97 protein-coding genes, 1 pseudogene and 1 riboswitch (2 of these 99 cut by a window edge) are annotated in these 115,343 nt (G+C 33.8%); of the genes and pseudogenes, 56 read left to right on the top strand and 42 right to left on the bottom strand.

Annotation, left to right across the window (positions count from 1 at the left end; genetic code table 11):
• The 17 genes and pseudogenes from ACKX2A_RS13085 to ACKX2A_RS13005 all read left to right on the top strand — a co-directional run.
• Positions 1-280, top strand: the 3' portion of a protein-coding gene (locus tag ACKX2A_RS13085; protein WP_415325214.1) for a hypothetical protein. It extends 83 nt beyond the left edge of the window; only the last 280 of its 363 coding nucleotides appear in the window; its start codon lies beyond the left edge, outside the window; its stop codon occupies positions 278-280.
• 94 nt (positions 281-374) lie between these two features.
• Positions 375-1,610 (top strand): MFS transporter, encoded by a 1,236-nt coding sequence (locus tag ACKX2A_RS13080; RefSeq protein ID WP_415325213.1) that lies wholly within the window; start codon positions 375-377, stop codon positions 1,608-1,610.
• A gap of 90 nt (positions 1,611-1,700) precedes the next feature.
• Positions 1,701-3,776: a T9SS type B sorting domain-containing protein gene (locus ACKX2A_RS13075; RefSeq protein WP_415325212.1), complete on the top strand. Its 2,076-nt coding sequence runs from the start codon at positions 1,701-1,703 to the stop codon at positions 3,774-3,776.
• Between the two features lie 99 nt (positions 3,777-3,875).
• Positions 3,876-6,218, top strand: a complete 2,343-nt coding sequence (locus ACKX2A_RS13070; RefSeq protein ID WP_415325211.1) for a T9SS type B sorting domain-containing protein — start codon at positions 3,876-3,878, stop codon at positions 6,216-6,218.
• Between the two features lie 158 nt (positions 6,219-6,376).
• Positions 6,377-7,972, top strand: coding sequence for a replicative DNA helicase (gene dnaB, locus ACKX2A_RS13065; protein WP_415325210.1), 1,596 nt, complete (start codon positions 6,377-6,379; stop codon positions 7,970-7,972).
• Between the two features lie 87 nt (positions 7,973-8,059).
• Positions 8,060-8,536, top strand: a complete 477-nt coding sequence (gene rnhA, locus ACKX2A_RS13060) for a ribonuclease HI (protein WP_415325209.1) — start codon at positions 8,060-8,062, stop codon at positions 8,534-8,536.
• 162 nt (positions 8,537-8,698) lie between these two features.
• Complete coding sequence (locus ACKX2A_RS13055; protein WP_415325208.1) at positions 8,699-10,948, top strand: lectin-like domain-containing protein; 2,250 nt, start codon at positions 8,699-8,701, stop codon at positions 10,946-10,948.
• A 164-nt stretch (positions 10,949-11,112) separates the two neighbouring features.
• Positions 11,113-13,362, top strand: a complete 2,250-nt coding sequence (locus tag ACKX2A_RS13050; RefSeq protein ID WP_415325207.1) for a T9SS type B sorting domain-containing protein — start codon at positions 11,113-11,115, stop codon at positions 13,360-13,362.
• A gap of 254 nt (positions 13,363-13,616) precedes the next feature.
• Positions 13,617-15,629, top strand: a complete 2,013-nt coding sequence (locus ACKX2A_RS13045) for a lectin-like domain-containing protein (RefSeq protein WP_415325206.1) — start codon at positions 13,617-13,619, stop codon at positions 15,627-15,629.
• A gap of 443 nt (positions 15,630-16,072) precedes the next feature.
• Complete coding sequence (locus ACKX2A_RS13040) at positions 16,073-16,699, top strand: NAD(P)H-dependent oxidoreductase (protein ID WP_415325205.1); 627 nt, start codon at positions 16,073-16,075, stop codon at positions 16,697-16,699.
• Between the two features lie 30 nt (positions 16,700-16,729).
• Complete coding sequence (nadB, locus tag ACKX2A_RS13035) at positions 16,730-18,301, top strand: L-aspartate oxidase (protein WP_415325204.1); 1,572 nt, start codon at positions 16,730-16,732, stop codon at positions 18,299-18,301.
• A gap of 23 nt (positions 18,302-18,324) precedes the next feature.
• Complete coding sequence (locus ACKX2A_RS13030; RefSeq protein WP_415325203.1) at positions 18,325-19,371, top strand: PDDEXK nuclease domain-containing protein; 1,047 nt, start codon at positions 18,325-18,327, stop codon at positions 19,369-19,371.
• Positions 19,368-20,228 (top strand): carboxylating nicotinate-nucleotide diphosphorylase, encoded by an 861-nt coding sequence (gene nadC, locus ACKX2A_RS13025; RefSeq protein ID WP_415325202.1) that lies wholly within the window; start codon positions 19,368-19,370, stop codon positions 20,226-20,228. The genes ACKX2A_RS13030 and nadC overlap by 4 nt, the downstream gene beginning before the upstream one ends.
• A gap of 210 nt (positions 20,229-20,438) precedes the next feature.
• Positions 20,439-23,044 (top strand): annotated as a pseudogene (locus ACKX2A_RS13020) (TonB-dependent receptor).
• Positions 23,045-23,139: 95 nt separating this feature from the next.
• On the top strand, positions 23,140-23,571 hold the full coding sequence (locus ACKX2A_RS13015) for a hypothetical protein (RefSeq protein WP_415325201.1): 432 nt from the start codon (positions 23,140-23,142) through the stop codon (positions 23,569-23,571).
• Between the two features lie 33 nt (positions 23,572-23,604).
• Positions 23,605-24,597: an aspartate-semialdehyde dehydrogenase gene (locus ACKX2A_RS13010; protein WP_415325200.1), complete on the top strand. Its 993-nt coding sequence runs from the start codon at positions 23,605-23,607 to the stop codon at positions 24,595-24,597.
• A gap of 54 nt (positions 24,598-24,651) precedes the next feature.
• The gene (locus tag ACKX2A_RS13005) at positions 24,652-25,650 is read left to right on the top strand and encodes a cation diffusion facilitator family transporter (RefSeq protein WP_415325199.1); all 999 of its coding nucleotides are present in this window, start codon (positions 24,652-24,654) and stop codon (positions 25,648-25,650) included.
• A 130-nt stretch (positions 25,651-25,780) separates the two neighbouring features.
• On the opposite strand, the gene ACKX2A_RS13000 is transcribed toward ACKX2A_RS13005, so the two are convergent.
• Positions 25,781-26,221: an exosortase F system-associated membrane protein gene (locus ACKX2A_RS13000; RefSeq protein WP_415325198.1), complete on the bottom strand. Its 441-nt coding sequence runs from the start codon at positions 26,219-26,221 to the stop codon at positions 25,781-25,783.
• Entirely contained in the window at positions 26,208-26,738 is a 531-nt protein-coding gene (gene xrtF, locus ACKX2A_RS12995; RefSeq protein WP_415325197.1) for an exosortase family protein XrtF, read from the bottom strand. The genes ACKX2A_RS13000 and xrtF overlap by 14 nt, the downstream gene beginning before the upstream one ends.
• Before the next feature lie 48 nt (positions 26,739-26,786).
• Here xrtF and ACKX2A_RS12990 point away from each other — a divergent pair, with 48 nt between their 5' ends.
• The 6 genes from ACKX2A_RS12990 (at position 26,787) to ACKX2A_RS12965 (ending at position 31,046) form a co-directional block, all read left to right on the top strand.
• Positions 26,787-27,806 carry an aminoglycoside phosphotransferase family protein gene (locus ACKX2A_RS12990; RefSeq protein ID WP_415325196.1) on the top strand — a complete coding sequence of 340 codons (1,020 nt, stop codon included), beginning with the start codon at positions 26,787-26,789 and terminating at the stop codon, positions 27,804-27,806.
• Positions 27,807-27,990: 184 nt separating this feature from the next.
• Positions 27,991-28,401 (top strand): ATP-binding protein, encoded by a 411-nt coding sequence (locus tag ACKX2A_RS12985; RefSeq protein WP_415325195.1) that lies wholly within the window; start codon positions 27,991-27,993, stop codon positions 28,399-28,401.
• Positions 28,402-28,505: 104 nt separating this feature from the next.
• Positions 28,506-29,219 carry a nucleotidyltransferase family protein gene (locus ACKX2A_RS12980; RefSeq protein ID WP_415325194.1) on the top strand — a complete coding sequence of 238 codons (714 nt, stop codon included), beginning with the start codon at positions 28,506-28,508 and terminating at the stop codon, positions 29,217-29,219.
• 9 nt (positions 29,220-29,228) lie between these two features.
• Positions 29,229-29,981 carry a TIGR00730 family Rossman fold protein gene (locus ACKX2A_RS12975; RefSeq protein ID WP_415325193.1) on the top strand — a complete coding sequence of 251 codons (753 nt, stop codon included), beginning with the start codon at positions 29,229-29,231 and terminating at the stop codon, positions 29,979-29,981.
• A 58-nt stretch (positions 29,982-30,039) separates the two neighbouring features.
• On the top strand, positions 30,040-30,510 hold the full coding sequence (locus ACKX2A_RS12970) for a DUF6702 family protein (protein ID WP_415325192.1): 471 nt from the start codon (positions 30,040-30,042) through the stop codon (positions 30,508-30,510).
• A gap of 140 nt (positions 30,511-30,650) precedes the next feature.
• Positions 30,651-31,046: a hypothetical protein gene (locus ACKX2A_RS12965; RefSeq protein WP_415325191.1), complete on the top strand. Its 396-nt coding sequence runs from the start codon at positions 30,651-30,653 to the stop codon at positions 31,044-31,046.
• 63 nt (positions 31,047-31,109) lie between these two features.
• Here the strand turns inward: ACKX2A_RS12965 and ACKX2A_RS12960 are convergent, their stop codons facing one another.
• Together ACKX2A_RS12960 and ACKX2A_RS12955 are read right to left on the bottom strand one after the other, a co-directional pair.
• On the bottom strand, positions 31,110-32,528 hold the full coding sequence (locus ACKX2A_RS12960) for a DUF5689 domain-containing protein (protein WP_415325190.1): 1,419 nt from the start codon (positions 32,526-32,528) through the stop codon (positions 31,110-31,112).
• A gap of 27 nt (positions 32,529-32,555) precedes the next feature.
• The gene (locus ACKX2A_RS12955) at positions 32,556-35,408 is read right to left on the bottom strand and encodes a carboxypeptidase regulatory-like domain-containing protein (protein ID WP_415325189.1); all 2,853 of its coding nucleotides are present in this window, start codon (positions 35,406-35,408) and stop codon (positions 32,556-32,558) included.
• 251 nt (positions 35,409-35,659) lie between these two features.
• Between ACKX2A_RS12955 and ACKX2A_RS12950 the strand changes: the two genes are divergently transcribed.
• Positions 35,660-36,847, top strand: coding sequence for an endonuclease (locus tag ACKX2A_RS12950; RefSeq protein ID WP_415325188.1), 1,188 nt, complete (start codon positions 35,660-35,662; stop codon positions 36,845-36,847).
• A 50-nt stretch (positions 36,848-36,897) separates the two neighbouring features.
• Entirely contained in the window at positions 36,898-37,320 is a 423-nt protein-coding gene (locus tag ACKX2A_RS12945; RefSeq protein WP_415325187.1) for a DUF6146 family protein, read from the top strand.
• A 55-nt stretch (positions 37,321-37,375) separates the two neighbouring features.
• On the opposite strand, the gene ACKX2A_RS12940 is transcribed toward ACKX2A_RS12945, so the two are convergent.
• Positions 37,376-37,972 (bottom strand): superoxide dismutase, encoded by a 597-nt coding sequence (locus tag ACKX2A_RS12940; RefSeq protein WP_415325186.1) that lies wholly within the window; start codon positions 37,970-37,972, stop codon positions 37,376-37,378.
• 349 nt (positions 37,973-38,321) lie between these two features.
• The gene (rho, locus tag ACKX2A_RS12935; protein WP_415325185.1) at positions 38,322-40,172 is read right to left on the bottom strand and encodes a transcription termination factor Rho; all 1,851 of its coding nucleotides are present in this window, start codon (positions 40,170-40,172) and stop codon (positions 38,322-38,324) included.
• A gap of 146 nt (positions 40,173-40,318) precedes the next feature.
• On the opposite strand from rho, the gene ACKX2A_RS12930 reads away from it, so the two are divergent.
• The 4 genes from ACKX2A_RS12930 (at position 40,319) to ACKX2A_RS12915 (ending at position 44,336) form a co-directional block, all read left to right on the top strand.
• Positions 40,319-40,708 carry a DUF4293 family protein gene (locus ACKX2A_RS12930; RefSeq protein WP_415325184.1) on the top strand — a complete coding sequence of 130 codons (390 nt, stop codon included), beginning with the start codon at positions 40,319-40,321 and terminating at the stop codon, positions 40,706-40,708.
• Between the two features lie 309 nt (positions 40,709-41,017).
• Complete coding sequence (locus tag ACKX2A_RS12925) at positions 41,018-41,938, top strand: M28 family peptidase (protein ID WP_415325183.1); 921 nt, start codon at positions 41,018-41,020, stop codon at positions 41,936-41,938.
• 190 nt (positions 41,939-42,128) lie between these two features.
• Positions 42,129-43,967: an ABC transporter ATP-binding protein gene (locus tag ACKX2A_RS12920; RefSeq protein ID WP_415325182.1), complete on the top strand. Its 1,839-nt coding sequence runs from the start codon at positions 42,129-42,131 to the stop codon at positions 43,965-43,967.
• A 21-nt stretch (positions 43,968-43,988) separates the two neighbouring features.
• The gene (locus tag ACKX2A_RS12915; RefSeq protein WP_415325181.1) at positions 43,989-44,336 is read left to right on the top strand and encodes a DUF1801 domain-containing protein; all 348 of its coding nucleotides are present in this window, start codon (positions 43,989-43,991) and stop codon (positions 44,334-44,336) included.
• A 259-nt stretch (positions 44,337-44,595) separates the two neighbouring features.
• Here the strand turns inward: ACKX2A_RS12915 and ACKX2A_RS12910 are convergent, their stop codons facing one another.
• The 5 genes from ACKX2A_RS12910 to rsfS all read right to left on the bottom strand — a co-directional run bounded on the left by ACKX2A_RS12910 (position 44,596) and on the right by rsfS (position 49,268).
• Positions 44,596-45,249, bottom strand: a complete 654-nt coding sequence (locus ACKX2A_RS12910; protein WP_415325180.1) for a phosphatidylserine decarboxylase family protein — start codon at positions 45,247-45,249, stop codon at positions 44,596-44,598.
• A gap of 4 nt (positions 45,250-45,253) precedes the next feature.
• Entirely contained in the window at positions 45,254-46,126 is an 873-nt protein-coding gene (locus ACKX2A_RS12905; protein WP_415325179.1) for a phosphatidate cytidylyltransferase, read from the bottom strand.
• Positions 46,127-46,150: 24 nt separating this feature from the next.
• Positions 46,151-46,732 (bottom strand): LUD domain-containing protein, encoded by a 582-nt coding sequence (locus ACKX2A_RS12900; RefSeq protein WP_415325178.1) that lies wholly within the window; start codon positions 46,730-46,732, stop codon positions 46,151-46,153.
• A gap of 138 nt (positions 46,733-46,870) precedes the next feature.
• Positions 46,871-48,883, bottom strand: coding sequence for an ATP-dependent zinc metalloprotease FtsH (gene ftsH / locus ACKX2A_RS12895; protein WP_415325177.1), 2,013 nt, complete (start codon positions 48,881-48,883; stop codon positions 46,871-46,873).
• A 16-nt stretch (positions 48,884-48,899) separates the two neighbouring features.
• Positions 48,900-49,268, bottom strand: a complete 369-nt coding sequence (rsfS, locus tag ACKX2A_RS12890) for a ribosome silencing factor (protein ID WP_072953881.1) — start codon at positions 49,266-49,268, stop codon at positions 48,900-48,902.
• Positions 49,269-49,354: 86 nt separating this feature from the next.
• On the opposite strand from rsfS, the gene ACKX2A_RS12885 reads away from it, so the two are divergent.
• Positions 49,355-50,071, top strand: a complete 717-nt coding sequence (locus ACKX2A_RS12885; protein ID WP_415325176.1) for a biotin--[acetyl-CoA-carboxylase] ligase — start codon at positions 49,355-49,357, stop codon at positions 50,069-50,071.
• Positions 50,072-50,074: 3 nt separating this feature from the next.
• Here ACKX2A_RS12885 and ACKX2A_RS12880 read toward each other — a convergent pair whose 3' ends face one another.
• The 4 genes from ACKX2A_RS12880 to ACKX2A_RS12865 form a co-directional block, all read right to left on the bottom strand.
• The gene (locus ACKX2A_RS12880; RefSeq protein WP_415325175.1) at positions 50,075-51,187 is read right to left on the bottom strand and encodes an LptF/LptG family permease; all 1,113 of its coding nucleotides are present in this window, start codon (positions 51,185-51,187) and stop codon (positions 50,075-50,077) included.
• 139 nt (positions 51,188-51,326) lie between these two features.
• Positions 51,327-52,460 carry a tRNA guanosine(34) transglycosylase Tgt gene (gene tgt, locus ACKX2A_RS12875; protein WP_415329471.1) on the bottom strand — a complete coding sequence of 378 codons (1,134 nt, stop codon included), beginning with the start codon at positions 52,458-52,460 and terminating at the stop codon, positions 51,327-51,329.
• A gap of 7 nt (positions 52,461-52,467) precedes the next feature.
• A complete protein-coding gene (locus ACKX2A_RS12870; protein ID WP_415325173.1) occupies positions 52,468-52,851 on the bottom strand; it encodes a DUF4296 domain-containing protein in 384 nt (127 codons plus the stop codon).
• Entirely contained in the window at positions 52,848-53,564 is a 717-nt protein-coding gene (locus ACKX2A_RS12865) for a polyprenol monophosphomannose synthase (RefSeq protein WP_415325171.1), read from the bottom strand. Before ACKX2A_RS12865 ends, ACKX2A_RS12870 begins: the two co-directional genes overlap by 4 nt.
• On the opposite strand from ACKX2A_RS12865, the gene ACKX2A_RS12860 reads away from it, so the two are divergent.
• The 4 genes from ACKX2A_RS12860 (at position 53,548) to ACKX2A_RS12845 (ending at position 57,601) form a co-directional block, all read left to right on the top strand.
• Complete coding sequence (locus tag ACKX2A_RS12860; RefSeq protein WP_415325169.1) at positions 53,548-54,309, top strand: DUF4271 domain-containing protein; 762 nt, start codon at positions 53,548-53,550, stop codon at positions 54,307-54,309. The genes ACKX2A_RS12865 and ACKX2A_RS12860 overlap by 17 nt on opposite strands.
• 12 nt (positions 54,310-54,321) lie before the next feature.
• Positions 54,322-55,062: a uroporphyrinogen-III synthase gene (locus ACKX2A_RS12855; RefSeq protein WP_415329469.1), complete on the top strand. Its 741-nt coding sequence runs from the start codon at positions 54,322-54,324 to the stop codon at positions 55,060-55,062.
• A 150-nt stretch (positions 55,063-55,212) separates the two neighbouring features.
• Positions 55,213-57,264, top strand: a complete 2,052-nt coding sequence (locus ACKX2A_RS12850) for a S9 family peptidase (protein ID WP_415325167.1) — start codon at positions 55,213-55,215, stop codon at positions 57,262-57,264.
• Entirely contained in the window at positions 57,257-57,601 is a 345-nt protein-coding gene (locus ACKX2A_RS12845) for a hypothetical protein (RefSeq protein ID WP_415325165.1), read from the top strand. Before ACKX2A_RS12850 ends, ACKX2A_RS12845 begins: the two co-directional genes overlap by 8 nt.
• 96 nt (positions 57,602-57,697) lie before the next feature.
• Here the strand turns inward: ACKX2A_RS12845 and ACKX2A_RS12840 are convergent, their stop codons facing one another.
• A complete protein-coding gene (locus ACKX2A_RS12840; RefSeq protein WP_415325163.1) occupies positions 57,698-58,186 on the bottom strand; it encodes an SRPBCC family protein in 489 nt (162 codons plus the stop codon).
• 206 nt (positions 58,187-58,392) lie between these two features.
• Here ACKX2A_RS12840 and ACKX2A_RS12835 point away from each other — a divergent pair, with 206 nt between their 5' ends.
• From ACKX2A_RS12835 to fabF, 11 genes are all read left to right on the top strand, one after another.
• Positions 58,393-59,940, top strand: coding sequence for a sensor histidine kinase (locus ACKX2A_RS12835; RefSeq protein WP_415325161.1), 1,548 nt, complete (start codon positions 58,393-58,395; stop codon positions 59,938-59,940).
• Positions 59,941-60,093: 153 nt separating this feature from the next.
• On the top strand, positions 60,094-60,780 hold the full coding sequence (locus ACKX2A_RS12830; protein ID WP_027380477.1) for a response regulator transcription factor: 687 nt from the start codon (positions 60,094-60,096) through the stop codon (positions 60,778-60,780).
• Positions 60,781-60,858: 78 nt separating this feature from the next.
• A complete protein-coding gene (locus ACKX2A_RS12825) occupies positions 60,859-61,515 on the top strand; it encodes a hypothetical protein (protein ID WP_415325159.1) in 657 nt (218 codons plus the stop codon).
• An 18-nt stretch (positions 61,516-61,533) separates the two neighbouring features.
• Entirely contained in the window at positions 61,534-61,902 is a 369-nt protein-coding gene (locus ACKX2A_RS12820) for a hypothetical protein (RefSeq protein ID WP_415325157.1), read from the top strand.
• 107 nt (positions 61,903-62,009) lie between these two features.
• Entirely contained in the window at positions 62,010-64,697 is a 2,688-nt protein-coding gene (locus tag ACKX2A_RS12815) for a TonB-dependent receptor domain-containing protein (RefSeq protein WP_415325156.1), read from the top strand.
• 144 nt (positions 64,698-64,841) lie between these two features.
• Positions 64,842-65,708 carry a helix-turn-helix domain-containing protein gene (locus ACKX2A_RS12810; RefSeq protein ID WP_415325154.1) on the top strand — a complete coding sequence of 289 codons (867 nt, stop codon included), beginning with the start codon at positions 64,842-64,844 and terminating at the stop codon, positions 65,706-65,708.
• A 90-nt stretch (positions 65,709-65,798) separates the two neighbouring features.
• Positions 65,799-66,218: an OsmC family protein gene (locus ACKX2A_RS12805; protein WP_072953912.1), complete on the top strand. Its 420-nt coding sequence runs from the start codon at positions 65,799-65,801 to the stop codon at positions 66,216-66,218.
• A 353-nt stretch (positions 66,219-66,571) separates the two neighbouring features.
• Positions 66,572-67,177, top strand: coding sequence for a TetR/AcrR family transcriptional regulator (locus ACKX2A_RS12800; protein WP_415325152.1), 606 nt, complete (start codon positions 66,572-66,574; stop codon positions 67,175-67,177).
• 10 nt (positions 67,178-67,187) lie between these two features.
• Positions 67,188-68,456 carry an acetyl-CoA C-acetyltransferase gene (locus ACKX2A_RS12795; protein WP_415325151.1) on the top strand — a complete coding sequence of 423 codons (1,269 nt, stop codon included), beginning with the start codon at positions 67,188-67,190 and terminating at the stop codon, positions 68,454-68,456.
• A gap of 10 nt (positions 68,457-68,466) precedes the next feature.
• Positions 68,467-68,892, top strand: a complete 426-nt coding sequence (locus ACKX2A_RS12790) for a PaaI family thioesterase (protein WP_415325149.1) — start codon at positions 68,467-68,469, stop codon at positions 68,890-68,892.
• Complete coding sequence (gene fabF / locus ACKX2A_RS12785) at positions 68,893-70,134, top strand: beta-ketoacyl-ACP synthase II (protein ID WP_415325148.1); 1,242 nt, start codon at positions 68,893-68,895, stop codon at positions 70,132-70,134.
• Positions 70,135-70,319: 185 nt separating this feature from the next.
• Here the strand turns inward: fabF and ACKX2A_RS12780 are convergent, their stop codons facing one another.
• Together ACKX2A_RS12780 and msrB are read right to left on the bottom strand one after the other, a co-directional pair.
• Positions 70,320-71,075 (bottom strand): murein L,D-transpeptidase catalytic domain family protein, encoded by a 756-nt coding sequence (locus ACKX2A_RS12780; protein WP_415325147.1) that lies wholly within the window; start codon positions 71,073-71,075, stop codon positions 70,320-70,322.
• Between the two features lie 128 nt (positions 71,076-71,203).
• Positions 71,204-71,647 (bottom strand): peptide-methionine (R)-S-oxide reductase MsrB, encoded by a 444-nt coding sequence (msrB, locus tag ACKX2A_RS12775; RefSeq protein ID WP_415325145.1) that lies wholly within the window; start codon positions 71,645-71,647, stop codon positions 71,204-71,206.
• Between the two features lie 164 nt (positions 71,648-71,811).
• On the opposite strand from msrB, the gene ACKX2A_RS12770 reads away from it, so the two are divergent.
• Both ACKX2A_RS12770 and ACKX2A_RS12765 read left to right on the top strand, forming a co-directional pair.
• A complete protein-coding gene (locus ACKX2A_RS12770; protein ID WP_415325144.1) occupies positions 71,812-73,056 on the top strand; it encodes a DUF445 domain-containing protein in 1,245 nt (414 codons plus the stop codon).
• A 28-nt stretch (positions 73,057-73,084) separates the two neighbouring features.
• Positions 73,085-73,966 (top strand): hypothetical protein, encoded by an 882-nt coding sequence (locus tag ACKX2A_RS12765; protein ID WP_415325142.1) that lies wholly within the window; start codon positions 73,085-73,087, stop codon positions 73,964-73,966.
• A gap of 34 nt (positions 73,967-74,000) precedes the next feature.
• Here ACKX2A_RS12765 and ACKX2A_RS12760 read toward each other — a convergent pair whose 3' ends face one another.
• Positions 74,001-75,038, bottom strand: a complete 1,038-nt coding sequence (locus tag ACKX2A_RS12760; RefSeq protein ID WP_415325140.1) for a quinone-dependent dihydroorotate dehydrogenase — start codon at positions 75,036-75,038, stop codon at positions 74,001-74,003.
• Between the two features lie 353 nt (positions 75,039-75,391).
• Positions 75,392-76,087, bottom strand: a complete 696-nt coding sequence (locus ACKX2A_RS12755; protein WP_415325138.1) for a pseudouridine synthase — start codon at positions 76,085-76,087, stop codon at positions 75,392-75,394.
• 322 nt (positions 76,088-76,409) lie between these two features.
• On the opposite strand from ACKX2A_RS12755, the gene ACKX2A_RS12750 reads away from it, so the two are divergent.
• The 3 genes from ACKX2A_RS12750 (at position 76,410) to ACKX2A_RS12740 (ending at position 80,513) form a co-directional block, all read left to right on the top strand.
• Entirely contained in the window at positions 76,410-77,951 is a 1,542-nt protein-coding gene (locus ACKX2A_RS12750; protein ID WP_415325137.1) for a glycine--tRNA ligase, read from the top strand.
• Positions 77,952-78,062: 111 nt separating this feature from the next.
• Positions 78,063-78,884, top strand: coding sequence for a hypothetical protein (locus ACKX2A_RS12745; RefSeq protein ID WP_415325136.1), 822 nt, complete (start codon positions 78,063-78,065; stop codon positions 78,882-78,884).
• 105 nt (positions 78,885-78,989) lie between these two features.
• Complete coding sequence (locus ACKX2A_RS12740) at positions 78,990-80,513, top strand: hypothetical protein (RefSeq protein WP_415325135.1); 1,524 nt, start codon at positions 78,990-78,992, stop codon at positions 80,511-80,513.
• 28 nt (positions 80,514-80,541) lie between these two features.
• Here ACKX2A_RS12740 and ACKX2A_RS12735 read toward each other — a convergent pair whose 3' ends face one another.
• Positions 80,542-81,843: a M48 family metallopeptidase gene (locus ACKX2A_RS12735; protein WP_415325133.1), complete on the bottom strand. Its 1,302-nt coding sequence runs from the start codon at positions 81,841-81,843 to the stop codon at positions 80,542-80,544.
• 82 nt (positions 81,844-81,925) lie between these two features.
• Here ACKX2A_RS12735 and ACKX2A_RS12730 point away from each other — a divergent pair, with 82 nt between their 5' ends.
• Positions 81,926-83,059, top strand: coding sequence for a serine hydrolase domain-containing protein (locus ACKX2A_RS12730; protein ID WP_415325132.1), 1,134 nt, complete (start codon positions 81,926-81,928; stop codon positions 83,057-83,059).
• Positions 83,060-83,219: 160 nt separating this feature from the next.
• On the top strand, positions 83,220-83,834 hold the full coding sequence (locus ACKX2A_RS12725) for a YdeI/OmpD-associated family protein (protein WP_415325130.1): 615 nt from the start codon (positions 83,220-83,222) through the stop codon (positions 83,832-83,834).
• Between the two features lie 66 nt (positions 83,835-83,900).
• On the opposite strand, the gene ACKX2A_RS12720 is transcribed toward ACKX2A_RS12725, so the two are convergent.
• Positions 83,901-85,091, bottom strand: a complete 1,191-nt coding sequence (locus tag ACKX2A_RS12720; RefSeq protein WP_415325128.1) for a DUF4113 domain-containing protein — start codon at positions 85,089-85,091, stop codon at positions 83,901-83,903.
• A 477-nt stretch (positions 85,092-85,568) separates the two neighbouring features.
• Here ACKX2A_RS12720 and ACKX2A_RS12715 point away from each other — a divergent pair, with 477 nt between their 5' ends.
• Positions 85,569-86,066: a hypothetical protein gene (locus ACKX2A_RS12715; RefSeq protein ID WP_415325126.1), complete on the top strand. Its 498-nt coding sequence runs from the start codon at positions 85,569-85,571 to the stop codon at positions 86,064-86,066.
• A 27-nt stretch (positions 86,067-86,093) separates the two neighbouring features.
• On the opposite strand, the gene ACKX2A_RS12710 is transcribed toward ACKX2A_RS12715, so the two are convergent.
• The 11 genes from ACKX2A_RS12710 to dinB form a co-directional block, all read right to left on the bottom strand.
• Positions 86,094-89,477, bottom strand: a complete 3,384-nt coding sequence (locus ACKX2A_RS12710; protein WP_415325124.1) for a DUF6443 domain-containing protein — start codon at positions 89,475-89,477, stop codon at positions 86,094-86,096.
• 12 nt (positions 89,478-89,489) lie between these two features.
• Complete coding sequence (locus ACKX2A_RS12705; RefSeq protein ID WP_415325123.1) at positions 89,490-92,567, bottom strand: hypothetical protein; 3,078 nt, start codon at positions 92,565-92,567, stop codon at positions 89,490-89,492.
• Between the two features lie 2 nt (positions 92,568-92,569).
• The gene (locus ACKX2A_RS12700; protein ID WP_415325121.1) at positions 92,570-94,102 is read right to left on the bottom strand and encodes a T9SS type A sorting domain-containing protein; all 1,533 of its coding nucleotides are present in this window, start codon (positions 94,100-94,102) and stop codon (positions 92,570-92,572) included.
• A gap of 152 nt (positions 94,103-94,254) precedes the next feature.
• Positions 94,255-94,443: riboswitch (cobalamin riboswitch) on the bottom strand.
• 190 nt (positions 94,444-94,633) lie between these two features.
• On the bottom strand, positions 94,634-95,398 hold the full coding sequence (locus ACKX2A_RS12695) for a hypothetical protein (protein ID WP_415325120.1): 765 nt from the start codon (positions 95,396-95,398) through the stop codon (positions 94,634-94,636).
• The gene (locus ACKX2A_RS12690; RefSeq protein WP_415325118.1) at positions 95,361-95,573 is read right to left on the bottom strand and encodes a hypothetical protein; all 213 of its coding nucleotides are present in this window, start codon (positions 95,571-95,573) and stop codon (positions 95,361-95,363) included. The genes ACKX2A_RS12695 and ACKX2A_RS12690 overlap by 38 nt, the downstream gene beginning before the upstream one ends.
• A 410-nt stretch (positions 95,574-95,983) precedes the next feature.
• Complete coding sequence (locus ACKX2A_RS12685; protein ID WP_346583158.1) at positions 95,984-97,003, bottom strand: site-specific integrase; 1,020 nt, start codon at positions 97,001-97,003, stop codon at positions 95,984-95,986.
• Positions 97,004-97,006: 3 nt separating this feature from the next.
• Positions 97,007-97,360 (bottom strand): tyrosine-type recombinase/integrase, encoded by a 354-nt coding sequence (locus ACKX2A_RS12680; RefSeq protein ID WP_415325116.1) that lies wholly within the window; start codon positions 97,358-97,360, stop codon positions 97,007-97,009.
• 11 nt (positions 97,361-97,371) lie between these two features.
• Positions 97,372-97,857, bottom strand: coding sequence for a tyrosine-type recombinase/integrase (locus ACKX2A_RS12675; protein ID WP_415325114.1), 486 nt, complete (start codon positions 97,855-97,857; stop codon positions 97,372-97,374).
• A 147-nt stretch (positions 97,858-98,004) separates the two neighbouring features.
• Complete coding sequence (locus tag ACKX2A_RS12670; protein ID WP_415325113.1) at positions 98,005-99,228, bottom strand: tyrosine-type recombinase/integrase; 1,224 nt, start codon at positions 99,226-99,228, stop codon at positions 98,005-98,007.
• 425 nt (positions 99,229-99,653) lie between these two features.
• Positions 99,654-102,710 carry a DNA polymerase III subunit alpha gene (locus ACKX2A_RS12665; protein WP_415325111.1) on the bottom strand — a complete coding sequence of 1,019 codons (3,057 nt, stop codon included), beginning with the start codon at positions 102,708-102,710 and terminating at the stop codon, positions 99,654-99,656.
• Between the two features lie 11 nt (positions 102,711-102,721).
• On the bottom strand, positions 102,722-103,876 hold the full coding sequence (gene dinB / locus ACKX2A_RS12660; RefSeq protein ID WP_415325109.1) for a DNA polymerase IV: 1,155 nt from the start codon (positions 103,874-103,876) through the stop codon (positions 102,722-102,724).
• Between the two features lie 61 nt (positions 103,877-103,937).
• On the opposite strand from dinB, the gene ACKX2A_RS12655 reads away from it, so the two are divergent.
• Both ACKX2A_RS12655 and ACKX2A_RS12650 read left to right on the top strand, forming a co-directional pair.
• Positions 103,938-104,711, top strand: coding sequence for an XRE family transcriptional regulator (locus tag ACKX2A_RS12655; RefSeq protein WP_415325107.1), 774 nt, complete (start codon positions 103,938-103,940; stop codon positions 104,709-104,711).
• A 444-nt stretch (positions 104,712-105,155) separates the two neighbouring features.
• Positions 105,156-105,368, top strand: coding sequence for a superinfection immunity protein (locus ACKX2A_RS12650; protein WP_415325105.1), 213 nt, complete (start codon positions 105,156-105,158; stop codon positions 105,366-105,368).
• A gap of 630 nt (positions 105,369-105,998) precedes the next feature.
• Here the strand turns inward: ACKX2A_RS12650 and ACKX2A_RS12645 are convergent.
• From ACKX2A_RS12645 to ACKX2A_RS12605, 9 genes are all read right to left on the bottom strand, one after another.
• Positions 105,999-107,291: a C1 family peptidase gene (locus ACKX2A_RS12645; RefSeq protein ID WP_415325103.1), complete on the bottom strand. Its 1,293-nt coding sequence runs from the start codon at positions 107,289-107,291 to the stop codon at positions 105,999-106,001.
• Positions 107,291-108,193, bottom strand: a complete 903-nt coding sequence (locus tag ACKX2A_RS12640; RefSeq protein WP_415325101.1) for a hypothetical protein — start codon at positions 108,191-108,193, stop codon at positions 107,291-107,293. The genes ACKX2A_RS12645 and ACKX2A_RS12640 overlap by 1 nt, the downstream gene beginning before the upstream one ends.
• A gap of 451 nt (positions 108,194-108,644) precedes the next feature.
• Positions 108,645-108,962: a hypothetical protein gene (locus ACKX2A_RS12635; protein ID WP_415325100.1), complete on the bottom strand. Its 318-nt coding sequence runs from the start codon at positions 108,960-108,962 to the stop codon at positions 108,645-108,647.
• 112 nt (positions 108,963-109,074) lie between these two features.
• Complete coding sequence (locus ACKX2A_RS12630) at positions 109,075-109,626, bottom strand: hypothetical protein (protein WP_415325098.1); 552 nt, start codon at positions 109,624-109,626, stop codon at positions 109,075-109,077.
• Between the two features lie 150 nt (positions 109,627-109,776).
• Positions 109,777-110,607: a hypothetical protein gene (locus tag ACKX2A_RS12625; RefSeq protein WP_415325096.1), complete on the bottom strand. Its 831-nt coding sequence runs from the start codon at positions 110,605-110,607 to the stop codon at positions 109,777-109,779.
• 398 nt (positions 110,608-111,005) lie between these two features.
• Positions 111,006-111,383 (bottom strand): hypothetical protein, encoded by a 378-nt coding sequence (locus ACKX2A_RS12620; RefSeq protein WP_415325094.1) that lies wholly within the window; start codon positions 111,381-111,383, stop codon positions 111,006-111,008.
• Positions 111,383-112,315 (bottom strand): hypothetical protein, encoded by a 933-nt coding sequence (locus tag ACKX2A_RS12615; RefSeq protein WP_415325092.1) that lies wholly within the window; start codon positions 112,313-112,315, stop codon positions 111,383-111,385. Before ACKX2A_RS12615 ends, ACKX2A_RS12620 begins: the two co-directional genes overlap by 1 nt.
• Positions 112,316-112,336: 21 nt before the next feature.
• Complete coding sequence (locus tag ACKX2A_RS12610; protein ID WP_415325091.1) at positions 112,337-113,092, bottom strand: hypothetical protein; 756 nt, start codon at positions 113,090-113,092, stop codon at positions 112,337-112,339.
• Positions 113,093-113,835: 743 nt separating this feature from the next.
• Positions 113,836-114,306 carry an AAA family ATPase gene (locus ACKX2A_RS12605; protein ID WP_415329467.1) on the bottom strand — a complete coding sequence of 157 codons (471 nt, stop codon included), beginning with the start codon at positions 114,304-114,306 and terminating at the stop codon, positions 113,836-113,838.
• Positions 114,307-114,935: 629 nt separating this feature from the next.
• On the opposite strand from ACKX2A_RS12605, the gene ACKX2A_RS12600 reads away from it, so the two are divergent.
• Positions 114,936-115,343, top strand: partial view of a M15 family metallopeptidase gene (locus tag ACKX2A_RS12600; RefSeq protein WP_415325089.1) — the 5' portion only. The gene runs 93 nt beyond the window's last position; 408 of the gene's 501 nt are visible here — the first part of the coding sequence; it begins with the start codon at positions 114,936-114,938; its stop codon lies off the right edge, out of view.

Genomic DNA, 115,343 nt, shown 5'->3' with positions numbered 1-115,343 from the left:
AGATTTTGCAAGAAACGACTATTCTAATTTGCAAGCCGGAAGAGTGTATGTTGTTACCATGAGAGACGGTTCTAAAAATCAAAGAATGCTGTTCCGTAATGTGGATGGCGATAATCTGATTGGTACAGCCGGAAAAAAAGACAGTACAGAAGTCATTATTCCTAAATCTAATGTCGCTGCGGTAAGAGACAGCAGAAAAGCAAGAACGACTGCAGGAGCTGTAGTAATCGGCGCAGCAGGTGTTGCAGCATTGGTTTTAAGTTCTTCAAGAGCTGACTAAAATAGATTTTATCTTTTAGTCTCTATTTAATATATCATTCAAAAAAATACGATATACATAGCCTTAAATAAATATTTGAGGCTATTTTTGTTGGATGATTTCTTTTACCCCGTTACAGACATTGAGAAATGTCGAATTCAGGAATCTTCTTACGGGAAGATTTTTTATCGTTTTAGCCTTTAGAATGCTCGCTACTTTACTCGGATGGTGGGTGTATCAATTAACAAAAGATCCTTTTTCAATCGGTTTGATTGGTCTTTCGGAAGTAATTCCGGCCGTGAGCTGTGCTCTGTACGCTGGTCATGTGATTGATATGAATGAAAAGAAAAGATTACTATTAATTTGTAATTATGCTTATATTTTCTTAATCGGATTATTATTAATTCCTGCTTTCTTAAATGTTGAGCTGCATTTTACAGGACATCAAATTACCTACTTTATATATGGTGTAATTTTCTTTACGGGTATCGCAAGAGCATTTATCGGACCAATGATCCCTGTGATGATTCCTAAAATTGTAAAAAAAGAGAACCTTCCGAATGCGGTTACTTTAAACCAGGCAACATTTCTTATCTCTTCGGTTTGCGGACATGCGATTGGAGGATTCTTAATTGGGTACTTTGGTGTAAAATGGACATTAGTTGTCATTATTTCATTGATATTTTTAGCTTCTTTATTCTTTTTTCAGTTAAAAAAACAACATTCCGAATACAAAAAAGAAAATATTAACGTTATAGACAGTATGCGTGAAGGAATTTCCTACATTTTTAAAACGAAAGAAATTCTGGGAGCGCTGTGTTTGGATATGTTTGCGGTTCTTTTTGGAGGTGCAGTTGCAATGATTCCGGTGTATGCGACAGATATTCTGAAGGTCGGTGCAGAAGGTTTCGGATTATTGAATGCGGCATCAGATATTGGTTCTATGTGTATTATTACAATTCTATCAATTATTCCTTTAAGAAAAAACCAGGGCAAGATTTTACTTGGCGTGGTTACCGGATTTGGTCTTTGTATTATCGGTTTTGGTTTGTCCAATTGGTATTGGCTTTCGTTTATGTTCTTGGTGATGAGTGGAATGCTGGATGGAATTTCGGTGGTGATCCGAGGAACGATTGTTCAGTTAAAAACGCCTGACAATATTAGAGGTAGAGTTTTGAGTGTGAATTCAATCTTTATTATGTCGAGTAATGAGATGGGGCAATTCGAAAGTGGTCTTTCTGCAAAATTACTAGGAGTGGTGCGCTCTGTAGTCTTTGGTGGAACTATGACAGTGCTTATCGCATTAATTGTAGGAAGTACAAATCCCAAACTTAGAAAAATGCAATATTAAGAGAATATACGTATTTTTATTAAATAAATCTTAAAAACTTTAAATTAAGATTAATAATTTTTTATATTTGTGATATAAAATTTCCCCTACATGAAAAAAACTTTACTCATTTTTCTGAGTATCCTTACTCAGCTATTTTATGCGCAGTCGGACTGTACTTCTGCTCTTGCTGTTTGCGGAAATAACAACATTTCGTATACACCAAGTGGATTCGGAGCCATTCAGGAACAACCTCTTGGAGGCGGTTGCCTGTCTATTGAGCACTTTTCCGTATGGTACACCTTTACTGCTTCTACCAGTGGAACTCTTACGTTTTTGATTACTCCAAACGCACAGGCAGATTATGACTGGGCTGTTTTTGGACCTAATAAACCGTGTGGATCTCTTGGTGCACCCATAAGATGTTCGTATGCTTCTACAGCAAGCGGAATCTTAACCGGTCTTAACATGACCTCTACTGACCTTTCTGAAGGTGCAGGAGGTGATGGATTTGTAAAATATCTGGATGTAATTGCCGGAGAAACGTATTATTTAATTGTAGATAACTTCTCTGCAAATGCGAATGGTTTCGTACTGTCTTGGGGAGGTACTGCAACGTTATCTTCTCCATTTACAACAGCAATTCAGCCGAATCCTTTCATTCCCCCTGGATCTCCGAACGTAAACAATCCTGGCGGACCAAACGAAGTAATTATCTGTACAGATCCTGCTACATTTGATTTCTCTTCTTTGTCTGCAGGAATTATCAATGGTAACCCTAACTTCCAGGTAACGTATCATACCAGTTCAAATGATGCGCTTACCGGTAACAACCCAATTACTACACCTCAGGTTGTAAGTACTACTGCAACTTATTATTATAGTATAAGTTATGTAGATACAGCAAACCCGAATAGTGCGATAAGCAAGTGTAAGCAAACGGGAACATTTAAATTTAAACAAGGAAATATTGTTGCAACCGACGATACGTTGACGGAATGTAACAATAACAACACAGGAACTGCAATTTTTGATTTAACATCTGCAAACGTTTTACCAGATCCTACAGCCATCAAAAAGTATTATCCTACAATGGTTGACTTGAATGCTGGAACAAACGAAATTACAAACCCTGCAAACTTTGTTTCTTCTACAGGAGTAATCTATGTAAAAGTAACAACATTACAAGGATGTTCTGATGTGGCACAAATCAATTTGAATTTCTACCCGGTAGTTGTAGTAACTGAAGCTACTCTAAGATCTTGCTTCATTGAATCTAATCCTTCTACTGCTTTATTTAATCTTACCACAGCAGCTGTAACAACGCAAACAGGAACAAAAACTTACTATCCATCGGTAACTGATGCGGTAAATGGAACAAATGAAATTTTAAATCCAACACAATATATTTCTCCAAACGGAGTTGTTTACATTAAAGTAACCAACGCAAATGGATGTTATGGTGTTGCTAAAGTAAATTTAATTGTACTTCCTCCGGTTTATTCTAATGTATTGGAAGATAAAATCATCTGTATGGAAGATACAACGACATTAGATGCTGGTCCAGGATTTACAGGGTATGCTTGGAGCACAGGAGCTACCACTCAGACTATTAACAATGTAACTGTTGGAACGTATTGGGTAGATCTAAAAACAGGAACTTGTGTTACCAGACAACAAGTAAAAGTTTATCCTTCTGAGCAACCGGTTATTTCTAATATTGATATTGCGAATAATACTTTAACAATAAGTGTTGTCGGTGGAACAGCCCCATACAAATATTCATTAGACAATATCAACTGGCAAGACTCGAATGTATTTACAAACGTACCAAGAGGTGATAATACAGTTTATGTAAAAGATGATTATGATTGCGAACCACAGACAGTAACTGTTGTTGTTCCAAATCTAGTCAACGTAATTACTCCAAACGGTGATGGTGTAAATGATATCATCGATTATTCTGCACTTTCCAGCAAATCTAATTTAGTACTAAATATCTACGACAGATATGGAGTATTGGTTGGAAAAGCTGATAAATTCAGTGGATTCAAATGGGATGGAACTACAGCTGGGAAAAAAGTACCTACGGGAACTTACTGGTATTCTGTAACATGGAATGAAAACAATAAGAAGAGTACCCCTATTAAATTTTCAGGATGGGTAATGGTAAAAAATAGAGAATAACCTATAATAAATTAAAAGAAAAACCGCTTTCTAAAGCGGTTTTTTTCACGTATAAATCACAACTAATAACTAATAGTTTTAAAAAAAATCATTTTTCTAATGAAAAAATTATTACTACTAATCGTATTATTTTTATCGCAAATGGCTTTTTCGCAATCGGATTGTATATCGGCAATTCCGGTTTGTGGAAACTCCGACATTTCTTATAACCCAAGTAGCTCCGGAACCGTTCAGGAGGCAACATCTGCCAGTTGTTTGGATGTTGAGCACTATTCTGTTTGGTATGTATTTACGGCAGCAACTTCAGGAACAATAGAATTTACCATAAACCCAAATACCGTACCGGGTGTTACTCATTACGACTACGACTTTGCAGTATATGGACCAAATATCAATTGCGCAACTTGGGATTTTGGTAACGCCATCAGATGTAACTTCTCAGGTACAAGTGGAGCGACGGGATTAAGCTCTACCATCACAGGTTCTCAGTGGGAAGCTCCTTTGAATGTAATTGCAGGTGAAACATATTATCTACTTATTGATAACTATATTCCAAGTAACCCTTATGGTTTCTCCTTAACTTGGGGAGGAACAGCAACGTTAACTTCTGCATTTAATGATCCGGCTTTAACCCCGAATCCATTCATTACTCCAGGTTCTCCGGCTGCCAATCCAAGTGATCCTAATGAAATCTTGAAATGTTCTTTACCCACAATGTTCGATTTCAGCACTTTGTCTACTGGAATTATTAATGGTAATCCAAACTTTACCGTTTCGTATCATTTAACAAGTAATGATGCTATTACAGGAGCTGCTCCTATCACAGCACCTATCATGGTAAATGCTACAACGATTTATTATTACAGATTAAAATATACAGACCCTACAGATCCGAATAACCCGATCAACGGATGCTTCCAGGTCGGAAAATTCAAATTCAGATCCGGAGATATTGTTGTACAAAATGCAACAGTGACATCGTGTAATTATGATAATACTGGTATAGGATATTTTGATCTAAACTCTGCAAACGTATATGGACCAACTAATGTCGTTAAAAAGTACTACCCTTCTTTAGCAGACATGAATGCTGGTACAAACGAAATTACAACACCATCGGCTTACGCAGCAGCTGCTCCAAAAATAGTATATGTAAAAATTACTACAAGTGAAGGTTGTACAGGTTCTTCTCAGATTACCTTACAGTTCTTACCTCCGCTTACAGTAGATGCAGCAACGATAAAATCTTGTAACAACAATAATGCTGGAACAGGAGTATTTAATCTTACTGTACCGAATGTTTATCCAACATCTACCAATGTTACTAAAAAGTACTACCCTACTTTAGCAGACATGAATGCCGGTACAAACGAAATTACCAATCCTGCAACGTATACATCCGCTCCCAAAGTAGTATATGTAAGAGTAAGAAATCCTCAAGGATGTACAGGTTACAGCCAAATTACATTACAGTTTTTCCCTACTGTTACTGTAAATGATGCTTCTATTGAAGAATGTTATATAGACACCAATGTTACTTCAGCTTCGTTTGATTTAACGATTCCAAGCGTAACTACTCAAGTCGGACACATTAAAAAGTATTATAAAACTCAGGCTGATGCTGTTGCAGGAACTAATGAAATATTAAATCCTACAACTTATATTACAACGACAAGTGTTGTTTATGTAAAAGTAATCAGTACAGATGGATGTTATGCGATTGCAAAAATCAATCTGAAAGTTTTACCTCCAGTAAAATCAACTGTTCTGAAAGATAAAATCATTTGTATCGAAGACAAAACTACATTAGATGCAGGACCCGGATTTGATGCTTACGAATGGAGCACAGGAGCTACAACTCAATCAATTTCGAATGTTCCGGCTGGAAATTATTGGGTAAAATTAAAAACAGGAAAATGCTGGACTTTACAGGAAGTACATGTAAATGCATCCGTACAACCGGTAATTACGAATATTGAAATCACAAACGATTCATTTACCATTACCGTTGCAGGAGGAAAAGCACCTTACAAATATTCTATTGACGGAATCAACTGGCAAGATTCTAATGTCTTCACAGGGCTTCCAAGAGGTGAAAACAAAATCTATGTAAAAGATGCCTACGACTGTAATCCTACGGAAGTTCAGGTTACAGTTCCGAATCTTCTCAATGCAATTACGCCAAACGGAGACAACAAAAATGACTTTATCGATTATTCTGCTTTATCATACAAGAAAAACTTAGTTTTCACAGTTTATGACAGATATGGAAATATGATGTATAAGGCAGATAAGATTAGAGACTTTACTTGGGACGGAACTACGGGTGGTAAGAAGGTGAAAACCGGAACCTACTGGTACACAATCTCATGGAATGAAAATGATAAAAACAAGACAGAAACAAAATATAGTGGCTGGATCTTGGTAAAAAATATTGAATAATTTAATTTCCAAATAATTAAAAATCACCTCAAAATTGGGGTGATTTTTTTTATGCACAAAACGAAAGCCTTTCAATCCGAAGGTTTTAAAACTTATCCACAATAATTGTTGAATAGACCTTTTTATTTGCCTTTCAAAAAAACTATCTTTGCATCATTATGGCGCAGAAAGAAACATTATCTTCTTTGACGAACGGAAACTTTGCAAGAGAACTCTCTATTGCCGATGGAAAAATGCCTCCAAATGCAGTAGATTTCGAAAGACTGGTGATTGGAACTTTTTTAATCGACAAAAAAGGACTCGATCATTCTATTGATTTGCTTACCCCTGAAGTTTTTTACGATCCGAGACATCAGGTAATTTTTTCTACCATTCTAAAATTATATGAAGCCAACCAGCCTGTCGATATCATGACCATTATTCAGGATTTGAAAAAATCTGAAAAGCTGAATCTGGCAGGAGGTGACCATTACATTGTTGAATTAACGATGGGAGTAAGTTCATCCGCTCACATCGAATATCATGTTCGTGTAATTCTTGAAAAATATATTTTAAGAAGTTTAATTAATGTTTCAGCAAACGTTATCGACTCTTCATACAAAGAATCAACCGACGTTTTTGAACTTTTAGATAAAGCTGAACAGTCATTTTTTGAAATCACCAACGGAACGATTAAAAAAGGATTCGACACGGCAAATTCATTAGTAAAACAGGCAATCGAAACCATCAAATCTTTAAAAGACAAAGAAGGTCTTTCCGGAGTACCTTCAGGTTTTAGAGACGTGGATAAAGAAACCGGAGGATGGCAAAATTCCGACCTTATTATTATTGCGGCACGTCCCGCGATGGGAAAAACGGCTTTCCTACTTTCGATGGCAAGAAATATTGCAGTTGGTCATAAAGTTCCGATGGCTTTGTTCTCTCTCGAGATGGCTTCGGTACAGCTGATTACCAGAATGATTGCTTCCGAAACAAGAATTTCATCAGAAAAATTAAGAAAAGGAACTTTGGACGACGAAGAATGGCAAAGACTATTCTCCAACGTCTCCGAATTGGAAAACGCTCCTTTATATATAGACGAAACACCTTCCCTTTCGATCTTCGACTTCCGTGCAAAATGCCGAAGATTGGTAATGCAGCACGGGGTAAGAATAATAATGGTCGACTACCTTCAGCTAATGACAGCCGGTGGTGGCGGTGGAAAAGGAGTCGGAAACCGTGAACAGGAAATTTCCATGATTTCCCGATCATTAAAGGCAATCGCAAAAGAATTGAACGTTCCGGTAATTGCGCTTTCTCAGCTTTCGCGTAGTGTAGAAGCTCGTCCCGGAAAAAGACCTCAGCTTTCAGATTTGAGAGAATCCGGAGCAATTGAGCAGGATGCCGATATCGTATCTTTCATCTTTAGACCGGAATATTATAAAATTACCGTTTGGGATAATGATGAAGAAGGACAGGAAACTTCAACAGAAAACCAAGCCGAATTGATTATTGCAAAACACAGAAACGGTGCAACGGCCGACGTTCGTTTATCTTTCTTAAAGCATTTTGCAAAATTTGGCGATATTGAAGCGGCGTTCGATGGCGGAATGGGCGGAGGCTATCCATCAAACTTTGGCTCTAATGAACCAAGTGGTTTTGATAAAATAAAAACTACAATCCAACCAGGCGCAGCATTTGATCTTCCGGACAGTTCTAAACTTTCGGGATCTTCGATGAATGATTTGGATGATGATGATGATTTTCCTTTTTAATAAATTTTAAGATTAAGATTGAGGTTGAGATTAATATTCAATCTAAAATAATTATTAACCTTAAACTAAACCTCAGCCTCGACCCAAATGAGAATAGAAATATACACCGACGGCGCTTGCAGCGGAAATCCCGGAAAAGGCGGATATGGAATTCTTATGCGCGTTCCCGAAAAAAATTATCAGAAAACATTTTCGAAAGGCTTCAGAAAAACAACCAATAACAGGATGGAACTTTTAGCGGTAATCACTGCTTTAGAAAAATTAAAATCTTCTGAAAACGACATTCATGTTTTTACTGACAGCAAATATGTTGCAGACGCCATCAACCAAAACTGGCTGGCCGGATGGATAAAAAGAGGTTGGAAAAATGTAAAAAATCCTGATCTTTGGCAAAAATTTGTGGTACTATACAATTTACATAAACCAAAAATGCACTGGATCAAAGGTCATGCAGGTCATTTTGAGAATGAATTGTGCGACAAACTCGCTGTAACTGCCGCTGCATCAGACAAATTAGAAGTCGATACGTATTTTGAAGGACTGGAAAATAATATGCTGTTTTAATTTAACTTAAATTAAAATAAGATTAAAAATTTTCAGAATTTTGTCTTTTAACTTATCATTTATTACAAATTAAGCATCATTTTCACTTAAATTAATACTGAATACATATTTATTGCTTAGGATTTAATATCTTTACACGTCTAATTTTAAGTGTGTTAATAAATGAATAAAAAACTATTAACTTATTTCACCATTTTCATTGCCTGCCTTTTCGGAAAACTTTCCGCACAAACTTATCAGTTGGCGGGTAACCCTGTAAATACAACAGGATGGACAATGGTTTCCCCTACTGTGGTAAACACAGACTTTGTTCAGCTTACTCCGGACACCAACAACCAATCCGGATCTATCAGGCTGAATGACCCAATTAACCTTAAATACTGTGACAAATGGAGAGTGGAATTCGATTTCAGAATGGATTCTAACCAAACGGCCAACGGAGACGGCATCGCCTTTTGGTACTTACAAAACCCTCCTGTTGCAAGCGTTTTAGGTTCAGGCCTTGGTGTTTCGCAGAATGCAATCGGTTTAGTTGTGGGTTTTGATACGTATAACAATACAACAACAGCCGTTATGAGCAAGGTACACGTTGGCTACGGTGTGATTCAGAATACCACTGATAACAACAACGTAGAATTTTTCAATACCGCAGGAAGCTCATTTCACTCACCGGACATGAATACGACCCTGCCTTTTCAAGGTGCTACTTATAAGCATGTTGAGGTAACATCTCAGGTAGATCCTACTGCTCCGGCTAACTGGATTTTAAAAATTACGATTGACGGTAACGTTATTTGTAACCAATCCTTTGCACCGGCGGGAGCTGCGGCTTCAATGACGGTTGGATACTTTGGTTTTTCTGCTTCTACAGGAGGAAACAGATCAAGACATTCGATTAAAAACGTAAAAGTTTATGTCGATAAAGTAGCGATCAACCAAACGACTGTTACAGATACTTTCTGTCCGAATCCAACTACAGGACAAGGAACTGCAAATTTAACATCTTATCAGGGACAATTTGTAACAAATCCTGCAAACTATACGTTCTCTTACAGCGTTGCTGGAACTCCGATTACAAACCCGACAGCTTATCAATTTAGTGCGAATACTGCGGTTTCTGTTTTAATTAAGGATAATTCTGGATTGCTTTGTGATAACCCGGATGGAAAAATCCAATTGAATCTTTCTCCATTCACGGCGAGTCCGGCTACACTTACGGAATGTAACAATAATAATATTGGATCTGCAACTTATAATTTATCCCTTGCTAATGTAAATGCACCGCCAAACTCAACTAAAATCTATTATAGAACTATGGCTGATTTGAATGCCGGTGTAAACCCAATTTCAAACTTCACAAATTATATATCTCCTGCAGGAACAGTTTATGTGAAAGTAACAACTCCTCTTGGATGTACAGGTTCTGCGCCAATCACTTTGGCATATTATCCTCAGATTCCTACGACTGATGCTACCATAGAATCTTGTTTTATTGCAAATGCCCCTACTACAGCTACTTTTGATCTTACCCAGGCAAATGTAACTTCTGCAGGATCTATTACTAAAATTTATTATAAAACTTTGGCTGATGCTTTAGCAGGAACAAACCCAATCGGAACCCCTGCAAACTATATCTCTACAAGTGGAGTGGTTTATGTAAAAATTACAAATATTGCAGGATGTTTTATGATTGCTAAAATCACACTTACAGTTTTACCTCCTGTTTATTCGGCTATTTTAAAAGACAAAACAATTTGTATTGATGAAAGAACAAGCTTAGATGCAGGACCAGGTTTTACAAGCTATTTGTGGAGTACTGGAGATACAACTCAATCTATTTCTAATATTGGAGTCGGACAATATTGGGTACAGCTGAAAACAGGAAAATGTACTACAACTCAGATTGTAAAAGTAAACGCTGCACCTCAACCCGTTATTGCAAGTCTAGATATTGTAAACAATACTATTACTGTAAATATACAAGGCGGAAAAGCTCCATTCAAATATTCATTGGATGGTGTAAACTGGCAAGATTCTAATGTATTTACAGATCTTCCGAGAGGTGAAGCTGTTGTTTACGTAAAAGATGCTTACAATTGTGATGCGATCCATGTTCAGGTAACGGTACCGAATCTTCTGAATGCAATCACTCCAAACGGAGACAACAAAAATGATTATATCGATTATTCAGCGTTAGCCTACAAGAAAAATCTTGTTTTCACGATCTACGACAGATACGGAAATATGCTTTACAAAGCAGATAAGATTAGAAACTTCACATGGGACGGCACAGCAGGTGGCAAAAAAGTAATCACCGGAACATATTGGTACACGATCACATGGAATGAAAACGATAAAAACAACACTCAGACAAAATACAACGGCTGGGTATTGGTAAAAAATAGAGAATAATTTTTATTCTAAAGATCACTCCGGCTAATGGAGTGGTCTTTTTTTTAAAATAAACTTAAACGATTACTCAAATCTACACAAAGACTTTACAATTTTGATTTAAGTTAAATTTTCAAACAAAATAATAACTTTAAAATAATAACTAAACCAACTCGCTTTTCAGAATGAAAAAAACTATATCCTCCTATTTAATTATCATTTTTCTCTGTCTTACCGGAAAATTATTCTCGCAAACCTATCAGCTTGTGGGCAACCCCGTATCGACTACAGGATGGGATCTTGTCTCAAGCGCAACAGTAAATAACGACTTTATCCAACTTACACAGGATGTAGGAAACCAGTATGGTGCTATAAAGTTGGCCGCGCCGATTAACCTTAAATATTGCGACAAATGGAAGGTTGAATTCGATTTTAGAATCGACGGAAACGGTACCGCGCAATACGGAAGAGGTGACGGATTCACATTTTGGTATTTGGCCAATCCTCCAACAGGATTTGTTTCCGGAGGCGGATTAGGAATCCCTGCCAATGCAAACGGTCTGATGGTAGGTTTTGATATCTTCAACAATACTACGGAAGGTCAAATGAGCAAGGTTCATGTTTTATATGGTACAAATAATGGGGTTAACAATAACATCGAATACAATAATACAGCAGGAAGTACTTTCCATTCTCCGGATCTTAACCCGACCCAACCATTTGTAGGAGCAACTTACAGACACGTTGAAGTAAACGGAGAAACGGCTACAAACCCTGCAAACTGGCATATCCAGATTAGAATTGACGGCGTTTTAATCGCTGACCAAGATTTCGCTCCATCAGGAGGTGCAGTCGGTATGACGACAGGATACTTTGGTTTCTCTGCAGCAACAGGAGGAGCAAGTGCTAGACACTCTATTAAAAATGCTAAAATCTATATTGATAAGGTTCCAATTTTAACGAATACTGTTACACCTTTTGTTTGTGTAAATCCGGTTACAGGAAACGGAAGTGTAGATTTAACATCATTCCAAAATCAATTTGTGACGAACCCTGCGAACTATACCTTTTCATATTTTGCTCCGGGAGGAGTTCCGATTACAAATCCAAGCAACTATCAATACACAGGAGCTGTAAATATTACCGTGGTTGTAAAAGATCCTTCGTCTACTTTGTGTGACAACGGCGATGGTGTAATTGTTATAAATCCGACACCTTTTGCTGCATCGGATGTAACGTTGACGGGATGTAACAACAACAATGCAGGTGGAGCTGTTTTCGATCTTACCTCAGCAGCTGTTTCCACAGTTCCGGGTGTTACAAAACAGTTCTACAATACCATGTATGATTTGAATAATGGTCTTAATGAAATCACGAATCCTTCAGCTTATCTTTCACCTGCAGCAACGCTTTACTGTAAAGTGACAACACCTCAAGGTTGCACAGATGTCGCTGAAGTTACTTTAGCTCTTTTCCCGGTTGTGACAGTTACAGATGCAACATTGAGATCTTGTGCACTTGATAATAAACCTTCACAAGCAACATTCGATCTTACTATTGCTCCGGTAACAACCATTACTTCTACAAAAACATATTTCCCATCACTGGCAGATGCAGAGAATGGAACAAATCCGATATTGAATCCATCAACTTATACTGCACCAAACGGAATTGTCTATATTAAAGTAGCCAACGGAAACGGATGTTATGCTATTGCTAAAGTGACATTAATTGTAATTCCGCCAGTTTATTCTAAAACGTTGGAAGACAAGATTATTTGCATGGAAGATACAACAACTCTTGATGCAGGACCAGGCTTTACAAGCTACGAATGGAGCACAGGTGCAACAACTCAATCAATCAATAATGTGCATGTAGGAACATATTGGGTAAAATTAAAAACTGGGAATTGTATCGCAACGCAAGCCGTAAAAGTTTACGCATCAGAACAACCTGTTATTTCAAGTGTTGATATTTCAAGTACTACTGTAACTGTTTATGTAAATGGAGGAACTGCTCCTTACAAATATTCTATGGATGGAATTAATTGGCAGGATTCGAATGAATTTAAAAATGTTCCGAGAGGTGACAGTCATGTTCTTGTAAAAGATGCTTATGATTGCGACCCGATTGATATTACAATTGTAGTTCCGAATTTAATTAATGTAATCACTCCAAACGGAGACGGAATAAATGATGCAATTGATTATTCTGCGTTAGCAAGTAAACAAAATCTTGTATTTAATGTATTTGACAGATACGGAGCGCAGATTCATAAAGCTGATAAAACCAACAGATACAGATGGGACGGAACAGTAGGCGGAAGAAAAGTTCCTACAGGGAGCTACTGGTATTCTGTTTCATGGAATGAAAACGACAGGAAAAACACGCCAATCAAATACTCAGGTTGGATTCTTGTAAAAAATAGAGATTAATAAAGATCTTTATTTAAAATACAGCATCACTTCAATTTTTGGAGTGATGTTTTTTTATTTAAAAATTTAAAATTTGTCTAATATTTTTAATTAAAACCTTTCTCAATTTAATACATTTCAACATTTTGCTATTATTTATAACATCATTAATAAATATTTAGATAAATAAATGATTAATAAAAAATTAACCAACGAATTTTAGTTATATTTACGAATTCAAAAAGCCTAATAAAAAAACTAATAAACTCGTATATATGAAACAAAACTACTCCTTATTATTTTTACTTTTATTTTTGTTGTCCAGCCCGTTTAAATCGCAGACCTACCAACTTGTTGGATCTCCAGGAAGCCCGATAAACACGACTGGATGGACGATGGTTGCACCTACAGTCGTTGGAGCAACAGGAGATTTTATTCAGCTGACTCCGGATACCAACAACCAATCCGGATCTATCAGACTGAACGACCCGATCAACTTAAAATATTGCGACAAGTGGAAAGTGGAATTCGATTTCAGAATGGATTCCAACCAGACAGCCAATGGTGATGGTATTGCCTTTTGGTATTTACAGAATCCACCAGTTGCTAGTGTCTTGGGTTCAGGACTTGGTGTGTCACAGAATGCAATCGGTTTAGTGGTAGGGTTTGATACCTATAATAACACAACAACTGCGGTGATGAGTAAGGTACACGTTGGTTACGGACAAATCGTAAATACAACAGATACCAATAATGTTGAATTTTTCAACGTTCCCGGAAGTTCTTTCCACTCTCCGGATATGAATACAACACTTCCTTTTCAGGGAGCAAACTACAAACACGTAGTTGTAACAGCGCAGGTAGATCCCTCTGCCCCCACTTCATGGATTCTGAACATTACAATTGACGGAAATGTAATTTGTAATAACGTTTCATTTGCTCCATCTGGTTTAGCAGCAGCTATGACAGTCGGATATTTTGGCTTCTCTGCTTCTACTGGAGGTAACAGATCGAGACACTCTGTGAAAAATGTAAAAGTTTTTGTGGATAAAGTTCCATTATTAACTACGACAATTACAAAAGATATTTGTCCGGATCTTACAGGAATGGCGAATGTGGATTTAACGACATTTAATTCACAATTTACAACCAACCCAAATCTTTATAACTTTACGTATTACATCACAGGAAGCGGAACTCCGATCCCAAACCCTACAAACTTCCAGTATAATGCAACAACCAATATTTCTGTTGTCATTAAAGATCCTGCACAGGTTTTATGTGATAATAATGATGCAAAGATGACGTTAAGAGTTGCGCCAACGGTTACAACCACTGATGTAACTTTAAGAAGCTGTTTTATCGATACAAAACCTTCAACGGGATTATTTGATTTAACAACAGCTCCTGTAATTGGTACGAGCGGTGTAACAAAAGAATATTATCCTTCTTTAACAGATGCTGAGAATCAAACCAATGCAATTCCAGCAGCAAATGCTTCTAACTATGTAGCTCCAAACGGAGTTGTATACATTAGAGTAACCAATTCTTTCGGATGTTTTGATATTGCTAAAGTGACATTAATTGTAATTCCACCTACCTATTCTAAGGTTTTGGAAGATAAAATTATTTGTATGGAAGATAAAACAACTCTTGATGCAGGTCCCGGATTCACAAGTTATCAATGGAGCACTGGTGCAACAAGCCAGAGTATTACCAATGTCGGAGTTGGAACTTACTGGGTAAAATTAAAAACAGGAAGCTGTACAACAACACAAACTGTAAAAGTGTATGCTTCTGAGCAACCTGTAATTTCAAGTGTTGATATTGCAAGTTCTACCGTCACGATTCATACAATGGGAGGAACTGCTCCTTACAAATACTCAATGGACGGAATTCATTGGCAGGATTCGAATATTTTCAAAAATGTTCCAAGAGGGGATGCTTATGTATTTGTGAAAGATTCTTACGATTGTGATCCGATTACGATTACGATTGTTGTTCCGAATTTAATCAACGTTATTACTCCAAACGGAGACGGAATCAATGATTTTATAGATTATTCTGCATTGGCAAGTAAGAAAAATCTAATTTTCAATGTATTTGACAGATATGGAGCGAAAATTCATCAGGCTGACGAAAAAAACAAATACAGATGGGACGGAACTGTTGGTGGAAGAAAAATTTCGACAGGAAGTTACTGGTATTCTGTTTCATGGAATGAAAATGACAAGAAAAGTACACCAATAAAATATTCCGATTGGATTTTGGTGAAAAACAGAGATTAATAAAAAAATCAATCTAAATATTATAAGAGATCACTTCATTTTTGGGTGATCTTTTTATTTAACCACAATAGTCACAAAAGATTTAGTAAAAAAATTCAAGGCTTATTATTAAACTAAAAAAAGAAAACATAAGTTTTAAAAATCTTAGATTTTTATTCTTTTGAACGCTTTTGATTATCTATAAAATATTATAAATATCTTTTGTGTCTTTTGTGGTTAAATTAAAATGAGTTTGAACATCTTTTAGATTAAATCTTTGTTTTAAAAAGTTCTCGCAGATTTTGCAAACTACGCAAATGTTTGAATTCCATTTTTTGTATTGATTTGTGAATAAAATTTGTGGAATTTGTATTTAAATTTTTAAATCTCAGAATCCAGTAATTTAGAATGAGATATTTCGTTTTAAACTCATGAAATTCGTATTCAATTCTTAAATTTGTCCTATGAATTATTTAGAGGCTTTAAGCAGACGATATTCTGTAAAAAAATTTAATAACGAAATTATTCCTCAGGAAACATTGCAAAATATTCTTGAATCGGGAAAATTGTCGGCAAGCTCTCTAGGTCTTCAACCTTACGAAATCATTGTAGTAGGAAGTGAGGAAATGAAGCAAAAATTAATTCCGGCTTTTTATAATCCGTCTCAGATTTCTACATGTTCTCATTTAATTGTCATTAATTCAAAAAAAGTGGTGGATGACAATTATATCAACGGATATTTCCGACACATCTCCAAAGTAAGAGAAACACCTCTGGAAAAACTGGATCTATTTAAAAACAGCATCAACCAACATATTAATCAAAAAACTCAAGATGAAATTTTCAATTGGGCAGAAAAACAGTCTTACATCGTTTTGGCCAATCTTATGTACGCCGCTGCGATAGAAAATGTAGACACCTGTCCTATGGAAGGCTTCCGCCAAGAGCTTATCGAAGAAATTTTAGAGATAAATCCGGCAACCGAAAAAGTAACAGTTACCCTTGCATTGGGCTACCGTTCGGAGGAAGATCATTTCCAACACATGAAAAAAGTAAGAAAACCAAACGAAAAATTGTTTAAATTTATTTAATTATTTAGACGATTGTCTTAAACTAAGGATATGATAAAAGCGGATGTACTAGTAATCGGTTCCGGAATTTCGGGACTTTCCTATGCCATAAAAGTTTCTGAGCAGCTTCCTGATGCCAAAATAATCATCGTAACAAAGTCCGACGAAGATGAAAGCAATACCAAATATGCACAAGGCGGTCTTGCGGTAGTTACAGATTCTAAAAACGATAATTTCGACAAGCATATTGAAGACACAATGCGCGCCGGAGACGGTGAAAACAAACGCGATGTTGTGGAAATGGTGGTAAAAGAAGCACCGACAAGATTCAAAGAAATTGTAGAATGGGGCGCAAATTTTGACATGAAAAATGGAGAATTTGCTTTAGGAAGAGAAGGCGGTCACACCGAAAACAGAATTGTACACCACAAAGATATTACAGGTTTCGAAATCGAAAGAGCTTTACTGGAAACAGCTAATAACAGTCCGAACATCGAAATTCTCGATCATCATTACGTAATCGATATCATTACTCAACACCACGTTCCCGGAAAGGAATTGAACGAAGGCGATATCCACTGTTACGGTGCTTATATTTTGGATGAAAAGTCTAAACAAATCAAAAAAATTACTTCAAAAATAACATTGGTTGCTACAGGAGGAGCAGGTCACGTTTACAAAAATACGACCAATCCTACGATCGCGACAGGTGACGGAATCGCTTTTGTGGCAAGAGCAAAAGGTAAGGTTTCAAATATGCAGTATTACCAATTTCATCCAACCGCTTTATACAGTAAAATGGATGGAATGTTGTTTTTAATTTCCGAAGCTGTTCGTGGCGACGGTGCAAAATTAAGAACAAAAAGAGGTGAAAAATTCATGCAGAAATATGATGAGCGTGAAGAATTAGCTTCCAGAGATATCGTTGCAAGAGCCATCGATGCCGAAATGAAAATCATAGGAGACGAATTTGTAGGTTTAGACTGCAAAGAAATGAATCACGAAAAATTTCTGGAACATTTTCCGAATATTTATAAAAAATGTAAAGATGAAGGGATCGATCCTTTTAAACAACTGATACCGGTTGTTCCAGCTTGTCATTACCTAATGGGTGGAATTGAAGTTGACAGAGACGGACAGTCTTCCATCAGAAATCTTTTTGCAGTCGGAGAATGTACCAACTCGGGACTCCATGGCGCAAACCGATTGGCTTCCAACTCGTTATTAGAAGGTTTGGTTTTCGGGCACAATGCAGCAATGAAAACAGTTGATCTTTTAAATGAAAATAATTTCAACTTTGATGATTTAAAAGCTGTTCCGGAATGGAACGAAGAAGGCATGAAAATCATGGACGAAATGGTGATTGTATCTTATTTAAGAAAACAATTACAGGAAATGATGAGCGATTTGGTCGGAATTGTAAGGAGCAATCGCCGTTTGAGTATGGCTTTGCAAAAACATCAGGAAATTGCTGCTGCCGTGAATGAAATTTACCACTACTCTATTCTTTCGCCGCAATTATCGGAACTGAGAAATTTAACAACCGTCGCTCACCTCATCATTATTCAATCTATGGAAATGACGGAGAATAAGGGAGCGTTTTATAATAAAGATTTAGCTTAGGCATAAGTTATACTTTTCTGAATATGCTAAACAAAAACAATGAACAATATATTGGCTGGATTTTAGATTTAAAACAAAAAATTCAGCAAAGCCAGCTCAAAGCAACCATTCAGGTGAATTCTGCTTTGATAGAAATGTATTGGGATTTGGGAAAAGAAATCTCCGAAAGGAATTTTGAAAACACTTATGGCTCCGGCTTTTTTTTACAATTAAGTAAAGATTTACGTACAGAATTTCCTGAAATAAAAGGCTTTTCTGAAAGTAATTTGAAATATTGTAAAAGATTCTATCTATTTTATAATCAAAGTGATAAAAATCGTCAACAAGTTGTTGACGATTTGAAACATCATCTTATTCTCATTCCTTGGGGACATCATATTGCTCTATTAGCAAAATGTAAAACTCCGGAAGAAGCTCATTTTTATATCGAAAAGACAATAGAAAATGGGTGGAGTCGTGCTATTCTACTTAACATGATTTCCGGAAAATTATTTGAAAGCCAAGGGAAAACAATTAATAATTTTTCAAAAACACTTCCTGATTACGACAGTGAACTGGTACGTGAAACATTTAAAGATCCTTATATTTTCGATTTCATAAACATTACAGAAAATCATAGAGAGAGAGAACTGGAAAATGCTTTGACTGAAAATATTTCAAAATTCTTAATAGAATTGGGAAGCGGATTCGCTTTTGTTGGAAAACAAGTTGAAATTTCTGTCGGCAATCAGTCTTTCTTTATAGATCTGCTTTTTTACCATATTAAATTAAAAAGGTATATTGTAATAGAATTGAAAACAGGACATTTTGAACCAGAGTTTGCCGGCAAATTAAATTTTTATGTAACCGCTGTCGACAAAAAACTAAGAGATGAAAATGACAACGCAACTGTAGGAATGATTATTTGCAAAGACAAAAACGAAATTATTGCAGAATACTCCCTAACAGATCTTCATAAACCATTAGGAATTTCGTCCTACGAACTCAAAAAAATATTACCCGAAAATTTCAAATCTCATCTTCCGTCAATTGAAGACGTGGAAAATGAATTAAAAAAGTTAGACTCATGAAAAGACCTACATACGTTACAGATAAAGTTTTAAAACAGTTCATCAAAAATGCTTTAGAAGAAGACATTCAAGATGGAGATCACTCTACCCTTTCTACGATTCCGAAAGATTTGGAACAGAGTGCAAAATTGTTGGTAAAACAAGATTGTATTCTCGCTGGAGTAGAATTGGCTGAAATTATTTTTAAAACTTTCGACAAAAACTTAAAAGTTGAAACTTTCGTAAAAGACGGAGATGCTGTAAAAGTTGGAGACATTGCTTTTATCGTAACAGGAAGCGCAAGATCGATCCTTTCCACAGAAAGGCTTGTACTGAACTGTATGCAGAGAATGAGTGGAATTGCTACATTAACTCATGATTGGGATTCCAGACTGGTTGGTACAAAAACGAAACTTTTAGATACTAGAAAAACAACTCCCAATTTCCGGGTTTGTGAAAAATGGGCAGTGGCGATTGGCGGCGGAACCAATCACAGATACGGTCTTTATGATATGATTATGCTAAAAGATAATCACATTGATTACAATGGAAGCATCACGAATGCTGTAAAAATGGCTAAAGATTATATTAAAAAGAATAAAAAGAAGCTAAAAATTGAAGTTGAAACCAGAAATCTTGAGGAAGTTCAGGAAGCAATCAATGCAAAAGTAGACAGAATTATGCTTGATAATATGGATGTTAACACCATGAAGCAGGCTGTAAAGCTTATCAACGGTACCTGCGAGAGTGAAGCATCGGGAGGAATTACCCGTGAACAGCTGAAGGAGCTCGCTTCAACTGGCGTTACCTATATTTCTGCAGGCGCATTAACACATTCTGCAGAGAATATGGATTTGAGTCTCAAAGCCGTGAAATAGCGTTGAATTTTTAATAAAAACTATCCTATTTTGTTAAAAATTCAATAATATGATTTTTTTCATACGAAATGCCAATTATTATTCAATACATTGTAAATCAAACAATTAAACCTTATTAAGATCCATTAAAAATTAACATATAGTTAATATTAGTTAAATTTTATTTCCCGAATTTTGCAGAAAATTTAAATCTAACTATTACTAACGATTATGAAATTAATCAACAAATCGATGCTAACTGCGATAATTACGTTATCTACAGCTAGTATTTATTACGCTCAACAGACTCAAGACACTGTGAAAGACACAAGGTCTAAGGATATTGAAGAGGTAATCCTAAGAGGTGTTACTGATATCGCTAAAGATAGAAAGACACCAGTTGCAGTATCTACTATTAAAGCTGCACAGATTCTTGAAAGACAAGGAAACCAAGAGCTTGTTGAATTATTAAACACGACACCGTCTGTATATGCTACAAAAGGTGGAGGTGGTTTTGGAGACTCTCAGATCACAATGCGTGGATTTGAATCCAGAAACATTGCGGTAATGGTAAACGGTATGCCTGTAAATGACATGGAAGGTGGTACTGTTTATTTCTCAAACTGGACTGGTTTGGCTGACGTTACCAGTACAATGCAGGTACAAAGAGGTTTAGGTTCTTCTAAATTAGCAATTGCTTCTGTTGGAGGTACAATGAACTTCTTAACGAAATCAGCAGATATGAAAAAAGGAGGGATTATTAGATTAGGAATTGGTAACAATGACTATTTCAAAACATCTTTCGCTTATAATACTGGTAAATCTGATAAAGGATGGTCTTCTTCATTCTTAATGAGCAGACAAGCAGGTAGCACATACATCGAAAATACAGATTATGAATCTTATGCTTATTATTTTGCATTGGGTTGGGAACCAAACAAAAAGCATAATTTCCAATTTACAATAACTTCTGCTCCTCAGTGGCACAACCAGAGAACATTTTCTCCTACAATTGCAAACTATATAAGATTTAATCCAGATCAAGATGGATCGCCTTACAGACAATACAATTCTGATTATGGTTATTATACAGATGCAAATGGAAATAAAGTAGCATTGGCTAACAGAGCAAATTATTACTCTAAACCAGTAATGATGTTTAACTGGGATTGGAATATTAATGATAAATCAAAGTTAAGTACAGTAGCATACATGTCTAATGGTAGAGGTGGTGGAACTGGTGATTTAGGTAGAGTTGGCGGAAAGGGAATCACTGATGCATCTTTCCTTGATGCTTCTGGTCACTTCAATTATGATGCTATCTTTGCAGCAAATAAAGCTGTTAATGTGAATACAGCTGCTGCAGGAAGTACTTTGATCCGTAGATCTAGTATTAACTCTCACAACTGGTATGGTATTTTAGCAAACTTCCAACATAAAATCAATGATAACTGGAACTTCTCAGTAGGTACAGATGACAGATATTATTACGGATACCATTATCAAGTTGTTTCAGATCTATATGGAGCTTCTGGGTATAAGGATAGCAATAATAAAAATGTTGCTCCAAATATTGTAAGTAACTCATACGATTATCAAAAACTTACTTGGAATCCTTTCGGAGGAAAAACAGCCCCAATTCAAGATCAAATTGGATATAGCAACGATGGAGAAGTTATTTGGTATAGCGGATTCGGCCAGGTAGAATATTCTAAAAATAACTTATCTGCATTCGTACAAGGATCGGTTTCTAACCAAGGGTATCAAAGAATTGACAATTTCATCCAGGATGGTGTAACTAAACAACAAGGTCAAACTGTTAACACAAAAACAGGATTTAAAAACCTTTTTGGATATAACATTAAAGGGGGGCTAACTACAACATCAACGAAAATCATAACGTTTTCGCAAATGTTGGATACTATAGCAAACAGCCGTTCTTCAATTCAGTTTATCCAAGCAACTTCCAGGTAGTAAATCCAACACTTACTAATGAGAAAATATTCTCTGCAGAGATTGGTTATGGATTCAGATCTTCTAAACTTACTGCTAATGTTAACCTTTATAGAACTTCATGGGGTGATAGATGGTTGAGAAGAACAAACCAAACTTTTACTCTACCTGATAACTCAACTACTACAGGGTATGCAGAAATCAGTGGTATTACTGAGATCCACCAAGGGGTTGAAGTAGATGCAGTTTACAGACCTCTTAATTTCTTGGAAATTCAAGGTATGTTCTCGTGGGGAGATTACTATTACAAGGGTAATGCTACAGGAGCAGCATTTGATGACAATAACAATCCGCTTACTTTAGCTGGAACATCTACTTCTACAACTCTTTACTTAGATAAAGTAAAAGTTGGAGGAACAAGCAATAACAGTATTCCACAAATGACAGCATCATTAGGAGCAACTGTAAAACCAGTAAAAGATCTTAGCATTTTCAGTACTTGGAGATATGTAGGTAAACTTTACTCTTCAATTGATATTGCTACTTTCTCTAACGCTGCGGCTCAGGAAAAAGGAGTAATGAAGTTACCAGATTTTAATCTATTTGATGTTGGAGCGTCTTATAAAATCAGACTAAGAGATCAAAATCAGTATTTTACTATTGGTGTTAACGTTTATAACTTGTTTGATACTACGTATATCTCTGATGCATCAACAAATATTTTTGGAAGTGATTCACCCTCAAAATTAGCTGATGGAACAAATAATACTGCTAAAAAAACTTATCAAGATCTAGGATACATGTACAAAGGCATCGCAACTGATAACCGTGTACTTTTCGGATTCGGAAGAACTTGGGCAGCCAATCTATCATTCAACTTCTAATAATCTAAAAAACATTAGATTTTATAAATATCAATCCCGGCTTTTCGCCGGGATTTTTGCTATATTTGTGTCAGAAAAAACAGAAAAAATTAAATATGGATTTTTACAACATTTTACTTAATGCCCACAAAGGATTCGGATATCTTGAAATTCTTTTGGTGACATTATTTGTGATCGCACTTTTGGCTACCATGTTCGGTTTCAGTGGAAAATTGAACAATTTTTTAAAGAAGACCACTCTTTTCACGATGATCTTCTTTCACGTTCAGTTTCTATTGGGAATCATCATGTTGGTAATTAATTTTATAAAAGGATTAAACATGGGTGAAGTAATGAAAAATGCTGATTTGAGATTCCAATATGTAGAACATCCGTTTTCAATGTTGATCGCTGCTGTTTTAATGACGATCGTAAACAAAAAAGTAAAAGTAAATCCTACCATTTCTTTAGGAATTGTGATTATGGGATTAATCGCAGTAGGCTTATTCGCATTCGCGTTCCCTTGGGCAAGAGTCTTCGGGGCATAAATATATTAACATAAATAATTTTTAATTAAATCAATGAAAGTAGCTGTAGTAGGTTCAACAGGAATGGTTGGACAAGTTATGCTTAAAGTTCTGGAAGAAAGGAACTTCCCTATCACCGAATTAATTCCGGTAGCATCGGAAAGATCTATTGGTAAGAAGGTGAAGTATAAACAGGAAGAATTTACGATTGTAAGCATGAAAGACGCTATAGCTGCCAAACCGGATATTGCAATTTTCTCAGCTGGTGGTGGCACTTCTCTTGAATTCGCACCTCTTTTTGCTGAAGTTGGAACAACCGTGATCGATAATTCTTCTGCATGGAGAATGGATCCTGATAAGAAATTGGTCGTTCCAGAAATCAATGCTGATGTTTTAACGAAAGAAGATAAAATTATCGCAAATCCGAACTGTTCTACTATTCAGTTAGTAATGGTTTTAGGACCTTTGAACAAAAAATATGATTTAAAAAGAGTAATCGTTTCAACATACCAGTCTGTAACAGGAACAGGTAAAGCAGCCGTTGACCAATTAAATGGAGAAATCGGTGGAGACGATTCTATTGCTAAAGTTTATCCTTATCAGATCTTCAAAAATGCATTGCCGCATTGCGACGTTTTTGCAGATGACGATTATACTAAAGAAGAAATTAAATTAATGAAAGAACCTAAGAAAATTTTAGGTGATGATACATTTAATTTAACAGCAACTGCAGTGAGAGTTCCTGTACAGGGAGGTCACTCTGAAAGTGTAAATATCGAGTTTGAAAACGAATTCGATCTTGATGAAGTAAGAAAAATCTTATCCGAAACTCCTGGTGTTGTGGTAATGGACAACGTGAAAAACAACGAATATCCAATGCCGCTTTATTCCGAAGGAAAAGACGAAGTTTTCGTCGGAAGGATAAGACGAGACCTTTCACAACCCAAGACGCTGAATCTTTGGATTGTGGCGGATAACCTGCGAAAAGGAGCTGCAACCAACGCAGTACAAATCGCAGAATACATTGTAGCAAATAACTTAGTTTAAACTAACAAAATAAAAAAGAGTCTCAAAATTGAGATTCTTTTTTTTATCAAACCTATGAACACACAAAAGAATAAGAATAAAGATAAGCTAGCCTTTCAAAAACTTATTGCAGCTTTTGGAGTTATCCTTTTTATAGGAAAAATTATCGCTTGGAAACTCACCAATTCCGATGCTGTTTTTTCTGATGCTATGGAAAGTATCGTGAATGTAATTAGTGCATTTATGGGACTTTATTCTCTCCATCTTGCCGCAAAACCGAAAGATGAAGACCATCCTTATGGTCATGGAAAGGTTGAGTTTGTAACCGCAGGAATTGAAGGCGCCCTGATTGCAATTGCGGGAGTGATGATCATTTATGAAGGTGTTCATAGTATATTGGTCGGAAAAGTTTTAGCTAAATTAGATTTAGGAATCTGGATTATTGCCGGAACAGCAGTCATCAATTATTTGTTGGGGTATATTTCCATTAAAAAAGGGGAAGCTGAGAATTCTTTGGTTTTAATTTCTTCTGGAAAACATTTGCAGTCTGATACAATTACGACTTTGGGTGTTGTCATCAGTTTAGTTGTTGTTTATTTTACTAAAATTTATTGGATTGATTCCGTTGTCGCATTGATTTTCGGAGGATACATCATCTTTGTCGGATACAAGATTGTACGTAAATCTTTGAGCGGAATTATGGATGAACAAGATCCTGATCTTTTAAAGCAAATCATCAAAGTTTTAGAGGATAACCGAAGAATCGAATGGATCGACGTTCATAACATGAAAATTCAACAATTTGGAGCCAATCTTCACATTGATGCACACATTACCCTTCCGTGGTACTACAGCCTTCGCGACGCGCATAATGAAATGGAAAAAATGATTATTCTTTTAGCTAAAAATACCAAAAGAAGTGTGGAATTTAATTTTCACATGGATGATTGTAAGCCTATCTCCTGCCCTGTTTGTCAGATTGCAGATTGTCCCGTTCGTGAAAAAGATTTTGTAAAAAGAGTAAAATGGACACCAGAAAATGTGACTTGTGTGGATAAACACACGGTTGAATAATTTTTGAATTAAATTTAAATATTTATGTTTTGGCTAAAGCCAAATTGATTGGCATAATCTTGCTAAATGAGCTTCCTTCGACCGTTCCCTTGATAGAAAAATTAGTGTTATCGGTAAAAAATTAGTGAAATTAGTGTTTAGTTTTATTCAACATTTGTTTCCTATAATAAAACATCGGAATAATCAACAACAAAATCAAAGGCTGGATTACAAAACGTCGCATATAAAAAGAAAAAAGATAACCCATTTCAAATTTATCGTAAATACAATACAGATAAATCGGGAAAGTGATAGCAAAAATTATCATAATTAAAATTGCACCCTGAATTGTCCATTCCTTATTTTTAAACCAAAAATAAATGATTAAACAAGAGAAAAATAAATTTAAAATAAATCTAAAAACGTGACTTATAACTAATTTTCCCCATTCAAAAGAAGGAATAGTTAGGTTTTTATTTGCTTCATGAAAATAATTCAGGAAAGGATCATAGAAAATTTTGTCTTCAAGTATTCTTACACCAATCAGACCAAAAACTCCGACAATCACCAGAAACCAACTAAGAATTTTCATGTTTTAAAGCAAAAAATTTAATCCAAATCAGCCAAAGAACCACAACAGTTCCATAAATCACGGCAGGAAAAATAAAATCGTGAGAGATCTTTCCGTATTGTTTGTGATCGGTCATTACGATATTTAATCCCACAATTCTCAGCAGATTCATAACATAAAGCAATACCAGCCCCACCAATACAAAAAGAAATGTTTTCTTGCCCTTATAAAAAGCAAAAACAAACGCCACAAAAAGGATCATCACAGAAATTGCATTACAACCTTCCACCATTCTTGTTGCATAACCTGTTTTTACGTAAAACCAAACTTGTTGATCTTTTACATCATTATATAGCTGCGTAGGATAACCGATAGAGTTTTGAATATGACGTACCTGTTCGGCAATCATTCGGGAAAAAGGATCGAGACCTTCTTTCTCAAAACTATTCAGGAAAAACTGGTAGCCAAAGAGCAACACCAGATAAATGATGATGAAACGTAATAAAATGCTTAAAACTGGTTTAAAATCCTTTAGCATAATGCAAATATAGAAATTAGCGCGTAAATTACTATATTTGTTTCATCTATGAATTCTGAAAAAGCACAACGGTTTCTGGAAAATTATACCGGTAAAAAAACTTCTGAGTTTATTACTTTAGCTCAAAGCGGTTCCGCTAGAGTAAATTTTTTGGCTAAAACCGAAAATGAAAAGTATATTATTACCTACAACGAAAATGTTCAGGAGAACGAAAGTTTTTTATATTATTCCGATATTTTCTCTAATTTAAACCTCAACTCCCCTGCTATTTTTGCTATTTCCGATGACAGGAAAATGTACATTCAGGAGTTTTTGGGAGAGAATACCCTTTCGGAAATTATTGCAAAAGAAGGTTTATCGTACAATGTAAAATCTTTGGTAAAACAAACTTTGGAAAAATTGTATTTGTTACAAATTTCAACACAAGACAAAATCGATTTCACCAAAACTTTTGAATATGAAAGTTATGATGAGCTTCCGGTGACGCACGATTTATACTACTTTAAAAATTTCGTAGCGGATGTTTTGGAACTGGAATATCATAAGTCTACCCTTCTAAAAGAATTCAAACAAATCGTAAACCTCATCGAGAATCTCGAACCCAAAGGTTTAATGATCCGCGATTTTCAGGCTAGAAATATCATGGTGAACGGAAAAAATGAAGTTTCATTTATCGATTATCAATCGGCTATGCAAGGTCCTTTGATGTATGATGTCATTTCGTTTCTATTTCAGGCCAAAGCCAATTTCCCTGAAGATTTTAAAAATGAAATGCTTGATTTTTATATTAATCAATTTGAAAATGAAGAAATTCAACTTCAACTAAAAAAATCGGTGAAACCAATTCAACTGATGAGATTTTTACAGGTTTTGGGTGCTTACGGCTTCAGAGGATTAATTCAGAGGAAACAACATTTCATTGCAAGCATAGAAAAAGGAATTGAAAATATGACAGCCTTTGCGCAAACTTGGGAAAATATGAAAGATTATCCCGAACTGGAAAAAGTGATTTTGCAATTGAGCTTGGAGAAAACGAAGTTGAAAATTGAGGAGATTTTGAATAATTAAAACTAAAGTCTTCGATAAGCTTAGACTGACAGTGATTGAATTACACTTTATTTTGTTTACTTAATCAAGAAAAAGTCTAGCTTAGATTCCTACGGAATGACAAAAGTGGCTGATAAAAGCACAAAAAAATTAATGCAAATAGACCTGAAATGGTTTAAAAAATAAATTTAAATAAAATAAGAAAATGCTACACATCGACATACACAGTTTTTCGTATAAGAAAGGAGGAATTCCGAAAGATGAAACAGGAAACGGAGGTGGTTTTACCTTCGACTGCCGCGGAATTTTGAATCCGGGAAGAATTGAAGAATATAAAATCCAGACAGGAAATGACATCGGCGTTCAGGAATATCTTGAAACAAAAACTGAAATGCCTAAGTTTTTAGAATTAATCAAAAGCTTAGTTTCGATCAATATAGACAATTATCTGGACCGTGGCTTTGAAAATCTACAAATTAATTTCGGATGTACAGGAGGACAGCACAGATCGGTGTATTCTGCAATTAAAATCGCACAATTTATTGAAGAAAAATATGGTGAAAAAGTTGAAATAAGCCTTCACCATGATGAACAACACCAACTTAATCATAAGTAATGAGTACTGTGCAATAGGTAATATTTTTAACGTCGTTATTGATATTACTTATATTTATACATCACTATTATTACTCATTACCAATTACTCATTACCCATAAAATATGAAGGCTTTAATTTTCGCAGCAGGAAAAGGGACTCGTCTGAAACCTTTTACAGATCATCATCCAAAAGCACTGGTCAAAGTGAATGACGTTCCGCTTTTGGAGAGAAATATCACTTATCTTAAAAGTTTTGGGATACAGGATTTTGTTATTAATGTTCATCATTTTGGAAATCAGATTGTTGATTTTTTAAAGCAAAATGACAATTTCGGATGTAAAATAGAAATCTCCGACGAGTCCGAGGAATTGCTGGAAACCGGAGGCGGCTTGATTTTTGCTAGAAAATTCCTTGATCATGGAGAAGATTTCCTGATTATGAATGCGGATATTCTTACAAACATCAATATCACAGAGTTTGTGGAATACCACAAAAAGATAAAAGATTTTGCTACATTAGCCGTTTCGGACAGAGAAAGCTCGAGAAAACTGCTCTTCAACGATGATATGGTTTTGAGAGGTTGGCTAAATGTACAGACAGGTGAACAAAGACTCGCAGAATTCAACAAAGGATTCAAAGCTTTAGCTTTTAGCGGGGTTCATTGTATTAATCCTGTTATCTTTGAAAAAATTAAAAGAACGGGCAAATTTTCCGTTATGGAAGAGTATCTGGATCTGATGCAGACCGAGCATATTCACGGTTTTTTACACGACAGCATACTGATTGATGTCGGAAGACCGGAATCTGTAATAGAAGCCGAGAAACATTTTAAATAATTTTTACAAATGGGAATTGAAGGAACGAGGGATGAAAGTTTGGTGAATCCTGAACTTGATATTAACGAAACAAAATTACAAAACAGCCTGAGACAAAAAACTTGGGACGAAACCATTACCAAAGACAGCTGGATGGTTTTCAAAGTGATGGCGGAATTTGTGGATGGATATGAAAAACTGGCTAAAATCGGTCCTTGTGTTTCAATTTTTGGTTCTGCGAGGCTGAAGCCTCAGAGCAAATATTATAAAATGGCAGTGGAAATTGCTGAAAAAATCACCAAGTTAGGCTTTGGAATTATTACCGGAGGAGGTCCAGGAATTATGGAAGCCGGAAATAAAGGGGCTTTCAATGCTCAGGGAAAATCTATAGGTTTAAATATCGATCTGCCTTTTGAACAGCATTTTAATCCTTACATCAACAAATCATATTCCATGAATTTCGATTATTTCTTCGTAAGAAAGGTGATGTTTGTGAAATATTCTCAAGGATTTATCGTAATGCCAGGCGGATTTGGTACATTGGATGAACTGACTGAAGCAATGACTTTAATTCAAACAAATAAAATCGGAAGATTCCCAATTGTTTTGGTTGGTTCTGAATTCTGGAGCGGATTATTGGATTGGTTTAAAGAAACTTTGCTTAAAGAAAAGATGATTCATGAGGATGATCTTGATCTTTATCGTGTGGTAGACACGGCTGACGAAGCGGTAGCGCATATTAAGGCATTTTACGATAAGTATTCTGTAAATGTGAATTTTTAATTGGCATATTATTTGTCATTAATACCAAACAATCATGATTGTAAATCTATTATCTAAGATGAAAAATTTTTTATATATTTCAGGAATTTTAACATTTTTTGTGTTAATGAGTTTCACGTATGTAGACTTTTTCTCTTCAATGACAAAAGTGGATTATATTGATGGAAGCAAGACATTGAAATTCACCACAAAAATGAATACGAATCATATTTCGGATGCCATAAAGATAAATCCTAACACAGCAGGATTTGAAGCAGAGGTAAAAAAATATGTAAATAATAATTTTGATGTGTACGTCAATGGCTCTCCTAAGACAATAACATTCACAGGAAGTCAGGTAAGCGGAGAAACTGTATGGGTATATTTTGAGACCGGAGGCGTTTCGGATATCAATACCTTAAAGATTAAAAACACGATACTTTTAAGCGCTTTTCCGAAGCAGGTTAACATCGTTACAGTTGCTTATAAAGGAAGTCAAAAAGTAATGAACTTCCAACGAGGAAAAGAGGTGAATGAAGTTTCTTTTTAATTAGAAGGAATTTAATTTAATAATATTAGCCATCGCGATTGCGGTGGTTTTTTTGTTTAAATTTTATATAAAGATTTTATGGAACGAAAAAACGTTTACCTATAGCAATAATAGTTTGCTGTGTACTTTATCTTATCTATTTGTATAGGTATACTGCCATAAGTCTTCCAACCGCAATAATACTTAAAAATTCAAATTATACAGTAGCAGAGGCAACTTCAGGTTATTACAATAAAAAAGCTTTTAGAAAAGGCAATGATTTTAGGTTCAATTATGGAAAAGGAATAATCCGAAATGCACATCAGGACGGAGAATTTGTTGAAGGAAGAAAATATCTTGTTGTATACGATTCTATTAATATCCGAAACGGATTTTTAATTTTAGATAAATTCGATATTACAGATTCTCTTACAAAATATCATATTTATCCTGATTATACGATCTATGATGTTGGATGGTCGCTGCCTCACATTCCTTTTAAATACGATAAAAGTGATATCGAATATGAGGTAAGGATGAATTTAAGAAGTGAATAATTTAGAAAACAAAAAAGACTGCCTTTTTAGACAGTCTTTTTATTTTTAAATATTTCAAGCTAATTAATTAACCGTAATATCATCTATCTGATATGTCGTTGTAATTCCTGAGCTATTTCCTGTATATTTAAATACAACAAATCCATTACCTGTAAGACCAGCAGGGAAGCTATATGTACCTGCCGTAGCTAAAGTTCCATAACCACTTGCAGGTGCTGTAGGGAATGTAAAGTTAGACGTAATCTCATTCAAAGTAGCAGTCGAAAGATCTGTACCCGGAGTATAGTTTGTTGTTGTATACACTTTAAGACCAGCACCGTTGTAGAAACCTACTGTAGTTCTAAATGCCAAAGTATTAGCAGCTGTAAAATCTACAGGAACCATGAAATAAGTTTCATAAGGTGTACTTGCAGCTCCACCATTCGCCGTTAATTGTATATACTTATTACCACTAAAAGATCTTACTTCCCAATATCTGTTTCCAACATAAGCGTAGTTCAAGTATTTAGGGAAATTATTGAAATAAGGAGAAGTAGTATTAGCTGGATAACTTTCAAAGTTTTCTGTAAAAGAACCAGAATAAGCAATAGCAGATCCTCCTAAAATACCTTCTGCAAAACGAGGTTTGGTAAAGTTGATATCACTTACTCCTCTAATAATATTTTGATAAGGAGCTGTTCCTGTTCCATATTTACTCACAACAAAAGTAATATCACCTCCTTTATCAGGAATGATGTAAGATGTTGGTTTGAAGAAACCATCTGTTCTTAAAATTCCAGTATTTCCTGTAGCATCAACTAAGTTTCTGTTAGTATCAACATAAGCTCCTGAGGCATCTTTATTCATTAAAGGCAACCCTATTTCAGTTTTTGTAAACTGTACATTTTTAACAATTGCTAAAGTATTAACATATTTTGGATCTTTAATTTGAGCTAATGTTAATTCCTGAGGAACAATTTTAGCAATATCAAGACCTGTTCCGTTGCAAACACCTGCGATGTATCTTCCAATAATAGATTCAGGAATTCTACCGATCGCGAAATCCGGATCTGGAACACCTAATGTAACTACATCGTTTGATTTTCCAATAACCATTCCATTAGCTTTAATTCTAATATGTGCTCCTACAGGGAAATCTGTGTAGTTTAAAGATTTATTAAGTCCTACAACCAATCCAACAGTTGGGTTTTCCGGTTTATCCTGGAAAACTAATGTTTTATAAAAGTTTCCGTTGGCATCAGAAGAAATAACATATCCATCAAAAATAACAGCAGGATGAGTAGCATCTTGTGCAGGTATAGTATATACTCCTGTTGCCGGAGATAATGCTACAAACTGAGCAAGTGTCATCGTAGGAGCATCAAATTTATTGTTACATGTAATTTCCGGTGCATCCCACTTATCATCATGGATACACGACATTTGGGTAGCGCCTAGAACGGCAACACCTAAACTAATCTTTAAAAAATTCTTTATATTCATTGTTTTTATTTCTATGGGTTACTTTTTTTAGAATCTAACTTGTAGGTTTACAAAATAAGAACGTCCTTGTGTGTACCAGTATTTTGGTGCAAAGTTCGGATACTTACTATTGTAATCGTTCTCAAAATCTATATTACCGTTTGAGCTTCTGATTTGTTCAAAACCTCCAGTAATATATTTTCTGTTATTAAGAATATTATTTACAGATCCGGAGATCAATACATAATATTTACCAATCATCCAAGATTTCCCAACATTGGCATTCACGAAGAATGATGAGGGAAGTTTCACCTGTTGCATGTATTGTGAAACCTTAGCATCATTAAGATTCACAAACGGCGTGCTGCTGTTATTGTTCTGAATGAACTCGGCTGTTCTAAGGATAGCAGAAGGATCTAAGTTGTTGTCATCAAGATAATTCCAGCTTGCGCCAAACCACCAATATTTCGGAGAGTTATATCTGAATCCTGCAGAGAATGCTTTTTGAGCCGTTCCTCCTACTTTGAAATCTTTGATATAAGCCGTACCTAAATTTGCATATGGAGCAGCCATCACATCTGAAGAAATATATACATTCGGGTTGTTTGTATATTTATATTCTCCCCAACTTGCAACCCCTTGTAAAGATAGCGTTGGTAAAACTTTAACATCAACACCTAATTCAGCACCCATGTTTCTTTTATTAACGTTCGACATGGTTTGCGTAACAAATGCACTTGCTGTTTTATCTTCAACACCTCCTGTATCAGAATTATCAACACTTAATGTAAGTCCGTCAGCAAAAAATCTTTGAACGTTTGTATCGTTTTGAGTATTTACAATATAACCAGTTGCTCTTAATTTTAAGAAAGGTGTAGAGATTACATAACTAAGATCATTTGCACTTACAACTGCATTCTTAATATTTGGAACTGCATAATTATTTACTCTTCCATTAATGAAAATATCATCTAAGAATGGTGCTTGTGAAAAATATGCTCCGTTATAAACAAAGAAGTTTCTACCATTAAGTCTATAAACGATTTGTCCTTTTAAACCATAATTCCAATAGTTATAATCCTTGCTCTTTCCGAAAGATGTATTTTGGTAAAGGTAATTTTGAAATAAACCTTCTCTGCTTGATGTAGAATAACCAGCTAAAGCACTCACGAAAATATCGAACTGTCCTGTTGACAATTTAAGACCTGGATTTACTTTTACCTCCTGTCTTCTAAGGATATAATCATAATTGATTTTATCTCCTACATGCTTTTGAGTTTGAGTATCATTCAAATTATAAAAACCTGTAGATCCCGGTCTGTTGGAATCTGCATAAGGGTCAACGTTAAGAACATAATTTGCTCCTAATAAATCGTTGATTTCTCTATAATATTCTGATTTAAAATTTTGATAAGAGACGTTTAGTAAAAATCTTGTCTTATCATTAAAATTGTAAGTATAATGCGTCGCAGCATTGAAAACTTTATCGTCGCTTACATCATTTACAAGGAAATATCTTGCGCTTCCATCTGCACTGTTGCGGTTCGCAGCATATAAATTTGTCCAGTTGATCTGAGTAACATCCGTATTGTTGTTTGCCCAATTATTATTTGCCTCATTGTATCCGTCTAATAACGCTGTATACTGGTCAGCAGGTGTATTATTGTGGAACTGGCTATAAATAATGCTATTCAGATAATAGCTAGGTAATTTTTTGTAGTAAGTCGGAGACGGGTTTTGGGCATTCTGCCAATCCAATCTAGAACCTTTATCTTTTCCAAATTGGTAAGAAGCAGTTGTCCATAAATTAGATTTTTTATTGATTTTCCAGAAATCCTGCAATTGGAATATCGGCTGGAATCCTTTTCTTACTCTCTCACTTCTCTTTTCTCCATCTTGCCATCCCCAGTAAGAATTGTAGTGAACTCCTCTGTAATCGTAAACCTCCTGAGTACTTGGACTTGCAGTAGATCTTCTGTATGGAGAAGCAAAAGCATTGAAAGTAATAGTATGATTATCATTAAATTTCTTTTCAATACCAAGATAAGTACCGTAAGCATCATAGAAAGTTCCCTCCTGGATTCCTTCTTCTGCCCATCTTTTAGCTCCCATGATGGTAAATGCCCATCCTTTTTTACTCATTCCTGAAGTATATCTCAAAGAAACTCTTTGACGATAATTTCTATTGGTAATAGAATAAGTAGCCTGGAAACCTTTTCTGTATTCGCTGGCTTTAGTATTTTTATAAATAACTCCGCTAGCTCCGCCAAAAGCATATTCAGAAGGTGAATGGTTGGTAGAAATTTCAGGGTATCTTACAATTTCGTTAAGACCACCCCAATTAGAAAAATCAACGTTCCCATTATCGGATTTCACCATGGAAACTCCATTCATCATATTTTCAGAAGTCCTTCCATCAATACCTCTTGGTCTGAACCAATAAGCTCCTAGATCAAAACTGGCAATCCTATTGAAGACATCCTGAGAAGATTGTAGTAGACCTACTGTAGAAGCTTGTCCACTATTGCTATCCTCGTCATCGCTGCCGTTGTTATCAATAATAGTCAAACCTTGATCCGCGCTTGTAAGTGCAGAATATAGGGTGATCGTCCCTAGATCCTTTTTCTTCTCACTGTCCATCACGTCAAACTCCATTACTTTTGTTTCATAATTCGGTTTCGTGATTACAATTTGGTAATGCCCCGGCATCAGATCTACAAACTGGAAATATCCAATTTTGTCAGCCGTTACATCATTGTCTTTCCCTTTAAGATCTACTTCTGCCCTTTCGATGGGCTTTCCATCAGCATCCTTTAGATATGCAGAGACAGTGGTCTGTGCAAAATAGTATGAAGCTGGAAGTAAAGTAAATAAAGAGACTAATGATAGTTTTTTAATCATGAGTATATTTCTTTTTATAAATACTTTTATTGCTAATTTTCAACACTTTAAAAGTTGGGGCGACAAATTTAGTCAAAATTTACAATTTACAATATATTTAACATTATTTTTTCTTAACATTGCAAACTTTTAAGAATCATTATGTAAAAAAATACATATACCACATTTTAAAATTACAAATATTTAAAATAGCATCAAGTTAAAAAAAAGTAAATTTGTCAATTAAATAATATTAATAATACTCTAAGAGGATGAAGAGAATTTTGAGTTTTTTTGCCATCATTTTTTCGATCATGGCTTTCTCACAGCAAGGAAAACTGAGGAAAGTAGCCGCAGTAGGTTTTTTGAATGTCGAAAACCTTTGGGACACCATTCGCTCAGCAGATTATATAGATGGAACTAAAGACATTAGCAATCCTGCTTTTCACAGAAGTATTCCGCTAGATTCTATTAAATTTTTAGAAGCTGAAAAATATGACGGAACATGGAGCGACAGTGTTTTAAAAGGTAAAAAGGTAATAAGATACCAAAGCGGATCTGAAGAATTTACACCAAGCAGCGGTAAAAACTATGGTTCTAAAATCTATAAGGCAAAACTGGCAAACGAAGCAAAAGTAATTTCTGAGCTTGGATCTCAATATACAAAGACAGCGCCTGCAGTTGTTGGTTTAATCGAAGTTGAAAACAGACAGGTTATCCAAGATCTTATTAAGCAGCCGGTTTTAGCGAAATATGATTACGGAATTATCCATTATAACTCTTATGATTATAGAGGAATTGATGTTGCTTTAATTTATCAGAAAAGAAGATTCACACCAACAAATTCATTAAAAAAAGAATTAAAAGTTTACGGTGATGATGGAAAAAGAGAATATACAAGAGACATTTTGGTTGTAACAGGTATGCTGGACAACGAGAAAGTAGCATTTTTCATGAATCACTGGCCTTCAAGAAGAGGAGGAGAAGCGATTTCTTTGCCAAAAAGAAATGCAGCAGCAGCTTTATTGAAACAACAAATGGACAGCGTAAGAGCAGCAGATCCTTCTACAAAACTTTTTGCAATGGGTGACTTCAATGATGATCCTGTAAGTTCAAGTTTAAAAAATCATTTAAAAGCTCAGGCTAATCCGAAAGATCTAAGCGAAACGACTCCTTATTTGAATTTAATGTATCCTTTATATAAGAAAGGTGTGGCTTCATTGGCTTACCAGGATGCACCTAACTTATTCGACCAAATCATTGTTTCCAAAAACTTAATTTCGGATCAGGTTACAAAAGAATATTCGGTTTATAAAGCAGAAATTTTTGCTCCTGCTTATTTGGTCAATAAAGAAGGGAATTACAAAGGTTATCCATTCCGATCATGGAACGGAGATCAGTTCACAGGCGGTTATAGTGACCACTTCCCTGCGTTTGTCATTCTTCAGAAAGAACCATAAAATAAATAAGGCACTCATTTTTGAGTGCTTTTTTTGTTTAACTTAATGGAATGAAAAATATTATTTTATTAATCATCATTTCTCTTTTACCTTTCAGCTGCATGGCGCAAAATGAACGTAAAAGCGACAAAGAAAAATCCGAGATGAAGCCTTCAAAAAATGAAGACGGAGAATGGGATCTTACTGTAATTGATACACAGTTCGATTATTTTCTGAATGCTGTTGCTAAACCCATTAATCAATATTCTGAATCTTTTTTAAAATCCAGAAATACTTTATTGGTAACCGAATGGAATTCATATTATAATTCCGGAAGATATCGAAATGTAATAGAATCCTCAATTGATTATGATCCTAAAGAAAATTACGGAATTAAATTTGAGTACAAGCTGTATCAGGTTTTTGCCTACGTAAACTGGAAATACGGTTTAAAAATGAACGGACTTTCCGGAGCCGACACAACAAGACGTTAAAACAAAAAAAGGTTCAGAGCAATTCTGAACCTTTTCTTTTATAATAGTTTTAAAATTATTTATTGAATAATTCTTCTACCTTATCCCAGTTTACAACAGAGAAAAACGCTGCAACATAGTCAGGTCTTCTGTTTTGATAGTTTAGGTAATAAGCATGCTCCCAAACGTCAAGTCCTAAAACTGGAGTTCCTTTTACGTCTGCAACAGGCATCAATGGATTGTCCTGGTTTGGAGTTGAAGATACAGAAACAGAACCGTCAGCATTTTTTACCAACCAAGCCCATCCAGAACCGAATCTCGTTTTAGCAGCATCAGAAAAATCTGTTTTGAATTTTTCTAAACCACCGTAAGCTTCGATCGCAGCTTTTACGTTTCCTACAGGTTCTTTACTTCCACCTGGAGTTAAAATTTTCCAGAATAAAGAGTGATTAAAGTGTCCTCCTCCATTGTTTCTCACCGCTGGTTTATCAGTTCCAGTCTGGCAGATTTCTTCTATAGTTTTTCCTTCTAGGTCAGTACCTTTGATTGCATTATTTAAATTGTCGATATATGCTTGGTGGTGCTTTGTGTGGTGGATTTCCATTGTTTTTGCATCAATAGTCGGCTCTAAAGCATCATAAGCATATCCTAATTGTGGTAATTCAAATGACATAATTTTATTTTTAATGTTATTAACCCAAATTTAGCCATAATTTAAACTAAATTCAAAGAATGGGGATTACTTTAATAAATCTTTAACATTGATATATTGATTTAGAATAAGTTTAATTTTTGGGAAAGGAAGTTTGAAGCTGGAAGATGGTGATTTTTGAAGTTTGAAAACAGTATTTTTTATGTTTAAACTAAAACTATTTTTTACAATTAAAATTTATTAATTCAAAAAAAATTAACGCTTTCATTTAAAAACTTCAGGTTTCCATTATCCATCTTCAAGCCAAAAAATAAAAAAGCACGAATCCCAACGAGTCCGTGCTTTTCTATTTAACAAAAATTAAATTAATTTATTTATTCATCGACATCAGGAATTCTTCGTTATTACGAGTTCCTCTGATGTTTTTACTGACAAATTCCATAGCTTCTACCGGATTCATTTCAGAAAGATATTTTCTTAAAATCCACATTCTCTGAGAAGTAACTTCATCAAGAAGCAAATCATCTCTACGAGTACTCGAAGCTACCAAATCGATAGCAGGATAAATTCTTCTGTTGGCAATTTTTCTATCCAATTGAAGTTCCATGTTACCCGTTCCTTTGAATTCCTCAAAGATCACTTCGTCCATTTTAGAACCCGTATCGATAAGGGCCGTTGCAATGATCGTTAAAGATCCTCCACCTTCAATTTTTCTTGCCGCTCCAAAGAATCTTTTTGGTTTGTGAAGTGCATTTGCATCAACACCTCCCGATAAAACCTTACCAGAAGCTGGTGTCACAGTATTATAAGCTCTTGCTAATCTTGTAATTGAGTCTAATAAAATCACAACATCGTGTCCGCATTCCACCATTCTTTGGGCTTTTGCTAAAACAAGGTTGGCTACTTTTACGTGCTTTTCTGCTGCTTCATCAAATGTAGATGCAATAACTTCTGCATTTACACTTCTTTCCATATCAGTAACTTCCTCCGGACGTTCGTCGATCAAAAGTACCATCATGTAAACTTCCGGGTGATTAGCTGCAATAGAATTAGCAATATCTTTTAGCAACATCGTTTTACCCGTTTTTGGCTGGGCAACGATCATTGCTCTTTGTCCTTTCCCAATTGGCGCGATCAAATCAACAATTCTTGTAGACATTGTAGAGTTATTTCCTGCCAAGTTGAACTTCTCTTCAGGGAAAAGCGGTGTTAAATATTCGAAAGCAACACGATCTTTTATAAAAGCAAGATCACGTCCGTTAACTTCTGTTGGTCTTAATAAAGAAAAATATTTTTCTCCTTCTTTCGGAAGTCTTACGATTCCTCTTACCGTATCTCCGGTTTTTAATCCAAAATTTCTGATCTGCGCAGTCGAAACATATACATCATCCGGAGAAGAAATATAGCTAAAGTCTGATGAACGCAAGAATCCATAATTATCAGGAAGAATTTCAAGAACCCCTTCAATACTTACCATTCCATCAAAACTGAATTCTTTTTTCTGTTCATGATGTTGCTCTTCCTGTCTTTCAGAATGCTGTTGCTGTTGTTGCTGTCTATTCTGATTTTGGTTAGAATTTTGGTTTTGGTTCTGATTCTTATGCTGATTTTCGCGGTTGTGCGAATGTTGCTGTTGTTGTCCTCTTTGTTGAGATCTAGCCTGATTTTGTTGTTGAGGGGTGTTTGGCTTTTCTTCTTGTGCAGGCTCTTGAGATTCTGTGTTTTTAGGAGTTTCTGTTTTTTCCTGCGGAGCTTCTGTGTTGCCCGCATTGGTTGGTGAAACTCTTTTTCTTTTTTGTTTGGATTGCGGTGCAGTCGTGGGTGCTTCCGGAGTAATTGCTGGTTCAGCTTTTACTTCTTCAGTTTTTGGCTCTTCAACAACAGGCTCTTTTACTTCTGCTTCAATTTTTGGTTCAGCTTTTGGTTTCGCCTCTGTTGTTGCTTTTGCTTCTGCTTTTTGCTTAGCCGGAGCCTTTTTCGGTGCAGCTTTTTTTGCAGGAGCCTTCGCAGGTTTTTCTGCTGGTGTTTCCTCAGTATTCATACTGGTTTCTGTGACGTTGAAATAATCTTTCGCCACTTTGGGATTGGAAGCCTGAAAGTCAAGAATTGCAAAGATTTTGTCATTTTCAGTGCTGCTTCTTGCAACTTTAACGCCCAAATCCTTTAAGATTTTAGTCAGCTCCGTTACGGATTTTGACCTTAACGTTTCAATGTTAAACATATTTAATGTAAAAAATGTAATTAATTGTGAATAAGAAAAGTAAGTCGGGTGACTTTTGTTTTCAAGTACATTCGTATAATGCAAATCTACACTTATTTTTGAATTGTGCAAAATTTATAGTACTTTTGCCTAGAATTTAATATTCGATGTTACAAAGAATACAGACTATATGGACTTTTTTAGCAGTGTTGGCTGCTGTGTTTCTGTTCGTTACAGGGCAAGATGTTGTCATTTCCGAGAGCATTCCTGTGATCAATATAGGATGTATTATCCTTGTTTTGGTTGGATTACTAAGTGTATTCAGCTTTAAAAACAGAAAAAGACAAATTTTGCTGAATAACATCAGCATCATTATAAACGCTTTGTTGATTGGTGTATTGATTTACTGGTTACTAAAATTATCCGGAGGAGTGCAAATTCCTGAGAAGGGTATTGAGCCAATTTTTCCATTAATTGCGATTATCTGTTTGTTTATTGCAAACACATATATCAAGAAAGATGAGAGGCTCGTAAAATCTGTAGACAGACTTCGATAACCTTACAACGATTTTTTGAGTGAGAACAGCTTCTTTTTAGGAGCTGTTTTTTTATTCTTAATTTTTTTGCCACGAATGCACTAATTTTTACGGATGTTTTTCTCTTATCAAAGTCTTAATGCCACTTCCAACAAAGTCTTGCAGATTTAGCGGATAACGAATATGATCGCGCATAAATTTTTAACTTTATAAATGTAATGATCATGTATAGATATTTATGAAAATTAGTGCATTCGTGGCAAAAAAAAGAAATTTAAATGCAACATTTCCGTTTAAACGACGACAGATTATCTATAAATTTTATTTAAAATGAAAAAACTAACCTATCTTACCTTTTCCCTATTCTCCATTTTCTCTTTTGCACAGGAGGTTTCAAAAGAAAGATTGAATACTGTTTTGGCAACGTTGGCTTCTGACGAAATGAGAGGTCGCGAAATCGGAACAAAGGAAAATGAAAACGCAGCAAACTATATTGCAAAACTTTTCAAGGAAAACAATTTAGAATATTGTACAGGAAATTCTTATTTGGTTCCATTCGATTATAGAGGAAAAACAGCTTATAACGTTTGTGGAATTCAAAAAGGAAAAACTGATAAATTTCTAGGTTTCTCTGGGCATTTCGATCACATTGGAACAAGTAATAATTCGCCTGATAATATCTATAACGGGGCCGATGACGATGCAAGCGGCATTACAACTTTGGTAGGAATTTCAGATTATTTTAGAAATAAAAAACCTGAATTCTCGATGGTTTTCATGGCTTTTAATGGTGAAGAAAAAGGAATGTTGGGTTCTAAAGCGATTTCTAAAGATCAGAATTTAGATAAAATTTATAATAATCTGACAGCACTTTTCAATTTTGAAATGGTAGCAACAGAATCTGCATTCGGAAAAAACGCATTGTTCATGACAGGAGACGAATTTTCTGATTTAGATGAATTATTCAACAAAAATGCAGCAAACGGTTTAAAAATTAATCCAGACCCTTACGCATCTGAGCAATTATTTTACAGATCTGATAACGTGAATTTCGTTAAAAAGAAAATCATTGCACACTCTTTTTCAACGGTTGATATGACGAAAGCAACCCATTATCACAACGAAAGCGATGATCTTCATGTGGTTGATTTTGATAATTTAACGCAGATTGTAAACAATTTCGGAAAGACTTTGGAAAAATTGAGTCCGAAAAATTTTACTCCAAAATATAATGATAAAGTGAAATTTTAATAAAATTTTAATCATCCATAAAGCCACCTTTACGGTGGTTTTTTTATATACAATCCTTCTGATTATGAATTAATTGTCCGGAAATTGTAACAAATCTACCTTTGCTCAAACATATTAATATAAAGTAAAAGACGATTAAAAACGTCTTATCATTTAAATTACGTAATTTTGCTATCCAATTTTTCATTGAATGAACGAATATAAAAAAATACTAAAGTTCGCGAGACCACACCAGAAATATATTTTCGGAAGTTTATTCTTCAACCTTTTATATTCTGTATTTCAGATCGCATCTTTAGGAACAATTCTACCGGTTTTAGGGATGCTTTTCGGCACTATTAAACGTGAAGAGTTCGAAACGGCACCTGTATATTCCGGAGATCTTGTAGATTTATTTTCATACCTTAAAAGCTATTCAAATTACTATATTCAGACTTTAGTTGATGATTATGGCACTCTGAATGTCTTGGCATGGCTCTGTATCATCACGGCATTTATGTTTTTACTGAGAAACCTTTTCAGATATCTGGGTTCTTTTTTATTAATCAATTATCGTGTCGGAGTTACAAAGGATCTTCGCGGAGCAATGTATCGTAAGGTTTTATCTTTGCCTGTTTCTTTTTTTACAGAAAGCAGAAAAGGCGATATGATGTCCCGTATGTCTAATGACGTGGGTGAAGTGGAAGGTAATATTTTAGGAAGCTTGGTGGAACTAATCAACGCTCCGTTTATGTTAATCAGTACATTAATCAGTCTTTTCTGGCTAAGTTCGGAATTAACGCTATTTTCCCTTTTGGTTTTACCAATAATGGGTACTATGATTGCTTTAATCGGGAAAAGCCTTAAAAAAGATTCTCATGAGGCTCAGAACGAAATGGGAACTATTTTCTCTATTGTTGATGAAACTCTAAAATCGTCAAAAGTTATCAAGATTTTCAGTGCCGAAAAAATCATGGACAACCGATTTATGGGTTCTATGAATAAATGGATCAACAGCTCGATCAGCTTAGGTAGAAAAAAAGAATTAGCATCGCCGATAAGCGAATTTTTAGGATCCGTAACTTTCTTAATTATTGCCTGGTACGGTGGAAAACAAATTGTTGTAGACCACAGTATTGCTCCAGAGGATTTCCTTGTCTTTTTAGGGATGTTCTTCCAGATTTTGCCTCCTGTAAAAAGTTTATCTCAATCTATTTCCAACGTTCAGAAAGGAGAAGCTTCTTTGCACAGAGTATTGGAAATTCTTGAAGCAGACGTAAAAATCGAAGAAGTGGCAGAACCTGTTTCTATTTCTACACTTGATAAGCAGATAGAATTCAAAGATATTGGATTTTATTATGATAAATCTAATTTAATTCTAAAAAATTTCAGCCTTACAATTCCGAGAGGAAAAACGGTTGCACTTGTCGGACAAAGCGGAAGCGGAAAAACAACAATTGCCAATCTTTTAGCAAGGTTTTATGACGTTTCGCAAGGTGAAATCCTGATCGATGGAGTAAATATTAAACATTTAAAATTAAAGGAATACAGACAGCTTTTGGGAATGGTTACTCAGGAATCTGTATTATTTAACGATACGGTTTACAACAATATTTTAATGGGTAAACCCGATGCGACAAGAGAAGAAGTAATTGCTGCCGCGAAAATTGCCAATGCAGATTCTTTCATCACTAATCTTCCTGAGGGATACGATTCTAATATCGGTGACGATGGTGGAAAACTTTCAGGCGGGCAGAAACAAAGGGTTTCTATCGCAAGAGCCGTATTGAAAAACCCGCCAATCATGATTTTGGATGAAGCGACTTCCGCATTGGATACAGAATCTGAAAGATTTGTTCAGGATGCATTGGAAAAAATGATGGAAAACAGAACGTCTTTGGTCATCGCTCACCGACTTTCAACCATCCAAAAAGCAGATTGGATCGTGGTAATGGAAAAAGGAGATATCGTGGAACAGGGAACTCACCAGGAACTGATCTCAAAAAAAGGAATGTATCACAAGCTTGTTGAACTACAGAATTTCGATTAATATCATTTAAATTAATTTCAAATGATCCCTATACAAGAGTATTTCTACAGAATTGAAGAGCCTGATAGAAGTACTCTTCTTTTTTTACGTAAAAAAATCCTCGAATCTGACACGGAAAATATTACCGAAACATTGAGTTTTGGCTTGCCGTTTTTCAAGTATAAAAAGAAAATGCTGTGCTATCTATATTTTAGTAAAAAGTATAAGCAACATTATGTGAGTTTTTATCACGGAGACAGACTCGATCATCCTTCGTTGCTTCAGGAAGGCAGAAAGAAGTTTAAAATTCTTCTCATTGATATGAATGAGGATTTACCAGTGGAATTGATTTTGGAGTTAATTGATGATGTTAAGAAATTTATTAAATAGGTTGCAAGTTTTAGTTTTGCGATTGCAGTAGCTCTGATGCTTTTTAGGCTTAGCTAAAGCCAAATATGATTATCCATTTTTGTTTAAACGAGCTAAAGTCTTTTCCTATTAATGACAGTGGTTGTTTACAAAAAACATCCAATATTTTCATTATTTTTTAATCAAAACATTTCTAAAAAATATTCGTGCATTCGTGGCATTATAAACAAAAAAGACCGCCTCTTGCGAAACAGCCTTCCAATATTTTTAAGTTTAAATCTTAATCTTTCATTCTTGCGATAACATCCAAACCACCTTTTGTGATGTCACCGATCTTACAGATAATTTCTGTATCTAAAGGCAGGAAAACGTCCATTCTTGAACCGAATTTAATAAAACCAAACTCATGTCCTGCTTTTGCTTCATCGCCTTCATTACAATAGAAAACAATTCTTCTCGCAACATAACCTGCAATTTGTCTGAATACGACTTTATGATTCGTTAAACTTTCAACCGCAACCGTTGTTCTTTCGTTTTCGGTAGAAGATTTCTCATGCCATGCAACAAGATATTTTCCCGGATGATATTTCTTATAAATTACCTTTCCTGAAACTGGATATCTACAAATGTGAACATTCAGCGGAGACATAAAAATGGAAACCTGAATCGCTTTTCCTTTGATGAATTCGTCTTCTTCCACTTCTTTTATCATAACTACTTTTCCGTCCACCGGAGCAATCACGTTTTCTCTGTGATCCAAAATATCACGGTCCGGAACTCGGAAGAACCAAAATACCAAACTGTAAATTACCAATAATGGCAAGATGATCAATAACGACCACATTTCAAGAAAATAAATAGCCAATGCGCCCAATACGATAAAAAGTATTGTTGCAACGGTAATTGTTCCTTTCGATTCTCTGTGTAATTTCATGAGATTAAATAAATTTTTCTAAAATAAAGTACAAATATACGACAGGAACGCAGATAATAAAACTATCCAGACGATCTAATACTCCACCGTGTCCAGGAATGATATTTCCGCTGTCTTTTACAGCGAAATTTCTTTTTAACTGACTTTCTACTAAATCTCCGATCGGAGCGAAAGCAGCAACTAAAAATCCTACAACCATCCAGTTTCCGCGAAGATCGGGGTGGTATTGTTCAACAAAATATGATAAAGCCAATGTAAGCACTACCCCACCAATATATCCTTCCCAAGTTTTTTTAGGAGAGATTTTAGGAGCCATTTTGTGTTTTCCGAAGAATTTTCCCGTTAAATAAGCAAAAGTATCACTGCTCCAAATTAAAATAAACAAGAAAAGAACTTCTAAAGAAAAAGTACCTTCATACGATGAAAACTTTGGCAAACCTAAGGCAAAACTAAAAGGTAAAGCTACATAAATGACTGTGAAAATCAGTTTTCCACTGTCGTAGTATAATTCGTTCGGATATTTAAATAAAGTAACTGTTGCGATTAAAATCAATACCATCGCCAAGATTTCACTTATTCTAAAGTCGAAAAAGAAATCGTGATGAAAATATCTCTTAGAAAAAATATAAAAGATGAAAATGATTAATGGAAATACAACAAATCTCTCGTAGCTCTTTCCGAATTTCATAATTTTAAAACATTCCCAAGAACCAACCCCCATCAAAAGCGCGATCAGTCCGTAATACAAATATTCCTGTTTTACAAGATCCGGTGAAATTCCGTTAATCAGTTGAGCTCCAAGCGGAGTGGTACAAAGAATAATGATTGCTACATAAACAATTCCTGATAAGGTTCTTTGAATGAGATTTTTGTCCAAGATTTTAGATTTAATAGTTGATGCTTAATCTTCAAGCAGCAATAAAAATAGTTTTGTATTGGTATTGGAAGAAGGATCGAGCTTCGATTGTCCTCCACTTATTGAAGTAAGATTTTTGATATTTCCGTTTCTCTTTATTTTTCCCATCGCATCGTTCAGGTTGTTCACAATTTGGGAAACATTTGCCATAATAATAATTTTATTCGGCAATCTTGAAGAATGATAATGAAGGATATTATTATGAGAAAGCATAATCCTTCCGTCATAAGCAATTAAATATTCACAGGTAATAAAGGCAGCATCGTTTTCGCTCTGCAATTCTGATGTGTAGGGTGATTTTACAACATTCAAGAAATTCTGAAGATCTTTATCCCAACAAAATACATTGTGAATTCCTTCGATTTTAATAATCTGATTTAAAGTTTGCAGAGCTTCCGCTTCATCGGCACAATAATTAAAAAAACCTCCCGAATGCGTAAACAATTGGGCAAACTTATAATCGAGATCCGCGTTTTTCAGCGAGTCCCCTAATTTCTCCAGGCTCTGAGATTCCTCTTCTTCAGGCTGGTTGGTCAGTTTGCTTACAATCCTCTTGAATAAATTCAACTTAATTTATTTTTAGTCAACTTTATACAAAAATATAAAATTAATTATATAGAAATCCAAAAACATGCCGATAAATATGAAAAAACCTGACAATTTTGCAATTGTCAGGTTTTTATGTATTTATTTTTAAAAGAAATTTTAAAGTTGTGTTGGGCTTTCAGGAGCCTGAATTTCACTTTCTTCTTCTTTTTCTTTAATAATAATTTGCTCTGTAGGTTCCTTTACTTCAGGAATTGTATTTGTAACAGGTTTCTCTGTAAGTTCCGGATCCCAAGCTCTTTTTCCGAATACTTCTTCCAAATCTTCACGGAAAATAACTTCTTTTTCCAATAATTTATTTGCCAAAGCATCAAGCTTATCTTTATTTTCAGTCAAAATTTGAATCGCTCTATCATATTGATTTTCGATAATTCCTTTTATCTCAGCATCAATTTTCTTTGCAGTTTCCTCAGAATAAGGTTTTCCAAAAGAATATTCAGACTGTCCTGAACTGTCATAGTAAGAAATATTACCAATATTCGGACTCAAACCATAGATTGTCACCATTGCCTGAGCTCTCTTCGTTACACTCTCCAAATCCGAAAGCGCTCCTGTCGAAATATTATTAAAAATAACCTGCTCTGCAGCTCTACCTCCTAATGTAGCACATAATTCATCCAACATTTGCTCTGTAGTCGTTAATTGTCTCTCTTCGGGTAAATACCAAGCCGCGCCTAAAGAACGTCCTCTTGGAACAATTGTTACTTTTAACAATGGTGATGCGTGCTCTACCAACCAAGAAATTGTTGCATGCCCCGCTTCGTGGTAAGCCACCCTTTTCTTTTCGGAAGGTTTAATTGCTTTGTTTTTCTTCTCAAGACCACCAATGATTCTGTCAACAGCATCAAGGAAATCCTGTTTAGAAACAGATTCGTGATTGTTTCTTGCTGCAATTAATGCTGCTTCATTACATAAATTAGCAATATCTGCCCCACTGAAACCAGGTGTTTGCTTTGCTAAGAAATCTCTATCTACATTTGTATCAAGCTTGATTTTCTTTAAGTGAACATCAAGAATCTGTCTTCTTTCGTGTAATTCCGGAAGGTCTACGTAGATTGAACGGTCAAAACGTCCTGCTCTCATCAAAGCCTTATCTAAGATATCCGCTCTGTTGGTTGCAGCCATTACGATCACGTTTGTATCTGTTCCGAAACCGTCCATTTCAGTTAATAGTTGGTTTAGGGTATTTTCTCTTTCGTCGTTTCCGCCGGAGAAATTATTTTTTCCTCTTGCACGTCCGATTGCATCAATCTCATCGATGAAGATAATAGCCGGAGATTTAGCTTTAGCCTGAGCAAAAAGGTCTCTTACTCTTGAAGCACCAACACCAACAAACATTTCCACAAAATCTGAACCAGAAAGTGAGAAGAAAGGAACTTTAGCTTCACCCGCAACAGCTTTTGCCAATAAGGTTTTACCTGTTCCCGGAGGTCCTACCAAAAGTACACCTTTAGGAATTTTACCTCCCAGTTTTGTATATTTTTCTGAGTTTTTCAAGAAATCTACAACTTCCTGAACCTCTTCTTTAGCACCTTCCAAACCTGCAACATCTTTAAATGTTACCTGAATTCTTTCCTTTTCGTCGAAAAGTTTAGCTTTAGATTTTCCGATTGAGAAAATTTGTCCTCCAGGACCTCCTCCACCGCCCATCTTTCTGAAAAGAAGGAAGTAGAATAATCCTAAAATCGCAATCCAGATTAATGCGGAAACTAAGATATCCATGAACGGACTTTTACCCGCACCGTAATCTTTCGTCGTTTTAATCGCCGGATTTGTCGCTTTTACCTGATCAAATTTTTGAAGGAAAAGCTGAAGATCTCCATATTTAACAGTAAAATCTGCTTTTGGAGCCATCGAGAACGCAGAAAGCGGATCGTTTTCTTTGGTCTTGTTGACCATCGCCGTTTTCGCAGTCTGTGTAAGGAACACATCAGCTTTTTCAGTATCTTTGTAAATTATAATGTTCTGAACTTTTCCCGTTTGCATTTCTCTGAAGAAACCGTCTTCATCAATACTCTTCGCACTGCTATCTCCAAAAAAATTGGATATAAAGAATAACAAAAGAGCAATGATCGCAATCGGAAAAAACCAGTTAAATCCTTTATTGTTCATTTATACTTTTTAAAATTTAATATTCACTTTCTATTTTTGTAATTTTCGCATCTCCCCAAAGTTCCTCAATATCATAATATTCACGAGTCTCTTTTTGGAAAATGTGAACTACCACCGTAACATAATCTACCAACACCCACATAGAATTTTCTGTACCTTCCACATGCCAAGGTCTGTCTTTAAGATCGTTTCTTACTTTTTTTTCTACACTTCCTGCCAACGCAGATACTTGTGTATTCGAGTTTCCGCTACAAATAATAAAAGTTTCCGCTACTGAGTTTTCGATATTAGAAAGATCGAAAATCATGATATCTTCTCCTTTTACGTCTTGAATAGCCTCTACAATTTTATCTATTAGTGCTTGTTTTTCTGCTGTTTTATTCATTAAAAAATACTATAATCTGCAAATTTATTGTTTTTCTTTTACTTTAGCCTTACTTTTAGCGCCAGAAAGTCTTAAAGTTTTCTTAAATGAGTCAATTATTCTACCTTAAAGAGTGCTCTTCTACTAATGACGAAATTTCTAAGTTTTTACTTTACGAAAATTCAGATTTTATTTCCCTGCACACATTCAATCAAACGAAAGGTCGCGGACAGTACGGAAATACATGGTCATCTACGGCGGAAAAAAATTTAGCGTATACTTTGGCTGTAAAGACTCAAAATTTTACAACCACAGATTTTATGTTCAATTATTATACCGCAATTGTCATCAGGGATTATCTTGCCAATCTGACTGAAAATATAGTGAAAATAAAATGGCCAAACGATATTATTCTTAAAAATAAAAAAATCGTTGGAATTTTAATTGAAAAGAAAAAAATTAATCAAAACAATTATTTCATTATAGGAGCCGGATTTAATATTCTTCAAGATAAATTTGATGAAATCTCCAATGCAGGATCACTTTTAACGCAAACCGGAAAACATTTTGACCTTGAAGAATTTACTTTAAATCTAAATGAATTTTTAATTGAAAGATTAAAAAACATTCCATCTGATGACGAAATTATGAATATTTTCAACAATCATTTATTCCGAAAAGATGAAATTTCCGTTTTTGAACTGAATAAAAACAGACAAAATGGCATCATTCGAAATGCTGACAAAAAAGGTGAACTGTGGATCGAGCTGGAAAATGATGGTCTGAAACCTTTTTATCACAAAGAAATAAAGCTCCTTTATTGATTATTACTGATTTGCTCTCTTGATATACAAATAAGCAGCAAGTGGGAAAAACACGATATTCGGAAGCCACATTGCCAAAGCCGGAGACATACTTTTATTCTCGGAAACTACTTTTAACGCTTCAAAAGAGAATACAAAAACAAATGCTAATGAAATACCTAAAGCAAGGTTAATTCCCAATCCTCCACGTTTTTTTTGTGATGCAAGAGACAAGGCCAAAAATGACAAAATTATGATAGAAACGGGCATCGAAGTCCTTTGATGAAGCTCGTTTAAGTGGGCGTTCAAGTTGCTGTTTCCTTTTTCTGTTTCTCTTTTGATGAATTTTATTAACTCCGGAGTTGTTTTATTCTGACCTAAAAGTTCGTTAGGAAAAAGCTCTTCCGGATCGTGACCGTAGCTTTTCTTTAAATCAAAGCCACTGGCCAGTTTTTCTGTATCGTCTTTATTGATGGTCTTTTCTGTGAAAGAATTTAGAACAAATATTTTTTTATCTTTATCCCAATTCACATCGGAAGCCTTTAATTCGTAGGTCATTTTTCTGTCTTTATCAAATTTTTGATACACGAAACCTGAACCTCTTTTTTCTCTTTTATTCCAAGAATTAATAAAAATATACTCCGTTTTGCTTAATTGAGCGGAAACAGGAGCTGTTCCCAAAACCTCTTCTTTGTGAGCCGCATTATAAGTATATGCTTCTAATTGATTCTTTTGAATATTCGCCCATGGTAACACAAAGTGATTGACTATCAGTGAGACAAAAGCGATAAATAAAGACGTAATTAAATAAGGTCTTGCAAATCTGTGAAAACTCGCTCCACTACTGATTACTGCAACAATTTCGGTATTATTCGCCAATCTTGAGGTGAAATAAATCACAGAAATAAATACCAAAATTGAGAGGAATGTCATGACCAAATTAATGATCCAAAACGGGTAGAAATGGATTAGGAAATAAGTGACATTCAGTTTTGGATCGAGTGCTGTTGCATTTTCAATTCTCGGAATTTTTGACTGAACATCGATCACCAAAACAACTATAGACAGCAATATCAGCATGAAACTGAAGGTTCCAAGGTATTTTCTTACGATATATCTGTCTATAATTTTTAGCATTATTTTATTTTCTTAATGCGTTTGATATTTTTAATTGAAAATGATAAAATCATTTTCATTTTAATTATTTTTAAATCAGATAGGATTTCATCCTACCCTTTTTTAAGTCATTCCTTCGGGACTCCCTGAATTTTATTTTTTAAAGTCGTTGACGAAGAACAGGGACAATTGAATTTTTCCATTCGTAGAAATCTCCTGCCAAAATATGTTCTCGTGCGACTTTTACCAAATCTAAATAAAAAGCTAAGTTATGAATTGAAGCGATTTGTTTCGCTAAATATTCTTTAGAAACAAACAAATGCCTCAAATAAGCTTTCGAATATTCTCTGTCTACGAAACTTGTACCAAATTCGTCCAAAGGCGAAAAATCTTGTTTCCACTTTTCATTTTTCATGTTCATGACACCTTGCCAAGTGAACAACATTGCGTTTCTTGCGTTTCTTGTTGGCATCACACAATCCATCATGTCGATTCCCAAACCTATGGATTCTAAAATATTCCATGGAGTTCCTACTCCCATCAAATATCTTGGTTTTTCTTTTGGTAAAATATCGGTAACCTCATCGGTAATTCTGTACATCTCATCTTCTGGTTCACCTACAGAAAGTCCACCGATCGCATTTCCTTCAGCTCCTGCTTCGGCAATAACTTCGGCAGAAATTTTTCTTAAATCCGAAAAAGTAGAACCCTGAACAATCGGGAAAAGTCTTTGTTTGTGACCGTACAATTCAGGATTATTTTCTGTCCATTCGATACATCTTTTCAACCAACGGTGCGTAAGTGCCATCGAAGTTTTTGCCTGATTATACTCGCAAGGATAGGCTACACATTCATCAAAAGCCATAAAGATATCTGCTCCGATCTGTCTTTGGATTTCCATAGATTTTTCCGGAGAAAACATATGATAGCTTCCGTCAATATGCGATTTGAATCTTGCACCTTCTTCCGACATTTTTCGGCTGCTTGCCAATGAAAAGACCTGAAAACCTCCGGAATCCGTCAAAATAGGGAGATCCCAGTTCATAAATTTATGCAAACCTCCTGCAGCCTGCATCGTTTCCATTCCCGGACGAAGGTATAAATGATATGTATTTCCCAAAATAATCTGGGCTTTTATGTCTTCTTTTAATTCTCTTTGGTGAACTGTTTTTACACTCGCAACAGTTCCTACCGGCATAAAAATCGGAGTCTGGATCTCACCGTGATCAGTCGTGATTTTTCCAGCCCTTGCCTTTCCCTCTGAGATTTTTTCTATATTAAAAAACTTTTGCATCATTAAATTATTTTGATAAAGTTGGAAGATTCTGAGGTACAACTCCATTATTCTTCACCTTATCTTTTATATATTTTTCCGCTTTCGGATCTTTCTTTAATAATATTTTTTGGGCATCTTCGGCAATTCCGTTTATCTTTCCTTTTACAACATAATATTTAAAACTCTGAATATAATCATCAGACTTTACTTTATGTGTATTCAGAATAAATCTTGTCCCTGCTTCAAGATTGGAATTGGGATACATGAAAGTTGCCTGATCGTTGATCGCCAAGTCTGCCATGATTTCTGCCATATCTCCTTTAGAAATAAGATTTTTAGGCTTATCGACATAATCTCCTCCGCAGGAAACCACGAATATCAAAACGAAAACGAAGAACAGTTTTTTCATAACCTGTTAATTATTGATTTCCATTTTAAATTTAAAACTCCAAAAACCGCTTCATGAATGATTCCGCCATTCATTTTGCTTTCTCCTAAAATTCTGTTTGTAAAAATAATAGGTACTTCTACAATTTTGAATCCTTTCTTAAAAGCTCTGAATTTCATTTCTATTTGAAATCCGTACCCTTTTAATTTTACATTATCTAAACCTATCTCTTCCAATACTTTTCTTGAAAAACAGACAAACCCTGCCGTCGTATCGTGAATCGGAAGCCCTAAAACAAATCTCACATATTTTGAAGCAAAATAAGAAAGCAAAACCCTTCCCATTGGCCAGTTCACAACATTTACTCCTTTAGAATAACGCGAACCGATAGCCATATCTGCATTTAAACACGCTTCAAAAAGCTTAGGCAAATCATTTGGATTGTGAGAAAAATCCGCATCCATTTCAAAAATGTAATCATATTTGTTTTCGATTGCCCATTTAAAGCCATGAATGTATGCTTTTCCCAAACCGTCTTTCACTTTTCTAATCGACAAGTGCAAATGATGAGGAAATCTTCTCTGTAAATCCTTTACCAATTCCGCCGTTCCATCAGGAGACGAATCATCCACTACCAAAATATGAAAGTCATCTTCCAATGCAAAAACCGCGGAAATAATATTTTCTATATTTTCCTTTTCGTTGTAAGTCGGAATTATGACCAGTTTTTTCATTTCAGTTTGCAAAGATAGTTTATTTAACCTTTTTATTTTATACAAAATAATCTATAATTTTGCAAAAAACAATCCGTTGCCGTTATCACAAAACATTACAAATCATATAAGAATACCTGAGAACAACGATTGGGTGATCTTTATATTGTTAGGCTGTATCTTTTTATACCTCTTTATGATGAATATCGTGGAGAGAGAGGCCAACCTGAAAGACTTCCTGCTTCAAAAATATTTTGATGCAAGCAATAACCTGCCGAGCTGGGTAATCACCTCCTGTGTGGTGACCCTCACTTTATCGGTTTTAATTTCGCAATATGTTCCGGTTGTTCCGAAATTTGTTGCGGATTTACAGGTTTTGGGGTATCAGCTCAATAAATTTGGATTTTGTTTGTTAACAATTGTTCTTTTTTACTTAACAAAAACTTCTTTAGGTTTTTTATTCTATCAAAGCATCGGAGATGGTAAAAAGTGGACTATCTTTTATTTTACCTCTACAAAATTTTATTTTATCCTGTCTTTTTTGTTAATAATTTTAAGTGTAACCCACTACTATTTCCCTATCGACAGAAATAAAATGTTTTTTTATTATTTGCTATTCTTTTGTTTTGTATTCATTTTCAAGATATTTTTCTATTTATTTCACAAGAACAATATCTTACCCGAAAAATGGTATTATAAATTTTTGTATATTTGCACCCTCCAAATCGCTCCATTATTGTTGCTTTGGAAATTATTATTTTTTTAACAAAAGTCAATGATGAGAATAAAGTCTATATTGGTTTCTCAACCAGCGCCTAGTGAGTCTTCTCCATATCTGGATATAGCGAAGAAGGAAAAAATAAAGATTGATTTCCGTCCTTTTATCCACGTCGAAGGGGTTGACAACAAAGAATTAAGAACACAGAAGATTGATCTTACGCAATATACCGGGATTATTTTCACGAGTAAAAATGCGATAGATCATTACTTCAGACTAGCCGAAGAGCTGCGTTTTGCAGTTCCGGATACGATGCGTTATATCTGTCAGTCTGAGGCAATTGCGAACTATCTTCAGAAGCATATCGTTTACAGAAAGAGAAAAATCAGCTTTGGTGAGAAAAACTTCTCGGATCTGGCTCCACTTTTCAAGAAATTTCCGGGTGAAAAATATTTATTACCTTCTTCGGATGTTTTAAGTCCGGATATCGTAAAAACAATGGAAGCATCGAATGTTGACTGGAAAAGAGCGATCATGTACAGAACCGTTTGCAGCGATCTTACAGACATTAATGTAAAAGATTATGACATGCTGATTTTCTTCAGTCCTCAAGGAATTAAATCTTTACAGCAAAATTTCCCGGATTTCAAACAGGAAGAAACGAAGATTGGTGTTTTTGGTGCAACTACGGCAGCGGCTGCTGAAGAAGCCGGATTAAAAGTAGATTTAATGGCTCCAACAAAGGAAACGCCGTCTATGACAATGGCATTAGAGAAATATATTAAAGCTTTACACAAATAGGCATTAATACAAAAAATAAAGTAACCGTCTTTTCATGCAGAAAAGATGGTTTTTTTTTAGTTAAATTTGAACAAGAATTAATATTGAATAAAATATTGTCGATATTAATGAATTCCATTCTAAAAATATAAATAGAATTAAAACATTCGAATGAAAGCTCCACAGGCAAAAAAAATAGAAAAAATACTTGAAATACACGGAGACAAAAGGATCGACAACTATTTCTGGCTCAACGAAAGAGAAAATCCTGAAGTTATAAAATATCTTGAAGAAGAGAACGCTTACGAAGAATTTGTAATGAAAGACACAGAATCTCTTCAAGAAGAGCTTTTTGAAGAAATGAAAGCCCGTTATAAAAAAGATGATGAGTCTCTTCCCTACTTTTTTAATGAATATTGGTATATCGTTCGTTACGAAGATGGAAAAGAATATCCAATTTTTTGCAGAAAATACAAAAGTCTAGACAACGAAGAACAAATCATTCTTGACGTAAACGTTTTGGCAGAAGGGCAGGAATATTTTGAGGTGGGGAGCGTTTCTGTTGCCCCAAATAACGAATTGCTTTCTTTTTCGTCCGATAATGTAAGTCGTAGAATTTATACCATTAGTTTTAAAAATTTAAAAACAGGAGAAATTCTTCCCGATAAGATTGAAAATACCACAGGAAAAGCAGTTTGGGCAAACGATAATGAACATGTTTTCTACATTAGAAAAGATGAAAGTTTAAGAGCCTTTCAGGTTTACAGACACAAATTGGGAACAGAACCATCGGAAGATGTTTTGATTTTCCATGAAAAAGATGAAACTTTTGATGTCAATGTTCTTAAGACAAAATCATTAGAATATATTTTTATCGCGAGTTCTAGTACGATTTCGGATGAGCACAGATTTATTCCATCTGATAATGTTTTTGCCGATTGGAAAATCATTCAGCCAAGAATTGATGATCTGGAATATTCTGTAGAACATTATGAAGATGAATTTTACATTATAACCAATGCGGACGATGCTTTCAATTTTAAAATTGTAAAAGCAAAAATCGACAACTGCGGAATAGAAAACTGGGTGGATGTCATTCCTCACCGTCCTGAAGTTTTATTAGAAGGTTTTGAAATATTTAAAAATTATCTTGTTCTTGAGGAAAGAGAGGAAGGTTTATTGCAAATAAAAATCATTGACGAAAAGACTCAGGAGTCGCATTATTTGCCTTTTTTTGATCCAACTTACACAGCATATATTGGAACCAATCTTGAATTTGATACAGAAGTTTTACGCTATGGTTATACTTCTTTAACGCAGCCAAGCTCGACCTACGAGTACAATATGAAAGAAAAAACGACCAAATTGTTGAAACAACAGGAAGTTTTAGGTGGAAAATTCTTCGCTGAAAATTATATTTCCGAAAGAATTTGGGCAGATTCAAGAGATGGAGAAGCTAAAGTTCCGATTTCTTTGGTTTATCATAAAGACACGAAAAAATCTGCGGAAACGCCTGTACTTTTGTATGGCTATGGAAGTTACGGACATACTGTTGATGCGAGTTTTTCGAATGTAAGACTCTCAATTTTAGATAGAGGTTTTATTTATGCGATTGCTCACATCAGAGGCGGAGAATATTTAGGAAGAGAATGGTATGAAGACGGAAAAATGTTGTTCAAGAAAAATACATTCTTTGATTTTATTGATGCTGGAAAACATTTAATTAAAGAAAATTATACTTCTTCAAAACATCTTTACGCAATGGGTGGTAGCGCAGGTGGATTGTTGGTTGGAGCGGTTATGAACTACGAACCGACTTTATTCAATGGGATTGTTGCGCAAGTTCCTTTTGTGGATGTGGTTACAACAATGTTGGATGAAACAATTCCTTTAACAACCGGAGAATACGACGAATGGGGAAATCCAAACGACGAAGAATATTATCATTATATGAAAGAATATTCGCCATACGATAATGTTGAAGCAAAAGATTATCCGAATTTGTTGATTACAACAGGTTTGCACGATTCTCAAGTTCAATACTGGGAACCGGCAAAATGGACTGCAAAATTGAGAGAATTGAAAACAGATGACAATATCCTGGTTTTTAAAACCGACATGAGCGCAGGCCACGGCGGCGCAAGCGGAAGATTTGAATCACTAAAAGAAGATGCGTTGGAATATGCGTTCCTATTAAAATTAGAAAATAAAAAAGATGATTAACGAAGCAGAACAGTGGCAGAAAGTACAACAGTTTTTCATTGAAAATTTTGATACTGAAAAAGATGCTCCTATTGAAACGTATTTATTTTTAATCGGTCTTCAGGAGTTGGGAAGCGGACAGCAGAAATATACCAAAGATGACAAAGTAAATTTGATTCATATTGCTGTTTGCAGATTATTGGAACCTTTTGGATATTATAAATTTTCGCATTATGATGATGATGGATATCCTCATTTTGAAACACTGGAAGAACTTCCGGAATTGAAGCCAAACGAGCAGCAGATTCTGATGAAAAAAGCAATTATTCAGTATTTTCAGGATGAAGAATTGTTTTAGCTAAAATAAAAAAAGGAGTGTAAAATTTACGCTCCTTTTTTGTTCTTCAAATCTATGAAAGAATTTTTTTTGTGAAAACACTTATGTTATTGGATTTTAAGTCGTCAAAATTTCCTCCAATTGATTTAATCCCATTTTGAATCCCTCTTCAAATCCCATTTCCAGTAATGTTTTCAAAGCTTCTTCTGTGGCAAAATGAATGTTTACCGTTACTTTCGTTCCCTCTTCCACTCCTGTAAAACCAAATAACCATTTTGCTTCAGGGAAATCGGGATTTACATTTCCGTTTTCATCGCAAAAAGTGTCTGTCCCGTCAAAGCTTCTATGCTCGGTAATTTCGCCATATTTCACCTGAGCATAGTGTCTTTCACCTTCCGGGCCAACCATTGAATACAGCCAAACTCCCCCCTCTTTAAAATCCTGGTTTTTCGTTTCGCATTTCCATGGTTTCGGAGCCCACCATTCATCAAGCAATTCAGATTTTGTAAAATAATCCCACACTTTTGATACGTCTGCTTTATAGATTTTCATCACATAAACAGTTTTTGCATCAAAATCTTTGTTAAAAATAATATTCGATTCCATAATAATATTTTGTTTTAAACAAAGCTACTTTTTTATTGTTAGACACGACTTTTCCTATGACAAGTATTTAAAAATTTATAAATAAATGTTAAAAAACACACTTTTAAGAAAAATAACACAATTTTTTGGCTCGTTTTTTGTTTATCAAGTCTTAAAATAATTAATTTTAACATTCATACTCTTAAAAAACTTATAAAATAAAGTAAATGAATAATAAATTCATCCCAATAATTTCGGTGTTTATGACGATCTCACTGATTGTCTTCGTCGCGCTCCAATTTTATTGGTTGAAAAGTTATTACGGCGCATTAGAACAAGATTTCTCGTCTAAAGTATATTCCGCTCTAGAAAGTACTTCGAAAAGTATGGAAGAAATTGAAGTGGATAAATATTTAAATATAGAAAATAAAGATTTTAGAAATAATATTCTTGCCAACAGCGATCAACCTACTTTAACTACAATTCAACAAGTTAAAGATTCGGGTACGCAAAGACAGATTATTTACTCTAAAAATATCATTGAAAAAAGTCAGCTTCCAATTTCCAAACAAGGGGATTCTATTAAGTTGACTAAATTATACACCGATGAAGCCGCTTACAGAATAAAAAGAGATACCACCAACCGCGAAATTCTTACAACAGACATCAACCGTGATTTAGAAAACGGAGATTATGCGATGAAAGAATATGCGAAAGTTTACGGCAACAATTTGCCTATTACGAAAAGAGTTGATGAAAAGGTTTTGGATTCTGTCATTTCTAAAGAGTTAAAAATAAGAGGTATCAGTTCAAAATTCGGTTACGGAATTATTGATAAAAACAACAATCTTACAAAAGTTGTAAACAAAGATTATAAAGAAAAGAAGGAAAGCAATACATATACTTATCCCCTCTTTACAGATCAAAAAGAAAGAACTGTCTACAGTCTGGCTTTAGTTTTTCCTAAAAAAGATTATTCTCTGGCAATGAACAATTGGCCAATGTTGCTGGGAACTTTCCTTTCACTGTTAACGATTTTAGGAATTTATATTATTTCTATTAACTATATGATGAGACAGAAAAAATTGGCAGAAGTGAAAACAGACTTCATCAACAATATGTCTCACGAGTTTAAAACTCCTTTGGCAACAATTTCTGTAGCGACAGATTCTTTGGCAAACGATAAAATTGCAACCAATCCCGATAAAGTAAAATATTATTCGGAACTGATAAAACAGGAAAACCTGAGGATGAAAAAACAAGTGGAAAACGTTTTGAATATGTCGAAGCTTGAACGTAATGAAGTGAAATTATTCTTAAAAGAAGCCAACGTAAGAGAATTGATCAGAAAGACAACAGAATCTTTCAATCTTATTGTTCAACAAAGAAACGGAACGCTTACTCAGGAATTTAATGCAACGAATTACACCTTTAAAATAGATGAATTTCACATTTCCAATATGCTTGTGAATCTCTTGGATAATGCCAATAAATATTCACCGGAAGCGCCGGAAATTACAATCAAAACAAGAAACGAAGGTCATTTTTATGTGATAGAAGTTTCCGATAAAGGAATGGGTATGGAAACCCAAAATAAAACGAAGATTTTTGAAAAATTCTTTAGAGAAGAAACCGGAAATATTCATAATGTAAAAGGACAAGGCTTAGGTCTTTCTTATGTAAAGAAAATCGTGGAACTACATAAAGGGCAGATCATTGTAGACTCCAACAAAGGCAAAGGAAGTACGTTTACCATAAAACTTCCTATGGCGTAATTTTTTAATAAATCAATGATAAATGAGCAACCGTTAATGTAAAAAATCAATCATTTATCAATTAAATATAGATAACCAAATAACAAAGTATATAAGAAGAGAAGAGTGAAGAAGTTCATTCTTAATTATTAATTTTTTAATTAATTTAAAACTATGAGCAACAGAATATTATTAGTAGAAGACGATCAGAGTTTCGGGGCAGTGTTGAAGGATTATTTGACAATAAATAATTTCGAAGTTACTCTTGCCACAGATGGTGAACAAGGATTGAAAGAATTTACAGAAAACGAATTCGACATCTGTATTTTCGACGTAATGATGCCTAAAAAAGATGGCTTTTCATTGGCGGAAGACGTGAAAAAAATCGACAAAAACACACCAATCATTTTCTTGACAGCAAGAAATATGAGAGAAGATATTCTAAAAGGATATCAATTGGGAGCAGATGATTATATCACAAAACCATTTGATACTGAATTACTTTTATATAAAATTAAAGCGATTCTTCAAAGGAGTTCTACATTGGAAAACGAAGAGCAGGAGCAATTCAAAATCAGCAATATTTTCTTCGACTCTATGTTGAGACAGTTAAGAGTTGGTGACAATGAATACAAACTTTCTCCAAAAGAAAACGAACTATTGAAGCTTCTTTGCATTCACAGAAACGACTTCATGCCGAGAGATTTAGCATTAAGAAAGATCTGGAAAAAAGAAAATTACTTCACCGCAAGAAGTATGGACGTTTACATCGCAAAACTTCGTAAATTATTAAAAGACGACGAAGGGTTGGAAATCATCAACGTACACGGAGAAGGATTTAGACTTTTAGTTAAAAATTAATTCCGAAATATCATTATAAATATAAAATTAGCAAAGCAATTAAAAATGTTTTGCTAATTTTGTTTTATACCAAAAGATATGAAGACTACATTTTTAGGCTTAATCGCCATTTCTATATTAACAGTTTCTTGTAAAAAAGATGAAAGAGCGACTTATTTAACGGAAGAAGCGGGAGTTCAACAACCTTCCGTGGCTGTGAATAATGCTCCAAAACCATCCCTTTTAGATCAGGCTGGAGTTCAACCCATTCAAAGTTCTAATGCTCCTGTCACGGCTCCGGGAATGAATCCTCCTCACGGACAACCGGGTCACAGATGCGACATTCCTGTCGGACAGCCTTTAAATTCCGCTCCTGCACAAGCTCCGCAGCAAGGAACTCAAAATGTTGCGGTAAATGCACAACAAGGACAAACCATTCAAATTGATCCCAATTCTCTGCAACCTGGAAAATTTCAGATTGATAACAACGGAAAAGCAAAAACTGTAAAAACAGCAAAAGGTATGAATCCGCCCCATGGAGAACCGGGACACAGATGTGATATTCCTGTTGGGCAGCCTTTGAATAGTAAGCCTGCTCCTGCAACGACGACTCCACAGCAAACTCAGACGATTGCCCAAAATACACCAGCTCCGGCTCCAACTCCTGCACCGACAGGTCCAAAGCCTGAATTGAATCCTCCTCACGGAGAACCTTGGCACAATTGTGGTGTGAAAGTAGGTGAACGTTTACCATAATTTCGTATTTTTGCAGCCGTGAAATTGTTTCAGATCATAGCGATTGTTTTCTGTTTGGGGATTTTTTTAGTTCCTAAAGACAATTTTTATGCTCAGAATATGCAGGAAACGTGCTGCAAATCAGAATCCGGAATGGATTGCTGTAAAAACGATCACAAAGAACATTCTAAAGACAATCACAACAAAAAAGAGCAAAAATCTTCCTGCAACGACGATTGTTGTTCAACTTGTGTAGCTTGTTATACCTTCATAGAAACTCCTTTTTCGAAGAGCCTTCAATTGGAGATTTCTTATTATAAATCCAACAAAAACTTACAGTTTCAATACTCAGATCCATATATTTCAGATCGTTTGAAAGAGATTTGGCAACCGCCGAAAATAGGATAACTTATTCAATTTACCAGTGTATCAATTTACAGTTTATCAATGATTATTAAATTGTTAGACTTTTAGATTGTTACATTAAATTTTAATTATTCTAAATTTTAAACAAAATGAAATTATATATTTCCAGGATTATTCTTGGTGTATTCTTACTATCTACACAATTTATATTGGCTCAAAATCTTTCTAAAAACCAGTTCAAAGTAAAAGGAAACTGCGAAATGTGTAAAGAAAGAATCGAAAGCACAGCCAAAAAAGCAGGCGCAAAAGAAGCGATATATTCTATTGATTCACAAACATTAACCTTAGAAACCGACAATACAGTTTCTACCGACGATGTCTTAAAAAAAGTTGCTGAAGCTGGTCATGATAATGAAAAATTTAAAGCAACCAATGCAACTTACGAAGCTCTTCCGGAATGCTGTCATTATGATCGTGATTTACAGCCAAAAAATACTGAAAATCAAGAATATAACTCTAAAAAAGAGAATGAGTTTTATGTAAAAGGAAATTGTGAATCCTGCAAAGCCAGAATTGAAAAAGCAGCCAAAGACGCAGGAGCAGATTCTGCAGAATGGAATGCCGAAAAGCAAATGGTTACTTTAAATTTTGATCCGAAAAAAACTTCTGCAGATAAAATTTTAAAGAAAATTGCAGACGTTGGTCATGATAACGAAAAGTATAAGTCCAGCGATAATACTTATAAAAATCTGCCTTCCTGTTGTCTATACGACAGAGAAATCCCTTTTGGAGAAGCCAATCCAAAGGTTCATGCTGAGGAAGGAACAACTTCTGAACATGGAGATCACAACGATCATAATACAACCAATGAAAATCATGAGAACCATGAAAAACATATTGAAGGTGTTATCGTAACAGGTTCGAAAGCAGCAACTTCCTTAAACAAAAAAGAAGCCGGATTGGTTTTTAACATTGATAAAAAAGAATTATTAAAAGCTGCTTGTTGTAATTTATCCGAAAGTTTTGAAACCAATGCAACCGTAGATGTTTCTTTCAGCAATGCGGTGACAGGAACAAAGCAACTGAAAATGTTAGGTTTAGATCAAAAATACACGAGCTTAACAAAAGAATTATTACCCGAAATTAGAGGATTAGCTTCGGCTTACGGATTGAATTTCATTCCCGGAAGATGGATTGAAAGCATTCAATTGACGAAAGGTGGAAGCACTGTTACCAATGGTTACGAAAGCATTACAGGACAAATCAACACCGAATTATTGAAAAATGCTGAAAAACCGGAAACTTCATTGAATCTATTTTCTGATTTTAACGGAAGAGTTGAAGCGAACATCACAAGCGTTTCGCCCATCAATGAGAAATGGTCACAGACATTTTTGCTTCACGGAAACGGAACATTCGGAGATACAGACATGAATGACGACGGATTTCTAGACAGACCAAAAGGCACTCAATTAAATGCAGCTTATTTATTGAATTATAATGATTTAGAAAAGTCAGGATTGGGTTCGCATTTTGGAATTAATTTCATTAAAGACGAAAGAACTTCAGGACAAATTGGTTTCGATAAAAAAATTCCACAGGACAAACAATCACTTTACGGAGTCGGAATTGATATTTCGAGATTTCAGGTTTGGAATAAAACAGGGTATGTCTTCAAAGGAAAACCTTATCAAAGTTTGGGTTGGATGAACCAATATACTTATCATCAACAAGATAGCTTTTTTGGATTGAGAAATTATTCCGGAAAACAGCAAACGTATTATTCAAATTTAATTTTTGAAAGTATTTTAGGAAATACTAATCACAAATACAAAGCCGGAGCGAGTTTTATGTATGATGGCTATGATGAAACGTATTTAACGGATAATTTTAAAAGAAACGAAATCGTTCCCGGAGCTTTTGCAGAATACACTTTGACAGGTTTAAAATATACTTTGGTTGCAGGAGCAAGAGTTGATTTTCACAATTTGGCCGGAACTCAATTCACACCGAGATTGAATTTTAAATATGATTTCACTCCACAAACTATTTTGAGACTTTCTGCAGGAAGAGGTTTCAGAACAGCAAATGTTTTTGCGGAAAGTCAGCAATATTTTGCGTCAAACAGAAATGTTCAGATTTTACAAAATGGCGGAAATATTTACGGCTTAAAACCCGAAATCGCATGGAATTATGGCGCAAGTTTACAGCAAGAGTTTAAAATTTTCGGAAGAAAATCCACAATTGTTGCCGACTTTTTCAGAACTGATTTCCAAGATCAGGTGATTGTAGATTTGGATCGTTCACCTCAACAATTGACTTTTTATAATTTAGAAGGAAAATCTTTCGCCAATTCTTTCCAAACACAGTGGGATTTTACGCCTTTCAAGAATTTTGATGTTAGATTGGCTTATAAATATTACGATGTTCAGGCAGATTATTTGGATGGAAGACGTGAAGTTCCATTCATGGCGAAACACAGAGGTTTTGTGAATCTGGCGTATTCAACCAACAAAAATACCAATGGCGGCTTCTGGAGCTTTGATACAACTTTAAATTTAGTCGGAAAACAAAGACTTCCGAACACCTCAACCAATCCTGATGAATTTCAATTGCCAACATATTCAGAATTTTATGCGATTTTAAATGCACAGGTTTCAAGGAATTTCAATAAAAAAATCAGGGCGTATTTAGGAGGTGAAAACCTGACTTCTTACTATCAGAAAAACGCGATCGTCGATTTTAAAAATCCTTTCGGAAATTATTTTGACGGCGGAATGGTGTATGCTCCGATTATGAAAGCGAATATTTATGTTGGCCTTGATGTGACATTCTAGGTTTCAGCGTTTGAGAGTTGTAGAGTTTAAGCTATGATTAATTTAAATCATTTTTAAATTATCAATTAAAAATATAAGCATGGTTTCAATAATTTAATCATTAAGAAGCCATGCTTTTTTGTATCTTTAAACTAAAGTAAATCTATGTCACAGACGCTTATTTTTGAAGATAATTACAAGAAATTAGGTTTTGAAACTTTTTCTGAAAATAATCTTAAAACCCTTAAAGACACCAAATATAAATCTGAAATTAAAGTTTTCTACGTTCCGGAAGGTTACGAATTAACGGTAGATTTTAAACATTATAAAACTAAAAATCCAGCTTTATTTTTCCTGACCAATCAGCATTTACAGGTTGAAAATGGCATAGACGAATCGCATCTTTTGTATTACAACCGAGATTTTTACTGTATTCAAATTCATGATAAAGAAGTGGCTTGTGACGGACTTCTTTTCCATAATGTTTTTGAAATTCCTTTTGTAGAGCTTGATGAGAACGAAAATTTTATCATTAAAAGCTTATTTCAAAGCATCAAAGATGAATTGGAATGGAAAGATTCTTCTGCCGAAGAAATGATCCGAACTTACGTAAAACAAATCATCATTCGAGCAACCCGAAAATGGAAAAAACAAAATTTGGATAATGACGAAATAAAAATTCCAAGCAATGAATTGGATGTTTTTCGTGATTTCAGCCGACACTTAGAAATTCATTTCAGAGAAAAACATAATGTAGCAGATTATGCAGACTTACTTCACATCGCGCCAAAAACGTTAACTCACAAATTCAAAAGTTTAAACCTTGAATCCCCAAACCAGTTTATTATTAATAGAATCCTACTGGAAGCCAAAAGACTTTTATTTTATACCGATAAACCCGTGAAAGAAATTGCTTATGATTTAGGCTATGAAGATCCGGCTTATTTTAACCGACTTTTTACCAATAAAATCGGAAGCACACCGACAAATTTCAAGAAAAATTATACTTCGGGAAAAAAGTACAATATTTAAGTCGATTTGTGTATTTATCTCGATGAATTTCCGACATACCTTTGTAACATCAAAAAATAACAATATTTAAAACAACAAAAAACAATTATTATGAGACGTAACGCAACAGCCGTTTGGAACGGTACCATCAAAGAAGGAAACGGACACATCACTACTCAAAGTACAACATTAAACCAAACTCAGTATTCTTTCAATAGCCGTTTTGCGGATGGAGTTGGAACAAACCCGGAAGAATTATTGGCTGCGGCTCACGCAGGATGTTTCACAATGAAATTGAGCGCAGAACTTTCTCAGGCAGGTTATACTCCTGAAGAATTGACTACAAAATCTGTGATCACTTTAGACCCAAACATCGGAAAAATCACAAAATCTGAATTGACTTTAACTGCAAAAGTTCCGGGAATTTCAGAAGAAGAATTCCAAAAATATGCTAAAATCGCTGAAGAAGGATGTCCTGTAAGCGCAGCTTTCAACTTTGAAATTACTTTGGAAGCTACTTTGGCTAACTAAGAATCAAAAAATTAAAGCACAAAGTTTGTCATCCGTAGGAATCTAAGCGGAATTATTAGAGATATAATTGTAAAAACATCTGCTTAGATTCCTACGGAATAACAAACTAAATGAATAAATTAATGATGAGAATATCATCAATAGGAACGGGCTTTAGCCCGTTTTTCATTCAAAAATCATAACATTGGCTTTAGCCAAAACTTAAAAAATTAAAGATTCAACTTAATTAATCTGAACTTCTTCAATAAAATCTTAATGGTTTAATTCAATAGATCAAACAGATAATCGTTAATTGCAAAATAAAATATACCGATTGGTATATTTTTGTATATTTGCATCATAATCAGTTGAAAATGTCAAAAGCAGAAAAGACAAAACAATTTATTATCGAGAAAACGGCATCTTTGTTTAATACCAAAGGTTATCTTTCCACTACCCTTTCGGACATTGCACAGGCAACTAATCTGACGAAAGGAAGTGTCTATGGAAACTTCGCCAACAAAGATGAATTGGCAATTGAAGTTTACAAATACAACTCAGGAATGCTGAGTAAAAGCATGTCTAGATCTTTTAGCGATGAGTTTCCGACAACGATGGATAAACTTCATGCCTTAGTTGATTTTTACAGAAAAAACTGGCGTTCGGTTTTTTCAAACGGTGGCTGTCCGTTAATGAACGCAGCGACAGAATCTGACGATATTTTTCCAACTCTTAAAAATCAGGTTAAAAAATCTTTTGAAGACTGGTCAGGAAAAATTTCAGCGGTTATTATTCAAGGTCAGAAAAATGGAGATTTAAATGTAAAAGCTAATGCAGAGGAATATGCATCCATTTTCATCATGCTTCTCGAAGGCGGAATTTTATTATCCAAAACAACGGGAGATGAGAAATTTTTAAACCTTGCTTTAGACAAAATCATCCACATGATTGACAATGAATTAAACATACTTCCATCATAAACTTCACGCTATGGAAACAAAAAAAGTGGCAATTGTAGGATACAATAGAATTCCGTTTGCCAGAATGAATACAGCTTACACAGACAAAGGAAATCAGGATTTACTCCTCCCCGCTCTGAATGGTTTAATCGACCGTTACAATCTCAAAGGAAAACTCCTTGGCGAAGTTGCCGGAGGTGCGACAATCAAACATATTTCCGAAAGCAACCTCATCCGGGAAACTGTGATGAACACCTCGCTAGATCCTGCAACTCCTGCTTGCGATTTGCAACAGGCTTGTGATACAGGAATTGAAGCAGCTGTTTATATCGGAAATAAAATTGCTTTAGGACAAATTGAAAGTGGAATTGCGTGTGGTGTTGAAGCTATGAGTAATATTCCTTTTGAATCTTCACCTAGATTAAGAAAAGCATTACTAAAAGCAAATAAAGAGAAATCTGTCTTTGGAAAAATCAAACAATTATTGAGTCCGAAGTTGAAAGACTGGATGCCGATTCCTTACAAAGGTCAGGAACCGAAAACAGGTTTGGTAATGGGCGGTCACACGGAAATTACAGCAAAATATTACAACATTTCTCGTGAAGATCAGGATGAATTAGCTTTTAAAAGTCATCAAAATATGACAAAAGCGTATGATGAAGGATTTTTTGAGGATATGATTACTCCGGCTTATGGTTTAGATAAAGACAATAATCTTCGTCGTGATACAAGTTTAGAAAAATTAGCGACTTTAAAACCCGCTTTCGATAAACAAAACGGAACTTTAACAGCCGGAAATTCAACACCGTTTACCGATGGAGCTTCTGCGGTTTTATTGGCGAGTGAAGAATGGGCAAAAGCGAATAATTTACCGATTTTAGCCTATATCACTTTCTCTGAAATTGCAGGAATTGAATATGTTGAAAACAAACAAAACTTACTACTTGCTCCCGTTTTTGCAGCCGAAAGAATGTTGAAAAAAGCAGGAATGAATTTGGAAGATTTCGATTATTATGAAATCCATGAAGCGTTTGCAGCACAGGTTTTAGCAACATTAAAAATCTGGGAAAATGACGATTTGGCTAAAAAATTCGGGCTGGAAAAAGCATTAGGAAAAGTCAATCGAAATAAACTAAATGTAAAAGGCGGAAGTCTTGCAGTGGCTCACCCTTTTGCAGCAACTGGAGGAAGAATCATAGGAACTTTAGCGAAAATTTTAAATGAAAAAGGAAGCGGAAAAGGATTTATTTCCATTTGTGCCGCTCGTGGACAAGGGGTAACGATGATTTTAGAGAAATAAAATTGAAAATATGGATAGATTAGCACAATTAAAACAATTCATCGGAAAAGAATTTACAGCGTCACCTTCCCCATTTATGAAATGGCTGAATCCAATTATTTTATCTGTAGAAGAAGGACAGTTGGAATTTCAATATACGGTAAGACCGGAATGGCTGAATCCGATGGGAAACCTTCATGGTGGAGTTACCGCAGCGATTTTCGACGATGTGATTGGAGCAACCATGTTTTCTTTAAATGAAAAAACATTCATCGTAACCATAAATAATACCATCGATTATTTTTCAACTGCAAAAGAAAATGATAATATTGTAGCTGAAACTAAAATCATCAAAAGAGGGAAGCAATTTGTAAACGCGCAGTGCGAAATATGGAACGCGGACAAAACACGCCTAATTGCAAGAGGAACCTCTAATTTATTCAAAATCAATAATTAAATGAAAAGAGTTGTTATTACTGGTCTTGGCGCAGTGACGCCTTTGGGAAATAATGTTGAAGAATTCTGGAACAACAGCATCAATGGAGTAAGCGGAGCCAATACAATCACGCATTTCGATACAGAAAAATTTAAAGTACATTTCGCTTGTGAGGTTAAAAATTTTGATCCAAAAGTTCATTTAACACACAACGAAATCAAAAGAAGTGATCTTTTTTCACAATATGCCATGTATTCAACAGCCGAAGCATTGAAAGATTCCGGACTGGAACTGGAAAATATGGATCCGTTCGACACCGGTGTAATCTGGGGAACCGGACAAGGCGGAATGTGGACTTTCGAAAGCGAAGTAATGAATTTCGCAGCAGGAGATGGAACACCAAGATTCAATCCGTTTTTTGTTCCCAAATTTATTGCCAACATGGCTTCGGGTATGATTTCCATGAAATTTGGTCTTCAGGGAATCAATTATACCACAATTTCAGCATGTGCAACGGGAAATACAGCATTGATGGATGCGTTCAATTATATCCGTTTAGGAAAAGCAAAAGTGATTGTGAGCGGTGGTTCTGAAGCGGCAATTTCTCCGGCTTCAATCGGTGGTTTCTCAATTATGAAAGCCATGTCTACAAGAAATGATGACTTTGCAACCGCAAGTCGTCCTTACGATGCAGACAGAGACGGTTTTGTAATGGGTGAAGGTGCAGGAGCTTTGATTTTGGAAGAATACGAACACGCCAAGGCAAGAGGTGCAAAAATCTATGCAGAATTAGTCGGAGCTGCAATGACTGCTGATGCCTATCACATGACAGCACCTCATCCAGACGGAGTTGGCGCAATCAAAGCGATGCAGTTGGCATTAAAAGAGGCGGAAATTAATGTTGATGATATCGATTATATTAATCCTCACGCAACTTCTACTCCAATGGGAGATTTGGTTGAATTAAATGGTATTAATAAATTATTTAAAGGAAGCAAAAATTTAGACATCAGTGCGACAAAATCGATGACTGGACACTTGCTGGGTGCAGCCGGAGCGGCAGAAGCTATTCTTTCGATTAAAGCGATTGAAAATGGAATTATTCCACCGACAATCAACCTTCACAATATCGATGAAAATATTCCGAAAGATCTTAATATTGTTTTTGGAGAAGCTAAAGAAAAAAACATCAATTATGCGTTGAGTAATGCATTTGGATTTGGAGGACATAATGCGACTTTGATTTTTAAGAAGTTTTCTTAGATAACTCTCTCGTGGATTTTGCAGATGATGCAGATTTATTTTTTATACACAAATATCTGCGTCACCTGCCAGATCTGCGAGAGAAAAAACAAATCATTAGGCTAGATTCTTCCTTCGTCAGAATGACATAATGCAGGAAAATTTAATTTAAATAAAAAAGCAGTCTGATGTAGACTGCTTTTGTTTTATGCTTTCAACCATTCCGATTTGGAAAGGTAATTCTGATCAGGGTAATAAATGAAAAGGCAATTTCTTCCTTTTATTGTATTAATGATCGGTTGCGTAAGATCTCTTGGAACAGCAGGACAACCCCAACTTCTTCCAATTCTTTTGTGCATTGCTGCAAACTCTTCACTTACATAATCTGCGCCGTGCATTACGATTGCTCTTTTGTAAGCCGCATCATTAAAGCCTTTATCCATTCCCAGCAACCTCAGAGAATATCCGTTATCTCCGTTGTACGTTGCATCTGTAATGTAAAAGCCTAAGCTGCTTTGAAGAGAACTGTTGGTATTAGAAAAGTTCGTTGCAAATTCTTCTCCCGTATTTTTTCCGTGAGCAACCAACGAGTTGAATAATACCTTCTTTTCTTCCGTGTCAATCACCCAAAGTCTCTTTGTGTTTGAAGACATTGAAAAATCGCATACAGTCAGTAAGTGGGAATCTTCTTTAAGCAAACCAGCTTTCTTCAAATTTTCAAACCCCGTTAAGGCTTTAAAGAAAACTTCTTCGTTAAGTTCATGCCCTTCTTCAAATGTAATAGATTGGTACAATGCTTCGGCCGCAGATCCATTGGTAGTCACTTTTTCAGACTTAATGTCCGCTACTCTTTCAATCTTTTTTGTACTGATTTCATTCTTTGCAATTGCCTTTTTTGGTGACAAATAGAATGAAGTAGTTACCATGTAAACAATACCTAATAAGCTATAAAATCCTTTCATTCACTATTATGTTAAATCCAATTCAGTCAGCAAATGTATAAAAACATAATTACGTAAAAGGAATAACTCCACAAAGTTTAACTCAATTTAAGAAACTTTAACTTCCTGATTTTGTGAATAGAAACCGTTTATTTTTCTAAATCCGGAATGAATTCCAAACTGATCGAATTCATGCAATAGCGCAGTCCTGTGGGTTTTGGACCATCATCGAAAACGTGTCCTAAGTGCGAATCGCATCTTTTGCAGAGAACCTCTACCCGATCCATTCCGTATGTTAAATCTCTTTTATAGTAAACACCTTCTTTATCAGCCTCAAAAAAACTTGGCCAACCACAACTGCTGGAAAATTTTGATGTGGAACGGAACAAATGATTTCCACAAACAGCACAATAATATTCGCCGATTTCATCAAATTCATTGTATTTTCCTGTGAAAGCTCTTTCCGTTGCGGCTTCTCTTGAAATCGCGTACAAATCCGGAGCGAGAATTTTTTTCCATTCATCATTGGAAATGTCAAGTTTCGTAGTATCTGTTCGAGAATAGTATGGATTGTTTTTTGCTTGGTTTTCCATAGAATTATTTTAAATATTTAATTTAAACGAAAAAGTTTTTACAGCTTTATTGTTTTTAAGTTTAATTCTTTTAATTTAAAGTGTTTAAATAAACTTAATCGTCTTATTGATTAGAGCTTTTAATAAAGATAAATCTCATAACCAAATTTACTAAATTTGAGAATATGAATGATGAAGCCAAAAGAAAACAGCTGAGAAAATACAAAGCATTTGCCACCGGATTATTTCTTATGATGGCAGTGATTTTTATTGCGACCACTATTTTACAGAAAACGAACGACTCACATTGGCTTGGCTATGTCCGGGCTTTTTCCGAGGCGGCGATGGTAGGTGCTTTGGCGGATTGGTTTGCAGTGACAGCCCTTTTTCGCCACCCTCTTGGTTTGCCTATCCCTCACACGAATTTAATTGAAAGCAGTAAGCAAAGTTTAGGCGATAATCTGGGAAGTTTTGTTGTGAATAATTTCCTCTCACCTCAAAATATCCGTCCCTATATTCAAAAATTAAAGATTTCAAATTTTGTCGGAGAATGGCTTGGAAAGGAGAAGAATCAGGATGCTTTGCTTAAAAATCTTTCCGATATTGTTTTAGATATTTTAAATAAACTTGACGATTCCGAGGTGAGTCATTTTATCAGCAAAAAGGTTTCGGAAATGACGGATAATATTAAACTAAATGCCATTCTCGGAAACGGAATCAATTATCTTTTAGACAAAAACGATCATCAGAGAATTATTACAAACCTTTCTTCGCAGATTAAAAGTTATATACTTGAAAATGAAGAAATGATAAAAGATCGTGTAAAAAAGGGAAGCTACACCTTTATTCCTGCTTTTGTTGATAATAAAATTGCCGATAAAATTGCAACCGGACTTTCAGATTTTTTCAAAGAAATTGAAGAAGACCCAAACCATGAAATCAGAAGTTTGGTAACCAAAAAGATTTACGATTTTTCTAACGAACTGAAGCAGGATCCGAAATGGGAAGATGAGTTCAAAAACATCAAAAACGATCTTTTGAAGAATGACAAACTTAACGAATATTCCAACGACATTTGGATTTCTATTAAAAATACATTGACGAAAGAACTTCAGGAAGACGGATCTTCATTAAAAAATTATCTATCTAAAAACCTGAATGAATTTTCACAAAATCTGAAAAATGACGAAAATCTTCAGAAAAAAATTGATGACTGGGTGCGTGTGACGGCTTACAAATATATTCTGAAAAACACCCATCAGTTCGGAAACCTTATCAGTTCGACCGTTGGAAATTGGCAGGGAAAAGAATTAAGCGAAAAGCTGGAGCTGGAAGTAGGCAAAGACCTCCAATTCATCCGAGTCAACGGAACTTTAGTCGGCGGATTGGTCGGATTGATTATTTACACCATCGCTCATTTTTTCCTTTGAAAATTTTAAATTAAACTAAAACTAAACCATGAAAAAAATATTCTCTCTGTTATTTTCTTTAAGCTTAACATTTTTCCTCTGTCAGAAAGTTGAACTGAAAAAAGTAACAGATTCTTCTCAAATTTTTAAAGGAGAAATTGCAGGAAATTCTATCACATTACAACTGAATTTTGATGGAATTATCGATTGCCATCAATATCAGCATTTCGTGAAAGGTTGGTATTATTATGATAAATACAAAAAGAAAATTCCGCTGACGGGAGTTTATAATCTTGGTGATTTGTATCTTTTTAATTTCGGAGATCAGCAGAAAAGTGCGATTAAAAATTTCAAAGAAAAAATGACTCGCGACCTCATCGAAAAGTCCGATAGCATTGCAAAAACCTTGAAAGCAAAAGAAATTTTAATGTTTTCGGGACAGCAAATTGATAAAGATGTTTCGGGAAATTTTTTGACGGGTAATAAAATTCTATCGGCTAAATTATTCACTAAAGATACCCGAATTTATCGCTACAATAATTACTTAAGTGTTCCGAATAATAAGAAAATTAACACATACGATTTCATCAATAAACTTGGTGGAAACGAATTGGTTTCTTTTGCTTCAGACAAATCCGGAAACCGGGTTTTGTTGTATTTCGAAGAATTATCCAACTTCAATTTCTGCGGAATGTGTGGAGCAAGTGATGGTGAAAAAGGATATCGAGTTCTACATTTTACCAACGATTGGAATTTCAAAAGCTACGACGATTTCCTGATCGAAAGCTGTATTGAAAACATTTACGATACGACCTCAACGCGATTGAAAGATTCCAAAATTTTGAAATTCAATATTAAAAAAACGTCGAGTTCGCCTTCTTATAATTTAATTGTTGACGTGAAGAATGCGTCTGTTACAAAATCGAAATAAAAAAGAGAGCTTTAAAACTCTCCTTATATTTTAATTATCTTGGTAAACGACTTGCTCTCGTCAAAATCGCTTTGTTGATATCGTTAATCAATTCCGGACCTTCGTAGATAAAACCTGTGTACAGCTGAACCAAAGTCGCTCCTGCATCCAGCTTTTCTAATGCATCTTTTGCGGAATGAATTCCGCCAACTCCAATGATTGGGAAAGCTCTGTTGCTTTTATCCGAAAGATATTTAATCATTTTTGTACTTCTTTCACGAATCGGTTTTCCACTCAAACCTCCATTTCCGATTTGTTCTAAAACTTCTGGTGAGGTTTTCAATCCCTCTCTATTTACCGATGTATTTGAAACTACGATTCCGTCGATTTTTGTTTCGGCAATCAATTCAATAATTTCATCTAATTGATTGTTATTCAAATCCGGAGCAATTTTCAGTAAAATTGGCTTCTGTACCGATTTTGACTGGTTGATTTTTTTAACTTCTGTAATTAATTCACGAAGATATTCTACATCTTCCAGTTTCGCGTGGCTTCCAACGTTTGGACAGCTTACATTCAGTACAAAATAATCTACGTGAGGATGCAACCCTTCAAAACAATCCAAATAATCCTGAGTGTAATTTTCCGGTGCGGTATCTGTATTTTTTCCGATGTTTCCACCGATCATGATCTTTCCTTTGTTTCCTTTCAGTTTCTCGATAGCTGACTGAAGACCTTCATTATTGAAACCCATTCTGTTGATAATTCCGCCATCTTCAATAAGTCTGAACAATCTTTTTTTAGGATTTCCAGCCTGCGCTCTTGGAGTTACCGTTCCGATTTCTACGAATCCGAAACCTAAATCTCCCAGTTCATTAAATAAAACTGCATTTTTGTCGAAACCGGCAGCCAATCCTACGGGATTTTTAAATTTCAATCCGAAAACTTCTCTTTCCAGACGTTTGTCTTTAATTGGTTTTGGGAAAAATAATTTGGTAAGAAATCCAAAATTCTTGAGCATTGAAAAAGTAAAGTGATGCACTTCTTCAGGATCGAATTTAAAAAGAATCGGACGAATGAGCGATTTGTACATTGAAAAAAAGTTTTACAAAAATACTCATTTTAAAATTAATGTTCGGTTGATGTATGATACTTTATGGAAAAATGTATTATAAACGATATCTATAAAATATAAAATCTGCGTAATTTGCTAAATCTGCTATTATTTGTTAAATTGCTTTAGGAGCTATTTTCCGCTTTTCATTACAATCTTTTTTTTGCAAAAAAGGATTTTCATTGCAATCGAGGCTAAACCTCGGTCATTAATTTAAATTTGAGAAATATTCACAACTTTGTAATCCTGAAAAGATCTAAATATAATGTTTTTAATACTACGCTTAGATGCTTCCAGCATGACAAATTGTATACTGATGAAAATTTAAAACATTAAGAATATGCGCTCAAATCCAATTTCAAAATATCCCCCACTCTTTTGAATTCATCATCGATAGTTGCATTTACGATCATTTTTTCGTTAGAAATGGGATGATTAAAAATCAATTGATGTGCATGAAGTGTCATTTTGTTGATGCCGAATGTTTGAAGCCACAACTTATTTTGTTTGTTGCAACCATGTTTACGACAGCCTAAAATCGGATGTAAAATATGTTTAAAATGTTTTCTTAGTTGATGAAATCTTCCCGTTTGCGGAATCGCTTCTACCAAACAATATCTTGAAGTTTGATGCTTTAAAAAAGGTAAATCTATTTCCGAAGTCTGCAAACGACGATAATAAGTGATTGCATTTTGTTTAACTTCGTTTTCATTAATTAAATCATAATCAATTGTTTCTTCTTCTTTTGCCCAACCCCGAAGAATGGCGATGTACCTCTTTTTAACCATTTTTTCCTCAAATTGAGTACTCATCTTTCTCAGTGTTTCTTTATCTAAAGTGAACAGCAAAACGCCCGATGTTTTCCGGTCTAATCGATGCACCGGATACACTTTTTGCCCGATCTGCTTTCTCAGTTCCTGAATCGCATACGTATCGGCTTCTCCAGCATAAAAGGATTTGTGAACCAATAATCCGCTCGGTTTGTTGATGGCAATAAGATGTTCGTCGCGATAAAGAATCTCTAACATGGGGCAAAAGTAGAGATTTCAAACTTTTTAATATCTGTTTTAATCATAATATTTTTTAACGCAAAGGTCGCAAAGATTTTTTTGCCAGTAATTCTGCTAATTTTTAATTTCACAAAGGCGTTTCACTTAAAAGAGTTCACAAAGAATTTTCTGTTATTTTTAATTTTTCCTGACTGAGTTTTTTTGAATAGAAACCAAAAAATAGCGAGTAGTGAAACCCGGTTCTTAGCTTCTAATCTGCACGAATATAAAAACTTCCGTCTTCCATCTTCCCAACTTCCCGCTTTTTCACTATTTTTGCACTTCAGACGTTAAAAAAATTATGGCAAAGCAAGAAGATGTTTTCAAGAAAGTGATTTCTCACGCTAAAGAATATGGTTTTATTTTCCCTTCTAGTGAGATCTACGATGGTTTATCCGCTGTTTATGATTATGGACAAAACGGTGCCGAATTAAAAAATAATATCAAACAATATTGGTGGAAAGCGATGGTACAGCTTAACGAAAATATTGTCGGCATTGATTCAGCAATTTTGATGCACCCAACCACTTGGAAAGCATCGGGTCACGTAGACGCTTTCAACGATCCATTGATTGATAATAAAGATTCTAAAAAACGTTTCAGAGCAGACGTTTTGGTAGAAGATTACTGTGCTAAAATTGAAGATAAAGAGAACAAGGAAATCGAAAAAGCAGCAAAAAGATTCGGTGAGTCTTTCGATAAAGATCAGTTTGTTGCAACGAATCCAAAAGTTTTAGAATACAGAGCAAAAAGAGAAGCGATTCTTTCAAGATTGGCAAAATCTCTGGAAAATGAAGATCTTGCTGATGTAAAAGCTTTAATTGAAGAATTGGAAATTGCTGATCCGGATACTGGCTCTAAAAACTGGACGGAAGTAAGACAATTTAACCTGATGTTCGGAACAAAATTAGGTGCTTCTGCAGATTCTGCGATGGATCTTTATTTAAGACCGGAAACCGCTCAGGGTATTTTCGTTAACTTTTTAAATGTTCAGAAAACTTCCCGTCACAGACTTCCTTTTGGTATTGCACAGATCGGAAAAGCATTTAGAAATGAGATCGTTGCAAGACAGTTTATCTTCAGAATGCGTGAATTCGAACAAATGGAAATGCAATTCTTCGTTGCTCCGGGAACAGAACTGGAGTTCTACGAACAGTGGAAGCAAAAACGTCTAAACTGGCACTTGGCTTTAGGTTTAGGAAACGATAATTACAGATTCCACGATCATGAGAAATTGGCTCACTACGCTAATGCTGCGGCTGATATTGAATTCAACTTCCCATTCGGTTTCAAAGAATTGGAAGGTATTCACTCAAGAACAGATTTCGATTTGAAGGCGCACGAAGAATTCTCGGGAAGAAAACTTCAGTTTTTCGATCCGGAGAGAAACGAAAACTATGTTCCGTATGTTGTGGAAACTTCGGTAGGTCTAGACAGATTATTCCTTTCTATTTTTGCTCATTGTTTAAAAGATGAAACTTTGGAGGACGGATCAGAAAGAACGGTTTTATCTTTACCACCTGCTTTAGCGCCAATTAAGGCTGCAATTCTTCCATTAATGAAGAAAGATGGTTTAGCGGAATATGCAGAACAGATTTTCAATGATCTGAAATACGATTTTAATCTATTCTACGAAGAAAAAGATGCGATTGGAAAACGTTACAGAAGGCAGGATGCAATTGGTACTCCTTATTGTATCACCATCGATCACGATTCATTGACAGATCACACAGTGACGATCAGAGACAGAGACACGATGGAACAGGAAAGAGTTCCGGTTTCTGAACTAAGAAGAATCATCGATGAGAAAACGAATTTCAGAAATTTACTTTCTAAAATATAAGATAATGAAAGCCTTGAGAAATCAGGGCTTTTTCTTTTTCATACCATATTTATTATTTATGTCGCGGAAATTATTATTTTTGGCGAACTTTTACAACTCTAAATAATAACTATGAAGAAATTAATTATTTCGTCTTTGGCATTATTTGCCATAGCTAGCTGCAGCTCGTCTGATGACAATGCTTCTGAACAAAGCCAGCCTATTGATCCAACTACTATCGTTCCGACAAAATTTACCGAAATCACTCAGGATAACCAGACTTATGTTACGGAATTTAAATATGATGGAACAAAATTATTACAGACAAACGATGTTGGAACCAACGAAAAAACTGTATACACTTACAACGGCGATCTTATTGTAAAAACTGAAGATTTTGAAGGTACGAATATCGTCTACACAAGAGAATTTACGTACACCAACGGAAGAGTAACTACTGAAAAAATAACAAATAAGCATTCTGGGGGAACATTGGTTTATACGAAAAACTTTCAGTATCTGAGCGATAATCATGTGAAGTATAATGAATATTCTTCATCTACTTACAATCCTTCAACCGGGGCACATACAGATATAAAATCTACGATGTATGATGTTTATCTTTCCAATAACGGAAACCTGATTTCATCAACAGCTACATACGAAGGACAAACAAGAAATTATACTTATTCATATGATGGACAAAATAATCCTGCCAAGAATATTAAAGGCTTTTTAAAGATCAATCTCCTTTTATCTCCCGAAGGCGATACCGCAAACAATAATCTTGTAACAATGCACAGTACTTACAGCGGATCTACCAACGGGCAAACAAGTGCTTCATCTGTACATACATACAATAGCAACAACTTCCCTACAAAAACTGTCACAACGTATACCAGCTCGACATTTCCTACAAATGCTCATACGTATCTTACGGAATACAACAAGTAATCGAAACTTTTTTTAAAAATACAGCCTTGATCTTTTTCAGGGCTTTTTTTATTTTTAATTAAAATTCTAATCGAATTCATTATTTTTGAAATTCAAATTTAAACCATGAAAAAAATATTTCTATTGGCATTTGGCCTGGTTCAGACTTTTTACTTTTCTCAAACTCAGGATTTGGCGGCTTTGGCTACCGGAGAACATGTAGGTATGAATGCACTGTTTGATGAGCAGGATAATCTTTACGGCTATGTTTCTTTATATTCTTACGGTAAAACCGGAGATAAAACAAAAAAATTCGAATATGTAATTCTAGATAAAAACCTCAACCCGGTTGCCAATAAAGAATTTGAAGGCGACATTACTGCGGGTTCTTACAGAGGGTATGTTGATTTTAGAAAAAAGGTGATTCTACGCCCAAGTTCCATAGATTATTCAAAAGTTAAGACCAGCGAATTGTTCTCTCCCCGATCAATGGAAATCGATCTTTCTAATAATACGATTCAGCAAAAAACGTATTATGATTACGATAACGGAACTTTTAAAGTTATCAATGAGCCTAAAAACTGGAAGGAAAGCCGAAAAGAAAATAAAGAAGAAAAAAAAGCAAAAGGATTCAATTATTTTTCCGTGGTTTTCGAAATCAAGGAAGGTGGTTTTTTGGCACTGGAATTCAATGATTATGGCAAATACGTCAACAATAATTCTCTTATAAAATTCGACGAAAACAAAAACGAAGTTTGGAGATATAAATACAATACTAACGGAGATAAGAAAAACACGGAAGATCTCACCCTGCTGGAGAAAGACGACAAAAATATTTATTTCATCAGACAGAAAAAGAACAACGATGCAAAGGAATTTACCCTGCTTGTTCTGGATATGAAAACAGGTAAGGAAGTGACATCAAAACCAATTACGGGACTTTCAGATGATACGATTGACAATATTTCGTCGTTCTCTTCTACCACAAGAAGTTTGGATAATGATAAAGTTTTTGATGACAAAATAGTACTTGTAGGAAGAAACTACGAAGACAAACAAGGAGTTGGTTTTGCAAGACTTATTGTTGATAAAAATACATTTGAAGTTAATACTAAAAAGATCAATTACATTCCGGATTTATCTTCTTATATCCCTAAAATCAATGAATTAGGTTATGTAGAAAAAAGCTATCATCTGCAGCCGAGAGATCTTTTCTTTCTAAAGGACGGAAGTGTGGGTATTCTTCTTGAAAAATATAAAATCGACTTTAATTATGGTGTTCCTAAAACAACAGATTTAGTTTACATCTTTACGGATAAAGATTTTAAAGTAAAAGGAGCAAAAATATTTGCGAAAGAGAAATCGTTATTTACAGGAGATTATTTGTTTTCACAGTATATTAACGACGGAAACGATGTGGTTTTCTTCTACAGAGATCTCCAGAAAGATAAAGAAACAAAGGAAAAAAACTGGAAATTATTCATCAATACGCTTGTAAACGGAACATTTAAGCAGGAAGTTGTTCCTATTTCAGAAAAGGATTCTTATACCGTGATCCCTTATGTAGGAAAAGAAGGCTATATTCTGCTGAGAGAATTTAATGAAAAAGAAAAATATAATAAAATACGTCTCGAAAGACTTAATTACTAAATAAAAACAAAAATCCTAATCGCAATGATTAGGATTCTTTATTTTGATAAAAATCTGAAATATTTTTAATTTCCTCTAAGCTCAGATTCCACATAAAATTCAGAAACTGTTGGTAGCTTTCGCTTTGTTCCTTTGGTTCTATGCGGTCGAGATACCTATTTAGATTATAGTTTTTTCTTGCTTCATAAATTTTAGCAAAATATTTTCCCAGCCAGGTTTTATAATATTTTTCATCTTCACCGTCCTGTAAAAACTGTAACGAGACGTAAATTCCCAAACCAAAATCTTCCGAATGATAATAATTGGGCAAAATCTCCATTCTGGCAGCTTTTCTTAATGAAAGATAAGATTCGGAAGGTTTTAAAGATTCTGTTCCAGGATTAAGCTCAGGGAAAATTTTCTTTAGTTTTTCCAGTCTCTTAGCCATTTCCGGGTGAGAAGCCAGAGAATCTTTACTTAATTTTTCTTTATAAAAATTATAATTATACAGTGAAAAATCTTCTTTTTTAAGCCATTTATCCTTAAAAGCCTGTTGTGGCAGATTAAACATTTTTTTATAAGTTTCCACTTTCAATTCTCTTGGTGAAATGGTATCAAAGTCCTGAAGTCTCTTTAAAGCATTTATAAATTCAGTTTTCTTAAAATCTGCATTCTTAAAAATCACATATCCTAGAGAATCTGCCTCTATTTCTTGGCTTCTTTTCTCAACTCCCTTTTTATACATTCTGTTTTTAAGAATATTAAAAGCTGTTTCATTGGCGTTTTCACTCACAGATTTTAGCGTTTTTACTGTAGATTTATCCTGTTGATTATTTTCAGACAATGCCACAAGAAGTTTCAGAGTGTGCTGCTTTATTCTGTGTCCCAGTTCATGAGCAATCACGGCAGCAATTTGTTCTTCATTATCAAGCCAGCTGAAAAGTCCCATATTAATCACGAAAGTTCCGTCTAGAAGGCAAAATGCATTGGGCGTATTATCTTTAGCAATCAATATTTTCAAATCCTGAGGAATTTGCGGATTATTCTTTCTTAATCGTGCAATCAGGGATTTTACAGACACATCATAATCTGATCTTAAGATAAAATCTTTGTTGCTTATCTGCTTTTCAAAATCGGTTCCGAATTCTTTATAAAATTTAGCCAGATCAGAACCCGTCTTTCCAGAATATTGTGCTTTTACTTTTCTTATAAAAACTTCATTATTGAAATTAAAAGCTCGGATAAGTTCCTTTCTCTGCGGATAATCTGCTGTGTCGATAGGCTTAAGTATCTGTCCAAAAGAAACGGCAAAACAATAAAGAAATAAAAAGGATATTAGTTTTTTCATCATATTTTCCATCAATAATCACAAAAATAAATCATTTCGTTTCATATTTTCAAATTTATTTTAAATTTGTTTAAGATCAATTTATATGACTATTCTTATCTATTTCGTTGCTTTTGTTGTGTTTGCAGCATTTTTGGTTTATCTTTTCGGATACGCTTATCTGTTCAATGGAATATCAAAAACATACCTTCGCGGAAAGTCGAGCGCCAATATCGATGACGGAAAATATTTCACCAGTAATGTTATTTCAACGGAAAATCCTGTCCTTTGGGAAGAGTCTCCGGAATACAACCAAAAAGAGCTACCGAAAAATATCGTTGATGATTTAAAACAATCTAATACCGCTTCCTATATTGTTGTTAAAAATGGAAAACTAATTCACGAACAATACTGGAATGGCTACAATCAACTCTCACATACCAATTCTTTTTCTATGGCAAAAGCTGTCACAGTAATGCTTTTGGGGAAAGCTTTGGAAGAAGGAAAAATTAAAAATATTGACGACAAATTCTCTGATTATTTTGATGAATTTAAAGATAAACCGTTTGCGAAAAATTTAACTTTAAAAAATTTAGCCCAAATGGAATCTGGTTTAAATTGGGACGAAGATTACAAAAATCCATTTTTACCCAACGCCAAAGCTTATTATGGTAGAAGTCTTTTGAAAGCTACTTTTTCAAGAAAATTTAAAGAAAATCCGGGAGAAAGATTCGAATATCAAAGTGGTTCGACACAGCTTTTGGGTTTTGCAGTAAAAAAAGCGATCAATCAATCATTGGCAAGCTATTTATCCGAAAAATTCTGGACTCCGCTGGGAATGGAACAGAATGCGGAATGGAGCACAGACGAAAGCGGAATGGAAAAAACATATTGCTGCATTCACTCCAATTCGAGGGATTTTGCGAAATTGGGACAACTGTTTCTGGATGAAGGAAAAGTGGGAGACAAACAAATTTTAAATCTTGATTTTATCAATCAAATGCGAACTCCTACCAAAAATTCTGAAGAAATTTATGGAATGGGGTTTTGGATTAACAATGATAATCCGATTAAGCATTATTATTTTTTAGGGCTTCAAGGTCAATATATCATCATGATTCCTGAACACAAAATGGTGATTGTAAGAACGGGAAGCTATAATAATCTGCCTAAAAATGATAGAGGAAGACCCGATCAGGTGAAATTTTTGGTGAATGAAACGGTAAAATTTTTTGCTTAAAGATTTGTTCTGAATTGCTTGATTTACATAAATATTTCTCACACAGATTTCACGGATTTGCACTGATAATTGAGTATAATTTTTAAAATGTGTAAATAAAATACAACATAAAAAATCTGTGCAAATCCGTGATCTGTGGGAAGAAAAATAAAAAAAACTTATGGAAAAATACAACACAAAAGTTGATGAATACATTGAAAAATCTCAGGATTTTGCAAAACCTATATTAAATTATCTTCGTGAAATCGTTCATGAATTTTGTCCGGATGCGGAAGAAGCAATGAAATGGAGTTTTCCAAATTTCATTTATAAAGGGAAGATTCTCTGTTCAATGGCTTCATTCAAGCAACATTGTACTTTCGGATTTTGGCTTGAAAAGGAAATGAAAACAATGCAGGAAATCACGAAAGATATTGAGAAAAACTCAATGTTCAGTTTAGGGAAAATTACCAGTGTTGAAGATCTTCCGGCAAAAATCCAGCTTAAAAATGCAATTAAAGAAGCAATAGAACTTACCGACATGGGAGTTACCTTAAAAAAATCAGCATCATCCAAAACCGAAATCGAAGTTCCCGATTATTTTAAAGAAGCTTTAAATCAAAACAAAAAAGCATTTGAATTTTTTGAAAAAGAATCGCCATCATTTCGAAAAGAATATATTAATTGGATCATTGATGCCAAAACGGAAACGACTAGAAATAAAAGAATGGCACAAGCCATCGAATGGATCTCCGAGGGAAAAGGCAGAAACTGGAAATATGAGAAGAAGAAGTAAGTTTTGAGTGATAAATAATGAGTTGTAAACTTCGAATTGCAATAAATTTTACTTTAAACTAAAACTTTAGTGGAATCGGAAATTAGCTTCTGTTAATGTATTATTTTTCAGGAAAGCTTCATATTCCGGGGATAATTGTTTTCTGCCGAAAGTATTTTCTCCGCTCATGCTTCCTAGACGGACTTTATCTTTCCCGTATTTTTTGTTCATCGCATCCATAGCTTTCATAACGGGCAAATGGAGATTCTGAATATCTTCCTCAAAAAGATTAATCAATCGCTGATCTTCAGGTACAAAATCGTTTACGATAACACCTGCTTTTTTATAATGAAACCCTTCTTTAAAAATAGCTTCAAACAGTTCGTTCACTACTCTACCAATCAAAATTGACGAGTTAGTAGGATTTGGAAGAATCTGAGTCATGGCATTTCGATATTCCGGCAAATCATTTCGGAATCGATTGGTTTGCACAAAAACTGTGACCATTTTACAACAGGTATTTTGTTTTCTCAGACGTTCAGAACAGTACATTCCAAAGGTTTCCACACGTTCACGAACATCCTCTTTTTTGGTCAGCATTTCCATGAAGCTTCGGGTTACGGCAATTGATTTTTTCGGAGACGGAGTGTCTAATTCCAATTGACGGATTCCTTTCAATTCATTAATCATTCTCACACCGTGAATTCCCATGATTTTGCGAACCCACATTTCAGGTTTTTGCAATAAATCCCAGGCTTTGTGAACGCCATTGTCGTGCATTTTTACGGCAAGTCGGCGACCGATTCCCCAAACATCGCCTATATTTAGCCATTTTAAAGCTTTTTCGATTTTTTCAGGGGTATCTAAAATATAAACTCCATCAAATTGATCAGGAAAATCCTTAACAATTCGATTGGCAACTTTGCACAAAGTTTTAGTGGGCGCAACACCGATGCTAACAGGAATATTAGCTTTTTCTTTTATTTTATTTTTAATCTCAAGACAATAATCGTCAATACTGACATATTTAAAGCCTGTAAGATTTAAAAATAATTCGTCGATACTGTAAACTTCATGCTCAACGACATACGATTTAGCAATATTAATGACCTGCTGACTTTTAAAATTATATAACTCAAATTTTGCAGAAAAAGATTTCACATCATGTTTTTTAAAAAGTTCCTTATACTTGAAAGCCGGTGCAGCCATAGGAATACCCAGATCTTTCGCTTCCTTACTTCGAGATACAACGCAACCATCGTTGTTGGAAAGTACCACAACGGGTTTATTTTCTAGTTCCGGATTGAGCGTTCGCTCGCAGGAATTATCGAAAGCTTTTGATAAGGCAGCTTATCAAAAGTTGGATATTATCAAAAGTAAAAAACACAATTAATTGAAAACAAGCAACATAAAACTTAGATTTATTCCTGAACTTTTGATAAAAATTTACTAAATGACAAGAAATCTTATTGGTATTTATCAGATAATGATCTACCAATTAATTGAATATCTTACAATTATTTAATGCTTTATCACGTTTATTTTTTACCACTTTAATTAAAAACGCATCAATTAGAACTTCAATTTTTACCTGTTGGAAAAATAAATATAGGATAGTAAATTCAAAAATTAAGTATATTTGGGTATATATTGTTCTAAATTAATGAAAAAAATATTTTTATTTCTTACAGTAATTTTTTTTTAAATTTCATTCAACAGCAAATTCAATTAATTCCATGGAATAGTAAAAGACCATTGAGGTATGAAGATTTTAAACTTGCGCAAAAAGATACCATCAAAATTGCAACTACAAATAAATTTAAAGGGGCAGAAAGTAGCTTCAAATTTAATTTTAAAACCTCACAATTTAGCGATGCTATTGCTCCTACTATACACGTTCTAGTGTATTTTAATCCTGATAATTCTTGGATGTTACTAAAGGACCCAACTACATTAGAACATGAACAAATACATTTTAATATTGCGGAATTATATGCTAGAAAAATGCGAAAGTCCATTGATAGTTTAAATAATCTACAAGTTAATAATTTACAGATATACACTGAAATAATTGAAATTTGGAATAAAAGATATGAAAATTTTGACACTAAATTTGATCAGGAAATAGATGATAAAATATATTACACTGGTGGAAAATATTTGCACTTGGATAATAAGAAACAAAAAATCTGGAAATTAAAAATAGATAGGGAATTAAAATCTCTTGATAATTTTAATCAAAATACAAAATAAAACCAACCTAAATAGGTTGGTTTTATTTTATTTTTTTAACTCAAAATTCGTACTTAGTTCTTTATCTCTTCCTTTTTTTATTAATATTCTTCGTGGTTCTATTCCCCTTTTCATTAAAAGTTTTCTGATTGCTCCTGCTCTTCCGAGCTTGAGGCTTCCAACAGTTCCATCTACACCATCAACCATGATGTCCATATCGTCGTCTTGAGTATATGAACTATTCCCACTAATAATTAATTTTAAATCGGCATGTTCGAGTAAAGTACTAATTAAATCATCTAGTATTTTTTCCGTTAATGCTTTATCATAAAAAGATGTTGAATTTTGTTTAAATTCAATATTTCGACTAAATTTTACATTTGTAGGTAACGCTCTGGTAGGTTTTCTATCAAATTCAGTTGATCTAGCTGAAATTGGAGAATTAATAGTCGGTACCACATTTTCAAAATTCGGTAGCAAAATACCTTTAGGACGAGAAGCAATTGAAGCCATAGAAGGTAAAGAGTTACCATTAAGTCGAGGTGTCCCTGACGACCTATTACTTCCTCTACTGCTCGAATTACCGCTTGAAGGAAAATCTTCTCTTCTAAAAGCATCCCCAATAGATTCTCCGCCAAAACCATTATTACAACCACATTCATTATTAAATAAATTTTTTATAGCATGTCCTAACCTTTGAAATAAATTACCAATAACATTTAAAATACCTAGCCCATACTCATCAGAATACAAGACCGGATTATTATTAGCATATGAATAAGAACTTTGCCACATATCAAATACTTGCATTGGATCTTGTGTACCAAATCTCCCAATATCAGGCATATAAAATCTTGCCCCAAAATCATATGTCTTATCTTCTTGCGCTTCTTTACTGGCAAGACTGAACTTATAATTAGAATTTCCAAAACTTCCATTATTATATCCGCTATGCTTCAATCCAAAAGGATAGAAAGTACTATTTTCAAGAATTTTTAATGTATTATCAGATTCTTTCTGATAGCTTAAACGAATGTTGTTCAAATTATCCTTATAATGATAGACATAATTAAATACATTGCCATTACTAACATTTATATATCCCTGATCTGTTGCTAAGAATTGCAGAACATTATCTTTATACTGAAACCCATCTAAATACAAAGTTTCTGTAACAATAGCTCCATCAATAAATTTCTTTCTAATTTTCTTACCTTGTGAATTATAAGAATATATAATTCTCTTGTTATTATTCCATATAACTTCAGTTGGTAGGTTTAGATAGTTATAGTTAATCTTTGTTATTCCTTTATTAAGATCCTTACTTAGGTTTCCGTCATCATATCCAAAATCATCATCCAAATTAGTTCCATCAGAAAACCCAGATGACTGATTACTGTCATCAATAACTTTCAATAATTTATTTGAATTATCTTTATAAATGTATGTCAGATCATCTATCAAGTTCGCATTTTTTATTTCAAAGTCTCCGGTTCTTATAAAACCTGTAATATTACCATTCTTATCGTAACCTTTTACTTGTTCCGCATAGGCATTAACAATTCCATAAGCAAGATTATAAGAAACAGCATCTCGTAAGCGATTTACTTTATCATATGAATAAGCATAACCTCTTGGAATCTCATCTGTCGACGATTTCCAAATCGACGAAGATATATTCCCATCATATTTATTTTCTCCTAAAAAAGAATTGTTATAATCCAATCGATATGAGAAAAGATCCCCATAAACTCCGGATGGTGAATCATCAACGTTATTAACATTCGTTAGCCAACCTCTGATATTATAATTATAATTTACTGTTTGTAGGGGTGATGATGGTAAGTTATTGCCAACCCAATCTTCTGATAATCTACCTAATCCATCATATTTTTTTCTTACCAAATATTCCTTGGCTTCATTATTAATCTGATGGGTATGCTGTGCTAATCGATCATAGTAGTCATAACTTAATTCCTCGTTTGTAACAATCTCAGTATCTGTTACGGTTTTTTTGTGTCTTATTATTTCATTCAATAATTTACCACTAAAACTAAATTTCTTATCAGAAACGGTATATCCTCCCAAAGTATTCACAATATATTCACGAACAGGAAGAAAATTCTTCTTATCATATAGTAAATGTTTATACTCAAATTTATTTGTTCCCAGTTCTCGAGAGACTGTTTGTGTTAATAAACCATTTAACAGATTCCCAGAAGCGGTTTCTTGTTGCAAAATAGTTGAAGGAATTCCTTCCGGTACAGTCATCGGATAGTTATCATAATAATTTATTGTAATTACTGAGCCGTCTGCTCCAAATCCATTATTTGTATAATAAATTATAATATTATCTTGATTGTATCCTGTATCTGACCTCTGAATATTATTAGCCCCCATATTAGCGGAAACATTAGATTGTATTTCTGCTCTTAATCCATTAACCACAACTAAGCCACTAATAGCCACTCTGTCGAACTTATCATATTTTGTAAAGAGCCATTGGTTATCTAGACGCATTACTGCATTTTGAAGCCCTACAACTCTGTCTTGATTATCATATACTATATATTCCCAATCTTTACCAGGCATTTTTTTCTCTACTAATCTATTCTTGCTATCATATTTGTATTGATAAGCTAATTCGAATAAACTATCATTTAACAAAGCCTGATTACCCGCAAGATCAGACAATTTTGGAGATAAAACAAATGCTAAATTCCCGAATATGTCATAAACATAATAAGTATCTACATTCCCATCTTCCGAAACCTTTCTTTGAAGAATCGTTTTTCCTTCTTTATCTTTAAACTCAATAGTTACATTATCATCTTCATCGGATATTGAAGTCTTATACAATACATTTGCATCATAGAAGAATTTACCATCATAGTTGTTAGTTAGTGAAACATCATAAATTTGAAAAGTAGCATTAAATTGAGTAGCGGCTTTGAACATCCTTACCTCATTTGCTAAATTAGTGTCATAAACAAAATTCGTTTCATGACCACTTCCCATTTTCCAATCATCACCAGGTTCTGCTTTTGAAATAGTTCTCCCCAATGGAGAAGATTCTAATTTTATCTCATCAAAGGTGGAAATTTCTGGATACAGACTATAATCTATACTTGAAGGAAAATTTAATCCTGTACTTACAATTCCTGGTAAATAGTTTTTTTTCTTCCGTCCGAAAGCATCTAATTCATTTTTCCCTGCTAAACTTTGACCTGCATTATTTCCTCCACCAATAAATATAGATGCTTTTGGGTTACCTAAAGCGTCAAAATAAATTATACTTTCTTTTTTTTGGCTGCAATCTACAGTGATACATTTAGTCGACTTTGTATAGTTTTCAGTATCAGTCTGAGCTGAAAAATTAATACTGATCAGTGAAATTAAAGTATATGTGAATATTTTAAAAATATTTTTCATTTTGTTTAAGTTTTAATTTTTATAGTTGTACTTAAAACTTTCAAGTAATTCATTATTATTATTGAAGATGTTAATTAGACGGTTAGCCTTATCATATTCATAGGATTTCACGGCTCCATTTTGTTCAATAACATTGGTGACACCAGCAAAATAATCATAAGTAAAACCTGTAATTCTAAATTGTTTTAGATTTGAATTATTTATAATTGACTTTAACTCTTGCATTAACATTATTTTATACTGAATAATATTTCCTCCCATTGCAATATTGTCTGTAATGGCAATTGCATTTCCTATGTAATTTTGAACATTATTGTAAGATGCACCTTCAAATTTTAAAATTGGATGTACCTTATTGTACCCCCAAACAATTGTTATAGGCAACCCATACTCTCCTTCTCTATATTGTAAGATATTACCTTTTGTATCATATAAATCTATATAAGTTTTATCTCTTAAGACATTGTTGTTATCATAGTAACGAATCTCTTTAGGAAGCACTAAATTATTTGTGGAAGCATCTTTGCCATAAATTATTTCGTGTTTATAAGCTAACTGATTACCTTTTTTTACTTCTTGAACGGTTGGAATTTTGATTATGTTATTATCTATCAATAACTGATTACTTTGGTCAATTGCGTACTTATATTCCGTAGAAGTTTCACCAGTATTCGTTTCTTCTTTTAACGACATCAAATTATTTGGATAATTCTGACCATAAGTATAAGTTTTCTTTTTTGAAACACTTCTGTTATTATCAAAATAATCTATCTCATTCTCTTCATTTACCAAATATTTATAATTATATCCTTTAAAAAACCCCCCTAACAGAAATGTATTAAGTTGAGTCCATGGATCAGGTCTGTCATCTGGTGTTCTAAATATTGAAAGTTGCTTAGTGAAATTTTCGCCAATCTTGGTATACTTATAATTGTACTCTTTTAAAAGCTTACCTGTATTATCATATATTTTCCTGTCAATAAGTTTTCCTCTTTGACTTTCATTTGAACTGATCGGATTATAATAAGTATCATTTACCCTACCTAAAGATTGATGATTTAAACTCGAATATGGATGGTATTCAGTATTAAGAATACCCATTCCACCCTCATCCATATGGGTTTGTGCCCACCTATCAATATCATAATTAGTAAACGAATATTCTGTGTAACCTATATTTTCTCCGTTTAAGTTTTCTTCAACTTCATAAACTTTAGAATATAAGACATAATTCCCATAAGTATTTGACGAATGATGTAACCCATTAGATGTAAATATGCTCATAGGCTGATTATAAAATTCAGGTTTTGTTACATTTGTCATTTTTAGATCTTCATAATATCTAGGCATGGATGAAAGAATACCTGAGCTAAGATAGTTTGGATATGTTGGACCGTAGAATTTCTGATATTTAAGCGTTTTTCTTTTAACAAACTGATTTTTATCATAATATGAAATAGACTTAATCCTAAACCCTCCCGGATTAAAAGGTACAATAGGAGAATTTGGATGTATTCCAGCCCCAATGGCAATTGTATGCGATACAGAATGTGGTTCATACTCATATCTAGTTATTTCTCCCGTTGGATATTGAATAGCTGTAAGTAGTTCCGCATATAAGAAGTTACCCGTTAAATCTGGATTTCTTGAGCTAGCATATTCATTTGCTGATGTCTCAAGAGGCTTATTTGGTAATAAAAAATCATTTGTAAAAACAAAATTATAATTTTGACCGTTGTTATAACCTAAATGATCTCCATGTCCAGAAAAATAATCCGGAAATAGATTGTTATTATATGATAAAACATAATTTTCATCTTTTGCAAGGACATTCTGTAATGCCGAATTATATTTCTTTGTGATCCCAAGCAATTTTAATCTTTCGTTTGGATTGTTCGTGTAATTGAAAACATAATCGATTTTCAGTGGATTAATAGTAATCTTGTCTAATTGATTCCATTTAATATCATCATAAGAATTAATCAAAAACCATTGACTCCATTGATAGTTCCTCATACTAATCATATCTGAAGTTATATTTCCATAACCACTTGGATAGTTTGGTATAACAGTTTCTGCATATTTTTTCTCATTCGAGTTCTTATAGAAAAAAGAAGCAATGGAAATGTTATCCTTTTTAATTCCAGAAATGAATGTTGGATAAAGTACAGTCACATTATCAAACCATGGAATTTTATTTCGATAATATTTGCTAAGATATTCAAATACAACATTAATTTTAACTTGTGGATCTAGCCTTTGATAGCTAAAACTAATAGTACTTCCGTTTGAGCGTTTTATTTGTGTCAAATTCCATTTTGAAGATGATAAAGGCAGCATATTGGTAAAAGGTACTGGACCTCTAGCTGTATAATCAATAGCATTTTCATCTCCACCAAAAGTAAAAATCGTTCCATCTGGAGCAATCAATCTAAATTTTGTTATAGTTGTGTATTGTCCGAGTGTTGATTGGAACATAGAAGGAAAATCACTAAATTTCTCGACAACATATTCAACCTTAAAATCAGTATCAGATTTTATTTGAAATGCTCCCGTCTCATCCATCATAAAGCTTCCACTGTAATTAAGAAAATTAAAATGAAATACATCCGGAGATTCCCAGTTCTCATTAACACCTAAAGTATAAGCGGCATATTCAGTTCCCCAAGATCCCATTCCATTATACATAGTAGATCTTCGAAAAAAGTATCCCATTTTATAGATTGTGCCACTTAGCTCAAAACTAGCTTCATCTGCAAAAAGTTTCTGTTCCCTTACAATTGATCCACCGGCAATAAGATTCCATCCTAATCCTACTTCTGACGGATGTTCGTTTGGTTTAACAGATGATGCACTGTAAGATAAGGAAAGAGGGAGATTTTCATCAATATCATACAAAGGTATATTTAATGATAGATTTCCAAATGGGTAATTAATTAATGAGCTTCCTTTTGGATTAATAAAGCCTGATGTATTTGTATTGTTAATATCAGTATTATTCCACGGCATGTTTACGTATGAACTAAATTGAGAATAGCCGTTGAAAAAAAAGAAAAGATTAAAAATTACTATATAAAGTCTAAGTTTCATAATTATTTTTTAAATATTTTAATAGAATACTGAAGGTCGTCAACTTGTAAAGTGATAAGATAAATACCTGTAGTATAGTTTTTCAAATCAACTGGTGTAGTGCGTTGAGTAATATAAAATTCCTTTATTAGTTGACCAGCCATATTAAATACTTTTCCAGAAGCTTTTTTAAAATCTTGGTTAATAACAATATTTACAAAATCGGATGTAGGATTAGGATAAGCTTCTATTGAGACTCTTGGCTCACTCTTTATATCTTTTCCTAATTTCACTATCCAGAAATCCTGTTGTCCAAAAACTTTTGTTGCTTTTTCTCCTGAATTTTCAGTGTTAGAATTACCAATTAAAACAATGGACCCATCTCTGGTTTCAATTGCTTTTTGTAAATAATTGAATCCGGGATTTGTTGTAATTTCTTTTTTCCATTTAGTATTGGAATCTTTATCAATAATTTCTGTTTGATAATTTGAAACAGATATTGTGTTTAATTTATCGTCTTTTTTTAAATTGATTGTGCTTCCAGCCAATAGATATTCCTTATTCCTTGTGAGAATTAAGCTATTATAAGATTGATCCTTACTAACCTTTTTTATTGTAGTACTAAGTAAATCTGCATCTTGACTTAGTTGATTAATTACAAGTTCTTTTTTTGTTTTGCTCTCACTATTAATTAATAGATGAATAGTTTTATCACTTTTATCCACATATATAGAGCTCAGAAGATCAAATGCATCATCTCCAAAACGTACAGATTTTTCTACTATCCCTGACTTATTAAGAATTATTACTTCAGTATCGAAATTCTTAGATTTTGTTCCTTCTTTAGGAGAATTTGTATTCCCAAAGATCATATATCCTTTATCAGTTTCAATCACAGATTTTAACTCGTCTGTTTTTGAGCCTCCAAGTGTTTTTTCCCAAACAATATCTCCTGAGGCATCAAGTTTAATAATCCAGTAATCTTTTCCTCCTAAACCTAAAGTTGCTTTATTACCTGATTTTTTTGAATCTGAATTTCCTGCTACTAGATAACCGCCATCTAATGTTTGCATTATCGAGACTGCTTCATCATTTCCTTCTCCTCCAAAAGTTTTCTGCCACATAATTTGACCAGTAGCATTTAATTTTAAAATCCAATAATCTGCAAGACCATAATTTTTAATTGTTTTATCTCCAGATAAAGACGAATGAGAAAAACCTGCTAGAATGTATCCACCATCTTTTGTAAGAGCTGCAGTTGTTAAAAAATCGTTTTTGTCACCTCCAAATTTTTTGTTCCATTCCTCAGTTCCATTTTCCGAAATTTTCCATAGAAAGTAATCAAGATCCGTATTCGATTTTAATTTTTCATCTTGATATTCTGACGCGGAGCTTCCTAGCAATAAAAAGCCATAATCAGGTGTTGGTATCGCATTATACAGATACTCAGATTTTTTTCCTCCGATACTTTTCTGCCACACAATATCTTTATAAGAATAATCCTGTGCATGCAAAAAGTTTATAAGAGGAAAAAGAAATAAAATTCCTTTTTTCATATATTAACTTTAAAGTTTTCATGAGTTAAAATATCTTAAGTATTTATCTGGGAATGCACAGGGAAGGGCAGAGAACATCGAAGAAGAAAAAAATATTCTTATTTATTTTGTTTTTCAGGTTATCCAGTTGACCACAGCTTCAGACCGCGAAAGCATTGCCACAACAAAAAGGCAGGTATCCTGGCTTGTAACAGTTTTTATCCCCCTTCCCATATACATAGTATACAGTGGACATTAATGAAAAAAACTTTAAATGTTACTTACAGTTGCGCGACAGCTCGTGATTTTCACACGATTCCCTATTAATTCACTTACGTAAAACCTAAATTGTTTGATAAATATTATAAAGAGCTATTTTTCTGCCGCGAATATAGGAAATTTATAGTTTTCACGTATAATAGAAATACGACGAATGGTACTTATTTTAGAAAATTAATAAATTTTTTTTAATATGCGTAAATTTCTATTTAACAATATTTTGCCAGAAAAAGTGAGTAATTTATCAAAAATATGCAATGCATTAAATACTGCCTAATGATATTTTTTAAAACTTTGTCGTTCTTTTCTAAATTTCTCTTCGCCCCATGTCGCTAAGATTTTTTGCAAGATTTGTAATCCTTCATTCAAATCTAAGTAATCGCTTAATAATATTAAAAGTTCATTTAATTTATCCAAAGAGATTTTTTTCCGATTTTTATTTTCAAATAGATATTGTGCTCCTCTTTTTGATAAAATAAAATCATTTAAATATGAATGCCCAACTTTAATAGGAAATATACCAAGATTACCGTTTAAAGTAAGATACGTAAATTTTATAAGTTTATTAAAACTTGTCTTGTTATCAATTGATTTATATAATGCGTGAAAAACTTTCGATGGCTCGGAATTATATGTTTTAGCATTTTCTAAAAGACACTCGTGATTCTTTGATTCTTTTACCCACTTAATATATTCGTGTATATCTTTACACATAACGGTTATTTTAGAATTGTCAAAATGACTATATTTATGATATTCGCCAAAACCTGCTCTATCTTTAATTTTCAGCAAATTTTCAACAAGCCAATTTTCAAATATTTCAAAATTATTATTTATATTTTTCCAATTCCATAAATCTGTGTCAGATTTATAATAAACTTTCTTAAGTAAATTCCATTCATATTTTGGATGTTTTCCAATGTAACTATACAAAAATAATAACCAGCAAGCCTCGTCTAATTCTCCTTCTTGAAAATAATTGATTGCCAACTCTATTGGATCAAAAACTTCTAAAAAGTTTTTTTTCAAAACTTTCATTCTTTAATTGTGATATCCTTCTAATTTCTTTTATTTCACTACTAATCAGATAAACAAGATATTTACGATTATCAACATTATCAAGTATGTTAATCGGATGTATATTTTGATGAAATGATAATAATTTATCTTGTATACCTTTTTCAATAATTAAATAATCTTCTTTCTTTTCCATATTCTCTACCTAACTTTATCTTTATTTGCTCTATTAGCTTCCGTCTTTTGAAGGGATCGTGATAGACAAAATGAAAACTGCTTTTGCTTATTCATTTTTTTAATCTTATGAAATTATTTGTGCTAATTCTATTGCAAGAATAAAATATTTACCTTGGTGAAAAATAGTGCTAATCTCTTTAAAACGCAGTAAGCAAAATATTATCCGGACATTTTTAGTTTGCCATATTTGCTGATAATATTTTATCGTGAATACTACAATGACAAATTAAATCATTTATTTGTGAATTTTTGTCCGCCTTTTATTTTATGTTATAAAAAAAATTTAGTAATACTATACCAGTGCAGACATAAAATGATTAAACATAATGACATAAAAAAGGAACTACCAAAGTCAGTAGTTCCTTTTTATTATATTCCCAAGTTTGTTAAAAAATCTATCTCATCATCATTTCCTTCCCAAGAACCAAGTTTTCCTTTTTCTGGGATTACATCTTGGTAAGCTGCTTCAAGAGCATCCCGTTTTTGTTTTGAATCAGCTCTTGCATATCTTTCCGTCGTTTGTACACTTACATGTCCTAAAATATCTCGAATGTAAACAATATTAACTCCACCTTGTAAAAGGTGCATTGCTTTAGAATGCCTAAACACGTGAGGACTAATAATTTCAGGAATCAGCTGATTATTAACTATTCTAGCACTTTTTGCGTATTTCTTTAAAATATAAGTTATACCTGCAGGAGTAAGCTTTCCTCCTCCTCGATTAAAAAATAAAGGGCTAAATTGTTTTTCAGGCCTGAGCAAATGATTCTCTTTGACATATCGTTCCAATAAATTAATTTGTTCTTTCAGCAAAGGAATGTCTCGTTGCTTATTACCTTTACCTGTTACTCTTATACGATAAGGATATTCAAACCTTACACATGACGGGCTTAAATCTACAAGCTCCTGAACCCGCATCCCACTATCATATAATAGCGCCAGCATAGCCAAGTCCCGTCTAGAAGCCAAAGTTTCTACAGATATCTGTTTAAGCAATAACTGTATACCTTCTAAAGACAAGTAATTCATTACTTTTGAAAATCCTTTTTTACTTTTAATTGATCGGATATTTTGCCACTCAGCTAATCTGTCTGGTACTTCATATTGTAAATATTTACAAAAAGAACAAATGGCTCCGTAACGATTATTTCTTGTTGAAATGGAATTTTTGCAATGTATTTCAAGCCACATTAAGAAATCTTCTATGGATTGCTTATTTAAATGTTTTAATTCTAATTTATGAGGAGGGATACCTTTTACTTTACTCATAAATGTCACCAATAGATTAAAGCTTTTTTTATATGCTCTTATAGTATTGGATGAAGCTCCATAATTTCCAGCAAGATATTTATGGAAAAAACTTTGGAGATATTTAGCAAAATCAGTCATGGATTATTCACTTTTGGGGATTTGAGGGAAAATTAAAGATGTCGGATGTTCTAGCTGTATTATTTCAGGAAACATTTCGTTTGTAAGCCTAACATAATTATTGGTTGACCTTGGATCGTTATGACCTAAAAACACAGAAATCATAGGCAATGCACAATAAACATCTATGTTATTACGCACCATCTTTGCAAGGCTATGAACAGCAGCGGTATGTCTTAGATCATGAATTCGCGGAGGATTTCCTCCTAGCTTTGAAGATATTCCTGCTGTATTTAAAATATCAGAGAACCAACGCCTAACACTTTCTCCCAGACAGCTCTTTCCCCTCTGTGTAACAAAAAATGGTGATTCAGGCAAAAGAATTTTTTCTATTGGATTTTGTCTCTAAATTCTTTGTACTGTAGTAATACTGGTAACAACGAATCATTTTTTGCTGCGAGTCTTTGAGTATTATTTTTAGAATCGTTTATTACTATTGTTCTTTTCTCAAAATCGATATCTTTATTTTTAATTGCTAATGCTTCACCAATTCTTAGTCCTGTACTATAGAGCAATCGAAGCATTGCCGGCATAGTAAAAATCATGGTTTGCGAATATTGATAACTGATCTTTAAAGAATTTGATAGCAAAAATATAGTTTGAATTTCTTCGTGAGTAAAAATATACGGAATATAATTATTTTTTGCTCCTTTTCTATAGGGGATCGGTACATAACATTCTATACCTAAATCATGCATATAATTTCCTAATTGAATCCAAGCGTTGTATTTCATGTATAAAGACCGATCACTATCATTAGTTCTGGTTTTTCTCCATTTATTTACAATCTCTTCTCTTATAAAATGGTCTTTCATATTGTAATCATTACAAAATTTATCGATCTCTAATAAAGTCCATTTAAGTGTCGATGAATTATATCCTTTAAGTCCTCTCTCTTTTAAAAACCCTCGAATATAAGGAGCTAATTTACTGGTATATATAAAATTTTTTCCATAATTATATTATTTAAAATTTGCTTGTAAGTAAAAATCAGGATCAACTATTGGGACATCTAAAGAGCATTCAAGTAAATTTTCCACACTAATGTGTAAATAGTCCATCGTTACTGCTGTATTTGAATGTCCCAATGTGTCAGAAATTATTGCTATAGGAACTCTATTTTTTAATAAATTCGTTGCTAAACTATGTCTTAATGCATGGCTACCGTGTTTTCTATCACTATAATCAATATTAGCTTTTTTCAAATATGTACGAATGTTATTATAGAAAGTCGTACCATTCACTGTGGTATAAGGACCTAGATCTCGCAGAAATATATATTTTGATTTTATTTTAGGTCTTCCGTTTTTGATGTAATCAATAATTGCTTCCCCAATATCCGTTAATAACGGTAACTCAATGGGTACTTTTGTTTTGAATTGTTTTAAACGAATTATATTATTCTTCCAATCAATATTTGAAAATTGAAGAAATCGAATATCGGATGATCTGAGCCCCAATCTGGTTGCTAATAAAATCATGGCATAATCTCTTTTACCTACAGATTTAGTCCTATTTATATTTTTTTCAAGCCGTAAAATTTCATCTGCTGTGTAATATGTCTGGATTTTATTTTTAACTCTTATTTTTAGATGATCTAATATCTTTGAAGTACGACGATCTATCATTCCATCATCATACATTTTTTTTAGTGCCGCCCTTAATATTGTTGCACTGTGATCTTTGCAATTTCTTACCGATGACATAAAATCAAGAAGTTTTTCAGCAGTAAGATCTTTCAGTGATGATACATTTTCGTAGTGCATTCGCTCACAAAATTTGTAAAGACATCGATAATAATTATTTCTTGTATTCGTTTTTAATTTTTTCTCAATGACGTGTTTCTCTAAAAACTCTGTAAAATAAGGACCTATGTGCCCTGGAAATGGTGCATCATACTTTGTTCGGGAAATTCTTAATATCCAACGTTCCTGAAGCATCCCATTTAGCAGTGTAACGTAACGTGCATCATAGTGGTGGTACTTACGCTTCTTGATAATCTTATCCCTATATTTTAAATAGGTCTCTCCCAATTCCGGTGTATAAATCTCAGTTGATTTTTCTTTCATGTATGCGAGAAGCCTGTTGTATTCTGTAGATAAGCGTTCTGTCATACTGCTTGAATATATATTCTCTTTAATATACGTTTCAAGCTGTGAGTGTAGTTCATGAATGTTTTTGTTCATAAATATTAATATAAAGTTTAATAATAATTTTCTTAATCAATAGAAAACAGAATAACCATTATCCCTTTATATCAACTTTATGTAATCATCAATCAATTATTATTAAAAATGATTAGAATATTTTTTTATTCAGCAATATTTTTTATATTTGCTAAAGAAAATAAGATATAGGGGATAAAAGAATTGTCTTTTTTCCATATAGATTATTACCAAAAAATTAAAATCTGTTAGTGGCTCAATACTTAACAGATTTTTTTGTTGACACAAACTTATGAAATTTTTACAAAAGACTTGTATTTTTTCCGAAAAATATTTCAAATGAATAACTTTTAGTAAATACTTAGCAAGTACTTAGTAAATACCTTACATATTTTATATATACTTTATATATACAAAATATATACAAAGTATATAAAATGTTATTATTAAAAGATATAGTTGTATCGAGGTAATCCAATTTCATTTTCCTTTGGATAAGGCTTTCTATTGGTCATACTCACATCTTCCTTTATCTGCCGGTGAATGTCATATTGTTTTTCTTTATCATGTGTATAACGCGGATCAGGAATCATGGGCATCTTTGCCATTTTGTGAATGGTAATCGTCGGAAAATGATAATCCACTTCTACTGTTCCTAACAGCAAATAGCATCCTCCTCCCTGAAAATGATACTGTTTCAGGCTATCCGGAAAATGTGCCGTGTCGAAATAATCACCGTTCGCATCAATCCAGGTTCCGAAATACATTTCCCCTTTGCTTGTCGGAACATGCTTTCTGGCAATAAGATAAGCCAGCATTTTCACCTGCTTTTTATGAAACTTCAATAAATCTTTTACAAATACCGAACCTCTGTATTTGGTCTGCAGCAAATCAAACGGGCTGCATGAAACCGGGAAGCCGATCAGTTCAATTTCATCAAAAGCATCTTCGAAGTTTTCTCTTTTTAATTCAGGTAACTTAAATTCCTGAACAGGCTCTTCAATTAGCATTAAACCTCTGTTTTCAGGTTTAAAATTCACCAATAACACTCTTGCTTCCACAAGCAGCTCATTTTTAGGTTTGCCTGTAAAGCGAAATGCTCCGATAAAGATCAAAGTCTGAATAGTCTCGATACCTGCTGGAATACGTTTGATAAAGTCCTGCAAAGATTTATAATTTCCGTTTCTCTCGCGTTCTTCAACAATTCCATGCGCAATTTTGGTTTCTAAACCTTCTAAAAGCATTAATCCTAAAAAGATCTCCTTTCCTTTTAACGTTGTCTGAAATTCGCTTGAATTCACACAGGGAACCTGAATATTTCCTCCCGACATTTTCGCTTCATGAATATAAACTTCCGTACGGTAAAATCCGCCCTGATTATTGATCACCGAAACCATAAATTCCAAAGGATAATATACTTTTAGATATAAACTCTGATAACTTTCCACCGCATAAGAAGCCGAATGTGCTTTACAGAAAGAATATCCTGCAAAAGATTCAATCTGACGAAATGCTTCAGCAGTAAGTGCTTCCGAATGCCCTTGATTTCTACAGGAATTAAAAAAATTGGCTTTTACTTTATGCAATTGTTCAATTGAGCGCTCTTTTCCGCTCATCGCTCTTCGGAGAATATCGCCATCAGCATGGGTAAGCCCTCCGAAATACTGGGCAATTTTGATGACATCTTCCTGATATACCATAATTCCATACGTTTCTTTTAAGTTTTCTTCAAAAACAGCATGGAAATATTGAAACTGATCCGGATGATTGTGCCTGAAAATATATTCCCGCATCATTCCGCTCTGCGCAACACCTGGTCTGATGATCGAGGAAGCTGCCACTAAAATTCTGTAGTTATCACATTTTAATCTTCTTAAAAGTCCTCTCATCGCAGGAGATTCGATGTAAAAGCATCCGATGGTTTTTCCTATTGCCAGATATTCATTGGCTTTTTGTTCATCTTTGGAAATTCTTGTGTCGCGGATATCAACATCAATTCCTCTTGTTTTCTTAATCAGATCTACCGTATCTTTAATCGTTCCGAGACCTCTTTGAGAGAGAATATCCAGCTTTTCCAGTTTCATATCTTCCGCCACGTCCATGTCGAACTGCACGATAGGAAATCCTTTGGGCGGCATTTCCAACGCTGAAAAATTCGTGATTGGCTCTTCGGAAATTAGAATTCCGCAAGCGTGCATACTTCGCTGATTGGGAAATTTCTGCATGAGCTGAACATATTTATGAATCGTCTGAACAACCGAATTCGTCTCATGAGCTTCCATTGGCTTTTTCGTCAGTTCATCCAGCTCATCTTTCGGCAGTCCAAAAGTTTTCCCGACTTCCCGGAATCTCGATTTGTATTTGAATTCTACATTCGTTCCGCAGAAAGCAACGTGATCTTTTCCGTAACGCTTAAAAATATACTCCAGAATTGTGTCCCGGTTTTGCCAGCTCCAGTCAACATCAAAATCTGGTGGGCTTTTTCTGTTAAGATTCAAAAATCTTTCAAAATAAAGATCAAGTTCCAACGGGCATATATCGGTAATCCCGATGCAGTAACTGACAATAGAATTGGCTCCGCTTCCGCGTCCTACATGCATAAATCCCATTCTATTGCTGTATCGTACAATATCCCATGTAATCAAAAAGTAAGAACAAAAGTTGAGTTCATCAATCACCTTCAGTTCTTTCTCTACCCTTGTCTTTGCCGTTTCATAATCATAACTGTAGCGTTTTTTTAATCCTAAATAAGCTAATCTTTTTAAAAGCTTTACATCAGATTCTTTGGATTTTGTATAAAACTGTTTGTTCCTTACTTTTTCAAAATCAAATTCAAAACTGCAGCTTTCCAGCAATTTTTTAGTGTTCTCTATGATCTCTGGATATCTTTGAAAAACCTCGATGATTGAATTTTCGGTTTTAAAATATTCTGATGGACTGCAAACATCAAGATCCGTCAGTTTGGATAAAAGTGTATTGTTGTCAATAGCCCTTAAGATTTTGTGGAGATTATATTGTTTTTTAGTACTGAATGTAACCGGATGCAGAATTACCATTTTTGGAATCAACTTTCTAAATTCAGGACGGATCAGCAGATTCAGTTCTTCTTCTCTGACTCCTATAAACTCATTATTTTTCAGCTTTGAAGGAATGTTATTGATCGGATAAATAATTAAAACATTGTCAAATGCAGGTGCTGTTTCAGAAAGTTCAGTTCCGTTGCAATTGTGATCTGTCAATAGTCTATTGACTTCACCAATTCCGGAGAACTCTTTTGCAATGGCAATGTAAAGCAATCTGTTTTCTTTTCTCACTTCAATTCCGGCAACAGGTTTAATACCAACATTTTCGCATTCTTTCTTAAACTCGTAAATCGCAGTAACCGTATTGATATCCGTTAATGCTAATTCTTTAATACCCAAAGAATGCGCTTGCTGAACCAAATCTTTTACAGATAACGTTCCGTAGCGAAGGCTGTGAAAAGAATGACAATTCAGAAACATAAATAAAAAGTTTAAAGTGATTTTCCAAAATCAAAACCTGAAGCTCTACCAACTGCATCGGAACCAAACCTATTCTTCAGATAATCCATCGTTTGGTATAAGTTCATTTGCTCTTCGGTATCTTCAAACAGATTCATCTGATGATTGCCATGAACAAGCCCTGTAAACCGTAATCCAACCAATCTCAGCCGCATTCTCCTTGTATATGCCTGATTGAAAAGCTCTAATGCCACTCTCGAAAGCGTATGATCGGCAGAAGTATAGGCAACTTTATGCTGTTTGGTTTCCGTATCGAAATTGGCATAGCGTATTTTGATAACAACCGTTGACGTAAGCCATTTTTCCTGTCTTAACTGATAAGCCAGTTGCTCCGCCATTCCTGATATGAGTCTTTTGATTTCGGCAATATCCATGGTATCGTTTGTAAAAGTCCTCTCTGTGGAAATCGATTTTCTTTCAGAATATGGAACAACCGGGTTTTCATCAATTCCGTTTGCTTTTTTCCAGAGTTCTTTTCCATTGACCCCGATCATTTGCTGTAAAACTAAAACAGGCATCTCAGCCAAAGTATGAATGGTTCGGATACCAATTCTTGACAATAGCTGAAAGGTTTTATCTCCTACCATCGGAATTTTTTTAATGGAAAGCGGGTTTAAAAACGGTTTGATTTCAGCTTCTTTGATTTCCAGTCTTCCAACAGGTTTGGATTCTCCGGTTCCGATTTTTGAAACCGTTTTATTGGTGGATAAAGCAAAACTAATGGGAAGTCCTGTTTCTTTTTTTACAGCTGCAGCAATTTCCTGGGTCCACTGATAACATCCGAAAAATTTATCCATCCCGGAAAGATCTAAATAGAATTCATCAATGCTCGCTTTTTCCATCACAGGAACCCTTTCCTGAATAATTTCGGTTACGGTGTGAGACAAATTAGAATAAAGCTCATAATCTCCTTTAATCACTTTTGCATCCGGACATAAACGGAGCGCCATCCGAATCGGCATCGCAGAACGAACCCCGAACTTTCTTGCTTCATAGGAACACGATGCGACTACTCCACGGTCTCCACCTCCGATAATCAGGGGAATCCCGTCGAGCTGAGAATTATTAAGCCTCGAGCAGGATACAAAAAATGCATCCAGATCCATATGTACAATTGCACGGTCCACGTTACAAAATTAGATACTATTTGTATCATTTTTATTATATTTGCTGATACAATTTGTATCAATGTCAATTTTTTCAGATAACATCAGGTTTTTAAGAGCTCAGAAAAATTTATCCCAACAGGAACTTGCGGATAAAGTCTCTATGAGCCGTGTCCGTTACTCCAAATATGAAGACGGACGCTCTGAACCCCCTTATGAGCTGCTTATCAGAATTTCGAAGTATTTTAATGTAAGCATCGATTTACTTCTTACCGTTGATATCCGGAAATATCCTTTGGAAGAAGTATTAAAGCTTCCGGATAACAGAATTGTTTTACCGGTTGTCGTTGATAAATTAGGCAACAACAGCATTGAAATTGTCCCTCAAAAAGCTTCGATGGGCTATTTATCGGGGTACAGTGATCCGGAATATATTGAAAGTTTACAAAGGATTTCTTTTCCCTTTTTAACGAATGGGAAATATCGCGCATTTCCGGCAAAAGGAGATTCGATGCCGCCATTTAAAGACGGATCTTACATTATCGGAAAATATGTGGAAAACATAGAAGAGTTGAAACCGAATAAAAGCTACATTTTTGTGACTTTGAACGACGGAATTTCCTATAAAAGACTTAAAGCGAAAAAGAAAAAATCAATAACTGTTGCTGCTGACAATTCATTTTATCAGCCTTATGATATTCCTTTTGGTGAAATTGTAGAAATTTGGCAATATGCATCCGGAATTTTTCCTGAAGATTTTGAGCCCAATGATTTTGAAAATTTTAATGTGAAAGATTTGTTTTTGCAGTTGAGAGGTGATATTTGGAAATTAGATCAAAAAATCTCTAAAAAATAAATTTTTCGATTACAATAATATTTTCACATTGTATTTCCTGTACTACTGAAAATTATCTCCATTTACTTGTTAAAACTATTGTTTCGTTATCCAGTCTATGATCATGGTAATTTTATTTGCTTTTTTAATGATAGACAGATCCACAGATAAACCGGCAAACTTATATCACTTCGTAGTAAATAGAAAGGCTGGCATATGATTATTTTACAATTCTATTTCTTTTTATTTATCTTTGTTTAAGATTAAAAATATTAACGTCAAGCGTAAGCTATCGTTTTGGTACATAAAGCCGCGAACTTTAAAATGATAACCAAAAATGATAGGCTTACGCCCATGCTTATACGGCGTGGGCTAAGTCTTTCTGGTTATCGGGTACTTCGCGGCACCTATGTACGGATTGATATTAGTTCCACGCTTTTTTATTAGATAGGTATGATACAAATTTTGACCGTTACTACACAAGAAGAAGAAGGAGGAGCACTATTTTTGAAAATAATTCTGTTCATATATTTCATTCCTTCAATAATAGCTTTAATTAGATTGCCACTTATAAAATTTAAATTCATTACTGTATTAATGATAAATACATTTCTTGGGTGGAGCATTTACGGATGGTGGATAGCCTTTTACAAAGCAACAGCAAGCGCAAAAGGATAAATTTGTGACCTAAATTTATGTAAGAATTAAGCCCCTGATAATATGGTAAAGGTAATTTTAAAAGTAAACAAAACTGAAGTTGACACAATGTTAAGCAAACTAATAAAACTAGGAATTAAAAACATAAAAATTAAAAAAAAGCGAAAAAGTTTTAATCTTTTTCGTTATAAAAATACTTTTGAAAATACCATTAACAAATTACATGATTAAATAAATTAACATCTATAAACATTAAGAAGAACTTATGTATCAAATTTTCAAGCAATGTCGATCCTCAAGTTTATGAGTTTATAGTGGAAATAAGATATTTTTTAGAAAGCCAGTACTCAATTACTGTAGTTCATCGCGATTTAATCGTTTTTAACTTCTTCAAATAGGATTTTGATATAGAGAGACCGAGAGATTAGATCTCTCGGTCAATTGTGAATATTATTTGTAACGAGGTGGGAATTTTTAGAAATTTTGGTAAAGTGAAACAAATTTTTCGAGATTAATCTATAATGCTATTAATTAAGTTAATCTGACCAAATTAAATAGTGTTATAAATCGATTTACAGGTATTTTTCAAAAAGGCTATAAAATCATTTTTAACTGATACATTTCGTGGAATCATGAGTGCCTTAATATTCCTTATTTGCAATCAACAGCAGATATTTTTTCTATGCGTACAACTGCTGCATATAGACTTTTAGCATTTAATATGTTACCTCGTTTGGCTATTTCAACTAAAGTTAATTTGTACGTTGAGTCTTTATGAGTAAAACACATACTTTCTCCACCAGCCGTTAGAAAAATGTCATCTTTAACTAGTTCGCCTGTTTTTTCATCTGTTATTTTAAAAGTCGCTTTTTTTGTTTTATAATTAGTGTAATTGCAATAAATATGTAAATCACCTTTAGTCGCTTCGTAACCAGATTTAATCCAAAATGAAAATTTGGTTGTTGGATCAAAATCCTTAGTTTGACCAGGCTGAATTCCTGTCTTAGGATCTAAATATTCTGTACTATGTGATACTATATAAGCATCAAAGACAACGTTTTGATTTTCTATTAAGGAATAATCCATCCAAATAGCACCATTGTCGCCATACTTTTTTCCTTTCCAGTCTAAAACTTTGAACGCATTTTTATCATCATCAAAACCAACTATTAACATAGCATGCATCATTGTTCTGGTACTATATCCAGGGATTTTCCAGCTTCCCTTCCTTCCCTTTTCGGTAAGTGCTTTCTCATACTCCGATGATAAATAAACACCAATACAAATTGGGTGGAAAGGAGGGGTTGAAAGTAAGGATTTAAAAAAAGTTATTAATCTAGCTGGTCTTTGAAAATTTCCTATCTGCATATTTTTAGCATCTATAAAAGCCGCTTTCGTAGGATAATATGTACTTGTACACCCATCAATTGTCCTTTTGTAGGGGCTTTTTTCAATAGTGGATAACCCGTTCTCTTTAACTGCCAAATAAGCATCAATAAAACTTATTCCTTCATCACATTTGCTTTTGAAAGGTTCTCGATATTTACCTTTAGCAACATTAAAAATAAACGAGGGGCTATATTGAATGAGCTGTCTATGATTTTTTAATAAATGATTATCAATGTTTCGCTGAATTGTTATCGCATATGCAACCGCAAAGGCTGTACAAGATCCCATTGCCCCTTGATCTATTTCATTCCATTTAGTTGTAAGATAGTCTTCCGTTAAGTCCCACTTTGAATATCTATCTATTAAATTGATATTATTATTTTCATTAAGATTATTTGGGCTTGCAGGTACCAGATATTCAATAATTTTTTCTTCACAATCTTTTTTCATTCCTCCAATGATTCTAAAAGAATCTTCTGAACTGTTTGTTGCTATTTGTCCTGAAATATTATATGATAATAATAAACAAACAATGAATTTAAGGAACTTTATCATTACTTAATATTTTTAACTTTCTGTAGCATTCCAATTACATAACTTTTACCAGTAGCAGATACAGCAATTTTATTATCGGCTGTATGTTTGAAATTAATATTTAGTTGGGTATCTGAAGAATCATTACCTTGGTTTTTTATCTCAGTATTTATTCCTGTATCAAGCTTAGCCGTTAAACCCGCATCCATTTTACGATTACTTTCTACTTCTGCAGAAAAGTTTTCAATGACTAAAATTTTGGTAATAATATAATTATTTTTATTTGTTAAATATCTCTTATAATCAATTACAGCAGGATCTGTTGATTTATCCATATAAGAATTAAAATCACCTAAGATGATTTCATCAACTCGCCATTTACCTGTAATCATTTTAATTTGCCTTCTGTCTTCAAGGGCTAACTTTAAATTAGCATCAATATTACTGTAATTACCATCCAATAAAATGTCAAAATAATTATTGATGAGTTCATCTTTATTACAGTTATTAGGAGCACCGTTTCCTTGTTGACAAAACTTATTAATCTCATTATAATTACCATTCAATACCTTTTCCAGACTTTTCCAAGTTATTTGCTTGTCTTTTGATACTATAGTCCCTAAATATTTAGAATTTGAAGGACCTAGATAAATGATATTTTTTTTAAAAGTCTCATCCTGCCAACAGTCTTTAAATGTTTTTGTAAATGCGGTCCATAAACTTCCTTTGGCTGCTGTTGTAATAATACCCGTTCTTACTGTATCTGGAGATATGATTTCTTGATTGATTGCATCTACATCCTCAGAAGGAGCATCCTCAAATGCGTAATGAGTAAGATCATTTTTATTCTTCTTGGATTCCTCCCTGCATGAGAAGAATGAGAATAAAAAAAAGGATAATAAAATGATTTGGAGTGACTTCATTGTTTTGAGTTTTGGGTTAATAGTTTTAAGTACTAAATTGATCATTATTTTCCAAAATCAAAATACCCCTTTTGTGGTATTTTTAAAGAGTAAATAATTGCTAGTCAAACGCTTGTTTTAATTAATGTATCTAAAAATTATTTAAAAATTCATATGAAAGATATGAAAAAACAATACCACGTGAATTGCTACTTTGTAAATAGAAGAAAAAATTAAAAAGTAAAAGTGAAAGATTGAAAACCTCAAGCAAAAATTATTTTGTGAGTATTTTCAAGAAAGAGAGAATTGAATTACGAAACCAATAAATTGACTTTTGTAACATATTTTAGCTAATGTAAATGTTGCATGAGAAAAATTTACATTAAGTTAGATTAGAGGTTAAGCAAAAATACCCTGATTTATAGTAGAAGGAAAACTCAAAAAAACAATCCGAATTTTGGACTTTATTGTACTAAAAATGTCTTATTGCGTCTCCAATTAGTTCTTCTGTAAATTCTTTTTTAATAATATTAAAAACTGTTTTTACATATCCGTAACCTTCAGTTCCTCTTCCTGTAGAATTAAAAGATGTAACGAATTTACGATATTCTTCAATTAATTCCGATTTGGGAAGATTAAATGCTTTATATGTAGTTGTTACAGCAGTTGGAATTTTTATACCATCAACAAAGTTCCTTTCAATTTTATCTAATAATTTTGTAGATGTATTAGAAGTATGGTGAGGAGTTTTAACATAGGATAATCCTTCGAAATGATAATCAGGAATCAAATTTATTGTTTGGTCTTCGATATCCCCACTAAATAATAGACTTAACTCTCCAACTTTGAAAACAGTTGCTATTGAAAAGTCGTTAGCATTTGTATGTATTGAACCTGCTTCTTTAGCTAATTTTTCTTCTTCTAATAATAGCGGAAAATGGAGCTATGCAAAAGACCTGAAAATTAAATTGTTTTGTCGTTTTTTCTTCTTTAATGATTGTCCTTACAATTTCAAGATTTCCGCCTGTCGGTAGTGTTAATGTATGAACATTGTAATTTCGATTCTTATTTAAAGAATTAATCTTTTCAAGGGAATTTTTAATATCATCATTATAGCCAAAAATATCCGATTCGGTTCCATCGACTCCTTCGGGTAGATAAAAATTAGTTTTGGTAGAGCAATAATTATCGACTAAAGTATCAATTCCTACAGAATGGTCTTCGTCAGTATGAGTCCAAATAAAGTAATCAATATTTGAAACTTTATAATGATCTAAAATATCTTTTGTTTTATGAAATATTGAAGTAGAATAGCAATCAATAACAAAACAAAATAAACATTGGTTTTTGATATTATCAACAAGTAAGATAACTTGACTCTCTCCCTTCTCGGAATAACCTATGGTAAAGACTTCAAGTGTGATCTCATTAATATTTTCGACATAATATGTCACTGCTCTTTTCGAATAATAGGCTTAGCGGTACGAAGAAAATGAGATACACTAACTTCCTTTGATATTGAGGTCTTTCTCATAGAAGGCTTAAATTCAATTTTTTCAGTTCGTCCATCCCTTATGGATCTGAAATTTTTATCGATAAATATTTTAGGCATTTCGTGAATGTTTATGTAAATAATTTTCTGTTACAGTTAATTTAAAAATATTAAATAAGTGATTATGATTAATATTTTTAAATATTTTTTCAACTTGAGATTTCCCAAAATCAATTTTTTCTAAAATATATTCCGGATAATATCCCTCAAGATCTAAGAGAACCTGAAATGCAGGTATATCTTCACCCTTTTCGTTTTTATAGGTTCCAAGTTCATAGGAGCGGATAATATTAATAATGGGTTCTTTTTCATCACTTTGTAAAATATCCTCATATCTATTTTGCATTGGAAAATAGCCGTATTCTTGAAAATTTGATTTAAAAAGATTAGACTCAAAATCTTCATAAATACTTTCTGAATCAAGATAAATATTACCTCCTAATTTACGTAAAGCAATTTTTTTAATCTTTAAAAATTCGTTATGATCATATAAGAACTCCAAATAATCTGCAAAAAATTTCAGATAAGAATCTATATTTACATAGTTCGTACAATCAATTGTTAATGATGAAAAATATTTATTAATATCAAAAATTAGATTATCCGTCCCAAAGGTATTTTCTGTATATCTAAAAATTTCCTGAGATTGAATTTCGGAACGTGGGATTGACAATGTGTCAATAACATCATCAATATTATTAAAATCTAATTCTAATTTACTATAAAAAGTTGTTTCAAATGATTTAAAGGAATCTTTAAATGTTTCATTAAATTTCCTTATAATATCTTCAGAATCTATAATCCCCTGATAATATACTCTGAATATGATGTTTTTCATCATATTCTTTTGTAAATCTTCGCGCTGAATTTGGTCTTTCATCATTTTCATTATCTGTGTAACAAAGTTATTATAAATAATTGATATATAATTACCAATTTTTGATATGTAAAAGGCTTCTAGAAATTCATTTTCTCTATTTGGAAAAAAACTAATCTAAATAATTGTAAATTTGAATGAATTCAATATATAAACACATTATAAAAAATGAATAAGATAGAAATTGAGTATCAATAGGCTTAAGGATTGGCAATTATCAAGACTCTCACACCATTTAGTTTGTTAGAAGCTGCTAGATACTGTAATCTTTTTGCGTGCGCTTTTTACTTTTTAATCCTTTATATTTCATAAATAAGTTAATTAGCTGTCAACTTATTTCAGGACGAGACATTTATTTAAACAAAAAAGCCTATTTTTTATAGGCTTTTTTGTTTAAATTTTAATTATGCAATGTCTAAATACATATAGGATTGGGGCGGGGAAACATTAAAATCGTCTTTCAATGATAATGGTTTTGAGTACTTTGTTACCTGCTTAATTTTTATTGCATGTGCAATTTCTCTCTCTCCAAAATATTCATAAAAATATTTTTCCGTGATTCCGGATAATTTTTTTGTTTTTTGCCAGATATCTTCAGGATTGGAAGTTAAAATAGTGTCAATTTCGAACTCTCCGATAACTTTTTGTACGGGAGATGAGGCATAAACGACAACAGTTGTAACATCCAATTTTTTAAAAATGACTTTTCTAAATTCAAATTTTTTTTCGCCTTCAAATATTTTGAAAGCGAATTCAGGTTTTATTGATAATAATACTCTCATTATTTTAACGCAGTAATAAATAATTTATAAATTAATTTAAATATATCATATAAGCAGCTGCCCAATAATGATATACCGATGACTAATAGCAAATATTTTGCTATAGTAATCCAATTGTTCTTCTCATATTTAGATTTAATTAAAAGCGAACTGTTTTCTTGGTTATTCCATTTCCAATGATATGCCAGAAAAATTGCACTCTCAATATTAGGTAGGTCTACATATCCGTTCCATCTGTAGTTTTCTAGATTGCGGCAACTCAAATATGGTGTATGGTATCCGATTACATCTTCACTATTACTACAAATATAAAAGAAATGTTGTTTTTTAATATGGCACATTTTCCCATAAATTTCAACTAAGTCCTTACTTAGATCTCTTATTTCATTAACTCTAAAGTCAATCATTTCTAATTCAGAAAAAGCACTTTCAAAAATTGAATTTGGAGGAGTGCTAATTGTTGATAATTGATCTAAAAATTGACCAGAAATTCTAAATCTTATATATAATTGTTTACTCAATTTAGGAAGATTTAAACTTACGATAGTTCCATCATACTTATATTCAAAAGTTAAATCGTTATTTGAAAACTCATAAATAGTAAAAACTTCTTCATCTTGATCATTTAAAATTTTATGCTGTTTACTTACTTGGCTAACAACTTTATAATTCTCATTAAATATTGCACTCAATAAATCAGGTTTATTTATAAACTTAGATACTATTTCATGAAAATTATTTTGTTCTATTTTAGCAGGGAAATAAAAGTTTATACAGTCAGTATTTTGAGTTGATGTTAATTTTAAACCAATATCTAAAAATCTATGAAATTCTTTTCGTTTATTAGGTATTTTCCAATAGTTAAAATGTAGTTCAATTTCTTGAAACGGATTATCATCATTTCTTGATTCCCAAATAGCTATGCTTTTCATCTTTTAGAATATTATTAACTATTAATCAAGGATAAAACTTTCGTCACTTTTTGTATTTTTTAAAATATCATCAAACTTTTGTTCGTCAATATATTTGAATCCTCGTGGCGAATCATTAATACCATTGAGAACTTTTAAATCAATTAGTTCTTTCATGTTAATCCTGTGAGGAAAAGAATAGACATATAAAAAATTAACAACAAAAGGCTTTTCAGTAGAATAATTCCACATTTTTCGTAGATCATGTTCAGGAAATACGGTGCTTTTTCTACAATACAATACGAAATCATCTTCGTTCTTAAAATCATATCTAACTTCTTGGACTATTCCAATTGTTGAAACTACACTTTTGTAATAGCCACCTGTTCTATAAAATACAAGTATATCTCCACGCTCTGGATGTGGCTTATATGCTCTTGAAACATAAACTTTATTAATACCATTTCTGTGAGGAAAGTCTTCGATATATTCCTCTGGAGATTCTGTATTTAAGATTGAGTCCGGTAATAAATTTGTATGGTAATCAGGATAAATTGGAACTATATAACAATCTTGTGATCTTGAAATATAGGGATAATTTGCTTTTAAATTCTCTTTGTTAAAAGTTTTAGCAAAATTTCTTACATATATTAGCTCCTCATTCTTTGTACCCCAAAAAACAAAACCCCAGTGCTCCAATAAATCGATAAGTCTTTTCTGTTCATCTCTTTTGTCGAATATGGTGACATATATTTCTTCAACCTTATTTTTTAAAGCATTATCAAAAATGATTTTCATAAATCTTTCTCCTAATCGAAATCCATTATTTATTACTTTAAATGTTCCTATTTTTAGTCTTTTTTTTGGGGGGAATTGAGGTGTAATATCAGTATAATTTTCATTATTGTCTTCAATTTTTAAGTATAAAAATGATAATAATAGACCATTATTTGAGTTTACAGTAATATATGCTTCTTCATCAAACTTTTTTATAAACCACTTGTCAAACCCATTATAATCTTCTTTAAGACTTTCAAAAAAGTTATCCTCTAAATTAATTCTACCAAACTTAAGCTTCTGAACATTTAGAACCTTGTAATTAACGAGATCAGGATGCTCTGCAAAAGTCTTTTCTAGAAAAGAATCTATGGTAAATACTTTATCTTGTATTTCTAGCTCAAAAGCTTTTCTATGTATTTTTTTATCTTCGGTAATTAAAATATCGACTCTGCCAATGTAAACTTCATTTAAAAGTTGAGTATCATTTTTATCATTGTCATTAACGTCTATTATATTAGATAGTTCTAGAACCTCATCTTGTAAGGGAGAAGGTAGCTCAATTTGTTCATAGCTGTCTAGTTTTATATGAAAAGTGTTAACCGCAGCTTGATCCTTATATTTTTCAATTTCAGTAATTGAAAGTGAGTGAACACATTTTGTATATTTGGCTCTTTCAAGTCATCGATAAAGAATTCCAACATCTTGGTTAATTATCCTAGAAGCCTCTCTATGAATAATAATATTTGTGTCTAATAATGCTTTCATGGTTTCGCTAGTTTAGTATGAATGCTATTTATTATTTTGGAATAATCATTAAAAAGACCAATATTAAGATTAATATTTAATTTTTTAGATATTTGTTTAGCATGTAATAATTCATGATCCTGAAATTTTTGTAAAAGCTCTACCGAATATATTTTTTTATCTCTATCTTGAAGCCTTTTGCTAATTTCATCTATATTACCCAAAATGATATTTAGATTTATCGGATTGATTTGAGCGAAAGTCTCAAATGGAATAGTCTCAATCATATTGGCTTTATTTAATAAGCAGTAATGTCCATCGAGAAGATAGTTTTGATCATTTTTAATCACGTTTTTCAAACCAATAATTAATTGATTTTGAGTCACTAAGATGTTATTAACTTTTTTATTCTGTGAATCCTTATTCAATTCATCCCATTTTAATAGCTGACTCGCTGATAAATATTCTAAGTTTAACTCTTTACAGATTTCCTTACATACCGTACTTTTACCAGCGCCATGAATACCTCCTATAAAAAAATTTTACCTAACATAAGTCTGAATTTATATAATATACAAATCTACAGAATCATTCAAATAATTATTATTTGCAATTATAATTTTTTAATACGACAAATCTTGACGTATTATATCTGTGAAAATTTTTTCACATCCTCTTTTGTTCATATTTGATTGTGTATAAATATCTTGTTCAGAAATTAAAATTCACGTATCACATTATTATAATTTTGGTTTTCATGAAATCAACAAATATACCTTTTTGAAATAAAAATATATGCTTATCAAAAGATTATTATCACAATCAAACTTATTAATCAGCAAATTAAAATAAAGATTTAACTCAGCTATTGATAATATTTAACTTTTGATAACAGGAAACAAAGAAATTGTTACAGTCGACCAGGGCGTACATGATGAGATTTTGATTATTTCAATACACAAAATTATAACTTTTAAAACAGAATATTAAGTTTAATTTAAATTTTAACATTAATAATATTTACCTGATTTTCAATGTATTAATTTATTTAAATACGACACGTTTTGTCGCATCCAGCATATAATTTTGTATTCCAAAAACACTAAAAACTGATAGTATGGATAAAGTGACTTTACAAAGAATCGAAAAACTTCACCCTGTTGTAAGAGAGGAAGTGAAGCAAATTATTAAAGAATGTGACGAAGCTCTAATAGGAAGAGCAAAAGTGAGAATTACACAAGGCCTGAGAAGTTTTGAAGAACAGGAAAAACTATACGCCATCGGAAGAATCACGTCAGGAAAAAAAGTGACCAACGCCAAAGCCGGACAAAGCATCCACAATTACGGACTTGCAGTTGATATTTGTATGATGATTGACGGAAAAACCGCAAGTTGGGACACCGTAAAAGACTGGGATAATGATAAAGTTGCCGATTGGTACGAATGTGTAAAGATTTTCGCAAAGCATGGCTGGGATTGGGGAGGAAACTGGAAAACGTTTAAGGATCTTCCGCATTTTGAAAAG

Source organism: Chryseobacterium sp. MMS23-Vi53 (genome assembly GCF_047651245.1).
In the GTDB taxonomy this organism is placed as follows: Bacteria; Bacteroidota; Bacteroidia; order Flavobacteriales; family Weeksellaceae; genus Chryseobacterium.
The sequence above is the reverse complement of the archived record's forward strand: the minus strand, read 5'-3'. Positions and strand labels throughout refer to the sequence as shown.

Bases quoted from the DNA above. Each gene is read 5' to 3' on its own strand.
- ACKX2A_RS12850 (WP_415325167.1), top strand. From the start codon at position 55,213: ATGAAAGCTCCACAGGCAAAAAAAATAGAAAAAATACTTGAAATACAC.
- ACKX2A_RS12840 (WP_415325163.1), bottom strand. From the start codon at position 58,186: ATGGAATCGAATATTATTTTTAACAAAGATTTTGATGCAAAAACTGTT.
- ACKX2A_RS12950 (WP_415325188.1), top strand. From the start codon at position 35,660: ATGAAGAGAATTTTGAGTTTTTTTGCCATCATTTTTTCGATCATGGCT.
- ACKX2A_RS12755 (WP_415325138.1), bottom strand. From the start codon at position 76,087: ATGTTAGAGATTCTTTATCGCGACGAACATCTTATTGCCATCAACAAA.
- ACKX2A_RS12770 (WP_415325144.1), top strand. From the start codon at position 71,812: ATGAATGATGAAGCCAAAAGAAAACAGCTGAGAAAATACAAAGCATTT.
- ACKX2A_RS13050 (WP_415325207.1), top strand. From the start codon at position 11,113: ATGAAAAAAACTATATCCTCCTATTTAATTATCATTTTTCTCTGTCTT.
- ACKX2A_RS12910 (WP_415325180.1), bottom strand. From the start codon at position 45,249: ATGAAATTACACAGAGAATCGAAAGGAACAATTACCGTTGCAACAATA.
- ACKX2A_RS13000 (WP_415325198.1), bottom strand. From the start codon at position 26,221: ATGAAAATTCTTAGTTGGTTTCTGGTGATTGTCGGAGTTTTTGGTCTG.
- ACKX2A_RS12955 (WP_415325189.1), bottom strand. From the start codon at position 35,408: ATGATTAAAAAACTATCATTAGTCTCTTTATTTACTTTACTTCCAGCT.
- ACKX2A_RS13075 (WP_415325212.1), top strand. From the start codon at position 1,701: ATGAAAAAAACTTTACTCATTTTTCTGAGTATCCTTACTCAGCTATTT.
- rsfS (WP_072953881.1), bottom strand. From the start codon at position 49,268: ATGAATAAAACAGCAGAAAAACAAGCACTAATAGATAAAATTGTAGAG.
- ACKX2A_RS12855 (WP_415329469.1), top strand. From the start codon at position 54,322: ATGAGAATAAAGTCTATATTGGTTTCTCAACCAGCGCCTAGTGAGTCT.
- ACKX2A_RS12960 (WP_415325190.1), bottom strand. From the start codon at position 32,528: ATGAATATAAAGAATTTTTTAAAGATTAGTTTAGGTGTTGCCGTTCTA.
- ACKX2A_RS12725 (WP_415325130.1), top strand. From the start codon at position 83,220: ATGGAAAAATACAACACAAAAGTTGATGAATACATTGAAAAATCTCAG.
- ACKX2A_RS12655 (WP_415325107.1), top strand. From the start codon at position 103,938: ATGTCAATTTTTTCAGATAACATCAGGTTTTTAAGAGCTCAGAAAAAT.
- ACKX2A_RS13015 (WP_415325201.1), top strand. From the start codon at position 23,140: ATGGATTTTTACAACATTTTACTTAATGCCCACAAAGGATTCGGATAT.
- ACKX2A_RS12830 (WP_027380477.1), top strand. From the start codon at position 60,094: ATGAGCAACAGAATATTATTAGTAGAAGACGATCAGAGTTTCGGGGCA.
- fabF (WP_415325148.1), top strand. From the start codon at position 68,893: ATGAAAAGAGTTGTTATTACTGGTCTTGGCGCAGTGACGCCTTTGGGA.
- rho (WP_415325185.1), bottom strand. From the start codon at position 40,172: ATGTTTAACATTGAAACGTTAAGGTCAAAATCCGTAACGGAGCTGACT.
- ACKX2A_RS12835 (WP_415325161.1), top strand. From the start codon at position 58,393: ATGAATAATAAATTCATCCCAATAATTTCGGTGTTTATGACGATCTCA.
- ACKX2A_RS12620 (WP_415325094.1), bottom strand. From the start codon at position 111,383: ATGAGAGTATTATTATCAATAAAACCTGAATTCGCTTTCAAAATATTT.
- ACKX2A_RS13030 (WP_415325203.1), top strand. From the start codon at position 18,325: ATGCTAAACAAAAACAATGAACAATATATTGGCTGGATTTTAGATTTA.
- ACKX2A_RS13080 (WP_415325213.1), top strand. From the start codon at position 375: ATGATTTCTTTTACCCCGTTACAGACATTGAGAAATGTCGAATTCAGG.
- ACKX2A_RS12690 (WP_415325118.1), bottom strand. From the start codon at position 95,573: ATGGAAAAGAAAGAAGATTATTTAATTATTGAAAAAGGTATACAAGAT.
- ACKX2A_RS12925 (WP_415325183.1), top strand. From the start codon at position 41,018: ATGAAAAAACTAACCTATCTTACCTTTTCCCTATTCTCCATTTTCTCT.
- ACKX2A_RS13070 (WP_415325211.1), top strand. From the start codon at position 3,876: ATGAAAAAATTATTACTACTAATCGTATTATTTTTATCGCAAATGGCT.
- ACKX2A_RS12975 (WP_415325193.1), top strand. From the start codon at position 29,229: ATGGGAATTGAAGGAACGAGGGATGAAAGTTTGGTGAATCCTGAACTT.
- nadC (WP_415325202.1), top strand. From the start codon at position 19,368: ATGAAAAGACCTACATACGTTACAGATAAAGTTTTAAAACAGTTCATC.
- ACKX2A_RS12780 (WP_415325147.1), bottom strand. From the start codon at position 71,075: ATGAAAGGATTTTATAGCTTATTAGGTATTGTTTACATGGTAACTACT.
- ACKX2A_RS13005 (WP_415325199.1), top strand. From the start codon at position 24,652: ATGAACACACAAAAGAATAAGAATAAAGATAAGCTAGCCTTTCAAAAA.
- ACKX2A_RS12805 (WP_072953912.1), top strand. From the start codon at position 65,799: ATGAGACGTAACGCAACAGCCGTTTGGAACGGTACCATCAAAGAAGGA.
- ACKX2A_RS12735 (WP_415325133.1), bottom strand. From the start codon at position 81,843: ATGATGAAAAAACTAATATCCTTTTTATTTCTTTATTGTTTTGCCGTT.
- rnhA (WP_415325209.1), top strand. From the start codon at position 8,060: ATGAGAATAGAAATATACACCGACGGCGCTTGCAGCGGAAATCCCGGA.
- tgt (WP_415329471.1), bottom strand. From the start codon at position 52,460: ATGCAAAAGTTTTTTAATATAGAAAAAATCTCAGAGGGAAAGGCAAGG.
- msrB (WP_415325145.1), bottom strand. From the start codon at position 71,647: ATGGAAAACCAAGCAAAAAACAATCCATACTATTCTCGAACAGATACT.
- ACKX2A_RS12790 (WP_415325149.1), top strand. From the start codon at position 68,467: ATGGATAGATTAGCACAATTAAAACAATTCATCGGAAAAGAATTTACA.
- ACKX2A_RS12665 (WP_415325111.1), bottom strand. From the start codon at position 102,710: ATGTTTCTGAATTGTCATTCTTTTCACAGCCTTCGCTACGGAACGTTA.
- ACKX2A_RS12940 (WP_415325186.1), bottom strand. From the start codon at position 37,972: ATGTCATTTGAATTACCACAATTAGGATATGCTTATGATGCTTTAGAG.
- ACKX2A_RS12670 (WP_415325113.1), bottom strand. From the start codon at position 99,228: ATGAACAAAAACATTCATGAACTACACTCACAGCTTGAAACGTATATT.
- ACKX2A_RS12945 (WP_415325187.1), top strand. From the start codon at position 36,898: ATGAAAAATATTATTTTATTAATCATCATTTCTCTTTTACCTTTCAGC.
- ftsH (WP_415325177.1), bottom strand. From the start codon at position 48,883: ATGAACAATAAAGGATTTAACTGGTTTTTTCCGATTGCGATCATTGCT.
- ACKX2A_RS12740 (WP_415325135.1), top strand. From the start codon at position 78,990: ATGAAAAAAATATTTCTATTGGCATTTGGCCTGGTTCAGACTTTTTAC.
- dnaB (WP_415325210.1), top strand. From the start codon at position 6,377: ATGGCGCAGAAAGAAACATTATCTTCTTTGACGAACGGAAACTTTGCA.
- ACKX2A_RS12640 (WP_415325101.1), bottom strand. From the start codon at position 108,193: ATGAAGTCACTCCAAATCATTTTATTATCCTTTTTTTTATTCTCATTC.
- ACKX2A_RS12800 (WP_415325152.1), top strand. From the start codon at position 66,572: ATGTCAAAAGCAGAAAAGACAAAACAATTTATTATCGAGAAAACGGCA.
- ACKX2A_RS12675 (WP_415325114.1), bottom strand. From the start codon at position 97,857: ATGAAAGACCATTTTATAAGAGAAGAGATTGTAAATAAATGGAGAAAA.
- ACKX2A_RS12865 (WP_415325171.1), bottom strand. From the start codon at position 53,564: ATGAAAAAACTGGTCATAATTCCGACTTACAACGAAAAGGAAAATATA.
- ACKX2A_RS12695 (WP_415325120.1), bottom strand. From the start codon at position 95,398: ATGAAAGTTTTGAAAAAAAACTTTTTAGAAGTTTTTGATCCAATAGAG.
- ACKX2A_RS12985 (WP_415325195.1), top strand. From the start codon at position 27,991: ATGCTACACATCGACATACACAGTTTTTCGTATAAGAAAGGAGGAATT.
- ACKX2A_RS12825 (WP_415325159.1), top strand. From the start codon at position 60,859: ATGAAGACTACATTTTTAGGCTTAATCGCCATTTCTATATTAACAGTT.
- ACKX2A_RS13010 (WP_415325200.1), top strand. From the start codon at position 23,605: ATGAAAGTAGCTGTAGTAGGTTCAACAGGAATGGTTGGACAAGTTATG.
- ACKX2A_RS12815 (WP_415325156.1), top strand. From the start codon at position 62,010: ATGAAATTATATATTTCCAGGATTATTCTTGGTGTATTCTTACTATCT.
- ACKX2A_RS12745 (WP_415325136.1), top strand. From the start codon at position 78,063: ATGAAGAAATTAATTATTTCGTCTTTGGCATTATTTGCCATAGCTAGC.
- ACKX2A_RS12625 (WP_415325096.1), bottom strand. From the start codon at position 110,607: ATGATGAAAGACCAAATTCAGCGCGAAGATTTACAAAAGAATATGATG.
- ACKX2A_RS12700 (WP_415325121.1), bottom strand. From the start codon at position 94,102: ATGAAAAAAGGAATTTTATTTCTTTTTCCTCTTATAAACTTTTTGCAT.
- ACKX2A_RS12845 (WP_415325165.1), top strand. From the start codon at position 57,257: ATGATTAACGAAGCAGAACAGTGGCAGAAAGTACAACAGTTTTTCATT.
- ACKX2A_RS12710 (WP_415325124.1), bottom strand. From the start codon at position 89,477: ATGAAAAATATTTTTAAAATATTCACATATACTTTAATTTCACTGATC.
- ACKX2A_RS12685 (WP_346583158.1), bottom strand. From the start codon at position 97,003: ATGACTGATTTTGCTAAATATCTCCAAAGTTTTTTCCATAAATATCTT.
- ACKX2A_RS12860 (WP_415325169.1), top strand. From the start codon at position 53,548: ATGACCAGTTTTTTCATTTCAGTTTGCAAAGATAGTTTATTTAACCTT.
- ACKX2A_RS12885 (WP_415325176.1), top strand. From the start codon at position 49,355: ATGAGTCAATTATTCTACCTTAAAGAGTGCTCTTCTACTAATGACGAA.
- ACKX2A_RS12930 (WP_415325184.1), top strand. From the start codon at position 40,319: ATGTTACAAAGAATACAGACTATATGGACTTTTTTAGCAGTGTTGGCT.
- ACKX2A_RS12920 (WP_415325182.1), top strand. From the start codon at position 42,129: ATGAACGAATATAAAAAAATACTAAAGTTCGCGAGACCACACCAGAAA.
- ACKX2A_RS12750 (WP_415325137.1), top strand. From the start codon at position 76,410: ATGGCAAAGCAAGAAGATGTTTTCAAGAAAGTGATTTCTCACGCTAAA.
- ACKX2A_RS12760 (WP_415325140.1), bottom strand. From the start codon at position 75,038: ATGTACAAATCGCTCATTCGTCCGATTCTTTTTAAATTCGATCCTGAA.
- nadB (WP_415325204.1), top strand. From the start codon at position 16,730: ATGATAAAAGCGGATGTACTAGTAATCGGTTCCGGAATTTCGGGACTT.
- ACKX2A_RS12645 (WP_415325103.1), bottom strand. From the start codon at position 107,291: ATGATAAAGTTCCTTAAATTCATTGTTTGTTTATTATTATCATATAAT.
- ACKX2A_RS12765 (WP_415325142.1), top strand. From the start codon at position 73,085: ATGAAAAAAATATTCTCTCTGTTATTTTCTTTAAGCTTAACATTTTTC.
- ACKX2A_RS13045 (WP_415325206.1), top strand. From the start codon at position 13,617: ATGAAACAAAACTACTCCTTATTATTTTTACTTTTATTTTTGTTGTCC.
- ACKX2A_RS12795 (WP_415325151.1), top strand. From the start codon at position 67,188: ATGGAAACAAAAAAAGTGGCAATTGTAGGATACAATAGAATTCCGTTT.
- ACKX2A_RS12970 (WP_415325192.1), top strand. From the start codon at position 30,040: ATGAAAAATTTTTTATATATTTCAGGAATTTTAACATTTTTTGTGTTA.
- ACKX2A_RS12980 (WP_415325194.1), top strand. From the start codon at position 28,506: ATGAAGGCTTTAATTTTCGCAGCAGGAAAAGGGACTCGTCTGAAACCT.
- ACKX2A_RS13040 (WP_415325205.1), top strand. From the start codon at position 16,073: ATGAATTATTTAGAGGCTTTAAGCAGACGATATTCTGTAAAAAAATTT.
- ACKX2A_RS12705 (WP_415325123.1), bottom strand. From the start codon at position 92,567: ATGAAACTTAGACTTTATATAGTAATTTTTAATCTTTTCTTTTTTTTC.
- ACKX2A_RS12730 (WP_415325132.1), top strand. From the start codon at position 81,926: ATGACTATTCTTATCTATTTCGTTGCTTTTGTTGTGTTTGCAGCATTT.
- ACKX2A_RS12610 (WP_415325091.1), bottom strand. From the start codon at position 113,092: ATGAAAATCATTTTTGATAATGCTTTAAAAAATAAGGTTGAAGAAATA.
- xrtF (WP_415325197.1), bottom strand. From the start codon at position 26,738: ATGCTAAAGGATTTTAAACCAGTTTTAAGCATTTTATTACGTTTCATC.
- ACKX2A_RS12990 (WP_415325196.1), top strand. From the start codon at position 26,787: ATGAATTCTGAAAAAGCACAACGGTTTCTGGAAAATTATACCGGTAAA.
- ACKX2A_RS12810 (WP_415325154.1), top strand. From the start codon at position 64,842: ATGTCACAGACGCTTATTTTTGAAGATAATTACAAGAAATTAGGTTTT.
- ACKX2A_RS12880 (WP_415325175.1), bottom strand. From the start codon at position 51,187: ATGCTAAAAATTATAGACAGATATATCGTAAGAAAATACCTTGGAACC.
- ACKX2A_RS13055 (WP_415325208.1), top strand. From the start codon at position 8,699: ATGAATAAAAAACTATTAACTTATTTCACCATTTTCATTGCCTGCCTT.
- ACKX2A_RS12915 (WP_415325181.1), top strand. From the start codon at position 43,989: ATGATCCCTATACAAGAGTATTTCTACAGAATTGAAGAGCCTGATAGA.
- ACKX2A_RS12870 (WP_415325173.1), bottom strand. From the start codon at position 52,851: ATGAAAAAACTGTTCTTCGTTTTCGTTTTGATATTCGTGGTTTCCTGC.
- ACKX2A_RS12615 (WP_415325092.1), bottom strand. From the start codon at position 112,315: ATGAAAAGCATAGCTATTTGGGAATCAAGAAATGATGATAATCCGTTT.